Source organism: Hydrogenophaga sp. (genome assembly GCF_011772445.1).
GTDB lineage: Bacteria > Pseudomonadota > Gammaproteobacteria > Burkholderiales > Burkholderiaceae_C > Hydrogenophaga.
This window is the reverse complement of record NZ_WVZN01000021.1, coordinates 1-111,157: the sequence shown is the minus strand read 5'-3', so window position 1 is coordinate 111,157 and position 111,157 is coordinate 1. Positions and strand designations below refer to the sequence as shown.

The following is a 111,157-nucleotide window of genomic DNA, read 5'->3' as shown; positions in this document are numbered from 1 at the left end:
CATCGGCCGCCACCACCAGGAAGGTGGGCGTGTAGCCCACCAGCGCGATCGGCGCGAAGTCCTTCAGCGGGTCGTAGCTCAGGTTGCGGAACAGCGTGGCGTTGATGGCGTGCGTGCCCACCGTGCCCATCACCAGCTGGTAGCCGTCGGCCGCGCCCCTGGCCACCTGGTTGGAACCCACGGTGCCGCCCGCGCCGGCGCGGTTGTCCACCACGATGGACTGGCCCAGTTCGCGGCCCAGCCCTTCGCCCACCACACGCGAAATGATGTCGGTGGTGGTGCCGGCGCCGAAGGGCACGACGAGGCGGATCGGGCGGTCGGGGTAGGTTTGCGCGGCGGCCGGCAGCGCGAAGGCGCCGGCAGCGGCGCCCAGGGTGAACAGGGCCTCGCGGCGGGTCGGGTACGGGCGGGTCATGCCTTGGTCTCCTTCTTGGTGTGTGGCGCGCCGGGCCATCCATTGGCGTACAGCGCGTTGTGCTCGCCCAGCGTGGGCGGCGGGGTCACGTGCAGGCAACGCTGCCCGTCGAAGCTGATGGGCGAGCGCACCGTGCGCGAAGGCCCCATGCTCGGGTGGTGGGTGTCCACGAAGAGCTGCAGGTGCTTCGCCTGCTCGTCCTCGGGCACCTCGTCGGTGCGGTACATCGGGGCGTGCGGCACGTCCTGCGCGAGCAGGCGGTCGCACCACTCCTGGCGCGTGCGGCGCCGGAAGATGTCGCGCAGGATGACGATGAGCGCGTCCTGGTTCTCGATGCGCGCGAAGCGGTCGCGGAAACGCTCGTCCTCGAAGATGTCGGGCTTCTCCATCGCCTGCGCCAGGCCCTGCCAGAACTTCTCGGGCGAGGACATGTGCAGCGCGATCCAGCCGCCGCAGGCGCACTCCAGCACGTAGCTCTGCGACACGCTGGGCCGGCTGTAGGGGCCCATCACCTCGCCTTCGGAGAACAGGTGGGTGAACGCGTCGAGGTTGAAGTGGGCCATGGCCTCGAACATGGACACGTCCACGCGACGGCCCTTGCCCGTGGCGTGGCGCTCGTGCAGCGCCCCGAGGATGCCGAAGGCCGCGTAGTAGCCGGTCATGGCGTCGGCGATGGCGGGGCCCACCACGCGCGGGTTGGCCGGGTTCACCAGCAGGCGCAGGTAGCCGCTGGCGGCCTGGGCCACGGTGTCGTAGCTGGGTCGCGCGGCCGCGGGGCCGTCCTGCCCGAAGCCGCTGATGGCGCAGTAGATGAGGCGCGGGTTGCGCTCGCGCAGGCGCGCCTCGCCGGCCTGGATCTGCTCGGCGAAGCCGGGGCGGAAGTTCTGGATGTAGACGTCGGCGCCGTCGATGAGCTGGTCGAAGGTGGCACGGTCCGCGTCCTTGCGCGTGTCCAGCGCCACGCTGTGCTTGTTGCGGTTGTAGGTCTGGTAGTGCGGGCTGTACAGGCCGCCCTTGAAGGCGCGGAAGGGGTCGCCCGTGCCGGGCAGTTCCACCTTCACCACCTCGGCGCCCAGGTCGGCCAGCACCATGGCGGCAGCGGGCCCGGTGATGAAGGTGCCGTGTTCCACCACACGCAGGCCCTTGAGCACTTGGGTCATCGTGCGCCTCCCTCAGTCGATCTTCTGCACCGGCACGAAGCCGGCGGGCACGTGGCCGGTGTAGCGCTGCTCCAGCGTGGCCTGGTAGGACAGCGCGAAGCCGATGGGCTGCTCCAGTTCCTCGCTCATGTGCGCGATCAGCCCGGCGCAGCGCGCCAGCATGGGCACGCCTTTGAGCGCGTTGAGCGGGAAGCCCACGCCCAGCAGCACGGCGGGAATGGCGGCCGACACGTTCAGGCGCAGGTCCTTGCCGATCACCTCGGGCAACACCTGCTCCACGGCTTCGGCGATCTCCACGTAGCGCTGGCCGCCGCCGGCCTGCTTCGACACGCGGAACAGCGCCGCCACGCGGGGGTCGCGCGCCTTGTGCACCGGGTGGCCGTAGCCCGGCACGGCCTGGCCGCGCGCGCGCCACTCGCCCACCACGGCGCGTGCGGCGGCCTTCAGGTCGTCGCCGTGTTTCGGGCCCTCGCGGTGGATCTGATCGAACAGCCGGCCCGCCGTTTCCGACGCGCCCAGGATCACCGAGCCGCAACCCAGGATGCCCGCCGCCACAGCGCCCTGCAGCGCGTCGGGTGCGGCGGCCAGGGTCATGCGGGCGGCCTGCACGCTGGGCACCAGGCCGTGCTCGGCGATGGCCACCAGGGTGGCGTTGAGCACGGCGCTGGCGGGCGCGTCCGGGCGCTTGCCCGTGAGCAGCAGGTAGAAGTAGTCGCCGAAGCCGAGCTGGCCGATGAGGTCCTGGCACAGGTCTTCGCCGCGCACGACGATGGTGTCGGGGTTGTGCGCGCAGATGGCCGACTGCGGCACGGTGGCCTTGCCGATTTTCAAAAGTCTCTCCGGTGAAAAAGAACGGGTCAGCGCGCCGGCACCAGGCGGAAGTCGTAGGTGGCGCTGTGGTAGGGCTTGTCCATGCGGCGCCCGTCGGGCGCGGTACCGGCGGGGTGCTGCTGGAAAGGCACGACGAGGCTGTTGCGAACGCCAAAGACGGCGTCCGAGTCGAGGTAGGGGCTGTCGGCCACGAACAGGTGCGTGGTCACCGTCTGGTGGCCGGGCGCGTACACCTTCATGTGGATGTGGCCGGGCCGGTTGGGGTGGCGTCCCATGCGGCGCAGCATGCGGCCCACGGGGCCGTCGTCGGGCACCGGGTAGTAGCTGGGCTTGATGGACCAGAAGTGGTAGCGGCCCTGCGCGTCGGTGCGAAAGCGCGCGCGCAGTCGCATGCCGGCGTCATCGCCCATCTGCATGTCGTAGATGCCCTCGCCGTCGCCGGACCACACGTCCAGGCAGCAATTGGCGATGGGCCGGCCCTCGGTGTCGGTGACCAGGCCGTGGTAGTAGGCGGGCTCGCCGGGCATGTTCTCGCCGATGTCGGCGCCCAGCGCCAGCTCGGGCGAACCTTCCCAGTAGAACGGCCCCTGCACGGTGGCCTCGGTGGGTGTTTGTGCCCCGCCGCCCGATTGCAGAAATGCCCTGGCGGCCTTGATCTGGTTGAGCGCCACCACCAGCATGGAGATGCCCAGGGTGTCCGACAGCAGGATGAACTCCTGGCGCTTGTCGTCGCACATCTTGCCGGTCTCGGTGAGGAAGAGGATGGCATTGATCCACTCTTCCTCGCTCAGCTCCACCTCGCGGATGAAGGCGTGGGCGTGCTTCACCAGGGCGCTCATCACCTGCTTGAAACGCGGGTCCTGGCAGTCGGCCATGCGGTCGAGCACGGCCTGGGTGATGTCGTCGGCGTCCAGTTGGGCCATGGGGCTTGTCTCCTGTGGGCGGGTGCCTGTTGTTCTGAATCGCAGCGCAGTCTAGGCACCCGACGACCGCGATGGAAGTGATGAATTTCGACCACTATCATCGATGCCATCGATTCTTTAAGGAAGCATCGCCCGATGGAACTGCGTCACCTGCGCTACTTCGACACCCTGGCCGAGACCCTGAACTTCACGCGCGCGGCCGAGCGGCTGCACGTCACGCAGTCCACGCTGTCGCACCAGATCCGCCAGTTGGAAGAAGAACTGGGCCTGGTGCTGTTCGACCGCTCGCACAAGAAGGTGGCCTTGACCGAATCCGGCGAGCTGCTGCGCAACCACCTGGTTCCGGCGCTGCAGCAGATCGACCGTGGCCTGCAGGCCTTGAGCCACCCGGGCGAGGCCCTGTCGGGCGAGCTGCGCATCGCGGCCACGCACAGCTTCAACACCCGCCTCATCCCGCTGTGCGTATCGGCCTTCCTGGGGCAGCACCCCAACGTGAAGGTGGGCGTGGAAGAGTTGTCGGCCGAGAACATCGCCAAACGGCTGTCCAGCGGGCACCTGGACCTCGGCGTTTCCTACCGGCCCGCCGACCGGCCCGAGCTGTGGTTCGAGCCGCTCTACAACGAGGAGCTGCGCCTGTGCGTGGCCGCCAGCCACCCGCTGGCCAAGCGCCGCCGCGTGCGCCTGGTGGAACTGCACCAGCGCCGCCTGGTGCTGCTGCCCAGGCAGTTCAGCACGCGCGGGCTGCTCGACGAATGCTTCGAAGCGGCTGGCGCGCAGCCGCTGGTGGTGGCCGAACTGAACTCCATCGCGCCCATGATCGAGCTCATCCGCCAGACCGACCTCGCCGGCATCATCGCCGAGACCGCCTTCACGCCCTCGCCCGAGTTGAGGCTGATCCCGCTGGAAGACCCCTCGCCGATCCGCACGCCGGGGCTGCTGTGGAAAAAGGGCGTGAACCGCTCACCGACGGTGAAGCACATGGCCTCGGTGATCCGGCGCGCGGCGAGCGGGCACGCGGGGTAGATCACGATGGGATTTCCTGCGCATTGACGTATGGTTGTCACTTGACAACCATCATCAGCATGACTACGCTGGAGGCGCGAATGGCTCGTGCGGCCCATCCCAAGAAGGAAGTTGAAGAAGCGCTGCGGTACGCGGAAGAACATCGCTGGCGCGTCGAAGTCGGTGGTTCGCATGCCTGGGGCAAGCTGTACTGCCCTTACAACGACGCCGAGTGCCGATGCGGGGAGTTCTGCATCACCAGTGTCTGGAGCACGCCGAAGAGCGCCGGGAATCACGCCCGGGCCCTCAGGCGCGTGGTGGACAACTGCACGACGCGCCGCAAGCACCAGAGCGCGTGCGACTCGGCAGAAGCATCGCAGGAGTAGAGCCATGGAATACACGTTCACCCTCAAGTACCAGATCGCGGAGCAAGGGGCTGACCTGGATGAACTCATCGAGCGGCTGGGTGCCGCAGGATGCGACGACGCGCTCGTCGGCATGGGTCAACCCGGCCGACTGGCTCTCGAGTTCGCGCGGGAAGCCGACAGCGCCACGGCGGCTTTGACGAGCGCTTTGGCGGACGTCAAACGGGCTTGCCCGGAGGCGAAGCTGATTGAGGCGGCACCGGATCTGGTCGGGCTCAGCGACGTGGCGACCATGATGGGCGTCACGCGGCAGAACATGCGCAAGCTCATGCTCGGCCACGCCGCCAGTTTTCCCACACCGGTCCACGAGGGCAGTGCCTCGGTGTGGCACCTGGCGGAGGTCATGGCCTGGCTTCAGACCCGCGGGGCGTATGAAGTCGACGCGCCGATGCTCGAGGTCGCACTCACGGCCATGCAGGTCAACTTGGCCAAAGAAGTGGAAGTCCGCCAATTGCGGCCAGAGATCTGCCGCGAGCTTCGGTCGTTGTTTGCCTAGCTGCGCACCAGCGTGGCCGCCAGCCCCACCACCCCCATCAGCACCGGCTGGTGCAGCAGGTAGTAGCTCAGGCTCCAGCGCCCCCACAGCGCCATGAAGCGCCCCGGCGCACCACCCTGCCCCGAGCCGCCCAACCAGCCGGGCCGGTTCGCGCAGACCCAGCGCCCCGTCGCCAGGCCCCACCACACCACGCCCATCCACGGCAGCAGCGGCACGTAGTCCTCGGTGAAGGGTTTGCGGCTGATGAAGCCGAGCGCGTTGAGGCCGGGCTGGTTCAGCGCCTCCAGCGCGGGCCAGGCCGCCATGGCGGCCGGGGCCAGCCAGGGCAGCGCGATGGCCAGCGCGCCCAAGGGCCACAGCCAGCGCCCCCAGCCACCCGTGAGCCTTGCGACCACCAGCATCACCGCGATGCCGTGCAGCACCCCGAAGTAGATGAAGCTCTTGGGAAACACGAACCACGAGCCCACGCTGACCAGCAGCGCCGCACCCGCCACCTGCGCCCAGCGGCGCCAGAAGCGCGGCCAGCCCTGGCCCTGGTGCAAGGCCACCGCCTGCGACAGGCCGGCCGTGAACAGAAAGAGGCTCACGATGGCCGTGCGCTGCGTGGTCCAGAACGGGTCACTGAGAAAGGCCTGGTCGATGAAGCCGAAGTGGTCGAGATCGAAGCAGAAGTGGTAGACCGTCATCCACAGCAGCGCAATGGCGCGCAGCTGGTCGATGCGGTCGTACCGGGTGGTGCTCATTGGCTGGCTTGCGCGTGGTTCCAAATGCCCAGGAGGTGCTCCGCCAAGGCCTTGGGCTCGCTCACCATGGGGCAATGGCCCGTGGCCATCTCGATGAGGTTCCAGCCCGGTTCGCGCCGCACGCGCTCGCGCGAGGCCTTGATGGTGCCCAGCGCTGGCGCGGTGCAGTCGATGAAGGTGCGCGGCACGCGCGCCACGGCGTCGCCGTCGAAGTCCAGCGGCTGGTCGTAGAGCCGGTAAGGCTGAGGGGTCTGGCGCCGGTTGAGCCAGTCGCGGTCCGCCCCCTGCAGGCCGAAGACCTCGGCGTCGGGCGGCGCGAAGTGCAGGCCGCCGCTGGCCTTGGCCGCCTCGAAGCGCCTGGCCTTGGTGGCCTCGTCGTGCGGCGTGCTCCAGGCTTCGCCGGGGTATGGCAGCACCGCGTCCAGGTAGACCAGGTGCACCAGGGCACCGGGCGCGGCGGCCTGCAGGCGGTCGGCCACGCCGGTGACCACCATGCCGCCGTAGCTGTGTCCCACCAGCACCACGCGCTTCAATTCCTCGGCCTCGATCAGGCCGATGACGTCCTGCACGTGGGTCTGCAGGTCGATGGACTCGCTCATCAGGTGGGCCCGCTCACCCACGCCGGTGAGCGTGACGGCGTGCGATTCGGCACCGGCCGCACGCAGCAGCGGCAGCACGCGGCGCCAGACCCAGGCCCCCAGCCAGGCGCCGTGGACCAGGACGATGGACGTGGTGTTGCTCATGCTCGTTCTCCTGGAAAATACCGGACCCACGCATTCTGCCCGCGACATGTTGCCCCACCAGATCGAGCTGCTTTCCCCCGCCCGCACGGCCGACATCGGCATCGAGGCCGTCAACCACGGCGCCGACGCCGTCTACATCGGCGGCCCGTCGTTCGGCGCGCGCACCTCGGCCGACAACAGCGTGCAGGACATCGCCCGCCTGGCCAGGCACGCGCACCGCTTCGGCAGCCGCATCTACGTCACGGTCAACACCATCCTGCGCGACGACGAGCTGGGGCCGGCCAGCAAGCTCATCCGCCAGCTCTACGACGCCGGCGCCGATGCGCTGATCGTCCAGGACATGGGCCTGCTGGAGCTGGACCTGCCCCCCATCCAGCTGCACGCCAGCACGCAGACCGACATCCGCACCGTGGAGAAGGCCGTGTTCCTGCAGAACGCCGGCCTGTCCAAGCTGGTGCTGGCGCGCGAGCTCACGCTGCCGCAGATCCGCGCCATTTACGAGGCGCTGGACGAGCAGCGCTGCATCGTCGAGTTCTTCATCCACGGCGCGCTGTGCGTGGCCTACAGCGGCCAGTGCTACGTGAGCCACGCCCACACCGGCCGCAGCGCCAACCGGGGCGACTGCTCCCAGGCCTGCCGCCTGCCCTACGAGGTGAAGGACAGCCAGGGCCGCATCGTGGCGCACGACAAGCACGTGCTGTCGATGAAGGACAACAACCAGAGCGGCAACCTGCGCGCCCTCATCGACGCCGGCGCGCGCAGCTTCAAGATCGAGGGCCGCTACAAGGACCTCGGCTACGTCAAGAACATCACCGCGCACTACCGGCGCCTGTTCGATGAGATCCTGGAGGAGCGCCCCGAGCTGGGCCGCGCCTCCAGCGGGCGCGCCACGTTCAGCTTCACACCCGACCCCGACCAGAACTTCAACCGCGAGTTCACCGACTACTTCGTCAACGGCCGCCAGGACGACATCGGCGCCTTCGACACCCCCAAGAACCCGGGCCGCGCCATCGGCTTCGTCACGCAGGTGGGCCCCCATTGGGTGGAGCTGCAGTGCGACGACGAGGCCACGGTGATCCACAACGGCGACGGCCTGTGCTACCTGGACCTGCACCGCGAACTCGTGGGCCTGCAGATCAACCGCGCCGAGCCCGCGGGCGCGCCGGGGCGCTTCCGCGTGTTCCCCAAGGACGCCATCGAAGGCCTGCGCCACCTCAAGCGCGGCACGGTGGTGAACCGCAACCGCGACATGAACTGGGTGCGCGCGCTGGAGAAGAAGTCGGCGGAGCGCCGCATCGGTGTGTGGATGAAGCTCTCGCGCTCGGCCGACGGCCTGCGCCTGGACCTCACCGACGAAGACGGCCACGCGGCCCACGCCGAGCTGGCCTGCGCCCTGGAACCCGCGCGCGACGCCTCGCAGGCGCACGACAAGTTGCGCGAGGCCCTGGGCCGGCTTGGCGACACCCTCTTCACGCCCATCGACATCGCACTCGACTTCAGCGAGCCGTGGTTCGTGCCGGCCTCGCTGCTCAACCCGCTGCGCCGCGAGGCCGTGGCCGCGCTGGAGGCCGCACGCGCCAAGGCGTTCAGGCGCCTGCCGCGCGGCGTGGCGGTGGAGCCGCCCGCGCCCTACCCCGAGGACACGCTCACCTACCTGGCCAACGTGTTCAACCACAAGGCCCGCGCCTTCTACGAAAAGCACGGCGTGAAGGTGATCGCCAGCGCCTACGAGTCGCACGAGGAGACCGGCGAGGTCAGCCTCATGATCACCAAGCACTGCGTGCGCTTCTCACTGAGCCTGTGCCCCAAGCAGGCCAAGGGCGTCACCGGCGTGCAAGGCACCGTGCGCGCCGAGCCACTCACCATCACGCACAACAACGAGAAGCTCACCCTGCGCTTCGACTGCAAGCCCTGCGAGATGCACGTGGTGGGCAAGATCAAGCCCTCGGTGATGAAGGCCGCGGCGAGCAGCCCCGTCACGTTCCACCGCACGCGGCCCACCGCGCGCGGCGCGCACTGATCCGCACGCTGCCGCACGCGCTCAGACGTACGGCACGGGCTGCGGCGCGTGCCGCAGGTGCAGCGACAGGCCCAGCGCCGCCATGTGGTTGCCGTTGCGCCCCAGAACGGTCTCGGCCAGGGGCAGGAATTCCGATTCTTCCAGCCGCGCGTGGGCGCTGTAGTCGGCCACCAGGCGGTGCACGTCGCCGACGTCGAGCTCGCTGTCCTGCCCGCGCGCCACGCGCTTGAGTTCGCGCTCCAGCGAACGCCACAGGCTTTCGAGCTGGCGGTGTTGCGAGGTCAGGTGCTCCACCAGTCGCTGGGCGCGCTCGCGTTCGGGCCCGGGCTCGGCGCTGGCCAGCACGGCGGGAAACAGCTCGCGTTCCTCGTCCAGGTGGTGCTCGAAGATCGCCTCGCGGAAGAACCCCAGCGAGTCCTCGGCGATGCGGCGGGCTTGTGCCGCGGGCTCCAGCAGCGCCGGCAACCCGTCCAGCGCGTTCAGGCGGCGCACGATACCCACGTGGCATTGCGTGAAGTCGGTCAGCGGTGAGCCGGCGGTCGTGGGCTGGGCGGCGTTCATGGCGAGCTCCTGGCGGTTCTGCATGGCCTCCAGTCTAGGCAGCGCGCCGCGGCGGCCCTTGACCCAGGTCAAGCGGCCGCTTCGGCCCGCCCGCTCAGCCGCCCTGGCGCGACACGAGTTCGATCACGTCGCGCTCGAGCTCCTGCCCCGCCGCGCTGATCACGCGGCGCTGCTGGCGCACATGGCGCCGCACCTCGGGCGCGTACCAGATGAGGTAGTGGATGCGCACGGGCTCGACCGCCGCCGTCGCCGGGCTGCCCGTGGGTGTGCGGCTGCTCCACACCTCCACCTTCGCCGCCTCGAAGCGCCCCGCCGGCACCGACACGGTTTCGCGACCGATCGTGGCGCCCTGCGAATGCCATTGCGTCCATTGGCCATCGACGTCAGGCGTGCTGAAACCGCGGCCGCGCCAGCCGGTCAGGTCCTGGCTGGCCAGGTAGGGGCTGAACTCGATGCCGATGCCGGGCCATTGCACGAAACCGCCCTGGCCCGCCCGCGAGCGGCGCTGCACCGCCGCGGGGGATTCTGGGTCGTTCAGGCGATCGAGCACCGTGCCGTCACGCACCTCGCTCACGGTGATCACCACGCTGCGGTTCGGGCTGGTCGGCCACTTGCCCTTGACGCGGTACGTGAAGCGGTGCCCGGCTTGAGGAAGCGGACCTTCGGCCACCGCGGGGGTCGGCGTCGCGGCGGGTTTGGGCGGCGGTGCCGGGCTGGCCAGCGCAGGGGGCGATGGGGCTGCGGGAGGCGAAGCCACCGGCCCGGGAGCCGGCGCCGCGCGGACCCGCGCTTCGGGTGCGGGTGCGGGAGCCGGCGGCGGGCGAACCACCGGTGCCGGTCTTGCGGGAGCGGCCACGGGTGCGGAGGCCGCCAGGGGTGCAGGCGCTGGTGCGGGCACCCGGGCCGGTGCCGAGGCGACAGCGAGCGGCGCCGGCGCGGGCACTCGCGCCACCATCGATCCGTCGGACGCCGGCACCGGGGCGGCGGATGGTGCCGGGCGCCACAACCACCACGCGCCGCCGCCCACGGCCAGCGCGGACACGGCCGCCAGCGCCCAGGCCGCGAGCGGCGCGCGGGGCGCCTCCTGATCGTGGCCCGGCGGGACACCTCGCTCGCCCAGTGCCCGCTGCAGCGCGTGCACCAACGTGGCGGTGGAGCCTTCCCACTGGTTGTGGTGCACGGCGATCGCCTGGCGCCGGGCCAGGCCACGCATGGCCTCGGGAAGGTCCTCGGCGCGCGGCATGCCGGCCCCGTTGACCAGCACGGGCATCACGCGGATGTCGCGCGACAGGGCGGCCGCCACCTCGAGCCGGATGAAGTCGTGCGGGTCGTCGAGGCGGCGACGCCCCTGGCTGTCGCGGCAGTCAAGCCACTCGTCACCGATCACCACGATGAGCACGCGGCACGAGCCCACCGCCTTCTCGATCGCATTCACGAAGTCCGCGCCGGGCTCGATGCCCTCCACGTCCATGAACACGCGCTGTGCGCCGAACTGCAGGCTCAGGCGATCGTAGAGGCGCCCGGCGTAGCCGGAAGCGTCGTCGCGACGGTAGCTGATGAAGATCCCGTCCATGCCCGACCCCCGCGCCGCCCTGACGGTGGGCGGCCGAGCCATTCTAGGCAGGCACCGGCGCGCGCGATACCCCAGGCGGGGGACGCGCGCCCCGGCGGATCAGGCCGCCTTCGGCCGGCGTCGCAGGCGCTGGAACAGCTCCACCACGCCCACCACCACCGCGCCCGCCGCGATGCCCACCAGCGCCCCCGCCAGGCTGGGCACGAAGGCCCCGAACCAGCCCAGGCTCTCGGACCAGGTCTCCACGCCATGCGCGAGCAGCGGCAGGCCGTGCAGCAGGATGCCGCCGCCCACCAGGAACATGGCGGCCGTGCCCAGCACGGACAGCGACTTCATGAGCCACGGCGCGAAGGCCAGGATGCCGCGCCCGATGGCCTGCTTCCACGCCTGTGCCTGGCGGTTCAGGTGCAGGCCCAGGTCGTCGAGTTTCACGATGCCCGCGACCAGGCCGTACACGCCGATCGTCATGATCAGCGAGATGCCCACCAGCACGCCGATGCGTTGGCCCATGCTGGCGCTGGCGACGGTGCCCAGGCTGATGACGATGATCTCGGCCGAGAGGATGAAGTCCGTGCGAACGGCGCCCTTGATCTTCTCCTTCTCGAAGGCCACGAGGTCGACCTTGTCGTCGATCACCGCCTTCACCAGCTCGTCGCGGTGCTGCTTGTCCTCCGCCTTGTGCGCGCCCAGGGCGTGCACGAGTTTCTCCACGCCTTCGAAGCACAGGAACAGGCCGCCGAGCATCAGCAGCGGCGTGATGAGCGCGGGCACGAAGGCGCTGATGAGCAGCGCCGCCGGCACGAGGATGGCCTTGTTGACGAAGGAGCCCTTGGCCACGGCCCAGACCACGGGCAATTCGCGGTCGGCGTTCACGCCGGTGACCTGCTGCGCGTTGAGCGCGAGGTCGTCGCCCAGCACACCGGCGGTCTTCTTGGCCGCGACCTTGGTCATGACCGAGACGTCGTCGAGCAGCGTGGCGATGTCGTCGATGAGGGCGAGCAGGCTGGTACCGGCCATGAGGACTCCTTGAGGTGTCAGGCCGGCGCGGGCGGCCAGACCACGGGAAACAGGGGATCGTCCATCGCGGCTCCCGCCGGCAAACGGGCCTCCAGCCCCGGGAACGGGGGCGAGGTGCGCCAGCGGCGCGGCGCGTGCACGCTGTCGTCGCCCAGGTAGCGGGCCGAGAACACGCGGCGGCGCGCGCCCGGCCCGGTGCCGCTGGACGCGTGCAGCGCGAGCATGTGAAAAGCCACGCAGTCGCCCGGCTCCAGCGCCCAGGCCAGTTGCGGGTAGCGCTGGGGCTCCTGTTCCACCGGGGGCAGTTCGGCCAGCGTGCCTTCGGGGAACCAGCGGGCCTGCTGATCGCGAAAGGTGCGCGGCATGTACCAGGTGCCGTGGTGCGAGCCGGCCACGAAGCGCAGCGTGCTCGCCAGCGGCACCGGGTCCACGGGGATCCAGAAGCTCACGTTCTGCGCACCGTCGACGTTGTAGTAGGGCTGGTCCTGGTGCCAGGGCGTGGGCTGGCGCGTGCCCGGCTCTTTCACCAGCAGGTGGTCGTGGTACAGCCGCACCTGGCGGCTGCCCATGAGCTGGGCCGAGACGTGCGGCAGCGCCGAGTGGCGCAGAACGTCTTCGTAGGCGGGGTTGTGTGCCCAGGTGCAGAAGTCCTCGACGAAGCGGCCCGGGTCGTCGGGCTCGCTGGCCACCAGGGCCAGCGGGCTCAGGTGCGCGAGGTTGTGTTCGATGCCCTCTTCCAGGCGCTGGAGTTCGGCCGCTGTGAACACGCCGCGCAGCACCACGGCGCCATCGCGCGCGTAGGCCGCGATGGTGGAAGGGTCGAGGACCTGCTCGCGCGCCATGCGTTCAGCCGACCCAACGACGGGCGTTGCGCCACAGGCGGGTCCAGCCGCTGGGGGCGGAGATGTCCTGGTCGGTCCAGCTCATCAGCACGTTGCGGAAAACGCGTTCCGGGTGGGGCATCAACGCGGTGAAGCGGCCGTCCGCCGTGGTGACGGCGGTGAGGCCGGCGGGACTGCCGTTGGGGTTGTAGGGGTAGCGTTCGGTGGCCCGGCCCTGGCTGTCGACGAAGCGCATGGCGGCGATGGCCCTGGCCGGATCCCCCCGGTGGCGGAAGTTGGCGTAGCCCTCGCCGTGCGCCACGGCGATGGGCAGGCGCGTGCCGGCCATGCCCTGGAAGAACAGGCTGGGCGAGTCCAGCACCTCCACCTGCGACAGGCGCGCTTCGAAGCGCTCGCTCTGGTTGGTGGTGAAGCGCGGCCAGGCCTCGGCGCCCGGGATGATGTCGGCAAGCTCCGCGAACATCTGGCAGCCGTTGCACACACCCAGGCCGAAGGTGTCGCTGCGCGCGAAGAAGGCCTGGAACTGATCGGCCAGGCGCGGGTTGAAGGTGATGGAACGCGCCCAGCCGATGCCCGCGCCCAGGGTGTCGCCGTAGCTGAAGCCGCCGCAGGCGACCACACCGCGCACGTCTTTCAGGTCGGCGCGGCCGGTCTGCAGGTCGGTCATGTGCACGTCCAGCGCCTCGAAGCCGGCCTGGGTGAAGCACCAGGCCATTTCCACGTGGGAGTTGACGCCCTGCTCACGCAGGATGGCGACCTTGGGACGCGAGAGGTTCAGGAAGGGCGCGGCCACGTCCTCGTTCGGGTCGAACGTCAGGTGCGTGTGCAGGCCGCTGTCGGACGGGTCACCGGCGGCGGCGTGTTCGGCGTCGGCGCAGGCGGGGTTGTCGCGGCGCTGGTTGATCTTCCAGCTCACGCTGTCCCACACCTGTTGCAGGTCGACCAGCTTCGCGCTGAAGACGGCCTTGGTGTCGCGCCAGACCTGCAGCTCGCCCTTGCCGGCGTCCATGCCGGAGCTGGCTGGCCGCGTCTTGCCGATGAAGTGGCTGTGCTTTGAGAGGCCGTGCTCGCGCAGCAACTGCATCACCTCGTTGCGCTGCTCGGTGCGCACCTGCAGCACCACGCCCAGCTCTTCGTTGAACAGGGCCTTGAGCGTGAGCTCCTCGCGGCGCGCGCTGACCTGCTGCGCCCAGTTCTTGGCGTCACCGGTCTCGGCGCGGCTGTCGCCGATGCCGTCGCCTTCGGTGATGAGCTGATCGATGTTGAGCGCCACGCCCACCTGGCCGGCGAAGGCCATCTCGGCCACCGTGGCGAACAGGCCGCCGTCGCTGCGGTCATGGTAGGCCAGCACACGGCCCTGCGCGCGCAGGGCGTTCACGGCGTTCACCAGGTTCTTGAGGTCTTGCGGGTCGTCGAGGTCGGGCACCTCGCCGCCCGGGTGGCCCAGGGTCTGCGCGAGCACGCTGCCGCCCAGGCGGTGGCGGCCCTTGCCCAGGTCGATCAGCACCAGGGTGGTTTCCTCGATGTCGCGGTTCAACTGCGGCGTGAAGGTGCCGCGCACGTCGGCCAGCGAGGCGAAGGCGCTCACGATCAGGCTCACCGGCGCGGTGACCTTCTTCGTCTGGCCGTCGGCCTGCCACTGGGTGCGCATGGACAGGCTGTCCTTGCCCACGGGGATGGAAATGTCCAGCGCGGGGCACAGCTCCATGCCCACGGCCTTCACGGTCTCGTACAGCGCGGCGTCTTCGCCGGGTTCACCGCAGGCGGCCATCCAGTTGGCGCTGAGTTTCACCCGCGGCAGTTCGATCGGCGCGGCCAGCAGGTTGGTGATGGCCTCGGCCACGGCCATGCGGCCCGAGGCGGCGGCGTGCGTGGCGGCCAGCGGCGTGCGCTCGCCCATGCTCATGGCCTCGCCCGCGAAGCCGGCGTGGTCGGCCAGGGTGACGGCGCAGTCGGCCACGGGCAGTTGCCAGGGGCCGACCATCTGGTCGCGGTGGCTCAGGCCGCCCACGGTGCGGTCGCCGATGGTGATGAGGAAGCGCTTGGACGCCACCGTGGGGTGGCTCAGCACGTCGATCACGCTCTGCTGAAGGCTCACGCCGGTGAGGTCGATGGCTGGCGAGGTGCGCGCCACGGTCTTGACGTCGCGGTGCATCTTGGGCGGCTTGCCCAGCAGCACGTCCATGGGCATGTCGACCGGGCTGTCCTGGCCCTCATCGACGAGCTGGAGTTGCCGTTCCTCGGTGGCCACGCCCACCACCGCGAAGGGGCAGCGCTCGCGTTCGCAGAAGGCCGTGAACTGCGGCAGCGACTCGGGCGCGATGGCGAGCACGTAGCGCTCCTGGCTCTCGTTGCTCCAGATCTCCTTGGGCGCCAGGCCGCTCTCTTCCAGCGGCACGGCGCGCAGGTCGAAGCGCGCGCCACGGCCGGCGTCGTTGGTGATCTCGGGGAAGGCGTTGGACAGGCCGCCCGCGCCGACGTCGTGGATGGCGAGGATGGGGTTCTGCTCACCCTGCGCCCAGCAGTGGTTGATGACCTCCTGCGCGCGCCGCTCGATCTCCGGGTTGCCGCGCTGCACGGAGTCGAAGTCGAGCGAGGCGGCGTTGGTGCCCGTGGCCATGGAGCTGGCCGCGCCGCCGCCCATGCCGATCTTCATGCCCGGGCCGCCGAGCTGGATCAGCAGCGTGCCGGCGGGGAACAGGATCTTCTTCGTCAGCCGCGCGTCAATGGTGCCGACGCCGCCCGCGATCATGATGGGCTTGTGGTAGCCGCGCTGCACGCCGTCCACCACCTGCTCGTATTCGCGGAAGTAGCCCAGCAGGTTGGGCCGGCCGAATTCGTTGTTGAAGGCCGCGCCGCCCAGGGGGCCCTCGGTCATGATCTGCAGCGGGCTGGCGATGTGCTCGGGCTTGCCGCCCGGCTGGTCGGACAGGCCGCCCCAGAGCTTGCCCACCGTGAAGCCGGTGAGGCCGGCCTTGGGCTTGGATCCGCGTCCGGTGGCGCCCTCGTCGCGGATCTCGCCGCCCGCGCCGGTGGAGGCGCCCGGGAACGGCGAGATGGCGGTGGGGTGGTTGTGGGTTTCCACCTTCATCAGCACGTGCTGGGTGGCGGGCTCGGCGCGGTAGGCGGGCGACGCCCCGCCCTCGTAGCGCGCCACGAAACGCTGCACCTCGTGGCCTTCCATCACGGACGCGTTGTCGGCGTAGGCGATCACCGTGTGCTGCGGACTGCGCTGGTGCGTGTGGCGGATCATGCCGAACAGGCTCTTGTCCTGCGCCACGCCGTCGATGGTGAACTGCGCGTTGAAGATCTTGTGGCGGCAGTGCTCGGAGTTGGCCTGGGCGAACATCATCAGCTCCACGTCGGTGGGGTTGCGGCCCAGGCCGTTGAAGGCGGTGATGAGGTAGTCGATCTCGTCCTCGGCCAGGGCCAGGCCCCAGTCGGCGTTGGCGCGCTCCAGCGCCGCACGGCCGCCGCCCAGCACGTCCACGCGCTCCATGGGCGCGGCCTGCAGTTCGGTGAACAGGGCGTGGGCCTCTTCGCGCGTGGCCACCACGGCTTCGGTCATGCGGTCGTGCAGCAGGCTGGCCACGGCCCAGCGCTGCTCGGGCGTGAGCGCGGGCTTGCCGCCCAGCAACCCCGGTTTGAGGGCGATGCGGTATTCGACCAGGCGCTCCACCCGGTGGACCACCAGGCCGCAGTTGCGCGCGATGTCGGTGGCCTTGGAGGCCCAGGGCGAGACGGTGCCCAGGCGGGGCATGACGAGCAGCGCGGGGGCGCCGTCGGCTTCGAGCCTGAGGTGGGCCGGTTCGGCAGGCTCGCCGTAGGTGAGCAGCTCGCCCAGGCGGCGCTCGGTGGCGCTGTCGGGGGCGGCGTCGAAGGCCACCAGGTGCACGAAGCGCGCGCTCAGGCCGACGATGCGGTCATGGATGGAGGTGAGGCGGGGAAGAAGCTGCTGGACTCGGAAGTCGCTGATGGCGTGACCGCCATCAAAAGTGCGCAGGTGCAGGGACACGGTGGGGCCTGAGGTGCGTTGAACCACCCGCGGACGGGGTGGTGGAAAGCCGGCGATTTTACCTGCCGGCCCCATGGTGATCGGGCCGCCAGGGGCGTCCGGACGGGGTCCGGTGGGATAATCGCGCCCCATGAGCATCACCTACAAGGACGCCGCCGGCATCGAGGGCATGCGCACCGCGTGCCGCCTCGCCTCCGAAGTGCTGGACTACCTCACGCCGCTGATCCAGCCGGGCATGACGACGCTCGAGATCGACCGCCTCTCGGCCGAGTACATGAAGCAGCAGGGCACGCGCTCGGCCACCATCGGCTACCAGCCCAGCGGCTACCCGCCCTACCCCGGCCACCTGTGCACCTCGGTCAACCACGTGGTGTGCCACGGCATCCCGAACGAGAAGCCGCTCAAGAAGGGCGACATCCTCAACGTGGACGTCACCGTCATCACGCCCGAGGGCTGGTACGGCGACAACAGCCGCATGTTCCTCATCGGCGGCGAAGCGGCCTGCTCCATCCAGGCCCGCCGCCTGAGCCAGGTCACCTTCGAGGCCATGTGGAAGGGCATCGTGCTGGTGCGGCCGGGCGCGCGCCTGGGCGACATCGGCCACGCGATCCAGACCTACGCCGAAAGCAACGGCTTCAGCGTGGTGCGCGAATTCTGCGGCCACGGCATCGGCCAGCGCTTCCACGAGGAACCCCAGGTGCTGCACTACGGCCGCCCGGGCACGCTGGAAGAGCTCAAGCCCGGCATGACCTTCACCATCGAGCCCATGATCAACGCCGGCCGGCGCGAGATCAAGGAACTGGGCGATGGCTGGACCATCGTCACGCGCGACCGCTCGCTCTCGGCCCAGTGGGAGCACACCGTGCTCGTCACCGAAACCGGCTACGAGGTGCTCACCTGGTCGGCCGGCAACATCGCGCCACCGGCCTTCGTCAACCCCGCTCCGGCCAGCGTCGCGGCCTGAGGGCAGCCCGCGCGTGGCAACGCCCCACAACGGCATGGACGAGCTCGCCGCGCTGCGGCAGCAGTACCGCGATCACAAGCAGGCGGTGTTCGCCGCCCTGCTGCAGACCGGCGCCTCCACCCGGGGCGTGCGCCAGGCCCTGCACCAGCTCGCCCGCCTCACCGACCAGACCCTGCGCACGCTCTGGCAGCGCGCGGGCTTCGGCCCGCGCTTCGCCCTGGTGGCCGTCGGCGGATATGGCCGCGGCGAGCTGTTCCCCCATTCCGACGTCGACGTGCTGGTGCTGCTGCCCCAGGGCTGCGAGCCCGACGCCGACGACACGCTCAAGACCCGCATCGAAGGCTTCATCGGCGCCTGCTGGGACCTGGGGCTGGAGATCGGCTCCAGCGTGCGCACCGTCGATGAGTGCGTGGCCGAGGCCGGGAAGGACGTCACCGTCCAGACCTCGCTGCTCGAATGCCGGCTCATCGCGGGCCATCAGGAAGGCTTCCGGCAACTGGTCACCCGCCTGGGCGAGGCCATGGACCCCAAGGCCTTTTTCGTCGCCAAGTCGCTGGAGATGCGCCAGCGCCACCACAAGTACGAGAACACGCCCTACGCGCTGGAGCCCAACTGCAAGGAATCGCCGGGTGGCCTGCGCGACCTGCAGATGATCCTGTGGGTGGCCAAGGCCGCGGGCCTGGGCCGCAGCTGGGACGAACTCGCCCGCACCGGCCTGGCCACACCGCTGGAGGCGCGCCAGATCAAGGCCAACGAGGCCCTGCTGAGTCTCATCCGCGCGCGGCTGCACCTCATCGCGCACCGGCGCGAGGACCGCCTGGTGTTCGACCTGCAGACCGCCGTGGCCGAGTCCTTCGGGTTCAAGGCGCAGCTGCCCGCGCCCGGTGAAACCAACCCGCGCGGCACACGCCGCGCGAGCGAGGCGCTGATGAAGCGCTACTACTGGGCGGCCAAGGCGGTCACGCAGCTCAATCAGATCCTGCTGCTCAACATCGAGGAACGACTGGGCGACACCGAGCCGGGCGTGCAGCGCCTGCGCCCCATCAACGAGCGCTTCTTCGACAAGGGCGGCATGCTCGAAGTGGCCAGCGACAACCTCTACATCCAGCAGCCGCACGCCATCCTGGAGAGCTTTCACATCTACCAGACCACCGTCGGCATCAAGGGCCTGTCGGCACGCACGCTGCGCGCGCTGTACAACGCGCGCCCGGTGATGAATGCGAAGTTCCGCGCCGACCCGGTCAACCGCGCGATGTTCCGCCGCATCCTCATGGAGCCGCAGGGCATCACCCACGCCATGCGGCTGATGAACCAGACCTCGGTGCTGGGGCGCTACCTCTGGGTGTTCCGCCACATCGTGGGGCAGATGCAGCACGACCTGTTCCACGTCTACACGGTGGACCAGCACATCCTCATGGTGCTGCGCAACATGCGCCGCTTCTTCATCCCCGAGCACTCGCACGAATACCCGTTCTGCTCGCAGCTCGCGGCCGGCTGGGACAAGCCCTGGATCCTGTACATCGCCGCCCTCTTCCACGACATCGCCAAGGGCCGTGGCGGCGACCACTCCGAACTGGGTGCCAGGGACGTGCGCAGCTTCTGCCGCCAGCACGGCATCGAGCGCGAGGACACGAAGCTGATCGAATTCCTGGTGAGCGAGCACCTCACCATGAGCCGGCTGGCGCAAAAGGCCGACCTGTCCGACCCCGACGTCATCGCCGACTTCGCGAAACGCGTGGGCAACGAGCGCTACCTCACGGCGCTGTACCTGCTCACCGTGGCCGACATCCGCGGCACCAGCCCCAAGGTGTGGAACGCCTGGAAAGGCAAGCTGCTGGAAGACCTGTACCGCTACACGCTGCGCGTGCTGGGCGGGCGTGCGCCCGACCCGGGCGCCGAGATCGAGGGCCGCAAACGCGAGGCCCTGCAGGTACTGGCCCTGCATTCCCTGCCCCACAACGCGCACAAGGCCCTGTGGGACACCTTGGACGTGAGCTACTTCATGCGCCACCAGGCCGACGAGATCGCCTGGCACACGCGCGTGCTCACGCGCGAACTCGCCAAGCCCGGGCGCGACCCGGGCCGCGCCATCGTGCGCGCGCGCCTTTCTCCGGCGGGCGAAGGCCTGCAGGTGCTGGTCTACGCGGCCGACCAGGCCGACCTGTTCGCGCGCATCTGCGGCTACTTCGACATGTCGCAGTTCAGCATCCTGGATGCGCGCGTGCACACCACGATGACGGGCCACGCGCTGGACACCTTCCAGGTGATCGTGCCCGAGATGGCCGAACACTACCGCGAGCTCGTGGCCATGGTCGAGGCCCGGCTGCCGCAGATCATCGACGAGCACGGCCCGCTGCCGCCGCCCACCAAGGGCCGGCTGTCGCGGCGCGTGAAAAGCTTCCCCATTACGCCGCGCGTGGACCTGCGACCCGACGAGAAAGCGCAGCGCTGGCTGCTGTCGGTCTCGGCCAGCGACCGCGCGGGCCTGCTCTACGGCATCTCGCGCGTGCTGGCGCGCCACGAGATCAGCGTGCAGCTCGCCAAGATCACCACCCTGGGCGAGCGCGTGGAAGACACCTTCCTCATCAGCGGGCCCGAGCTGCAGGTGAACAAGCGGCAGATCGAGATCGAGACGGAGCTGCTGGAGACGTTGGCGGGCTGAGGCACTTGTTGTCCTTCTTGCCGCCGGGCCGCACGCCCGAGCACCACAGGGAACCCTTCGCGAAGCGAAGGGCACCGCAGTGAAGCCGAACCGGCCATGGGCTCACCCCTGACACCGCCAACCAAGCCCCGACAGAGGCTAGTCAGCCCCCCCAAGCAGCCCCAGCATCGCCGCCTCGTCGATCACCGCCACGCCCAGCTCCTGCGCCTTGTCCAGCTTGCTGCCCGCCTCGGCGCCGGCCACCAGGTAGTCGGTCTTCTTGCTCACGGAGCCGGCCACCTTGGCACCGGCGGCTTCCAGCATGGCCTTGGCCTCCTCGCGCTTGAGCGTGGGGAAGGTGCCGGTGAGCACGAAGGTCTTGCCCAGCAGGGGCTGCGGGGTGTTGTGCTCGCCGTCGTTCTCGGGCCAGTGCACGCCGGCCGCGCGCAACTGCTCCACCACCTCGCGGTTGTGTGCCTGCTCGAAGAAGGTGCGAATGCTCTGCGCCACCACCGGGCCGACGTCGTTCACCTGCAGGAGCTCGTCCACGCTGGCGTCCATGATGCGGTCCAGGCTGCCGAAGTGGCGCGCGAGGTCCTTGGCGGTGGCCTCGCCCACGTGGCGGATGCCCAGGCCGAACAGCAGGCGCGGCAAGGTGGTCTCGCGACGCTTCTGCAAGGCGTCCAGCACGTTCTGCGCCGACTTCTCCGCCATGCGCTCCAGCCCCGCGAGCGCGGTGAGGCCGAGCTTGTACAGGTCCGGCAGGGTCTTGATGAGGCCGCTGTCCACGAGCTGCTCCACCAGCTTGTCGCCCAGGCCCTCGATGTCGACCGCGCGGCGCTGCGCGTAGTGCAGGATGGCCTGCTTGCGCTGCGCGGCGCAGAACAGGCCGCCGGTGCAGCGGTGATCGGCCTCGCCCTCCTCGCGCACGGCGTCGCTGCCGCACACGGGGCAGTGGGTGGGCATGGTGAACACGGGTGGGTCGCCCTCGCGCTTGTCGAGCAGCACGGAGACCACCTCCGGAATCACGTCGCCGGCGCGGCGCACGATGACCGTGTCGCCCACACGCACGTCCTTGCGGCGCGCCTCCATCTCGTTGTGCAGGGTGGCGTTGGTGACGGTGACGCCGCCCACGAACACCGGCGCCAGTTTGGCCACGGGCGTGAGCTTGCCGGTGCGGCCCACCTGCACGTCGATGGCCTGCACGGTGGTGAGCTGTTCCTGCGCGGGGTACTTGTGCGCCACGGCCCAGCGCGGCTCGCGGGAGACAAAACCCAACTCGCGCTGCAACTCCAAGGAATTGACTTTGTAGACCACCCCGTCGATGTCGTAGGGCAGCGCGTCACGCTGCTCGCCGATGTGGCGGTGAAAGGCGACAAGCTCGTTGGCACCGCGGCACACGGCCGTCTGCTCGGCGACAGGGAAGCCCCAGGATTTCAGACGCATGAGCCAGTCATATTGCGTGGCTGGGGGCTTCTCGTCGCCCACCACCTCGCCCCAGGAGTAGGCGAAAAAGCTCAGTGGCCGCTCCCGCGCGATGCGCGAGTCGAGCTGGCGCACCGCACCGGCGGCGGCGTTACGCGGGTTCACGAAGGTCTTCTCGCCTTTAGCGCCTTGCGCGATCTTTTCGCGCTGGCGTTCGTTCATGACCTCGAATTCGTCGCGGCGCATGTAGACCTCGCCGCGCACCTCGAGCACCTCAGGCACGTCTTGTGGCAGCTTCAGCGGAATTTGCTTGATGGTGCGCACGTTGTGCGTCACGTCCTCGCCAGTCTCGCCGTCGCCGCGCGTGGCGGCACGCACCAGCACGCCCTGTTCGTAGCGCAGACTCATGGCCAAGCCATCGAACTTGAGTTCAGCTACGTAGTCAATGACCGCTCCCTCGAGTACGCGGCCAGCCTCCTGCGAAAGCGGCCCCCGTTCTCCCTTGACGAACCGCCTTTGTTCGGAGGTCAAGAAGTTTCGAATCTGGGACTCGAACTTCTCGGGAGAAGACGTCGAAGAGTCGGTCTCGGTGCGGATGCTGAGCATGGGCACCGAGTGGCGCACTGGCACCAGGGTCTTTAGGATGGCGCCGCCCACACGCTGCGTGGGCGAGTCGGGCGTCATCAGCTCGGGGTGCTGCGCCTCGATGGCCTGCAGTTCCTGGAACAGGCGGTCGTACTCGGCGTCGGGGATTTTCGGCGCGTCGAGCGTGTAGTACAGGTGGGCGTGGTGGTGCAATTGGGCGCGCAGTTCGGCTGCGCGCTCGGCCGCCGGCACGGGTGGCGGCGGTTCGGCGAACAAATCAGGGGTCATGAGAACAATCGGCGGGCCTGCGGCGAGCCGGCGGCAAGGTCGCGCTCGTCGAGCGCGTCGTACAGGCTTTCCAGGTCGGTGCCGATGTGGTCCATGGCCTCGGTGGGCAGCGGCGCGCCCGCGTCGTCGGTGACCATGCCGTCCATGGCCTCGGCCAGGGCCTGCGCGGCCTGGCGCAGCCGGCCGAAGGGCTGTTCGTCGCGCGCGACGTGCGTCACCTCCAGCGACAGCGTGATCTCGCGCAGCGCGCTCTGCTCGGGGTCGTCGGCCATGGCGGCCTGGGGGTCGTAGCTCAGCACCAGCACGGGGGGCTGGCCGGGTTGACTGGCGGGCAGCACCATGCGCCCGGGCAGCGTGCCCGCCACGAAGCCCAGGCGGCTGGCGTGCTGCGACACGTAGCCCGGGCTCCAGGCGGCGCGGCGCGCGCGCAGGGTGAAGCCCAGTTGCGCGTCGTGGCCGCTGGCGAAGGCGTCGAGTTCGCGCGCGCGCGCCACCTCGGCGCGCATGTCGGGGAAATCGGGGCTGGCGCCCACGGCGTCGGCGAAGGCCTGGGTCTTGACCACGAACTCGGAGAATTCAATGTCGTTGAGCGGGCCGGCGCGGTTGGCCAGTTGCACGCCGGCTTGCAGCGCGCGGTAGCGCTGGTGCGGCCGGGCGCCTTCCCATTCGCCGCTGTGCGCGTTGAGGCCTTCCACCGCGAAGGGCTTGCTGCCCACGCGGCGCGTGGCCGGCAGGGCCGCGAGCACGGCGTCGCCCGAGACCTCGTGCTCCAGCGCCAGCGGCGCGATCACGTCAATCAGGGCGTCCAGCGCGGGGCCGGGGCGGCGCTCGGGCAGCGGCGCCAGGGTGGGCTCGATGGGCTCGGGTTCGTCCGCGTCCAAGGGAGTGGGCAGGTCCAGCACCGGGGACGAGCCGTCGTCGAGCACCGGTTCCTGCCGCTCGGCCGGCGCCGCGTCCAGCGGTGCCAGCACCGGCTCGACGCCCTCGCCCGCTGCCGCGCGCTCACGCACCGTGCGCGGCACGCTCTGGCGCGTGATCCAGGCGTTGTAAGCCACCACCGCCGCCAGCACGAGGCCGCCGACGATGGCCAGTCCGATCTGCAGGCTGGTCATGGTGCTTGAACCTTCAGGTGGCTTCGAGCATGCCGGCCGCGGACTCCATGTCCACCGCCACGATGCGCGACACGCCCTGCTCCTGCATGGTCACGCCGATGAGCTGCTGCGCCATCTCCATCGCGATCTTGTTGTGGCTGATGAAGAGGAACTGCGTTTCCTTGGCCATGGCGCTCACGAGGCGGGCATAACGTTCGGTGTTGGCGTCGTCCAGCGGCGCGTCCACCTCGTCGAGCAGGCAGAACGGCGCCGGGTTGAGCTGGAAGATGGCGAACACCAGCGCGATGGCGGTGAGCGCCTTCTCGCCGCCGGAGAGCAGGTGGATGGTCTGGTTCTTCTTGCCGGGCGGCTGGGCCATCACCTGCACGCCGGCGTCCAGGATCTCCTCGCCGGTCATCACCAGCTTGGCGTTGCCGCCGCCAAACAGCTCGGGGAACATGCGGCCGAAGTGCTCGTTGACGGTCTGGAAGGTGGACCCCAGCAGCTCGCGCGTCTCGTTGTCGATCTTCTTGATCGCGTCTTCCAGCGTGGTGATGGCCTCGTTCAGGTCGGCCGACTGCGCGTCGAGGAAGGTCTTGCGCTCGCGCGCGGCCGTCAGTTCGTCCAGCGCGGCCAGGTTGACCGCCCCCAGGCCCTGGATGTCGCGGTGCAGGCGGTCGATCTCGCCTTGCAGGCCGGCGAGGCGCACGTTGCCTTCGGTGATGCTCTGCGCGATGGCCGCGCGGTCGGCCTCGGCTTCGTCGAGCATCTGGCTGTACTGCTCCACGCCCAGGCGCGCGGCCTGTTCCTTGAGCTGGAAGTCGGTGATGCGGCTGCGCAGGGGCTCCAGCTCACGCTCCAGTTGCAGGCGGCGCTCGTCGCTGGCGCGCAGCTTCATGGTCAGGTCGTCGTACTGGCTGCGCAACGCGGCCAGGGCCTGCTCGCGCTCGGCCTTGGCGGCCAGCGCGTCCTGCAGGCCGGCCTGGGCGGCGGCGTCGGTCAGGCGCGAGAGCTCGTCCTGCGCGCGCTGCTGCTCGTCCGCCAGCGATTGTTCCTGCTGGCCCGCGGTGTCGATGGCGCGCTGCAGCTCGGCCTGGCGCGCCTGCAGGCTGCGCAGCGAGAAGGTGGCCTCTTGCGCCTGGCGCTCCAGCGAGCGCTGCTGCTCGCGCGCGTGGTTGAGTTTGCGTTCGGCCTCGATGACGGCGTCGTCGAGCTGAGCATGGCGCTCCTGGCTGTCGGCGAGCTGCATGTCCAGTTCCTCGAAGCGCGCCTCGGCGATCACACGGCGCTCCTGCAGGCCTTCGAGTTGCGCGTCCACCTCGGCCAGGTCGGCGTTGATCTGCTCGCTGCGCGCGCGCGTCTGCTCGGCCTGCTGCGTGAGGCGCAGGGCCTCCACCTGAAGCTCGTGTGACCGGCTCTGCGCCTCGGCGGCTTCGCGGCGCGCCACCACCAGGCGTTGGGAGGCGTCGGTGAACGCGGCGTCGGCGCGCACCAGGGCGGAACGCGCCTGCTCGGCAATGAGCGCCTGGGCCTTGAGCTGTTTGTCGAGGTTCTCGATCTCCTGCGCGCGCGCCAGCAGGCCGGCCTGCTCGTTGTCGGGCGCGTAGAAGCTCACGCTGTGCGCGCTGACGGCGTGCCCGCTGGCGACGTAGATGGCCTCGCCGGCCTGCAACTGGCCGCGCTGGGCCAGGGCCTCGTCGAGCGTGGCGGCGCTGTAGCAGCCGCGCAGCCAGTCGCCCAGCAGGGCCTGCTGGGCCGCGTCGTTCAGGCGCAGCCAACTGGCCAGGGGTTTGAGCGCGCCGTTGCCCGCACTGGCGGCGGCGCCCGGCGGCGGCTGGTAGAAGGCCAAGCGCGTGGGCGGCGCGTCGGTGGCGAAGGCGCGCACCATCTCCAGGCGCGACACCTCCAGCGCGCCCAGGCGCTCGCGCAGCGCGGCCTCCAGGGCGTTCTCCCAGCCGGTTTCCACGTGGATGCGACTCCACAGTCCTTGCAGGCTGTCGAGCCCATGCCTGGCCAGCCAGGGCTTGAGCTTGCCATCGGTGCGCACCTTCTCCTGCAGGGCCTTCAGCGCCTCCAGGCGCGCACTTAGGTCGGCCTGTTTCGCGGATTCGGCATTCACCGCGGCCTGCGCCTGGCGGCGGGCTTCATCCAGTTGCGGCACGCTGTCCTGCAGCTCGTGCAGGCGGGCGTCGGTTTCTTCGGCCAGGGCCCGGGCCGTGGCCATGGCCTCTTGCGCAGCGGCGACGCGGGCCTCGTCTGGCGCGGCCAGGGCGTTCTTGTCGGCCATCAGGCGCTCGCGGCGCTGGCCCAGGCCGCGCGACTGCTCCTCGACGTTGCGCTGCTCGGCCGCCAGCACCTGGATCTGCTGCTGCACCTGCGCGACGGCGCCGCGCTGCTCGGTGGAGCGGGCCTGCGCCGTGCGCAGCGCGTCTTCCAGCGCGGGCAGCGCGCCCACCTGCTCCTCGCCCTGGGCGGCCAGCACCACCGACTGTTCTTCGGCGCCGACGATCTTCTCGGCCAGTTCCTCGATCTCCACGGCTGCGTCCTGGCTGCGGGTGGACCAGGAGGCGATCTGCTCCTTCAATTGCGCCAGGCGTTGTTCCACGCGCTGGCGGCCTTCCACCACGAAGCGGATCTCGGCCTCCAGCTTGCCTACCTCGGCGCTGGCCTCGTACAGCTTGCCCTGGGCCTGGTTCACCTGGTCGCCGGCCGCGTAGTGGGCCTGGCGGATGGTTTCCAGCTCGCTCTCGATGCGGCGCAGATCGGCCGTGCGCGATTCGAGGTCGGTCGCGGCCTGGGCGGCGTCCTTCTGCACGCGGGCCTGCTCGGCCTCGGCGTCGGCGCGCTTGAGGAACCACAACTGGTGCTGCTTGAGCGTGGCCGAGGCGTTGAGCGCGTGGTACTGCGCGGCCACCTCGGCCTGCTTTTCCAGCTTGTCAAGGTTGGCGTTGAGCTCGCGCAGAATGTCTTCCACCCGGGTGAGGTTCTCGCGCGTGTCGGCCAGGCGGTGCGCGGTCTCGCGGCGGCGCTCCTTGTACTTGGAGACGCCGGCGGCTTCCTCCAGGAACAGGCGCAGCTCTTCGGGCTTGCTCTCGATGATGCGGCTGATGGTGCCCTGGCCGATGATGGCGTAGGCGCGCGGGCCCAGCCCGGTGCCCAGGAAGACGTCCTGCACGTCGCGGCGGCGCACCGGCTGGTTGTTGATGTAGTAGCTGCTGGTGCCGTCGCGCGTGAGCACGCGCTTGACCGCGATCTCGGTGAACTGTCCCCATTGGCCGCCGGCGCGGTGGTCGCTGTTGTCGAACACCAGTTCCACGCTGGCGCGGCTGGCCTGCTTGCGGCTGGTGGTGCCGTTGAAGATCACGTCCTGCATGGACTCGCCGCGCAGTTCGGAGGCCTTGGACTCGCCCAGCACCCAACGCACCGCGTCCATGATGTTGGACTTGCCGCAACCGTTGGGGCCCACCACGCCCACCAATTGACCGGGCAGCATGAAGTTGGTGGGTTCGGCGAAGGACTTGAAGCCGGAAAGCTTGATCGAATTGAGGCGCACGGCGGTCCGGGTGATGCGGCGTTGGCGGGAGGCGGCGGGTCCGGACGGGCGGACCCTCGCGGGATGATACCTGCGGCTCTGTGGCGCCCCCGAACGGCAAGGATGGTGCGGTTTTTAACGGGACGTTTTAACGGCGTCGGCCATTGGGCACAGGTAACAGCTTGTTTCATCAGAAGCATGCCAACAGAATCGGCCACGTTCTGCAAACCAAGTCATCACACCGCGCCTTCCCCATGAACACCATCGTCAACACCAACTGGGATCCCGGCCTCATCGCCCTGTCTTTCGCTTTCGCCGTCATCGGCTCCTTCGTGGCCCTCAGCGCGGCCACCCGCATCCGCAACCGGCGCGGCGCGCTGGACTGGAACAGCGTGTTCACCGTGGGCATCGCCCTGGGTGGCGTGGGCGTGTGGTCCATGCACTTCATCGGCATGCTGGCCCTGCAGATGGACGTGGGCAGCAGCTACGCCATGCTGGAAACGCTGACTTCCCTGGTGGCCGCCATCCTGGCCACCGCCGGTTCGGTGGCCTTCGCCGCGCAACGGCCCGAGAGCTTCACCCGGCTGCTCAGCGCAGGCGTGCTGCTGGGCATGAGCGTGGTGGTCATGCACTACCTGGGCATGTTCGGCCTGAAGATCTACGGCTTCATCACCTGGGACATGGCGCTGGTGGGCGCGTCCATGGTGATCGCCGTGGTGGCCGCCACCGCGGCGCTCTGGCTGGCCTTCAACAGCAAGACCCTGGCGCGCCGCGTGGCCGCCTCGGTGGTGATGGGCATCGCCGTGTGCGCCATGCACTACACCGGCATGGCCGCGGCCGAGTTCGTGTGCACCACCACCGAACGCGCCGCCATTCCGCAGGGCACGGGCTTCATCTCGGCCTTCCGCCTGCCGCTGCTGGTGATCGCCACCACGGTGATGCTGACCGTGCTGCTGTCGCTGGATCAGCTGTACCAGCACCTGCGGGGGCGGGCGCTGCGGGCCGCGCGCGCCTGACAGGGCAAGCGCCCCGGCGGGTCAGGCCCGCGGCAGCAGGAACAGGCTGCCGTGGGCCTCGGCCACTTCGCCAGCGTCTGGCGCGCCTCCCTCGGAAGCCGCCATGGGCGTGCCCGCGTCAGCCGCTGCGGCCATTGACGCCAGGCGCCGGGAAAAGACGTCGAACGCGCGCGAGAAATCGTCCAGCGTCCAGGCGCCCACCGACGCCCGCAAGGCCAGCGTGGTTCGCCCGGTGACGAGGTCCTCGTGCAGCCACCACTGGCCCAATTCGTCACGACCGAGGTCGTCGATCGCTTCCTGGTCGCCGTCGTCAGCGCCGACACCATCCGCGTGTGACGCGTGTCCGTCGAACGGATGCGCGCAGATCAGCGCCGTGTCATCGACCGGGCACCAGTCGATGGCGACGCAGTGTCCGTCGATCGGCGACAGCAGGGTGAAGGCGTCGTCGGGTGAGCGGCCACCCGGCTGGGCGCCGGGCAGTAGCAGGTAGGCCTGGACGAGTTTGGCGAGGTGGGTGCGCGACATGGGGGTATCCGCTGGGCCGTGCAAGAGAGATGGTCGACGCCCGTCAACCCACGAGGCTGGCGTTGGCGTCCGGCGTTGCCGTCGCCTGCCAGACCCCGTTCAGGTGTTCGCTCCGTTGGAGCCACCGATCGATGCTGGCGGGCTTGAACGCCTCGCCAAGCGCCTGCTTCAGCAGGCTGCGTGCGGGTGGCGGCAGCACCTCCATCCAGTTGGCGAGGATCTTGGCGGGCACATCCGCGTCCTTGCCGGGGCCGTCGAATTCCGCCACCCGGTTCACGACCGACCTCACGAGCACGTCGACCTCTGCGCTCACACCGTCCGCGGAGAGATCGGCAATCCGCTCCAGCAGCGGTTGGACATAGGCCCGGTGACGGCCCATCAGGTCCTGTCTTGCTGAGGTGGAACTCAGATAACGCCATGCCAGGGCCGGGGCCGTGTTGACCAACTCGCGGAACAGACCGAGCTTGTCGCCGTACATGACAGCGTGCCCGTCAAACACTTCACTGTCTTGCGCTTCGTAGATCGCGTTCAGCAGTGGCGGGCTCTCGAAGATCAGAGCCCGGTCCCGCTCATCCGACAGGTTCATCTCCTCAAGGAAGGCCAGCACGCACTCTTTCTTTTCGGCGTCGTCACTGAATTTTTTCTCGGCCAGCGTCACGTTCTCGTGGGCTGCGTTCCAGCCTTTGACGAACGCCGTGTCGGTTTGAAACTCGGGAAGCCTGGACTCCTTGTCGAGCAGCTTGAAGAGATCACCCACCGTCCAGATGGGCGCCGCCGCCAACAACAGGCCCAGTTCGTCCAGGATGGGGCCAAGCTCGGAACCCGTCGCTTGCCGGGCGTTTGCCAATCGATCCGTGAACAGCCGGGTGTACGCCGCATCAAACGCCATCATGGCCGCCAGACGATCGTTCGTCGCGGGCCCCATCCAATGGCGGCTTGCGTGGTCGTGGAAGCGCCATGCCTGCATTTCTCGGATCAGTGCCACCAGACTGGTGGTGTCCAGTGCTGCCAGGAACCTGAAGATCAGCTCAGGTGGCAGGACGTAAGCGATCAAGTCCCACGCGTGTTGGGCGTGCATCTGCAACTGCCCATCCCCGTTCACGCCGAAGGGATTCATGTCCTCAACCACAGTCCGGGCATGGGCCCCCTGCGCGCCGTCGAAGCACCTCAGCGCCTGCTCCACCGACAGCCCCAAGGCCTTGCGCACAGGCTCGAAATTGGACGGTAAAGCCCGCGCCGCTTCCGATGCGAGCTTGACCGTCTCGTTCACCACCGGCGCGTCGTCGGGCCGGCGGTTGGTCGATGCAGAGGGCTTCCGGGTGTTCTTGAGCGCACTGGGGATGGTGGGCGGCCTGCTCTTGGCCTTTGAGCGCTGAACAGGCTTCGCATTGTCCGCCTGGTGGCCGCCGGGCTTCCCGGACTTGTTGCTCTTGCGTGCCTTTTCGCTGCCGCTCGAACTGTCGTCAAGGCGCTCGTATTTCGCACGTCGACCGAACGTGAGCTTGGAGGAGAAGGTGGAGGAAAAGGATCTCATCGGGAAGCCTGAAAAAATGGGGCAAGTCACGCTGGTCGCCGGCAGCGACGGCACCGCGTCCGGCGTTGTGACGGGTGCCGCTTCGTGGTGGCGCACCGCCGCCACGTTCCCGCCCCAGCCATCCAGCCGGCCTGTCGACCCGCCGTCATGAATCGCCGATCGCCCGGCGCATACCCCCGCACCCCCGATAATCCCGGGCCATGAACCCCCTGCTCCAGCGGCTGCAGCCCTACCCCTTCGAGCGGCTGCGCCAGCTCTTCGCGGGCGTCAAGCCCTCGCCCGCCCACCACCCCATCAGCCTGGGCATCGGCGAACCGAAGCACGCGGCCCCCGATTTCCTCAAGCGCGCCCTGGCCGACGCTCTGGACGACGGCCTGTCGAACTACCCCGCCACCGCCGGCACCCCGGCGCTGCGCGAAGCCTGTGCCGGCTGGGTGCAACGCCGCTACGGCGTGGCGCTCGACCCGGCCACGCAGGTACTGCCCATCAACGGCTCGCGCGAGGCGCTGTTCGCCTTCGCCCAGGTGGTAGTCGACCCCACCCGGCCCGGCGCCACGGTGCTCTGCCCCAATCCCTTCTATCAAATCTACGAAGGCGCGGCCCTGCTCGCGGGCGCCGAGCCGCACTACGTGCCCAGCGTGGCGGAACGCAACTTCGCCGTGGACTGGGACGGCGTACCCGAAGACGTGTGGGCCCGCACCCAGCTCATCTACGTCTGCTCCCCCGGCAACCCGGCTGGCGCCGTGATGCCGCTGGACGAGTGGCGCCGCCTGTTCGAGCTGAGCGACCGGCACGGCTTCGTCATCGCCTCGGACGAGTGCTACAGCGAGATCTGGTTCCGCGACGAGGCGCCCCTGGGCGGCCTGCAGGCCGCCCAGCAACTCGGCCGCACGGATTTCCGCCGTCTGATCGCCTTCACCAGCCTGTCCAAGCGCAGCAACGTGCCCGGCCTGCGCAGCGGCTTCGTGGCGGGCGACGCCGCGCTCATCAAGCCCTTCCTGCTCTACCGCACCTACCACGGCGGCGCCATGAGCCCGGTGGTGCAGGAGGCCAGCATCGCCGCCTGGAGCGATGAAGACCATGTGGTGGAGAACCGCCGCCTGTACCGCGAGAAATTCGCCCAGGTCACGCCCCTATTGGCCGAGGTGCTCGACGTGGCCCTGCCCGACGCCTCGTTCTACCTGTGGGCCGGCGTGCCCGCCCGCTTCGCCTCGCACACCCCCGGTCTCAGCGCGGACGAGGCCTTCGCCCGCGAACTGCTCGCTCAATACAATGTGACCGCCCTGCCCGGCAGCTACCTCGCGCGCACCGCGCGGGGCACCAACCCCGGCACCGGCCGGGTGCGCCTGGCCCTGGTTGCCGGCGTCGACGAGTGCCTCGAAGCCGCGCAGCGCATCGCTGCCTTCTGCCGCGCCAACGCCTGACCCCGTTTCCCTTGAACCTCAACGTTTCATTCCAATGAGCCAACAACTGCAAGCCATCATCGACACCGCCTGGGACAACCGCGCCACGCTCTCGCCGTCGGCCGCGCCGAAAGAGGTGGGCGATGCGGTCGAGCACGTGATCGCCGAACTCAACAAGGGCCGCCTGCGCGTGGCCACGCGCCAGGGCGTGGGCCAGTGGACCGTGAACCAGTGGATCAAGAAGGCCGTGCTGCTGTCCTTCCGCCTCAAGGACAACGAGATCATGCGCGCCGGCGACCTGGGCTTCTTCGACAAGGTGCAGACCAAGTTCTCCCACCTCTCGGCCGACGAAATGAAGGCCACCGGCGTGCGCGTGGTGCCGCCGGCCGTGGCCCGCCGCGGCAGTTTCATCGCCAAGGGCGCGATCCTCATGCCCAGCTACGTGAACATCGGCGCCTATGTGGACGAAGGCACCATGGTCGACACCTGGGCCACCGTGGGCAGTTGCGCCCAGGTGGGCAAGAACGTGCACCTCTCCGGCGGCGTGGGCCTGGGCGGCGTGCTCGAGCCGCTGCAGGCCAACCCCACCATCATCGAGGACAACTGCTTCATCGGCGCGCGCTCCGAGGTCGTCGAGGGCGTCATCGTCGAGGAGAACTCGGTGCTGGGCATGGGCGTGTATATCGGCCAGAGCACCCCTATCTTCAAGCGCGACACCGGCGAGATCCTCTACGGCCGCGTGCCCGCGGGCAGCGTGGTCATCAGCGGCGGCCTGCCCAAGCAGACGGCGGACGGCAAGGCCTACAGCACCTACGCGGCGGTCATCGTCAAGACGGTGGACGCGCAGACGCGCGCCAAGACCAGCCTGAACGACCTTCTGCGCGATTGATCGATTGAGTTCAACCCACCCCATCTGAGCGAGGGAGACGGCATGAGCAGCGGAACGATGGAGCGCATCCTGCGCCTGATGGCCGAGAAACGCGCCTCCGACGTGTACCTCACGGCGCACGCGCCGGCGATGATCAAGATCAACGGCCAGACCATCCCCATCAACAGCCAGGTGCTGCCGCCCGAGGCGCCGCGCAACCTGCTGTCCGAGATCATTCCCGCCACGCGCATGGAAGAGCTGCTGGAAACCGGCGAGCTCAACATGGGCGTGCCGCTCGACGGGCTGGGCAACTTCCGCGTGAGCGCACTGCGCCAGCGCGGCTCCATCGCGGTGGTCATCCGCTACGTGCCCAGCGACATCCCCGCGCTGGACACGCTCAACGTCGCGCCCATCCTGGCCGACCTGATCATGGAAAAGCGCGGGCTGATCCTGATGGTGGGCGCCACCGGCGCCGGCAAGAGCACCACCATGGCCGCCATGATCGACCACCGCAACGAGCGCGTCAGCGGCCACATCCTCACGGTGGAAGACCCGATCGAGTACACCTACCGCAACCGCAAGTCGGTGGTGAACCAGCGCGAGATCGGGCCGGACACAGCCTCGCTGCAGGTGGCGCTGAAGAACGCGCTGCGCCAGGCGCCCGACGTGATCCTCATCGGCGAGATCCGCGACCGCGAGACCATGTCGGCCGCCATCGCCTATGCCCAATCGGGCCACCTGGTGCTGGCCACCTTGCACGCCAACAACAGTTACCACGCGCTCAACCGCATCCTGAGCTTCTACCCCGTGGAGGTGCGTCCCACCATGCTGGGCGACCTGGCGGCCGCGCTGCGCGCCATCGTCTCGCAGCGGCTGCTGCGCACCCAGCAGGGCAACGCCCGCGTGCCGGCCATGGAGGTGCTGCTCAACACCGCCTTGATCGCCGACCTGATCCAGAAGGCCGATTTCTCCGGCGTGCGCGAGGCGATGGAGAAGTCCCTCGCCGAAGGCTCGCAGACTTTCGAGCAGGACCTGGCGCGTCTCATCCACGAAGGCCTGGTCTCGCGCGAGGAGGGCCTGGCGCACGCCGATTCGCCCAACAACCTGCTGTGGCGCCTGCAGAACGACTTCGAGCACAGCCGCTCCAGCAGCTTCGAAGCCGCCGAAGAGGAAGCCAGCGACGCGCCTTCGTTCACCGAGTTCACGCTCGACGTCAAATTCTGATGACAGATACCCTGCGCCTCGCCGAGGCGCTCATCGCCCTGCCCTCCGTCACCCCGCGCGACGCGGGTTGCCTCGAGCTGATCGCGGCCCGGCTGCAGGCCATTGGCTTCGTCTGCGAACGCCTCGACAGCGGGCCCGAGGACTTCCGCGTGAGCAACCTCTGGGCGCGGCGCGGCACGGGCGATCGGCCCACGCTGGTCTTCGCCGGCCACACCGACGTGGTGCCCACCGGCCCGCTGGAGGCCTGGACCAGCGATCCCTTCGTGCCCAGCCACCGCGACGGCGCCCTGTTCGGGCGCGGCGCCAGCGACATGAAGACCTCCATCGCGGCCATGGTCGTGGCCTGCGAGCGGTTTCTGGCCGAGCACGCCGACCCCGCCATCGACATCGCCTTCCTGCTCACCAGCGACGAGGAAGGCCCGGCGCTGGATGGCACCGTGGTGGTGTGCAACGCCCTCAAGGCGCGTGGCGAGCGGCTCGACTGGTGCATCGTGGGCGAGCCCACCTCGGTGGAGCGCACCGGCGACATGATCAAGAACGGCCGGCGCGGCACGCTCAGCGGCAAGCTCACCGTCAAGGGCATCCAGGGCCACATCGCCTACCCGCACCTGGCGAAGAACCCCATCCACCTGGCCGCACCCGCCTTGGCCGAGCTGGCGGCCACCGAATGGGACCGCGGCAATGACTTCTTCCCGCCCACGAGCTGGCAGATCAGCAACATCCACGGCGGCACCGGCGCCAGCAACGTCATTCCGGGCACGGTCGTGATCGACTTCAACTTCCGCTTCAGCACCGAGCGCACACCCGAATCGCTGCAGGCGCAGGTGGTCGAGATCCTCGCGCGCCACGGCCTGCGGGCGGGCGCTGACCACGACATCGCCTGGACGCTGGGCGGACGCCCCTTCCTCACCACGCCGGGCACGCTGGTGGACGCCGTGCGCGACGCGATCCGCACCGAAACCGGCGTCGAGACCGAACTCTCCACCACCGGCGGCACCAGCGATGGCCGCTTCATCGCGGCCGTGTGCCCGCAGGTGCTGGAACTGGGCCCGCCGAACGCCACCATCCACAAGGTCGACGAGCACGTGCGGCTCGCCGACATCGAACCCCTGACCGCGATCTACCGCCGCACGCTGCAGCACCTGCACGAACGCGCGCTCCAGACCGCCTGACAACGTGAACCTGCAAGAACTGCTGGCCCAGGCCGAATCGCGCCTGGCCGCCGCGAACCTGGCCTATGGCCACGGCACCACCAACGCCCGCGACGAGGCCGCCTGGCTCGTGCTGTGCCGCCTGGGCCTGCCACTCGATACCGAGCTCGACGCACACGCCACCGACGCCGTCTCCCCCGACGCGGCTGCCGCGGTCAACGCCTTGATCGACCGGCGCATCACCACACGCGAACCCGCCGCCTACCTCACGCAAGAGGCCTGGCTGCAGGGCGTGCCCTTCCACGTGGACCGCCGCACCATCGTGCCGCGCAGCTTCATTGCCGAGCTCATCGCCAACGGCGGCATCGACCCCTGGTTGAGCGACACCACCGTTCGCGTGCTGGACCTGTGCACCGGCAACGGCAGCCTGGCCGTGCTCGCGGCCATGGCATGGCCCGAGGTGCGTGTCACCGGCGCCGACCTCTCTCGCGAAGCGCTGCAGGTGGCGCGCATCAACGTGGACAAGCACGGCCTGGCCGATCGCATCACCCTCATCGAAAGCGATGGCCTCGCCGCCTGCCCCGGCCCCTGGGACCTCATCCTCTGCAACCCGCCCTACGTGAACAACCGCAGCATGGCCGAGCTGCCACCCGAGTTCCGCGCCGAGCCCGCGCTCGCGCTGGCGGGTGGGGCCGACGGCATGGACTTCATCCGCGCCTTCCTGCGTGACGCGCCTGCGCAGCTGGCCCCGCAAGGCGTGCTGGTGCTCGAGATCGGTCACGAGCGCGCCTACTTCGACCTGGCCTTCCCGCGCGTAAGCCCCGTGTGGCTGAGCACCAGCGCCGGCGATGACCAGGTGCTGCTGCTCACACGCGACGACCTGCTGGAGGCCTCGGCATGATCGTCGTCCGCGATGTGGTGCTGCGCCGCGGCACCAAGGTGCTGCTTGACGGCGCCTCGCTCACCATCAACCCCGGCGAAAAGGTGGGCCTGGTGGGCCGCAATGGCGCGGGCAAGTCCAGCCTGTTCCGTCTGCTCGACGGCAGCCTGCACGAAGACAAGGGCGAGTTCAGCGTGCCCGCGCAGTGGCGCATGGCCCAGGTCGCGCAGGACATGCCCGAGACCGACCAGAACGCCACGCGCTTCGTCGTCGAAGGCGACACCACCCTGCTCGCGGCCGAGCGTGAGGTGGCGCAGGCCGAGGCCAGCGACGACGGCGAGCGCATGGCCCACGCCTACATGGCCCTGCACGACGCCGGCGCGCACGACGCCACGGCACGCGCGCAAGCCCTCATCCTCGGCCTGGGCTTCCGGCTCGACGAACTCGAGCGCCCGGTGGACAGTTTCTCCGGCGGCTGGCGCATGCGCCTGCAGCTCGCGCGCGCCCTCATGTGCCCGAGCGAACTGCTGCTGCTCGACGAGCCCACCAACCACCTGGACCTGGACGCCCTGGTGTGGCTGGAGGCCTGGCTTCAGCGCTACCCCGGCACCCTGCTCGTCATCAGCCACGACCGCGAATTCCTCGACGCGGTGACCGACGTCACCGTGCACATCGAGCACGCCCAGCTCAAGCGCTACGGCGGCAACTACAGCCGCTTCGAGGACATGCGCGCCGAGCAGATGGCCCTGCAGCAGGCCGCCTTCGCGCGCCAGCAGGACAAGATCGCCCACCTGCAGAAGTTCATCGACCGCTTCAAGGCCAAGGCCAGCAAAGCCAAACAGGCGCAAAGCCGCGTGAAGGCGCTGGAGCGCATGGAGCGCATCGCACCCGTGCTGGCCGACGCCGAGTTCAGCTTCGAGTTCAGCGAACCCGCCAGCCTGCCCAACCCCATGCTGGTGCTGCAGGACTGCGACTTCGGCTACCCCGGCGAGCGCGGCGCGCCGCCCACCACCATCGTGCGCGGGGTCAACCGGTCTGTGCTCGCGGGCCAGCGCATCGGCATCCTGGGCGCCAACGGCCAGGGCAAATCCACGGTGGTCAAGACCATCGCACGCACGCTGGCGCCGCTGGCCGGCACCGTCACCGAAGGCAAGGGCCTGAACATCGGCTACTTCGCTCAGCAGGAACTCGACGTGCTGAGCCCGCGCGACAACCCGCTGGAGCACATGATCCGCCTGGCCAGGGAATGCGCCGCGCAAGGGCGCCTGAGCGGCCAGCCCACGCGTGAGCAGGACTTGCGCAGCTTCCTCGGCACCTTCAATTTCACTGGCGACCAGGTCTTCCAGGCGGTCGGCAGCATGAGCGGTGGCGAGAAGGCGCGCCTGGTGCTGTGCATGATCGTCTGGCAGCGGCCCAACCTGCTCCTGCTGGACGAGCCCACCAACCACCTCGACCTCGCCACGCGCGAGGCGCTGTCCATCGCGCTCAACGAGTTCGAAGGCACGGTGATGCTGGTGAGCCACGACCGCTCCCTGCTGCGCGCGGTGTGCGACGAGTTCTGGCTGGTCTCGCGCGGCGGCATCGCGCCCTTCGATGGCGACCTCGACGACTACCAGCGCTACCTGCTCGACATGGCCAAGCAGGCGCGCGAGGCGCAACGCGTGGCCGCTCGCGCGGAGGCGCCCGCCCCCGCCCCGGTGGCCGCGCCCGCCGAGGACCGGCGCGCCGACGCCCAGCGGCAGAAGGCCATCGCCGAGCGTCTGCGCCCGATCAAAAAGGAACTGGCCCAGGTGGAGCAGCGCATGGCCGCACTGACGCAGGAGCGCGAGCGCCTGGAGGCCGATCTGCTCACCACGCCCGAGCCGGCGAAACTGGCCGAGCTCGGCAAGCGCCTGAAGGCGGTGGAGGCCGAGAACGGCACCGTCGAGGCGCGCTGGCTCGAACTCAGCGAAGCCATCGAGCAGGCACAACAGGCCTGAGCCACGCGCGCTGGAAGCGCGCTACAGTGGGCCCGGGCCGTCCAACGGCGGCCCGTTCCAACCCCCACAGGAGGCTCCCACCATGATGTCCATTCTCGGCACCATCCTCATCGGTCTCATCGCCGGCTTCGTGGCCCGCATGCTCAAGCCCGGCGACGACAGCATGGGCTGGATCATGACGGCCGTGCTCGGCATCGCGGGCGCTTTCGTCGCCACCTACCTGGGCGCGGCGCTCGGCTTCTACGCACCGGGCCAGGCGGCCGGCTTCATCGCCTCCGTCATCGGCGCGATCGTGCTCCTGGTGATCTGGGGAATGTTCAAGGGGAAGAAGTAACCGGCGACGCTTCCCGCAGGGGCGGACGTCCGCCCGGCCGGGAAGGGAGACACCCGCACATGCCCCTGACCCACGCCCCCGAGCAGAAGCGCCCCGCCGACCGCGTGGCCGTGCCGCCGCCGCAGGCGGAAACCGACACGCTCGCCGCCGCCAAGATCGTGCACATCGCCGCGGGCGCGCTGCTCGTGGCGCTGGTGCTGGCGGGCCTGTACCTTGGCCGCGAGATCCTGATCCCGCTCGCCCTGGCCATCCTGCTGGGATTCGTGCTCGGTCCGCTGGTGACGCGTCTGCGCCGTTGGGGCCTGCCGCACCTGCTGTCCGTCATCACCGTGGTGACGCTCGCGCTGGCGCTGATCGGCGGCTCCTTCGCCTTCATGGCGAGTGAAGTGCGCGAACTCAGCGCCGAGCTGCCCACCTACCAGCAGACCATCAAGCGCAAGCTGGTCGACCTGCGCCAGGCGGTGCGCGCACCGGGCATGTTCGACGGGATCACACGCACCGTCACGCTGGTGCAGCGCGAGGCCAGCAACATCGCGGCCGAGGCCACCGCCAAACCCTCCGGTGCCTCCCGGGTGCAGCAAGTCGAGATCCTGGGAGAAAGCCGCTCACCGCTGGACCGTGCCCTGGAAGGCCTCGAGCGCGTCGCCAGCCCCCTGCTCACGGCGGGCATCGTGCTGGTCTTCACCTTCCTGATCCTGCTCGACCGCCTCGATCTGCGCGACCGCCTCATACGGCTCGTGGGCGGCAATCTGCACCGCGCCACCGACGCCATGGACGAAGCGGGCGAGCGCATCTCGAGCTACCTCATCGTCCAGTTGTGGGTCAACCTGAGCTATGGCATCCCGATGGCCCTCGGGCTCTGGCTACTGGGCGTACCGGGCGCGTTCCTCTGGGGCGCCGTGGCGGCGGTGATGCGTTACGTGCCCTACGTCGGCCCGATGGTCTCGGCGGTGTTCCCGCTGGCCCTGGCCTTCGCCGTCGACCCCGGCTGGTCCACGGTGCTGTGGACGCTGGCCCTCATCGTGCTGCTGGAACTCATCAGCAACAACATCGTCGAGCCCTGGCTCTATGGCACGAGCACCGGCCTGTCGGCCATCTCGCTCATCGTGGCCGCCACCTTCTGGACCGCGCTGTGGGGGCCGGTGGGGCTGGTGATGTCCACGCCCTTGACGGTCTGCCTCCTGGTCATCGGACGACACCTGCCCGCGCTGCAGTTCTTCAACATCCTGCTGGGAAGCGCGCCCGCGCTGGACGCGCCCACTCGCCTGTACCAGCGCCTGCTGAGCGGCGACGTTGACGAAGCCGTGGAGCTGGGCCTCGAACTGGCGCAAGAGGCCGACTCGCCGCCGGCCTTCTACCAGGACTGCGCCCTGCCCGTGCTGCGCCGCACGGTGGCCGACTACCAGACGGTGTCGACCTCGGAACACCGGCTGCGCCTCATCACCGGCATGGAAGCACTGCTGGACGAGCTCCACGAGCCGACACCACCGGCGCACCAGGCCACGCCCACCGTGCTGTGCCTGGGCGCCAAGTGGGAGGTCGACACCCTGGCCGCGCGCATGCTGGCCCATTCCCTGGCGCTGGAGGGCACACCCGCACGCGCGGACACGGCCCTGGCCAGCAGCGCGGAATCGCTGGCCGACATCAGCGGGCCCGCGCCGCGCACGGTCTGTCTGTCCCTGTTTGCGCCCGAGCCCTGGCGCACGGCAAGGCGCGCCTGCCGCCGCGTCCAGCGGCGCTGGCCGCAGGCCCGCATCGTCGTCTGCGCCTGGAACGTCGACGACAAGGCGCTCGCCGATCCGGCGCTGGCGGAGACGCTGGGTGCCGACGCCGTGGCCGACTCCCTCGTCGAAGCCGTCCTGCGCGCGCAAGAAAGCCTGGGCGCCACCGCCACCGAGTGGGAGAAGGCACCCGAACCGCCCCACGATGCGCAGCGCGTGCGGCAGTTGCGTGCGCTGGGCACACTCGACGAGCCGGCGCTGAGCGAGCTGTTCGAGCGCACCGCGCAGCGCGCGTCGTCGATCTTCGACGTGTCCGCGGCCATGGTCACGGTGGTCACCGAGAGCGAGTTGCGCGTGTTGGGGTTTCACGGCGCGCTGCGCAGCTCCGTGGAGGGTCAGGACGTGGTGATCGACAGCGGCAAGGCCTTTGAACGGCCGCGTGAACGCGCCCTGTGCGGCCATGTGGTGGCTCGCGACGAGGTGCTGCTCGTGCCCGACATCGCGAAGGACCCCCGCTTCGCCGCCAATCCGGACCTGCGCGCCGCGGGCCTGCGCTTTTATGCGGGTGCACCGCTGCGCATGAAGCGTGGCGGCGCGATCGGCTCCTTGTGCCTGCTCGACACCGAACCGAAACGATTGAGCGAGCGCGACATCAAGCTCTTGCAGGGCATGGCGCAGGACCTGATGCAGGCGATCGCCCGACACAAGCCACACGCTGACGTGGAAGCCGCCGAGGCCGAAGCGCCTGAAGAGCCCAAATCCTCCGCGACCGTGGGCCAGGTCGTTCCCGACACCTGAGCTCTCAGGGACAAACAGAGCGGAAAATTGCGGACAAGAAAAAGGCCCTGGTCTTGCGACCAAGGCCTTCCTGTTGGTGGTAGGACGTGGCAGGCTCGAACTGCCGACCAACGGATTAAAAGTCCGCTGCTCTACCAACTGAGCTAACGTCCCACACTTTTCTTACCGTCTCCGCAACTTGCTTGTCGCTTGCTGCGAAGCCTCAGATTATAGCGTGCCTTTGATGGCTTTCTGAAGACCGATCGCTTTTTTCTTGCGATGCGTTCGCCAGCGTGTCGAGCAGCCAACCCGCGGCGCACAAACCGAAGGTGGCGGTGACGGTGACGACCGATCCGAAGCCGTGGCAGTTCAGCGATCCATCACCACCGTCGAGGCCGCACGACGGGTCCGGTGGCGCCACGGCCTCACGGCTGAACACGCACGTGGTGCCCATGCGGCCCTGCCGCGCGCCGCCATGGTGCTTGCGCAGACGGTAGCGCAGTTGCGCGAGCAAGGGGTCGTGCGTGACGTCCGCGAGATCGGCCAGTTGCACCGCCTCGCCGCGGCGCTTGCCGCCCGCCGCGCCCACGCTCACGAAGGGCACGCGCTCGGCCTTCGCCCAGGCGGCCATCGCCGTCTTGGCGCGCACCTGGTCGCAGGCGTCGATGAGCCCATCGGGGCGCTGACCCTGCAGCAGGCCGGGCCAGTTCTCCGGTGACACGAAGTCGTCCACCAGATCGAGTTCGATGTCGGGATGAAAACCCAGGATGCGATCACGCAGGGCCTCGGCCTTGGCCTGGCCCAGCGTGCTGTCCTGCGCGTGCACCTGCCGATTGATGTTGGATTCGGCGACGTGGTCGAGGTCGATCAAGGTGAGGCGGCGCACGCCGCTGCGCGCCAGCGCCTCGGCCGCCCACGAACCCACGCCGCCCAGCCCCACCACCACCAGATGCGCATCGAAGATGCGCTGCGCGCCTTGCACGCCGTACAGCCGCCGCAGGCCACCGAAGCGGCGCTCGAAGCGCTCGGCGTCGAGCGTGCCGCCCATGTTCACCCCGCGCGCTCCAGCAGCCACATCTGGAACCTGAAGCCCAGCACCGCGCCGCCCACGATGCCCGCGACGGCGATGGCACTCAGCAGGCTCAGTGTGGACAGGCCCGACAAACCTTGCCCCACGGTGCAGCCCAGCGCGGTGACGCCACCCACGCCCATGAGCGCGCCGCCCACCAGGTGCAGCGCCGTGTCGCTGGTGTCGCGAAAGCCTTCCCAGCGGAAGCTGCGCTCGATGAGGGCGCAGACGAACGAGCCCGCCACCACGCCGAAGACCGTGACCACGCCGAAGGTCAGCACCTTGGTGGTGTCGCTGAAATAGATCAGCCAATCGAGCACGAAGGCCATGGGCGCGGTGAAGGTCAGGGCCTCCATGCGCCCGCTGTTGCTGCCGACGTAGACCGGCTCCAGCGTTTCGGGGTGCTCGGGCACGAAGCCCAGGTGGCCGCTGACCCACCACATGCCGACGATGGTGAGACCGATGCCGATGCCCGCGAACAGGTTGTTGCCGGTGCGAAAGTCGGCGCTGCTCAGACACCAGGCAATGAGCGCGATACCGATGACCAGCGCACAGAGCAGGCCCGCCAGCCCGGGCTCCATGCCGAGCGCGTTGGCCACCCAGGTGGGCAGGGCCGAGCCCGACGGCAGTTCCACGCTGACGCGGTCCACGGTGTTCACGCGCACCACGCCGAAGATGCCGCGCAGCGTCATGAACGCGGCCAGGCCCATCACGAAAAACACCACGAGCGACTTGAGGCTGCCCGCTCCGATGCGCACCAGCGTCTTGCTGCCGCAGCCCGAGGCCAGCACCATGCCGAAGCCGAACAGGGTGCCGCCGACCAGCGCGGAGAGCCAGATGAAGCGGCTGCCGGTGTAGAGGGATTGGCTGGTGTCGATCCAGCCCAGCCAGCCCATGCCGTAGAAGCCGATGGCCGCCACGCCCACCGCCATGACCCACATGCGCATGCGGGTCCAGTCGCCCATGTTGACGATGTCGCTGATCGCTCCCATGGTGCAGAAATGGGTGCGCTGGGCGATGAAACCGAAGACCGCGGCCACCGCGAAGGCGGCCCACAGCACGGTCTGGTTCAGGGATTGAAGGGCGGCGAGGTCATCCATAGGGCCGCGATTGTAGGGGCGGCCATGAAGCTCTCCGCAGGCGAGGGTTGAACCCGGAGACACCGCGGAACCGGCTTTGCCGGGCCGCAGGTGTCGCCCCCTTGAGGGGGTCGCGCGAAGCGCGGCGGGGGTGTCACTTCAATCTCGCGATGCGCTCCTTGGCCGCGCCGGCGGCTTCGCTCTGCGGGTGCTGTTTGACCAGATCCTCGAGCGTCTTGCGCGCGCCCCTGGTGTCCTTGAGCTCGACCTGGCTGTTGGCCAGGGCCAGCATGGCCTCGGGGGTGCGGGGATGGTCGGGGAATTCGCGCACCAGGCGCTGGTGCGAATCCACGGCGTCCTTGTAGGCGCGCGCCGCGTACTGCGCGTTGCCCAGCCAGTACAGCGCCACGGGGGTGTAGCCGCTGGTGGGGTAGCGGCGCAGGAAGCCATTGAAGGCGGCCGTGGCGCCCACGAAGTCGGACTTGCGCAGCGTGGCCATGGCGGCGTCGAACTCGGCCTTCTCGGCCGGTTGCGCGGTGAAGCTGCGGCCGTCGAGCTCGACCTTCACCGGTTCGACCTGGCGCAGGCGCTCGTCGATGCCGGCCTGCACGTCCTTCTGGGCGCGCTGCAGGTCGGCCACCTCGCGCGCGAGTTGCTCGTTCTGGCCGCGCATGCGGGCGATCTCTCCGCGCAGTTGCTCGATCTGGTTGGCCAGCTCGAGCATGCTGCGCTTGATCGAGGCGTCGCTTTCGCGCTGCTGCGCGGCCGCGGCCTCGGACGCCTGGCGGCCGGCTTCGACCTGCTGGCGCAGGTCGACGATGGCCTTGCGCGCCTCGTCGTCGCCGAACAGGGCATGGGCCGAGGGCGCCCACAGGCCGCCCAGCGCCAGAACGCCGGCGGCGAGCGTGGAATTCCAGCGCGCAAAGCTCATGCTGCGGCTCAACGGTAGGTCAGTTCGACGCGGCGGTTCTTGGCCCAGGCGGACTCGTCGGCGCCGGTCTGCGCGGGCTTCTCTTCGCCGAAGCTCACGGCTTCCATCTGGCTGTCGGGCACGCCCAGCAGCGACATCGCGCGGCGCACGGCCTCGGCGCGCTTCTGGCCCAGCGCCAGGTTGTACTCGCGGCCGCCGCGTTCATCGGTGTGGCCTTCCAGGGCCACGCGCACGTTGCGGTTGGCGTTGAGGTAGCGGGCGTTGGCCTCGAGCAGTTGCGTGGCCTCGGGCTTGACCTCGAAGCTGTCGTAGTCGAAGTAGACGATGCGCTGCATCTGCGTGGGCTGGGTGCTGCCCGAGCCCGGCACCTGCACGCCGGCCACGCCGCGCTGGTCCACGCCACTGCCCTGCCCGCCCGCGCCGGCGCCGGCGGCGGTGCCGGTGCGGTCTTCGACCGGGGGCTCATCGAGGCGGACGTTGGAGCCGCAGGCCGCGAGCACGGCGGCGGCGATCAGGGCGGCAAGCAGGCCGCTGGTGCGACGGAGAGCGGAGGTTGGGAACATGGCGATTCCTGAGAGGTGTTGTTGATGGAGAAAGAAAACGAAAACCGAAACGGGTGGCAAATCGCGTGCCGGTCAGCGCAGGAACGGGCCCCATTCGGGCTCGCGGATATCGCCCTGCGCACCCGCCAGGCGGGTCTTGATGCGGCCGTCCACGGTGGTGGTCATGAGCGCGTCGCCACCCTTGTCGCGGGTGGCGTAGATGATCATGCGGCTGTTGGGCGCGAAGCTGGGGCTCTCGTCGCCGCTGGTCTCGGTGAGGGCGGTCACGGTGCCGGTGGACAGTTCCATCACGTGCAGACGGAAGGCACCGTTCACGCGCGAGATGAAGGCAAGCCAGCGCCCGTCGGGGCTGACCGAGGGCGAGATGTTGTAGTTGCCCGTGAAGGTGACCCGCTGCGCATTGCCGCCCTGTGGGGACATGCGGTAGATCTGCGGCGAGCCGCCGCGGTCGCTCACGAAGTAGATCTGCTTGCCGTCGGCGCTGAAGACGGGCTCGGTGTCGATGCTGGCGCTTTGCGTCAGGCGGCGCGGCTCCCCGCCGTTGGCGTCCATGGTGTAGAGCTGTGCATTGCCCGAGAGGGACAGCGTGGCCACGACCGAGCGGCCGTCGGGCGACCAGGCCGGCGCGCTGTTGGAGCCGCGGAAGTTGGCCAGCAGACGGCGCTTGCCCGAGGCCACCTCGTGCGCGTAGATGACGGGCTTGCGCGACTCGAAGGACACGTAGGCCAGTTGCCCGCCACCGGGCGCCCAGCTCGGCGAGATGATGGGCTCGGGGCTGGTGAGCGCGGCGCGCGCGTTCTCGCCGTCGGCGTCGGCCACCCAGAGGCTGTGGCGTGTGCCGGCCTTGGTGACGTAGGCGATGCGGGTGGAGAACACGCCCTTCTCGCCGGTGAGCTTTTCGTAGATGTAGTCGGCGATCTTGTGGGCCGCCAGGCGCAGGTCGGTGGCGCCCACCGGGTAGCTCAGGCCGCCCAGGTCCTGCGCGCGCACCACGTCCCAGAGGCGGAAGCGCACGTCGAAGCGGCCGTCGGCCAGGCGGGTGACGCTGCCGGTGAGCAGGGAGTCGGCGCCGCGCTCGCGCCAGGGGGCGAGGTCGGGGCGCGAGGTTTCGTCGAGCGCACCGCTCAAGGGCGGCACGGCGACGAACTGGCCCGAGCGTTCCAGGTCGGCGCGCACGATGGCGGCGATGTTCTCGCTCGCGGCCTCATTGCCACGGAAGCTGACGGCGGAGAAGGGAAAGCGCGTGAGGCCCACACCCGTGACCTCGACCCGGAACTGCGCCAGGGCGCTGGAAACGGGCCAGCCCAGCAGGGCGGAAGCAGAGAGGAGACCCAGGGCATGCCGGCGCGGCATCCCGGTCGAGGGATGGAGTCGGGGCGGTTGGTGCATGGTGTTGGGATGGCGGGCAGCGCGGGGCGCGTGGCCCGGTGCCCTTGGAAGTAGCGGCCGATAATAACGGACGTCCGCAGGCAAGCCGTGACAAGATGTGTGCCCTCGCGGCCTGCTGGACCGCGCCCGCGCCGAATGGTTCCCCGGCCTTTCACCCACGGCGCCCGTTTCGAACACCCGACTTGAACCCCACCGACCCGACCACCGCCCCACCCTCCGGCCCGCTGCGCCAGCGGCTGCTGCGCGTCTGGCCCTATTTCCGTGACGCCAGGACCGGCATCGTCTTCGCCGCGCTCGCCACCGTCATTGGCGCGCTGACCGAGCCGCTCATTCCCGCCCTGCTCAAGACCCTGCTCGACGAGGGCTTCAACGACGGGCGCATTCCGCTGTGGATGGTGCCCGTGGCCTTCATGGGCCTGTTCGGGGTGCGCGGCATGGCGTCCTTCGTGGCGCAGTACGCGCTCTCGTACACGGCCAACACGGGCATGCTCAACCTGCGCCGCGCCATGTTCGCCAAGCTCAACGCGGCGCAGCTCTCGCTGTTCTCGCACCAGAGCGCAAGCAAGCTGTCCAACACGCTGGTGTACGAGGTGCAGACCGGCTCGCAGATGCTGGTCTCGTCCTTCCTGACGCTGGCGCGCGACAGCCTCACACTGCTGGCGCTCATGGGCTACCTGCTCTACCTGAACTGGAAGCTCACGCTGATCGTGATCGCGGTGTTCCCGGGGCTGGCCTGGATCATGCGGGTGCTCTCCAAGCGCCTGTACCGCCTGACGCGCGCCAGCCAGCAGGCCACCGACGAGCTCGCCTACGTGGTGGAGGAAAACGCCCTGGCGCACCGCGTGGTGCGCCTGCACGGCGCGCAGCAGCGCCAGGCCGAGCGCTTCGACCACCTCAGCGTGGCGCTGCGCCGCCTCGCCCTCAAGAGCACCATCGCCATGGCGGCCATGACGCCCTTCACCCAGCTGCTGGCCTCGGCCGCGCTGTCGGCCGTCATCGCCGTGGCCCTGTGGCAGAGCAGCACCACCGGCGTCACCGTGGGCAACTTCGTGGCCTTCGTCACCGCCATGCTGATGCTCATCGCCCCGATCCGGCACCTGGCCGAGATCGCCTCGCCCATCACGCGCGGCCTGGCGGCGCTGGAGCGCGGCATCGAGCTCATCGAGCAAACGCCCGAGCAGGCCGGCGGCACTCACGTGGCCGAGCGCGTGCAGGGAGCGATCGAGCTGCGCGGCGTGTGGGTGCGCTACCCGCCCAAGGCGGAGTCGGCGAGCGCCGGCGAGGACGCCGGCCTGGCCTTGCGCGGCGTCGACCTGGACATCCGCCCCGGCGAGGTCGTGGCATTCGTCGGCCCCTCGGGCTCGGGCAAGACCACGCTCATCAACCTGCTGCCCCGCTTCGTGGAGGTCGAACGCGGCACGGTGTCGCTCGATGGCGTGCCCCTGCCCGCGTGGGACCTGGCCGCCCTGCGCCGCCAGTTCGCCCTGGTGAGCCAGGACGTGGTGATGCTCAACGACAGCCTGGCCGCCAACGTGGCCCTGGGCGCGGCCGACGCCGACATCGACGGCGAGCGCGTGCGCGCCGCCCTGCTGTCGGCCAACCTGGGCGATCTGCTGGAGCGACTGCCGCAGGGCATGCACACCAACGTGGGCCACAACGCCACCGAACTCTCGGGCGGCCAGCGTCAGCGCCTGGCCATCGCGCGCGCCATCTACAAGGACGCGCCCATCCTCATCCTGGACGAAGCCACCTCGGCGCTGGACAACGAATCCGAGCGGCTGGTGCAGGACGCGCTGGCGCGGCTCATGCGGGGCCGCACCACCCTGGTCATCGCGCACCGGCTCTCCACCATCGAACACGCCGACCGCGTGATCGTGCTTGCCGAAGGCCGCATCGCCGAGCAGGGATCGCACGCGCAGTTGCTGGCGTCCGACGGCGTTTACGCGCGGCTGCATGCGCAGGGGCTGGGCTCGGCGGGCGAGGACGCGCAGGCGACAGCGCCCCAGGACACACCGGATTGAGCGCGGCGGCGCACGGGTGTACAAGGGCGGAGCAAGCCACCCGGCATCGGAGACACGCCATGCGCAACCTCACCGAACAGCTCACCCAGTACGCGGCCTACCACCGAGACCGCCGCAACATCCTCACCCACTTCGTCGGCATCCCCATGATCGTGCTGGCCGTGGCCGTGCTGCTGGCGCGGCCAGCGTTCGCGCAGTGGGGCGCCATCGCGCTGTCACCGGCCACGGTGGTCACGGTACTCACGGTGCTGTACTACCTCAAGCTGGACCTGCGCCTGGGCGTGGTCATGGCGGCGCTGATGGCGCTGTCGCTGTGGTTCGCGCAGGCGGTGGCGGCGCAGTCCACCGCCGTGTGGCTCACCGTGGGCATCGGCCTGTTCGTCGTGGGCTGGGTGATCCAGTTCATCGGCCACTTTTACGAGGGCCGCAAGCCCGCCTTCGTGGACGACCTGATGGGTCTGATCATCGGCCCGCTGTTCGTGGTGGCTGAACTGGGGTTCCTGCTCGGACTGAGACAGCAGTTGCAGCACGACATCGAGTCGCAGGTGGGCCCGGTGCGCGAGGGGCCGCCGGCGCGCGTGGCCTGAGTCCAGAGATGCCACGGATCCGGCTCCGCCGGTCCGTCGGCATCGCCCCCTTGAGGGGGCCGCGCGCAGCGCGGCGGGGGTGGTCACATCAACACGATGTCGTACTGCTCCTGCGTCATCGAGTTCTCGCTCTGCAGCGAGATCGGCTTGCCGATGAACTCCGACAGCCCGGCCAGGTGCGCGCGCTCCTCGTCCAGGAACAGCTCCACCACCTTGGGCGACGCGACCACGCGGAACTCGCGCGGGTTGAAGGCGCGCGCCTCGCGCAGGATCTCGCGCAGGATGTCGTAGCACACGCTGCGCGCGGTCTTCACGTGGCCCTTGCCGCCACAGGCCTCGCAGGCCTCGCTGAGCATGTGCGCCAGGGATTCGCGCGTTCGCTTGCGCGTCATCTCCACCAGGCCGAGCTGCGAAAACCCGCCGATCATGGTCTTGACCCGGTCGCGCGCGAGTTGCTTGCGGAATTCGGCCAGCACCGACTCGCGGTGGTCCTCGCGCGTCATGTCGATGAAATCCACGATGACGATGCCGCCCAGGTTGCGCAGGCGCAGTTGACGCGCGATGGCCTGCGCCGCCTCGAGGTTGGTGCGGAACACCGTGTCGTCGAAGTTGCGCGCACCGACGAAACCGCCGGTGTTGACGTCCACCGTGGTCAGGGCCTCGGTCTGGTCGATGACCAGGTAGCCACCCGACTTGAGTTCCACCCGCCGGCCCAGCGCGCGCACGATCTCCTCGTCCACGTTGAACAGGTCGAAGATGGGCCGCTCGCCGCTGTAGTGCTGCAGCTTGGCCACGGTGTCGGGCATGAACTCGTTCGCGAAGCCCGTGAGCAGGCCGTGCTGCTCGCGCGAGTCGATGCGGATGGACTGCGTGCCCGCGCCCGAGAGGTCGCGCAGCACGCGCTGCATGAGGTTCAGGTCCTCGTGCAGCAGCGAGGCCGGCGGCTGGCGCAACGCGGCTTCCTTGATGCGCAGCCAGGTCTTGCGCAGGTAGGCCACGTCGTCGGCCAGTTCCTCGTCGTCGGCGTCCTCGGCGTTGGTGCGCAGGATGAAGCCGCCCGAGGGGCTGCCGTCGCTGGTGGCGGTGAGGGCCAGCAGTCGCTGGCGCAAGGCCTCGCGCTGCGCGGGCGGGATCTTCTGCGACACGCCGATGTGATTGTCCTGCGGCAGGAACACCAGCAGCCGGCCCGCGATGCTGATCTGCGCCGTGAGCCGCGCGCCTTTGGTGCCGATCGGGTCCTTGAGCACCTGCACCATGAGCGCCTGGCCCTCGAAGATCTGCTTCTCGATGGGCAGCACCGGGTTGGGCGCCAGCACCTTGGGCGCGGTGACCGGTGGGACGACCGGCGCCTCAGCCGAGCCCGCCGGTGGCGAAGCAGGCTCTGCAGGAGCCGGCCCGCTCGTGCGCGGAGCCGCGTGCTTGGCCTGGATGTTGGGCATCAGATCGGCCACGTGCAGGAAGGCCGCGCGGTCCAGGCCGATGTCCAGAAAGGCCGACTGCATGCCCGGCAACACGCGCGAGACCTTGCCCAGGTAGATGTTGCCCACCAGCCCGCGCTCCAGCGTGCGCTCGATGTGGACCTCCTGCACGGCACCCTGCTCCACCACGGCCACGCGCGTCTCCTGCGGAGACCAGTTGATCAGGATGTCCTGGTTCATGGGATGGGGCTCGTCAAAGGATGGAAAGGCCGGCCGCGCGCAGCAATTGCGCCGTCTCGAACGCGGGCAGACCCACGATGCCGGTGTGGCTGCCGGTGATGCGGCGGATCCACAGGCCCGCGTGGCCCTGGATGGCGTAGGCGCCGGCCTTGCCCATGGGCTCGCCGCCCTCGACGTAGCGGCGGATTTGCGTGGGCGTGAGCGCGTCGAAGCGCACGTTGGAGGCGGACAGCGCCGTCCAGCGCCGCGCGCCCTTGCCCACCGCCACGGCCGTGAGCACGCGGTGCGTGCGGCCGGACAGGTCGGTCAGCATGCGCCGCGCTTCGACCGCGTCGGCCGGCTTGCCCAGGATGCGCCGGCCCAGCGCCACGGTGGTGTCGGCGCACAGCACGGGCGCGGCGGGCAGACCGCGGCGCTTCAAGCGCGCCAGGGCGGCCTCGAGCTTGAGCGCGGTGACGCGCTGCACGTAGCGCGCGGGCGCCTCGTTCGGGTGCGCGGCCTCCAGCGACTCCGCGTCTTCGTCGGCATCGGGCAACAGCAGCTCGTGGCGCACGCCCCACTGCGTGAGCAGTTCGCGGCGGCGCGGGCTCTGCGAGGCCAGGTAGATGAAGGGGGCCTGGGTCTTCGTCATTCGCGGTGGTAGGGATGGTTCGCGTTGATCGACCACGCCCGGTACAACTGCTCGATCAGCAACACCCGCACCATGGCGTGCGGCAGCGTCAGGTCGGACAGTCGGATGCGCTGGTGCGCGGCCTCGCGAAAGGCCGGGTCCAGGCCATCAGGCCCGCCGATGACCAGGGCGACGTCGTCGCCGCCGAGTTGCCATTGCCTGAGCTGCTGCGCGAGCGCCTGCGTCGTCAGGGTGGTGCCGCGCTCGTCCAGGGCCACCACGCGCGCGCCGCGCGGAATGGCCGCTTCGATGCGCTGGCGCTCGGCGGCCCACAGGGTCTTGGTGGTCTTGGAGGCGCGCGGCTCGGTCTTGACGGCCTTGAGCTCGACGCGCAGTTCCGGGGGAAAGCGTTTGGCGTAATCGTCGTAGGCGGTCTGGGCCCAGTCGGGCACTTTCTGCCCGACCGCGACGATCACGAGCTTCATGCCTTCTTCTTGGCGGCGGGTCTGGCCGGCTTCTTCGCCGCGGGCGCGGCCTTGGGCGAGGCCTTCTTCTTCGCGGCCGGGGCGTTCACCACCACCTTGCTCATGCCGGCGCGCGGCTTGGCCGGTGCGGTTTTCGCCGCGGGCTTCTTCGCGGCGGCCTTCTTCGATGCGGGGGCCTTGCCGGGCGCGGCCTTTGCCGCCGCCTTGCGAACCACCGCCTTGGCCGACACCGGCTTGGCCTCGGCCACCTTGTCGGCGGCTGGCCTGGCCTTCTTCTTCGCCGCCTCTGCCTTCTTGGCGGCGGCGGTGGTCAGGCGCACGGGCTTGGCGCCCCAGATGTCCTCGAGCCGGTAGTACTGGCGGATGGCGGGCTGCATCACGTGCGCCACGGCCGGGCCGCAGTCCACGATGATCCATTCGCCGTTGTCCTCGCCCTCGATGCGGGGCTTGTCGAAGCCGGCCTCGCGCACCGCGTCGCGCACGCTGGCGGCCAGGGCCTTGGTCTGGCGGTTGGAGGTGCCGCTGGCGACGATCACGCGCTCGAACAGCGGCGACAGTTCCTCGGTGTTGAAGACCACGATGTCCTGGCCCTTGACGTCCTCCAGGCCATCGACGATGGCCCTTTGCAGTTTCTGGATGTCTTTTTTCGCGGCGGATTCGCTGGTCATGTAGGGGACTGGTAGAGGTGGTGTTGCGAAATATAGCTCGCGACCGCGTCAGGGACCAGCAGGTCCAGCGACGGGTCGTCGGCCGGCTCGTTGGCCAGCTTGGCGCGCAAGGCGGTGGCACTGATGTGCTGCAGCGGCATGCGCAGGCGCGCGAAGGGCACGTCCACGCCACGCAGGTCGGTGAGCGGAGCGTCGCCGCGCAGGGCCTGCGCGCCGATGTTGGTGGGGCGGTTGGCCACCGCCAGTGTGGCCAGCGAGAGCACCTCTTCCCAGCGCACCCAGGACTTGAACGCGAGCAACTGGTCCGCGCCCAGCACCAGGTAAAGCGTGGCCGCGGGGTACTCGGCGCGCAGCTCGGCCAGCGTGTCGGCGGTGTAGCTGGGGCCCTGCCGCTCGGTCTCGCGGCGGTCGATGCGCACGCGCGGCAGGTCGCCGAAGGCGGCCTCGCACATGGCGATGCGGTGGTGCGCGGGCGAGAGAGCGCGCGCCTTGTGCCAGGCCTGCCCGGTGGGCATCACGTGCAGCGCATCGAGCCGGAGCTGGTCCAGCGCGGCCTGCGCGAGTGCGCGGTGCGCGGTGTGCGGCGGGTCGAACGCGCCGCCGAACATGCCGACGCGCTGGATGGGCTGGGTGGCGATGGCCATCAGACCCAGTCCCGGCGCACCAGGAAATCACGGTAGAGCCGGTCCTCGGGCGTGCCCTTCTTCGTCTGGCGGTTGTAGGCCCAGCTCACCAGCGGCGGCATGGACAGCAGGATGGATTCGGTGCGCCCGCCCGACTGCAGGCCGAAGAGCGTGCCCCGGTCGTAGACCAGGTTGAACTCGACGTAGCGGCCGCGGCGGTAGAGCTGGAAGCTGCGCTCGCGCTCGCCGTAGGGGGTGTTCTTGCGCCGGTCCACGATGGGCAGGTAGGCGTCGAGGAAGGCGTCGCCCACCGAACTCATCATGGCGAAGCTGCCATTGAAGCCGAGTTCGGAGAAGTCGTCGAAGAACACGCCGCCCACGCCACGCTGCTCGTCGCGGTGCTTCAGGTAGAAGTACTCGTCACACCACTGCTTGAAGCGCGGGTACTTGTCGACGCCGAAGGGGTCGAGCGCGGCCTTGCAGGCGCGGTGGAAGTGCTTCGCGTCGTCCTCGAAGCCGTAGTACGGCGTGAGGTCCATGCCGCCACCGAACCAGCACACCGGCGCCTTGCCCTTGGGCGTGGCCGCGATCATGCGCACGTTCATGTGCACCGTGGGCACGTAGGGGTTGCGCGGGTGGAAGACGAGCGACACGCCCATGGCCTCGAACGGCGCGCCGGCCAGTTCCGGCCGGTGCTGCGTGGCCGAGGGCGGCAGCAGCGGCCCCCGCACGTGCGAGAAGCCGCAGCCCGCGCGCTCGAACACCGCGCCGTCTTCCAGGATCTGCGTGACGCCTGTGCCCTGCAGCTTCTCGCCGGGGCGCTTCTTCCAGCGGTCGACCACGAAGTGGCCGCCATCGACCATCGCCACGGTGGACGTGATCCGCTCCTGCAGATCGATGAGGTACTCGCGGACGTTCGCGATCGGGTTGTCAAGGGCCATGCTCAGACCCTAGCAGGCTTCGGGCCCGCCGGCATCGGGCGCAACGATCACAGCGCGCGAAAGCCGATGTCGCGGCGGCACTGCATGCCGTCGAAGGCGATGCGGTCGACCACCTCGTAGGCGCGGCGCTGCGCCTGCGCCACCGAATCGGCCAGCGCGGTCACGCACAGCACGCGCCCGCCCGAGACGCGCACGGCCTCGCCGTCCGCCACCGTGCCCGCGTGGAACACCATGCGCTCGGCCTCGTCGGCCGGCAGGCCGGTGATGGCGTCGCCCTTGCGCGGATCGAACGGGTAGCCGGCCGCGGCCATCACCACGCCCAGGGCCACGCGCGGGTCCCAGTCGAGTTGCACGCGGTCGAGCTCGCCGCGCGTGGCCGCGAGCAGCACCTGCGCGAGGTTGCTGCGCAGGCGCATCATGATGGGCTGGGTCTCGGGGTCGCCCATGCGGCAGTTGAATTCCAGCGTCTTGACCGCGCCATCGGGCGTGATCATGAGGCCCGCGTAGAGGAAGCCGGTGTACGGAATGCCGTCGGCCTTCATGCCGCGCAGCGTGGGCAGGATCACCTCGTCCATGGCGCGCTGGTGCACCGCGGGCGTGACCACCGGCGCGGGCGAATACGCGCCCATGCCGCCCGTGTTGGGGCCCTGGTCGGCGTCCTTCAGGCGCTTGTGGTCCTGGCTGGTGGCCAGGGCCAGGGCGTGCTCGCCGTCGCACAGCACGATGAAGCTGGCCTCCTCGCCCTGCAGGAACTCCTCGATGACGACGCGCGCGCCGCCCTCGTTGTGCGCCACGCCCAGTTTGTTGTCCAGCAGCATGAAGTCGATGGCCTCGTGCGCCTCGGCCGCCGTCATGGCCACCACCACGCCCTTGCCGGCCGCCAGGCCGTCGGCCTTGACGACGATGGGCGCGCCCTTGGCGTCCACGTAGGCGTGGGCTTTCACCGGGTCGGTGAAGGCCTGGTACTCGGCCGTGGGAATGCCGTGGCGCTGCATGAAGGCCTTGCTGAAGGCCTTGGAGCTTTCCAGTTGCGCCGCCTTCTGCGTGGGGCCGAAGATGGCCAGGCCGTGGGCGCGGAACTCGTCGACCACGCCGGCCGCCAGCGGCGCCTCGGGGCCCACCACGGTGAGCCCGACGCCATTCGCCTGCACCCATTCGCGCAGGGCCACCTTGTCGGTGATGGGCAGGTTGCTGAGCTGCGGATCGCGCGCCGTGCCGGCGTTGCCCGGGGCCACGAAGACCTCGCTCACGCCCTCCGACTGCTTCAGGCGCCAGGCCAGGGCGTGTTCGCGGCCACCGCCGCCGATGACAAGAACCTTCATTCCGAGATTTCAGCGTTGTGGAAGACGTTCTGCACGTCGTCCAGGTCTTCAAGCACGTCCAGCAGCTTCTGCATGCGGGCGCCGTCCTCGCCGCTCAGGGCGATGGTGTTCTCCGCGCGCATGGTCACTTCGGCGAACTCGGCCTTCAGGCCCTTGGCTTCCAGCGCGTCCTTCACGGCCTCGAAGTCGGCCGGCGGGGTCAGCACCTCGATGGCGCCATCGTCGTCGGTGATGACGTCCTCGGCGCCGGCCTCCAGCGCCACTTCCATCACCGTGTCTTCCGACGTACCGGGCGCGAAGATGAGCTGGCCGCAGTGCTTGAACTGGAAGGCCACCGAGCCTTCGGTGCCCAGGTTGCCGCCGAATTTGCTGAAGGCGTGGCGCACCTCGGCCACGGTGCGCACGCGGTTGTCGGTCATGGTGTCCAGGATGACCGCCGCGCCACCGATGCCGTAACCCTCGTAGCGGATTTCCTCCAGCGACAGGCCTTCCAGCGTGCCGGAGGCCTTGTCCACGTTGTACTTGATGCGGTCGGCCGGCATGTTGGCCGCCTTGGCCTTCTCGATCGCCAGGCGAAGGCGCGGGTTCATGGCGGGGTCGCCGCCGCCGCTGCGCGCGGCCACCGTGATCTCACGGATCACGCGGGTCCAGATCTTCCCCCGCTTCTCGTCCTGGCGCCCCTTGCGGTGCTTGATGTTCGCCCACTTGCTGTGTCCGGCCATGGGAAGTCCTCGAAATGCCTGCTGGCTTTGATCTAATGAGCCCGCGATTTTACGATCGCGCCCGAACTCGCCCGCCCAACCCACCAGGACCCGACCATGGCCGAACCCCTGCTGATCGCCAAGAACGCCCAGACCACTTGCCAGGTGCTGCCTGGCCTGGCCAACCGCCACGGCCTCATCACCGGGGCCACCGGCACCGGCAAGACCGTGACCCTGCAGGTCCTGGCCGAAGGCTTCTCGCGCATCGGCGTGCCGGTGTTCATGGCCGACGTGAAGGGCGATCTCAGCGGCATCAGCCAGACCGGGAAGATCGGCGAGAAGATGGCCGCCGTCCTGGCCGAACGCGGCATCGATCTGCCCCAGCCCACCGAATGCCCCACCACCCTGTGGGACGTGTTCGGCGAGCAAGGCCACCCCGTGCGCGCCACCGTCAGCGACATGGGCCCGCTGCTGCTGGCGCGCATGCTCAACCTGAACGACACGCAGACCGGCGTGCTCAACCTGATCTTCAAGATCGCCGACGACAACGGCCTGCTGCTGCTCGACATGAAGGACCTGCGGGCCATGCTGCAGCACGTGGGCGACAACGCCAAACAGTTCACCACCGAATACGGCAACATCAGCGCGGCGTCCATCGGCGCCATCCAGCGCGGGCTCATGCAGGTCGAATCGCAGGGCGGCGACAAGTTCTTCGGCGAGCCCATGCTCGACATCGCCGACTTCATGCAGACAGTGGACGGCAAGGGCGTCATCAACATCCTGGCCGCGGACAAGCTGCTCAACGCACCGCGCCTGTACGCGACCTTCCTGCTGTGGCTGCTCTCCGAGCTGTTCGAGAACCTGCCCGAGGTCGGCGACCCCGACAAGCCCAGGCTGGTGTTCTTCTTCGACGAGGCGCACCTGCTGTTCGACGAGGCGCCCAAGGTGCTGGTCGAGCGCATCGAACTCGTGGTGCGCCTGGTGCGCTCCAAGGGCGTGGGCGTGTACTTCGTGACCCAGAACCCGCTGGACATCCCCGACAGCGTGCTCGGCCAGCTCGGCAACCGCGTGCAGCACGCGCTGCGCGCCTTCACGCCGCGCGACCAGAAGGCGGTGAAGTCCACCGCGCAGACCATGCGCCCGAAAGCGGGGCTCGACATCGAGGCCGCCATCACCGAGCTCGCGGTGGGCGAGGCCCTGGTGAGCTTCCTGGACCCCAAGGGCCGCCCCTGCGAGACCGAGCGCGCCTACGTGGTGCCGCCGGGCAGCCAGATCGGCCCCATCACGCCCGAGCAGCGGCGCGCGCTGACCCAGGGCTCGCTGGTGGCGGGCACCTACGAAAAGACCGTGGACCGCGAGAGCGCTTACGAGATGTTCCGCGCGCACGCGGGGGCGCGTGTCGAGGAAGCCGCAGAGGCCGCCGCCGACGGCAAGCCCGGCGCCAAAACACCGCGCATCCCCGGCTCGCCCAAAGGCGCGCCCGCCGAGGAAAAGAGCGTGATCAACGAGGTGCTGTTCGGCCGCACCGGCCCGCGCGGCGGCCAGTACGACGGCCTGGTGCAGACCATGGCCAAGACGGCCGCCCGCACCGTGGCCAGCGGCCTGGGCCGGCAGATTCTGCGCGGCGTGCTGGGCGGGCTGCTCGGTGGCAAGCGCTGAACGCCCGGCGCCGAGGCCCTAACCGATCTCGGGCAGGAACTCGGCGTCCCAGGTCGAACTCGGGCCGTCCCGTCGGTCGCGGCCCGGCGCCAGGCCCTCGGCCACCAGGGCGCAAGCGGTGCACAGCCCCGTGTCGGGCACCAGGGTTCTGCGCGTCAGGGAAATCGGTTCACCGCAACGCGCACAGGCGCTGGCGCCCGGGGCGTCCAGGCGTGCCAGCGCGCTGTCGAGGTGGTCCACCTCTTCGACGATGTCGTCGCTCAGCCCGATCGGCAGCGCGCCCCGCCGCAAGAAGTTCATCAAGCGCTCGCGGCGCTCGCTGAGCACGGCGCGCAAGTGATCGCGCGCGCCCGGGTCTGCGTATTCGCGTTCAGCCATGGGTGCCTCCTTGATGTCATCACCGGGTGATGTGCAGTTGCCACGGAGTGTTGGCTTGCGCGATGGCCGCTACCTTGACGCGAGCCATGGCTCACGTCAAGACGTTCCGTCGGCCGCACCTTTGACCTGGCGCAAGCCCGCCCGCGCATCGCGGTTCATCATGCGGGCATGCGCTGCCTCGCCGCTCCCCAGGCGCTCAGCCACGCGGTACGCAGCACGGAGGTAGTCCCGTGAGCATTCGGCATCTCGACACCCTGTTTCAGCCGCGCTCGGTGGCCGTCATCGGCGTCTCGCGGCGCGCCAACGCCGTGGGCGCGCTGGTCTGGCGCAACCTGCGCGAAGCCGGTTTCGCGGGGCCGCTGTGGGCGGTGAACCACCGGCCCTTCGAGCTCGACGGCCAGCCCGTGTTCTCCAGCGTGGACGAACTGCCCGCCGCGCCCGACCTGGCCGTCATCTGCACGCCGGCCGACAGCGTGCCCGAACTCGTGGCCCAGCTCGGCCGCAGGGGCACGCGCGCGGCCATCGTGCTCACCGCCGGCCTGCGCGACGGCCAGGCCCCGGACGGCCGCAGCCTGGAGCAGGCCATGCTCGACGCGGCACGCCCGCACCTGCTGCGCATCCTCGGGCCCAACTGCATCGGCGCACTGGTGCCGGGGCAGGCGCTCAACGCCAGCTTCGCGCCGGGCCAGGCCCTGCCGGGCGAGCTCGCCTTCGTCACGCAATCGGGCGCACTCGCCACGGCCATGCTCGACTGGGCCCGGGCGCGTGGCATCGGTTTCTCGCACTTCATCTCGCTGGGCGATGGCGCCGACGTGGACTTCGGCGACCTGCTCGACTACCTCGGCAGCGACCCGCACACCCGCGCCATCCTGCTGTACATGGAATCCGTGACACACGCGCGCAAGTTCATGTCGGCCGCGCGCGCCGCGGCGCGCAACAAGCCGGTGGTGCTGGTCAAGTCCGGCCGCCGGCCCGACGGCGCGCGGGCCGCGGCCTCGCACACCGGCGCACTGGCCGGCTCCGACGCCGTGTTCGACGCCGCCGTGCGGCGCGCCGGCATGCTGCGCGTCGATACGCTGGAGGCGCTGTTCGACGCCGCGCAGACGCTCTCGCGCGTGCGCCATGGGGCTGGCCCGCGGCTGGCCGTGCTCACCAATGGCGGCGGCGCGGGCGTGCTCGCCGCCGACACGCTGGACGGCGGTCAACTCGCGGCCTTGTCTTCGCGCACCCTGGCGCGGCTGGACGCCTGCCTGCCCGCCAACTGGTCGCACGACAACCCGGTGGACGTCATCGGGGACGCACCGCCCGAACGCTACCTCGACGCCCTGCGCGCGCTGATCGACGCGAGCGAGGTGGATGGCATCCTGTTCATGCACGCGCCCACGGCCATCGCATCGGCCACGGAGATCGCGCAGGCCAGCCTGCCTCTGCTGCGCGAATCCGACAAGCCGGTGCTGGCCTGCTGGCTCGGCGGCCCGCGCGTGCAGGCCGCGCGCGAGCTGTTCGGCGCGCAAGGCATTGCCTGTTACGACACCCCCGAGCGCGCCACCGCCGCCTGGCAGCAGCTGCGCGACCACCACGCGGCACAGGCCGCGTTGCTGCAGTTGCCCGAGTCGAGACCCGAGCTGCACTTTCCTGACCGGGAAGGCGCGCGCGCCCTGGTCGAGGCGGCCCTGGCCCAAGGCAGCGAGTGGCTCGACGAAGGCCAGGCCAAGCAATTGCTGCTGGCCTACGGCATTCCCTGCGTGGCCACCGAACGCGTGGGCGACGTGCCAGGCGCGCTGGCGGCGGCCGAACGCATCGGCTACCCGGTGGCGCTCAAGATCGTGTCGCCCGACGTCCTGCACAAATCGGACGTGGGCGGCGTGGCACTGAACCTGGCCGACGCCGCCCAGCTGCGGGCCGAAGCGCAGCACATGCAGGAGCGGATTGCACGCGCCAAGCCCGGCGCCCGCCTGAACGGCTTCACCGTGCAGGCCATGGCCGACTGGCCCCTGGCGGTGGAAACCATCGCGGGCATTGCCAGCGACCCGGTGTTTGGCCCGGTGCTGCTGTTCGGCGAAGGCGGCACGGCGGTGGAGGTGCGCGCCGACCGCGCGATCGCGCTGCCGCCGCTCAACGCCGTGCTCGCCCGCGATCTGGTGCAGCGCACGCGCGTGGCGGGCCTGCTGCGCGGCTACCGCTCGCGCCCGCCCGCCAAGCAGGACGCCATCGTGGACGTGCTGCTGCGCCTGAGCCAGCTCGCCAGCGACCTCGCCCACGTCGCCGAACTCGACATCAACCCGCTGCTGGTGGACGCGCACGGCGCGATCGCGCTGGACGCACGCGTTCGCGTGCGCGCGGCTGAGCCGACGCGCGATGGGGCGCACCTGGCGCTGCGGCCGTACCCCTCCGGTCTGGAGCGGGTGCAGGACGTCGGCGGCGAGCCGATGTGCCTGCGCCCCATCCGTCCGGAAGACGGCGAGCGGCTGCAGCGGTTTTACGCCCAGTGCTCGCCCGAGGACCTGCGGCTGCGCTTCTTCTTCACGCGCCGCGAAGTGCCGAGCAGCGAGCTGGCGCGCTACTGCCAGATCGACTACGAGCGCGAGATGGCCTTCGTTGCCTTGGCCGGGGACCTGCTGTGCGGCGAGGCGCGCGCCGTGTGCGACCCCGACAACGAAGTCGCCGAATTCGCGGTTCAGGTGGCACAGCCCTGGCAAGGGCGCGGGCTGGGACGCGCCCTGCTGGACCGGCTGATCGAGCACCTGCGCGCGCGCGGCACGCGCGAGCTGATGGGCTGGTGCCTGGAAGGCAACCACGGCATGGTCAACCTCGCGCGCGCCACCGGCTTCGGCATGCGCCGCTGCCCCGACGGCACGCTGGAGCTGCGCCTGCCGCTGGCCTGGGCGCCTGCGCCGATGGCCGCCGAGACGGGCCGATAAGGACATGAGCCACTGGGACGTCTTCAACGGCGACGCCGACGGCCTGTGCGCGCTGCAGCAGCTGCGCCTGGTCCACCCGCGCGAGGCTCGCCAGGTCACGGGCCTCAAGCGCGACATCGCCCTGCTCGAACGCGTCGACGCCCAGCCCGGCGACACGCTGACGGTGCTGGACATCTCGCTGGCACGCAACCGGGAAGCCCTGGAGGCGCTCTTGGCGCGCGGCGTCAGCGTGGAGTACTTCGACCACCACCACGCCGGCCCCGAACCGCTGCCGCGCCATCCGGCCCTGATGCTGGAGATCGAGGCCGCGCCCACGCGCTGCACCAGCCTCATCGTGCACCGTCACCTGGGCGGCCCGCACACGGCCTGGGCCGTCACCGGTGCTTTCGGCGACGGCATGCTGGCCAGCGCACGTGCGCTGGGCCACGCCGCCGGCCTGGACGAAGCGCGCCTGGACGCGCTGCGCACGCTGGGCGAGGCGATCAACCACAACGCCTACGGCGACACGCGGGCCGACGTCCTGATCGCGCCAGCCGCGCTGCACGCCCTGATGCGGCCCTACGCCGACCCGCTGGCCTTCTGGCGGCTAGAACGCGTGGCCGACGCCCTGATCGTGCGCCAGCGCGAGGACCTGGCCCGCGCCGACGCGCTGTCTCCACGCTGGCGCCTGCCGGCGGGCGCGGTCTACGAGCTGCCCAATGAAGCGTGGGCGCGGCGCGTGCAGGGCAGCCTGGCCTACCGCTGCGCCGAGCGCGAGCCCGAACAGGCCTGCGCGGTGCTGCGAGCCGCCGGCCCCGAGGCCTTCGTGGTGACCGTGCGCGCGCCCGCCCATCGGCCACGCGGCGCCGACCTCCTCTGCCTGGCCTTCGGCGGCGGCGGGCGTGCCACCGCCGCCGGCATCGACCGCTTGCCCCGACAACGGGTGGACGAGTTCCTGCTGGCCTTCCGCCATGCCTTCGACCCGGACGCCTCCGATCGGGCGTCGCCAGCGCGGCCGGGCGGCTGAACCCAAAAAAATGCCCCGCTCAGGGCGGGGCATCTTGCAGGGCCAGGGACCGGCGGGCTTCAGACTTCCGTGGCCTCTTCCGGCTTGGCCTTGCCTTCCTTCTTCGGCAGCGGCTGGATGTCGAGTTCGACTTCCTGGGTTTCCTTGCCGTCCTCGCCCGTCTTGGTCACCAGGTCGACGTTCAGGCGCCCCCCCTCGGTCAGGCGACCGAACAGCAGCTCGTCGGCCAGGGCACGGCGAATGGTGTCCTGGATGAGGCGCTGCATCGGGCGCGCGCCCATCAGCGGGTCGAAGCCCTTCTTGGCCAGGTGCTGGCGCAGCGTGTCGCTGAAGGTGACCTCCACCTTCTTCTCGGCCAGTTGCGTCTCCAGCTGCAGCAGGAACTTGTCGACCACGCGCAGGATGATCTGCTCGTCCAGGGCCTTGAAATTGACGATCGCGTCCAGGCGGTTGCGGAACTCGGGCGTGAACAGGCGCTTGATATCGGCCATCTCGTCGCCCGCGGCACGCGGGTTGGTGAAACCGATGGTCGCCTTGTTCATGGTCTCGGCGCCCGCGTTCGTGGTCATGATGAGGATCACGTTGCGGAAGTCGGCCTTGCGGCCGTTGTTGTCGGTCAGCGTGGCGTGGTCCATCACCTGCAGCAGCATGTTGAAGAGGTCCGGGTGCGCCTTCTCGATCTCGTCGAGCAGCAGCACGCAGTGCGGCTTCTTGGTGATGGCCTCGGTCAGCAGGCCGCCCTGGTCGAAACCCACGTAGCCCGGAGGCGCGCCGATCAGGCGGCTGACGGCGTGGCGCTCCATGTACTCGGACATGTCGAAGCGGATCAGCTCGATGCCCATGATGTAGGCCAGCTGCTTGGCCGCTTCGGTCTTGCCCACGCCGGTGGGGCCGCTGAACAGGAAGGCGCCGATGGGCTTGTCGGCCTTGCCCAGACCGGAACGCGCCATCTTCACGCTGGCGGCGAGCACCTCCAGCGCCTTGTCCTGGCCGAACACCACGCTCTTGAGGTCGCGCTCCAGCGTTGCGAGCTTGCCGCGGTCGTCATTGGAGACGTTGGCGGGCGGGATGCGCGCGATCTTGGCGACGATCTCCTCGACCTCGGTCTTGGAGATGGTCTTCTTGCGCTTGGACGCCGGCAGGATGCGCTGCGCCGCGCCGGCCTCGTCGATCACGTCGATGGCCTTGTCGGGCAGGTGGCGGTCGTTGATGTACTTGGCCGACAGCTCGGCGGCGGCCTGAAGGGCGGCCACGGCGTACTTGACGTTGTGGTGCTCCTCGAAGCGCGACTTCAGCCCCTTGAGGATGTCCACCGTCTGCTCCACCGTGGGCTCCACCACGTCGACCTTCTGGAAGCGCCGCGACAGGGCCGCGTCCTTCTCGAAGATGCCGCGGTACTCGCTGAAGGTGGTGGCGCCGATGCACTTGAGCTGGCCGCTGGAAAGCGCCGGCTTGAGCAGGTTGGACGCGTCCAGCGTGCCGCCCGAGGCCGCACCGGCCCCGATCAGGGTGTGGATCTCGTCGATGAACAGGATGGCGTTGGGCTTGTCCTTGAGCGACTTGAGCACGCCTTTGAGGCGCTGCTCGAAATCGCCGCGGTACTTGGTGCCGGCCAGCAGCGCGCCCATGTCGAGCGAATAGACGCTGGACTCGGCGAGGATCTCCGGCACGTCGCCCTGCGTGATGCGCCAGGCCAGGCCCTCGGCGATGGCCGTCTTGCCCACGCCGGCCTCGCCCACGAGCAGCGGGTTGTTCTTGCGGCGGCGGCACAGGATCTGGATGACGCGCTCGACCTCGTACTCGCGGCCGATGAGCGGGTCGATCTTGCCGTCCTTGGCCATCTGGTTCAGGTTCTGCGTGAACTGCTCCAGCGGCGAGGCCTTCTCGTTGCCCTTGGCTTCGGCGGCCTCTTCGTTCTCGGCCGCGCTTTCATTGGACTTGGTCGGCTCCGGCGGATCGCTCTTGCGGATGCCGTGAGCGATGAAGTTCACCACGTCCAGGCGCGTCACGCCCTGCTGGTGCAGGTAGTAGACGGCGTGCGAGTCCTTCTCGCCGAAGATGGCGACGAGCACGTTGGCACCGGTGACCTCTTTCTTGCCATTGCCGGTGGACTGCACGTGCATGATGGCGCGCTGGATGACGCGCTGGAAACCCAGCGTGGGCTGGGTGTCCACCTCGTCGGTGCCCGCCACCTGCGGGGTGTTGTCCTTGATGAAGTTCGTCAAGGACTTGCGAAGGTCGTCGATGTTGGCCGAGCAGGCACGCAAGACCTCGGCGGCGCTGGGGTTGTCAAGCAAAGCCAGCAGCAGGTGCTCCACCGTGATGAATTCGTGCCGCTGCTGCCTGGCCTCGACGAAGGCCATGTGCAAGCTGACTTCAAGTTCCTGGGCAATCATGTGGCACGTCCTTTGGCTGGGGAGTATCGGGAAAAGCGCGTCCTGAGACGAATGTAGGGTCTAGATGAGGAGCTTGAACGCTTATTCAACAGGTTCGCTCACGCATTGCAAGGGGTGACCCGCCGAGCGGGCGGCCTGCAGCACCTGGTCCACCTTGGTGCTTGCGACATCGCGTGAATAGACGCCGCAAACCCCTTTTCCCTCCAGGTGAATCTTCAACATGATCTGGGTGGCCGTCTCGCGGTCCTTGCTGAAGTACTCCTGGATGACCTGCACGACGAATTCCATCGGGGTGAAATCGTCATTGAGCAGCACCACCTGGTACATCTGGGGCGGTTGAACGCGCTGCGTGCGCCGTTCCAGGACGACCGCGTCGTCGCTGCCCGTGGCGGGCGGGGCCGCTGGGGTTTCCGGTTTCTTGGGGATCTGCGAAGCCATGAAATTCATTCTAGCGAGCGCGCCCCACCCCCGATGCCGTCCGGGACACCGCCGGTTGGCCGGGCGGTGGATACCGCCAGGGACTATTGTGAGGCCCTGCCGGACAGGCCAAGCGTCAAGCAGCGCACGCAAAGCCGCTCAAATTCCGTCCGTCGCCCCCGCCGCCCCGCGCAGGCGGCCCCGAAGCGCTCGAGGCCGCTTGGCACTGCTCAGCGCCGGGTGCTGCGATCCGCGCCCCCGCCGGCGGCGCCACTGGCCTGACTCAGGCCCGCCCGATCCGGCTGCGCGGGCTGCGAAATGTCCTGCAAGGCCCGGGCCGCTTCCTCGGGGCTGGTCTTGACCGCCACGTCGCCCAGCGACAGGAGGCCGACCAGGCGCTTGTCGTGGTCCACCACCGGCAGGCGGCGGATCTGCGCATCGCACATCATCTGCGCCGCTTCTTCGATGGACTGGTCCTCGTAGCACCACTTCACCTCGGGACTCATCACCTCGCGCAGGGTGGCGCGTTCGGGGGCCAGGCCCTGGGCCACGCCCCGCACCACCAGATCGCGGTCCGTCACCATGCCGAGCAGCCGCTGGCCGTCGCACACGGGGACCGATCCAATGGCCATTTCCTCCATCGCCTGGGCGGCCAGGCGCAGGTTGTCGCCGGGAGACAGGGTCCGCACCCCGCGGGTCATGACTTCGCTGACTTGGTTCATGTTCAGGTTCCTTTCCATCAATGGTGTGGCTGTGGGAGATGTGGCTTTGGTGGGCAAGCGGCATGCCATGCGCGCGGACCGGGCACGCCGATTGCCGGGGACCGGCAGCCGGCCGACATCCATGCCCTCACCGCACCCGCCCTCACCACCCCGCCCGCCCGAATACCGTCGCGAGGTGCGCCTGGGCGCCCTGGAATGGATCGGCATCCCCGCGCTGGCGCTCCTGCCCGTGCTGGCACTCAGCGGCGCACTCGGGCCCGCGCACACCCGCCAGGTCCTGCAGGCACCGAACGCGCTCTGGCTGGACGTGAGCCACCCGGCGCGGCTGCGCCACCTGGGCAGCGGGCATCTCGTCGTCACCGTCACCAACACCGCCGCCGAAGGCACCCAGGACTTGTCGCTGGCGTTCGACGAGGCCTACCTCGCGCACTTCTCCAGCGTCGATTCGGTGCCGGCGCCCGACGCCATCTCGTCGGGCCGCGCCCGGGTCAGCCTGCCGGCACTGGCCCCTGGCGAGCGCGCCAGCGTGCACCTGCGCCTGCAACCCGACGACTGGGGCCTGCTGAAGGGCTGGGTGGAACTCAACCGTCCCGGACAGCCCACGCTGGCGCGCCTGGACTTCTCCACGACCGTGCTGCCCTGATGACATGGACACCGTCGCGCGCGTCACCGTCATCTACCTGGTCGTGCTGCTCGGCTTGCGCGTGCTGGGCAAACGCGAGTTCGGCCAGCTCTCGCCCCTGGAACTGGTGTCCCTGCTGATGATTCCGGAGATCGTGTCCCAGGCGCTCATCGGCAGCGACTACTCCCTGACCACCGGGCTCACCGGCCTGTGCACCTTGCTGGTGCTGGTCTTTCTCACCTCGCTGCTCGTGCAGCGCTTCGAGCGCGTCGGCCGCCTGGTGTCGGGCGATCCCACGGTGCTCGTCTACGAAGGCCGCTTCCTCGTCGATGCGATGAACCGCATGCGGGTCACGCCCGACGAGGTGTTCACCGAGATGCACAAGACGGGCCTGGAGGCCCTGAGCGAGGTGAAGTGGGCCATCCTGGAGCCCGACGGCAGCATCGCCATCCTGGCGCATGACCCCCCCGAGCACCCTTCAACCCCAGCGCATGCCGAGCGCAAGAAGCCCGTCTGAACCCCATGCACACCACCCCGCCGCCTCCCCTGCAACCGCCCGCCCCGCCGCCTCTGCACGACCCGGTGCCGCCGCCGATGGGCGATCCGCCGCCGGCACCGCCGGTGCCGGGCCCGAACGCGCCGCCGCCGAGCCCGCCGAACGGGGCCAGCGCCCTCAGTCCGCCTCCCTCCTGACGGCGCGGGGCGGCGGCCGGTCGTCCAGCAGATCGACGCTGGCACCCGGGTCTTCTTCCCCCGCCGCCGAGGCGTGCGCCCAATCCTTCGCGTCGGCCTCGGGCGCCAGGCCCTCGCCGCGCGAAGGTGAGAGGAGCCGGGCCACCGCCCGGCGCCCCCGTTGAAAGATCCCACCGATCGACTGTTTCATGACTGCACAAGACCGCGCCGCAGCGCCGACGTTCCCGCCCCGCCCCGATGGGCGATGGCCGGTTCCCCTGGATTTCCTCTGGATTCGCACACCATGAACCAATGGCGTTACGGTAAGGGCATGTCCCACGTGCAACGGTACGCCGTGGCCCTGCTCATCGCCCTGGTGGCCGGCGCGTTGCACTGGCTGCTGTGGCCCTGGGTGGGCGCCCTGCGCCCTTTCGTGTTCTACCTGCCCGCCGCCGCCGTGGCCGCGGCCGCCCTGGGTCCGGGGCCCGGCGTGCTGCTGCTGCTGGCAGGGGCGATCGGCACGGGCTTTCCTTTCGAGGGCGCGCACCGGTGGTGGGGCAGCCCTGGCGGTGCCGACCTCATGCGCCTGGGCCTGTACCTGCTGCTGGGTGGCCTGCTGGTGGCCATGGGCGCCTCGCTGCGCCAGTCGCGGGCCCGGGCGGCCTCGGCGGAAGACCGGCTCATGCTGGCCATCGAAGGCACGGGCATCGGGGTGTTCGACATCGACCTCGTGGCACAGACCATCCGCGCCTCGCCGGTGCTGGCCCGGCTCGCGGGCGCGCCGGTCACGCCGGATCCCGTTCCCCTGAGCACCTGGGCCCGGGGCGTGCGCCCGGAACTGCTGGCCGAAAGCCGCGACCACGTCCGCCAGGCGATCCAGCGCGGCACGACCTATTACGAGCGGGAAGTGGTGCTGCCCTCGGCCACCGGCGGCGTTGCGCAGTTGCTGCTGCTGCGCGTGCACGTCGTCTGGCGCGGGCAGCGGGCGGAGCGCCTGCGCGGCGCCTGCGTGGACGTGACCGAGAGCAAACGGATCAACGCCCAGCTCGAGGCCGCGCGCGAGCAGCTCAGCCGGCAGGTGGACGACCTGAACCACCTGCACGAGTTGAGCACGCAGTTGCTGGACACCTCGCACATCGGCCAGCAACTGCACATGATCCTGGCCACGCTGCTGCACTTCCATGGCGCCACCCGCGGCATGGTCTCGCTGTGCGAGCCGCAGGGCCAGGGGCTGCGCGTCGAGGCCAGCGCGGGTTTCGACGACGCCGCACTGGCCATGCTCGAAGGCCTGAGCACCGGCGCCTGCGCGGAGGTCTGCCGCCAGCGCACGCGCGTGGTCGTGGAGGACACGCACGACGACGAAACCTTCAAGGCCTGCCACGACTTCTTCGAAACCCAGGCGATCCGGGCGGTCCACGGCACGCCGCTCATCGATTCGCAGGGCGAAGTGCTGGGCGCCATCACCGTGTGCCTGGACGAGCCGCGCGCCCCCACCGAACGCGAGCAGCGCATGGCCGACATCTGCGCGCGCAAGGCCGCCGTGTTCACCGAGCGGGCGCGCACACGCGATGAGCTGGTCGCCACGCAGGGCCGCTTCGAAGCCGTGCTCGCCGCCTCCGGCGCGCCCTTCGGCATCCTCAGGCCCGTACGCCAGGGGGGGCAAATCGTCGATTTCCTCTGGATCTACCTCAACCGCGCGGGCGCCGATGCGCTGGGCTGCCCCATCGATCAGCTGGTGGGCCACCGCGTGCTGAGCAACCCCTCCTGTCCCTGGATGGGCCACCCCGCCTTCAGCTACTGCGTCACGGCAGTCGAATCGGCCTGCACCTGCGAGTTCGACACCATCGACGACGAGCGCGAACACACGCGCTGGTTCCACTGCATCGTCTCGCCCATTCCCGACGGAGTGGGCGTGTGGTTCACCGACATCTCCGAGCGCATGCGCAACGAGCAGTTGCTGCGCGAGAGCGACCGCCGCAAGGACGAGTTCCTGGCCACCCTGGCGCACGAGCTTCGCAACCCGCTGGCGCCCATCCGCCAGGCCACGCTGCTGGCCATGTCGGCGCGCGCCACCGACGAACAGAAACGCTGGAGCTTCGAGGTCATCGACCGCCAGGTCTCGCACATGGCGCTGCTGCTCGACGACCTGCTCGACGTCTCCCGCATCACGCGGGGGGCGCTGAGCCTGCGCCGCTCGCCGACGGACCTGGGCAGCGTGCTCGCCTCGGCCATGGAGACCGCGCGTCCGCTGATCGAGGCCAAGGGGCACCAGCTGCTGGTCGCCATCGACGAGCGCCCCGTGGTGCTCGATGCCGACCCGCTGCGCCTGGCGCAGGTGGCGGCCAATCTGCTCACCAACGCCGCCAAGTACACCGACCCGGGCGGCACCATCCACCTGAGGGCCGGCGTGCGAGGCGACTCGGCGTTCATCGAGGTGCAGGACGACGGCATCGGCATCCCGCCCGACGCCATCCCCGAGGCGTTTCGCATGTTCACGCAGCTGCACCACGCGGGCGAGCGCACCCGGGGCGGCCTGGGCATCGGTCTGGCCATGTCCAAGGGGCTGGTCGAGCTGCACGGCGGCACGCTCACGGCCAGCAGCGAGGGCGTGGGCATGGGCAGCACCTTCACCATCCTCCTGCCGCTGGGGCAGGCCGCGGCGCCTGCGGCCACCGATGGGGAGGACGCGCCGGCGAGCACCGAGCGGCGCAAGCTTCGCGTGCTCATCGCCGACGACAACCGCGACGCCTCCGACACGCTGGCCGCCCTGCTCCAGGCCGATGGCCACACGGTGTACATGGCTTACGACGGCAACGAGGCCGTGGCCGTGTGGCACGCCGAGCATCCCGAGGTGTGCCTGCTCGACATCGGCATGCCCGGGCGCACGGGGCACCAGGTGGCGCGCGAGATCCGGCGCTCGCCCGGCGGCGAGGCCACCCTGCTGGTCGCCGTGACGGGCTGGAGCCAGCTGCACGACCGCGAACTCGCGCTGGAGGCCGGCTTCGACCTGCACCTGACCAAACCCGTGAGCCCGCTGCAGCTCAGCCACCTCATCGAGCGCCATGTGAAGGGGCCGACGGCGACCGCCGGGCCCTGATGCCGGCGCCATGTTCGCGCCCCTGCGCGGCCCTGGGCATGGGGCTTGCCCGCAGTGTCCACCATGCCTTCAGAACCCGTTCTCGTCATTGGCGACAGCATGCTCGACCGGTACTGGGAGGGAAGCGTCGAGCGCATCTCGCCCGAAGCCCCGGTGCCCGTGCTGCGCTTCGACCGCGAGCAGCAGCGCGCGGGCGGCGCGGCCAATGTCGCGCTCAACCTCGCCGCGCTGGACGCCCGCGTCACGCTGGTCACCCTGCTGGGCCGGGACGAATCCGCCCACCAACTGCGCCAGCTGCTGGAGCACGGGGGCGTGCGCGTGCGCGCCGTGTGCACCGCGCCCGCCACCACGCAGAAGATCCGTGCCGTCTGCCGCCGCCAGCAACTGCTGCGCATCGACATCGAACACACGGCGCCGGCGGCGTCCGCACGGGCGCTGTGCTCATTGACCCAGGCCCTCTTGCCTTCGCACCCCTGGCTCGTGCTGAGCGACTACGGCAAGGGCGCGCTGCGCCACTGCGACGAGATGCTGGAGGCGGCGCGCGCGCACGGCTGCCGAACCCTGGTGGACCCCAAGGGCAGCGACGTCGAGCGCTACCGCGGCGCCTGGCTGCTCAAGCCCAACGAAGCCGAGGCGCGCGCGCTGACCGGGGGCTGGTCGGACGAACGCGGCTTTCTGCAGGCCATGGAGATGCTGCGAGGCGGACTGGCCCTGCGCTACCTGCTGGTGACGCGCGGCGAGCGCGGCCTCTCGCTCTTCGGCGCGGGGCAGGAGCCCCTGCACATCGACACCCAGGCCCGCGAGGTGTTCGACGTCAGCGGCGCGGGCGACACCACCCTGGCCACCCTGGCGGCCTTTCTGGCCGCCGGCCACCCCATCGACGACGCGCTGCGTCAGGCCAACCGGGCCGCCGGCATCGCGGTGGGCCGCTTCGGAACGGCGGTGGTGAGCACGAGCGACCTGCGGCATGCCTGAGCGCCGCGGGGGCCGCCCGCCAGGCGCTCACTGCGGCGGGGGTTCGTCCAGGGGCTGCCCGCCCTCACCTTCCCAGCGCTGCACCGCGGGCGAGGAAGCCGCCGGTCGCTCGAGGCGGCGGCGCCGGACCACCTGGCTGCACTGCGCCCAGCACTGGAGCAGCAGCCCGCCCAAGGCGAGCAGCGCCAATCCGTCGCGCAAACGGTGGCTGGGGGTGCGTGTAGGACAGGTCTGACGCGGTTCTGCGCGACCTCGCCGTTCCGCCAGGGCGTGTTTCATGGCACAAACCTCCTTGTGTCTTGCATGGGACCTTCAAGCGAGCGGGGGCAAGCGACATGCCCACGTTCGCTACAGGTGGATACAGACACGCGGCGGCGCAGCGGACCATGATGCACCGCTCAGGCTCGTCGCAGCCGGCTGCGCAACAGGGAAAACACCAAACATGAACCACGTGCTCATCGTCGACGACGACACCGACTCCGCCACCACCCTGCGCGAGCTGGTGCGGGCCGACCGCTTCTCCGTCGCCGTGGCGCACACCCTGCGCGACGCCCGGCGCCAGATCGCGTTGCAGCCGCCGGACCTGGTCTTGCTCGACATGCTGCTGCCCGACGGCAACGGCCTGGACCTGTTTTCCGACCGCCAGCTCGTCAGCGATTCCGAGATCGTGCTGGTGACGGGCCACGCCAGCCTGGACTCGTCCATCGAGGCCATGCGCCTGGGTGCCGCCGACTACCTGGTCAAGCCCATCGCGATGAAGCAGCTGCAGCGCGTGCTCTCGCGCTGCGACAGCCGGCCCGATGCGGCCGGCGGCAAGACCGTGCCCGCCGCGGCACCGCGCGATCCCGATGCCGAGTCGGGCCGCTTCGGCCTGCTGTGGGGCCGCTCGGCGGCGATGCGCCGCGTGTACGAGCAGATCCACCGCGTGGCCCCGACGTCCGTGACGGTGCTGATCACCGGCGAAAGCGGCAGCGGCAAGGAACTGGTGGCGCAAACCGTGCACGCCTTCAGCCGCCGCCAGGCGGGCCCTTTCCTGGCGGTGAACTGCGGAGCCATCTCGCCCCACCTGATGGAGAGCGAGATCTTCGGCCACGAGAAAGGCAGTTTCACCGGCGCCGACCGCCAGCACCTGGGCTTTTTCGAACGCGCCAGCGGCGGCACGCTGTTCCTCGACGAGATCACCGAGATGCCGCTGGACCTGCAGGTCAAGCTGCTGCGCGTGCTGGAAACGGGGCGCTTCATGCGCGTCGGCTCCACGCAGAGCATCCAGACCGACGTGCGCATCATCGCCGCCACCAACCGGCAGCCGCTGGAGGCCGTGGCCCAGGGCAAGCTGCGCGAAGACCTGCTCTACCGCCTGAATGTTTTCCCGATCGAATTGCCGTCGCTGCGCGAGCGCCTGGACGACGTGCCGCTGCTCGCCCAGCACTTCCTGGAAGACATCTCGCGCCGCGAAGGCATCGCCCGGCACCTGGACGACGCGGCCCTGCGCCAGCTCGCCGCACACCCCTGGCCAGGCAATGTGCGCGAACTGCGCAACGCCATCCACCGCGCCTACGTGATGGCGGACGGCGAAGCCATCGACGCGCGCTGGCTGCCGGGCGGCGCCGGGCGCCCGGTGCCGGTGGCCGCCTTGCCGGCGCCGCGCGCGGCGGCCCGGTCCGAGCCGTCGCCTGCCGGTGGGGGGCCGGCCATCACCCTGCCCGTGGGCGTGTCCATGGCGCAAGCCGAGCGCCTGCTGATCCAGGCCACGCTCGACCAGTGCCAGCAGCAGAAGGAGCGCACCGCGGCCGTGCTCGGCATCAGCCTCAAGACGCTCTACAACCGGCTGAAGGAATACGCGGGCGACTCCCCCTCCCGGCAGTGAGGGTGCCCGGCGAGCGGGCTAGCGCGCCACCTCGTCCAGCACGGCCAGCCAGTCGCTCACGAAGCGGTCGATGGAGAAGCGCTCCTGTGCCGTGCGGCGCGCGGCCTGCCCCCACTGCAGGGCGAGGTCGCGGTCCTCGCTGAGCGCGCGCATCACCGGCACCAGCCGCTGCGGCTCGGTGTCGATGTAGCCGTTGTGGCCGTTGCGGATCACCGTGACCAGTTCGGTCGTCGCCAGGCCCACCACGGGCAGGCCCGCCATCATGGCCTCGATGACGGCCAGCCCCAGGCTCGTGTAGCGCACCGGGTGGCAGTAGAAGCGGTGCGCCGCCAGCACGGCGGGCATGTCGAGTTGCGCCACCTCCCCCTGTCCGCCCACGGCTTCGCTGCCCATGCCCACCAGGGTGAGCGGCACCTGGGCGCCGAACCGGCGCCACAGGTCCAGGCCCAGCCGGCGCCCGCGCCGGCCGATGTGGTTCACCACCACCACGCCGCGCGCCAGGTGACCACTCCATTCCACCGGCGCCAAGGGCTTCACGCCGTGCTCGACCACGCGCACCGGCACGTGGCCGTTGTCCCACATCAGCGCATTGAACGGGGTCACGTGCACCAGCAGCGCGCCCGGGTCGTCGCACCAGTGCGGCGTGTCGGTGGGGTGCAACTGGGGCGGGTCGTGCTCGAGCACGATGCGTGGCAGCCGGCGCTGGGCCGCGCTGAGGTAGCGCTCGCGGTCGACCTCCCACGCCTGGCGCGACTGGTACAGCACGAGGTCGAAGGACATGGACGCCAGGTCCGCGGCCGGCGCCTCGTGCACGTTGTCGCCCCAGGGCAGCGCGCCCACGCGCCCGGTTCGCTGCGGCGAGCGGGCCTCGTCGGTGACGAGCCAGAAGTCGTGCGGCACCTGCGTGAGGTTGTAGAGGTAGTTGCCGTGCACGTGCCAGGTGAGGATGCGCAGGCGCCGCCCCGACGGGGGCGCGGCTTCAGACGGCCACTGCGGCATCGTGCCCGGCCTCCATGCGTGTCAGCGCGGCGTGCACCACCGCCTCGACGCCCAGGGCGCGGGCGCAGCCATGGCCGACGGTGCAGTGGTCTTCGCCGCAGGGTCGACATGGTGCGTCGCGCCAGAGCACGCGGTGCCGCTCGTGGGCCAGCGGCGCCCAGCGCTCGACCTCGCTGCCGCAGGCCACGACCACGCTGGGCGTGTCGAGCGCCGCCGCCACGTGCGACACGCCGGTGTCGTTGCTCACCACCAGGCGAGCCGAGGCGACCAGCGCGGCCAAGGTCCACAGATCGGTGCGGCCGGTGAGGTCCAGCGCGGGCGCGGCCATGGCCGTGGCGACGGCCAGGCTCGCCTCGCGCTCCCCGGCGGTGCCGGTCAGCACCACGCGCAGGCCGTGGGCCGCCAGCGCGTCGGCCACGGCGGCGAAACGGCGCGCGGGCCAACGCCGCGACGGCCAGCGCGCACCCGCGTGCACCACCGCATAGGCGTGCCCGGTCGGCAACCAGGCGCGCACGCGCTCGTGATCGGCGCGGCTGACGGGCAGGTCCATCGCCAGCCCGCAGCGGGGCAGGCCGAGGTGATCGGTGAGCGACAACAGGCGCTCGATCTCCTGCCCTTGCTCGGGCCAGGGAATGAAGCGCGCGGCATCGCGCGCGGGCCGCCAGGCGCCCTGCCCGGCAAAGCCCGCCAAGCGGCGCGCGCCGAAACGCGCCACCAGCGGGTTGCTGATGCCCCCGCTGCCGTGCAACTGGATGGCCAGATCGAAGTGGCGCGCGCGCAGCCGACTCAGGAAGGCCGCCCCCGCGTCCGCACCGGCCGGCGCCTGTTCCATCAGGCCCGGCCAGCCGGGAAAGGCTTCGAAATCGTCGACACCCGGCAGGCGTTGGGCCAGTTCACGCGCCCACGGCAGGCCCACCAGGGTGAGCCGCGCGCGCGGCCAGGCGGCGCGCATCGCGCGCAAGGCGGGCGTCGCGCACAGCATGTCGCCCAGCATCAGGGCGCGGAAGATGGCGACGCGTTCGGGAGCGGCCATCACCAGAACCACACGCGAAAACGCCGTGCGCCGCGCAAGCGCCAGAACACGGAGAGAAAAGGAATCAGCAGCGAGGTGGCCAGCATTTCGGCCACGTGTCCGCCCGCATGGGAGGCGCCCCGCAGGCGGCGCAGCGCCAGGGCGAGCTGCAGCCCCAGCATGCCCAGCGCGCAGCCGGTGGCCACGGCCGCCTGCCCCAGCGCGGCGAAAAGCAAGGCGGCCAGCGCAAGCGCGACGATGGCGTAGTAGTCCCAGGGCGGCCGAGGCCTCAGCTCGCGGCGGTAGCGCGCGGGGTGCTTGGCGTAGAGCAGCGCGTCGTAGAACACGTTTTTCTGCTGGCGCAGCGACACGCCCCAGCGCTCGGGCCGCACAGGGTGCTGCACCACCGCGCGCTCGGCCCGTCCCAGCGGTCCCGCCAGGGCCTCCAGCCGGAATTGCAGGTCGCTGTCTTCCCGCCAGGCGCGCGCGAAGCGCTCGTCGAAACCCTGCACCACGGACAGCGCCCACAGGCTCACGAAGGCATTGGCGGTGACGAAGCTGGCCGTCTCCAGGCCGCGCGTCATGCGCTCATGGTCGCAGGGCGCAGGGCCCGCGCCCTCGGGCCGCGGCACGACCACGCGCCCGGCCACGCCGGCGTGGTCCCCACCGGCCATGGCGCGTTCGCCTTCGAGCAGCCAGTGCTCGTCGGGGACGGTGTCGTCGTCGGTGAAGGCAATGAGCTGGGCGCGCGCCTGCCGCCAGCCGTGGTTGCGCGCGACGGCCGGACCGCGCCCGGCCTCGGGCCGCAGGTAGCGCAGCCAGCCCGGTGGGTGCCGCTTCGCCTCGGCCAGCACCCAGTGGCGCGTGCGCTCGCAGTGGCCGTCGTCGACCACCAGCACCTCGAAGGCTTCCTGGCCGATGCTCTGCGCCTCAAGGGCCTTCAGACAACGTTGCAGCAAACGCAGGCGGCGGTAGGTGGGCACCACCACCGACACGCGCGGACAACCGCACCAGTCGCCGTGCACGCGCTGGCTGCACGGCACCGCTGCCGCGGCGGCCAGCGGCGGCGTCGCCTCGCGATGGGTGCAGGCGTTCAGCCCACGCGTTGCCATGCCGGCCCCTCCTGCGTCGCCGCCCTGGTCTGCCCCGTGGGTGGACGGCCGCGCCGTGCGTCGGCCAGGATGGTGCGCGCCACCTCGCTCCAGCGCGTGTGGCGCGCGTGCGGCCGGCGCTCGGGTCCGTCGCGCCACACCGTCTCGCCGCCGGAGTCGTACAGGATCGCGCGGCAACCCGCGCGACGCCCGGCTTCCACGTCGTCCAGCGTGTCGCCCACCATCCACGAGCGCGCCAGATCCAGATCGAGCCGTTGCGCGGCGCGGCGCAGCAGCGTGGGCGCCGGCTTGCGGCAGTCGCAGGTGGGCTGGCCCTGCGCGTCCGGGGCGTGCGGGCAGACGTAGAACCCGCGCAGCACCACGCCACCCTCGTTGATGAGCCGCCGCTCCAGGGCCTCTCGCAACCGCAGCAACTGGGGCCAGGTGAAGAGGCCACGCGCGAGGCCGCTCTGGTTGCTCACGACCACGATCGAGAAGCCCGCCCGCGACAGGTCGCGAAGCGCCGCCAGGGCCTGGGGTTCGAAACGCAGGCGCGCGGGATCGACGTTGTAGGGCACGTTGGTCACCAGCGTGCCGTCCTTGTCGACGAACACCGCGGCGCCGCTCATCGGGCCTCCCCCAGCGCCGAACCCGCCTCCACCGGACGCGACCGTCGCGCTCCGGCCTGGCGCCATGCGCCCACGGGCGCCGCCGCGGGCAGCGGTTCGCGCGCCTCCCGGTACACGGCCTCCAGCCCACGCGCCACGCGGTCCCAGGTGAAGAACTGGCGCACGCGCGCCACGCCAGCGGCGCCCAGCGCGCGGCACAGCGCGGGCCGATGTCGCAGCTCGATGAGGCGCTGCGCCAGCGCCGCCGGATCGCGCGGCGGCACCAGGAAGCCGGTGACGCCGTCACGCACCGTGTGCTGGATGCCCCCCACCTCGCTGCCGATGACCGGCGTGCCGCAGGCCATGGCCTCCAGCGGCGTCATGCCGAAGGGCTCGTACCAGGGCGTGGTGACGAACACGTCCGCCGCCACGTACCAGTCGCGCAGGGCGTCGCGGCCGTGGCGGCCGGCGAAGTGCACGCGGTCCGCCACTCCGTGATCGGCCGCGAGCCGGCGCAGTCGGCCGATCTCCGGCGTGAGCACTTCGTTCGGTGCGTCCGAATCACCGCCCACCACCACCAGCCGCGCCGGCCAGTGGCGCGGCAGCATGGCCAGCGCGCGCACCACGTTGTCGATGCCCTTGCGCGGCACCAGCCGGCCGAGCTGCAACACGATGAACTCGTCCACCGGCAGGCCCAGGCGCGCACGCGCCGCCCCTCGATCACCGGGACGGAAGCGATCGAGGTCCACGCCGCAGGGCACCAGCGAGATGCGCTGCGGATCGGCGCCATAGCTCTGAATCAGGTCGTGCCGCTCCTGCGGGCACTCGGCCACCAGGCGGGCCGAGTGCTGCACGAGCGCGCGCTCGATCGACAGGCGCGCGGCAGGAAAGGCGTCGTCCGCGCCCTGGTGCGCGCGCCGCACCAGCCCCAGCGCGTGAAAGGTGGTCACCAGCGGCGCCCGCAGGGAACGGCGCAGCGCCAGTCCCACCAGCCCGGACATGAAGAAGTTGGCGTGGATCACGTCGAACGCAGGCTCGCCCCGCAGGCGCTGGCGCGCGCTGTGCGCGAAGGCCGGCATGTAGGGCAGCAGCGCTTCCTTGGGCACGGGACGCGGCGGCCCCGCGGTGAGGTGGTGCACGCGCAGCCGCGGCGCGCAAGTCACCACGCCCGGCAGGTGCGCGTCGTCGCGGCGCGTAAGCACGTCCACCGAGTGGCCCGCGCGCACGAGTTCGCGCGCCACGCTGTCCACATAGACGTTCTGCCCCCCTGCGTCCACGCCCCCGGCCACGGCCAGCGGTGAGGCGTGTTCACTGATCATCAGTACCCTGAGCGGTTTCTGTTTGTGGTTCATTGCTGGCTCCTGGAGAAGTGCTGCTCGCCTTGGCAAACCGTGTGCCGTGCGCGGCACGGCCCTTGCCAGGCCACGGCATGCCAAGCCCGCGTTCCACGCACCGTCCGCCATTCACAGCGACAATCGCCCCCCGGACGTCCACGATGAGCCTGCCCTCCCTGTCACGACACACGCACCTGCTGGCCGCCGCCTTGGCCCTGGCGCTGCAGTCCGCGCCCGCCTCGGCCACGCAAGGCCTGAGCGATGCCGCGAACAATTTGCTGCAATGGATCGCGCGCGGCGCCGACAACCAGGGCCAGCCTTTCGTGATCCTCGACAAGCGCGAGGCCCGCCTGTGGGTGTTCGACGGGCAGGCGCGGCTCCTCACGGATTCACCGGTGCTGCTGGGCAGTGCGGTGGGCGACACCTCGGCGCCGGACATCGGCACACGCCCGCTCTCGCGCATCGCGCCGCACGAACGCACCACGCCCGCGGGCCGCTTCGTCATCGAGCCGGGCGAGAACCACAAGGGCGAAGACATCCTCTGGATCGACTACGACGCCGCCGTGTCCATGCACCGCGTGCGCAGCGCGCACGCCGGCGAACGCCGGCTCGAGCGCCTGGCCTCGCCCACTCCGCAGGACAACCGCATCTCGTATGGCTGTGTGAACGTGCCGGCCGCGTTCTACGACCGCGAGTTGCGCCCGCGCTTCACCACCGCGCGGGGCCTGGCCTATGTGCTGCCCGAGCGGCTCGGGCTGGCCGAAGCCTTTCCCGGCTGGCGGGCCGCGCAGGGGCAGGCGCAGCGGCCTGCCCCGCGCTGAGGCACTGCCTCAGCCGCGATCGGCGCGCGCCGCGCGCTGCTCCTGGTTCATGGTCCCGGTGTTGCCCTGGTTCATGTTGCCGGTGGTGCCCGGGGTCGTGCCCGTGCCGCCCTGATTGGTGCGGGCCGGCGGCTGGTTGGTGTCCGTTCCCTGGGAGCTGGGATTCGAGGGCGAGGTCGTGCCGGGTGGCTGCGTCTGCTGGGTCGATGGGCTCTGCGTCGTGCCCGGTTGAGGGGTGGTGGTCTGCGCCATCGCGAGACCGGTGGCGAAGCAGGCGGCGGCTGCCAGGGCGAGTCGCATCTGAAGGACCTTGTTCATGGTTGGCTCCTGTGTGGTGGAAGAGAAAGGGAAAGGCCTGAACCCCTGGCTCGAGAACTTCCCGCCACCACGAGGCAAGCCATATTCCCGCGCGAGCCAGCGGGGCGCCCGCCACAGCGGTCCGCGGCGCAGCACCGCTGCCGGCGGCATGCCGATTGCCCTCGCCGGGCTCGTCCCACCATTCAAGGAGAACCCTCATGAACATCCTCATCTGGCTCGTCGTCGGCGGCGTGCTCGGCTGGCTCGCCAGCCTGCTCATGCGCACCGACGCGCAGCAGGGCCTGCTGCTCAATGTCGTCGTGGGCATCGTCGGCGCCGTGCTGGCGGGCTGGCTCATCTCACCGCTGGTGGGTGTGGCGACCATCAATGAAGGTGCGTTCAGCCTCGCCTCGCTGCTCATTTCGCTGCTGGGGGCCGTGATCCTCCTGGCCATCGTCAACCTCGTTCGGCGCGGCACCGCGCGCTGAAGCCGTCGAAGGATCCCACCATGAGCACGAACGACCCGCAGGCAACGAACCCCTTCCCCGAGGCGGGAGAGAAACTGGCGCAGGCCAGCGGCGCCTTGCACGAGCACGCGCGCCAATGGCGCGGCGTGCAGGAGGAGTGGACGGAGTGCGTCCGCATCACGGTGCGCGAGAACCCGCTGGGCGCCGTGGGCACGGCGCTGGCGGTGGGTGCCCTGTTCGGCCTGCTGTGCGCGCGCCGCTGAGGGCGCGCCACATGGGAAGGCGCCCTCGCGGGCGCCGCGGCCGCCGCCTCAGCGCCGGGCGGTGGCCGGCGCCGGCGGGGCGGACTCAATCTGCCATCGCGCGCGCCTGGTCGCGAAGGGAACGGACCTGCATGTGGTTGCGCTTGGCGCCTTCGTACTGGCGTTCGACCACCACGCGCACGTCGGGCGGCAGGTCCTTGGCCAGCGCTTCGCGGTAGCGCTCGATGGCCACGTCCTCGCCGCGCTCGGCTTCCTCGAGCATGGCCACGTCGCTGTAGCCGGCCAGGGTGCCCTTGACGGCGACCCAGCCGCGGTGCGCGGCACCCGACATGGAGCCGCGCTCCTGCGCGTTGCCGCCCAATTGCACCACCAGTGCCTGCAGCTCGGCGGCGGCCTGCTTGCACTCCTCGGCGCGGGCCATGAAGAGGCGTTGCATCTCGGCGGTGTGCAGGTGCTCGCCCGTGCTGCGGAAGCCGTACTCGCCATCCTTGCAGGTTTCGATCAGGTCATTGAGGCAGTTGATCAGGGATTTCTGTTCCATGGTGATGTCCTTGGCGATGGGTTGAACAGGGTCGCGCTTGGCGCGACTCACCCACAGGGCACACGGCGTGCCTGCCCGGGCCGCCCGCCCGGGCCACCCGCCATTCGGGCGACTCAGGCGCCCGCCGCGTGCTGCCGCAGCGCCGCCATCAGCACCGCCGGCGCGCACGGCTTGCGCAGCACCGTGAACCCCTGAGCACCGCTCAGCGCATCGGCCTGGGCGCTGATCAGCACCACATGCACGCGGGGCCAGCGCTGGCGCACCACGCGCGCGAGGTCCAGGCCATCCATCGCGCCAGGCATCGCCACGTCGGTCAGCAGCACGTCCACCGCGGGTTCGCGCGCCAGTCGCGCCAGCGCCTGCTCGGCATTCGTGGCGCGCTCCACGCGCGCGCCCATGGTTTCGATCAGCGCCACCGTGACCTCGCCGAGCGAGTCGTTGTCTTCCGCCAGCAGCACGCGCGCCACGAAGGGCGAGCGGTCGTCACCGGTCAGCTCGCGCAGCGCGGGGCTCTCGGGCTCGACGGCGGGCAGCACCAGCGAGACCGCCGTGCCTTCGCCCGGCCGGCTGCGCAGCACGGCCTTGCCGCCGGCCTGCACACACAGGCCGTGCACCTGGCTCAGGCCGAAGCCGGCGCCCGGCTCGTCGCGCTTGGTGGTGAAGAAGGGCTCGAACACGCGCGGTGCCTGCGTGGGGTCGATGCCCGGCCCGTTGTCCTGCAGGGTGATGCTCAGGTAGCGGCCCGGCGGCAGATCCGCCACCGCGGCCGCGTCGGCGGCTTCGGCTTTCAGGCTCACGCTGCCCCCGTCGGGCAGCGCGTCGCGCGCGTTCAGTGCGAGGTTGATCAGCGCCAGTTCGAGCTCGTCGGGGTCGGCGCGCACGCAGAGGTCGGGCGGTGGCTCGATGCGCAGATCGATGCGCCGGCCCAGCACCACGCCCAGCATTTCACGCAGGCCCGGCAACCACTCGGGCAAGGCCAGCGTGCGGGGTCGGCTGTGCTGGCGGGCGCCGAACCGCAGCAGTTGCTGCGTGAGCCGGCTGGCCGCCTCGACCGCGCGCAGCGTGGCCGACACCGGCATGGCCAGCGAGGCCTGCGTGGCCTGGCGCTGGATCAGGTAGGCGCTGTTGCTGATCACGCCCAGCAGGTTGTTGAACTCGTGCACCACGCGGCCCGTGAGGCGCCCCAGGGCCTGCAGGCGTTCGCGCTGGGCGGCCCACTGCTCGGCCTCGCGGGTGCGGGCCACGGCCTGGTCCACCTGCCGGCGCAGTTCCTCACGCGCCACCCACCACGCGCCGGCCACGGCCAGGGCCAGCAGCGCGAGGGCACCCAGCAGCAGCCAGGCCGGCGCGTCGAGCAGCCCCATGTCGAGCTGGGCGCGCGGCACCAGGGTGAGGCTGGTCCAGCCGCGCGGCCCCCGGCTGAAGTACACGCGCAGCGGCTCGCCCCGGGGCGGGCGCAGGGCAAAGCGCCCCTCGACACGGCCCGCCAGGCTCTCGCGCACCAGCGGGTCGAGCGCGCCCTGCCGCCACCCGCGCTGGCTGGCCGGCTGGCGCACCACCACGCGGCCCTCCGGATCGAGCAACAGGCGGCTCCAGCCCTGCGGGGACGAGCGCTGCGCCACCAGGCGCTGCAGTTCCGCCACCGGAACCACCACCAGCAGATTCATCACCGGCTCGCTTCCCTGCCCGAACACCGGCTCCACGATCGCCAGTGCATCGCCATCGTGTCGCTCGGGGTCCAGCACCAGGATGCCGGCGTGGTCCTGCATCTCGGCGGCCCCCGGCCCCAGCGGGCGGGGCGGGACGGCGGCCGGCAGGCGCGTGTCGATCCAGCGGACGGCGCCGCTGACGAGTTCCACCGACACGGCGGCTCCCTGGATGGCGCGCCGCACGGTCCGGTCGAACTGAGTGCGCTGGTGCTCGGTGAGGCGCGGCGCCGCGTCCAGCAGCGGCGAGGCCGCCAGGGCACGCGCGATGGCCTGGTGCTTCGTGAACTCCTGATCGATGCCCTGCGCCAGCGCGCGCGTGCCATCGGCGGCCTTGAGGTCGAGCGCGGCGTGCCCGGCCTGCCAGGTGCGAAACACCACCCACGAGGCGGCCCCAAGCGCAGGCAGCAGCACGATGAGCACCAGAAGGACCAGGCGGGCACGGATGGACATCGGATACCGGAGGGCTTGTTTTTTTCGCCGCTGGCAAACGGCTCGCCCGCCGCGGGTGCGCCGATTGCCGCCCCCGCACATGAGCACCTCCACTGGCACCCCTTCGCCCTCGCTGGATGAGGAACTGAACCGCCTGCTGGGCCTGTTCGCCGAGTACCAGCGGCTGGCGGCCGACGGCACCAGCCGCACCGACCTCGGTGCGCGCGTGGGCCGCATCGGTGGGCGGGTTCAGGCGATCGCGCAATTCGAAGCGGAGAGCTTGCTGCCGCTGCTGGGCGACGCGGCCCTGCGCGAAGAGGCCGGGCGGCAGATCGAGGACCTGCGCGAGCGCGTGGAACGCCTGGCCGAGCGCAGCGTGGACAACGAGCGCAGCGACCGCGGCGTGGCGGCCCTGGCCGTGGCCTTGCAGGCACACGCGCAATGGCTCAGCCGAAGCGCCTGGCCCGTGTTGGCCGAGGGCGATGTGGAACAGCTGCGCGCGGCGCTGGGCGAGGCCCGGGCCCGCTGGCAGCAGGACGAGGCGCCCGACTGAGGACCGGGCCAAGGCAGCATTTGCGGCAATTTGCGTTCCCGGGTCAGCAGATTTTTCTGAAGCACCGCCCCTCGGTGCCTCCCCAGCTGCGCCCCCGATCCCGCGCCAGGCCAATGGGCATGCGGCCTGCGGCGTGCGGCCCCCGCGCCGGGCCCTTGTCGGCACGGGCTTTGCAAAGCATCGGCTGGCGCCTGTGCCACAGGCCCGCGCACCGTTTGAACAACCGTTGAAGGAGGCCCCCATGGGATTGGAGTTCCGCACCGAGATCCGTCCGACGCAAACCTTGTCGCCCCGACTGCAACGCGCCGTGCAACTGCTGCAGATGTCCTCGCTGGACTTCGCCGCACTGGTGCGTCAGAAGCTGGGCGACAACCCGTTCCTGGAGAGCGAAGACGACAACGCGCCGGGAGAGACCGACGCGGTGGAAAGCGATCCCTCGGTGGAGGACCCCGCGGCGCTGGAAGCCGCTGAACCCCTGGCCGCGGCCAACGACCCCTGGGACGATGGCGTGCGCCGCGACGGCAGCGACGACCGCGACATGTGGATGCAGGAAGCCATCAGCGGCACGCGCGGCGCGAGCGAGGGCGAGGTCTCGGCCATGGAGATGACCGCCTGCGACACCACGCTGGCCATGCACCTGCACGGCCAGCTCAACGTCATGGCCTTGTCCGAACGCGATCTGTGCCTGACGCGCGCGATCGTCGAGTCGCTGGACGACGACGGCTACCTGCGCACGCCGCTCGAGGAAATCGCCGCCATGGTGCCTTGCGATCCGCCGGCTTCCTCGCAGGACATGCTCGTGGCCCTGCGTCTCGTGCAGTCGCTGGAGCCCACCGGCGTGGCGGCGCGTGGCGTCGGCGAGTGCCTGGCGCTGCAGGTGCAGCAGATCGAAGACCCCCGCTGCCGCGAGCTGGCCGAATGCATCGTGCGCGACCACCTCGATGCCCTGGCCGCGCGCGACGTGCCGGCCCTGGCCGCGGCGCTGCGGGTGCCGGCGGCGCGCGTGGAGGCCGTGGTCGACCGCATCCGCCACCTCGACCCGCGCCCCGGCTGGCGCGTGGGCGCCTCGCGCATCGACTACATCGTCCCCGACGTGATCGTGCGCCGCCAGCGCGGCCAGTGGACGGTGCAGCTCAACCCCGCCGTGGTGCCGCGCGTGCGGCTCAACCAGGTCTATGCGGACCTGTTCCAGCGCCACCGCTCGCGGCAGAACGGCGAACTCGGCGAACAGTTGCAGGACGCGCGCTGGACCTTGCGCAACGTGGAGCAGCGCTTCTCCACCATCCTGGACGTGGCCCAGGCCATCGTGCGGCGCCAGCGGCACTTCCTGGAGTTCGGCCCCATGGCGATGAAACCGCTGGTGTTGCGCGAGATCGCCGAGGAAGTGGGCGTGCACGAGTCCACCGTCTCGCGCGTGACCAACAACAAGCACATGGCCACGCCCCTGGGCGTGTTCGAGCTGAAGTACTTCTTCTCGCGCCCGATGGTGAGCGCGGCGGGCAACGCCTGCTCGGGCACGGCAATCCGCGGGCTGATCGGCGACATCATCCAGACCGAGAACCCGTCGCGTCCGATGTCCGACGCGGAGATCACCCGCCAGCTCGCCGACCAGGGGCTGGTGGTGGCGCGGCGCACGGTCACCAAGTACCGGCAGCTGCTGCGCATCGAGCCGGTGGACAAGCGGCGCCGGCACGCCTGAGCGCGCCATAAAAAAGGCCGGCTCGCGGGAGCCGGCCCTGGTTCGTCCCGGCGGATCGTGCGATCAGCCGGGACCTGTGTGCTCAGCGGTTGGTCCGCGAGCCACTGGTGCCCGAGGAACCCGCGGAGCTGTCCGAGCCCTCGCTCGAGGAGCCCGACCGGTTCGAGGCCTCGGACGACGACCCCCGGCCACTGCCCGAGCCGCCCTGCGACTGCTGGCGTTGCGTGCGCCACTGCGAGAACTCGTCGGAGAAGCGCTGGTAGCGCTCCTTGCGCCAGGAACCGTAGTCATCGTCCAGCGCGCGCATCTGCTCCTCGCGCCACTGCCAGTAGTCGGGATCCGTCTGATAGCGGCCCTGGCCCTGCTGCTCGTCGCCGAAACGGCCTTGCGGGCTGCCATAGCCACCCGACTGCCCGTAGCCACCTGACTGCCCGTAGCCACCCGATTGGCCGTAGCCGCTCTGCCCGGCCCCACTCTGCCCATAGCCGCCGTAGCCGCTCTGGTCGATGCCCGGGCTCTGGCCATAGCCGCCCTGGCCGAAGCCGCTGGGGCCGTAGCCGCGTCGCGTGCCGTAGGCGGCATGCTCGCCGGGCTCGGGCAGGCCTTCCTGAAAGCCCTGGTCAGAGCCGCGGAAACGCTCCGGCGAACGCCAGCCGCCCTGGGCACCGTAGCGGCCTTCGTCCTGGTAAGGGCCGCCCGACCATCGCGACGATTCGTCGTGCCAGCCACCCTGCTGCCCGCCCTGGGGAGCGAACTGGTTCTGCTGTCTGCCGTAGCCGCCGTAACCGCCGTAGGGGTGGTCGCTGCCTTGCGACTCATCGTATGGGCCGCCCCAGCCTCCTTGCTGGTAGCCCTCCTGTTGCCGTTGCGAGCGGCCCGGTCCGTATTGGCCGCCCTGGCGGCGGCCCCGATCATGTTGTGCCATCACATGCTCCTTGGTGAATTGCTCGATGCGGTTGACGAAGTGCCGGCCGTTGCTGCCGGCCTGCGCGCCGACGCGGCAAGCGCCGTGCCCATCGCCCACTCACCCGCGGCGACGCAAGAGGCGTTCGCGGCGCTGCGCGTCCAGCCCGGGCGTGGCGCGCAGGTCGGTGTCGACCTGCCCGCTGGCCAGGTCGCGACCGGCCTGTTCGATCACCGGATCGGGTTCGCTCGCGGTGGTCTCCAGGCCCTCGTCGCGCTCATGCGGCAGTTCGAGCGCATCGAAGCGGCGCTTGACGAATGCGCCGGGCGCGTGCGGGGGCAGCCCCGTGTTGACCACCTTGCGCGGCTCGGTGGCGGATGGCTTGGTGTCGGGTGTCGGTTGGCGGGGTCTGGGCATGTCGTGCCTCCTGCAAAACACGCAGGGGGCAAGTCGCGTGCCGCCCCGTCGCCCCATCGCGCTTCGCTCAGGCCGGCTTGACCCCCGCCTGTTCCAGCCGGCGCGCCACCGCCAGATTGAGCGCGCTGGCCAACTGGTCGCGCGCCGTGAGCTGCGGCTGGAACCACACCGCGAGCTCGAACTGCTGCGAGGCGCCGCCCAGTGAGCGCAGCAGCACCTGAGGGGCGGGCTCGCGCAGCACCTCGGGCAATTCGTGCGCCGCCTCCCTCAGCAACTGCCCCACCAGTGCGGCGTCGGCGCCCGAAGGCAGGCCCACGGCGACGCGCAGGCGCACGGGCCCGTCCAGGTAGGCCAGGTTGACCACGTTGTCCAGGATGAAGCGCTGGTTCGGAATCAGGATGGCCACGTTGTCCGAGGTCACCACGGTCGTGCGCCGCGCGCTGATTTCGCGCACCACGCCTTCCACACTGGCCACCTCCACCCGGTCCCCCACCTTGATGGGGCGCTCGAACATGATGATCAGCCCGCTGATGAAGTTGCTCACCACGTTCTGCAGACCGAAGCCCACGCCCAGGCCGACGGCGCCGGCCACCACGCTGAGCGCCGCGAGGTTGATGCCCACGTTCTGCAACACCATCAGCACGCCCAGCACCAGCAGCAGGTAACGCGCGGTGGCGGCGACCGCGTAGCGCGTGCCCGTGTCGATGTCGAACCGGCTCAGGCCGGCGCCCAGCAACCAGCGCCGCACGGCGCCCGCGGCCCAGAAGACCAGGGCGAGCAGGAGCAGCAGCTTGAGCAGCAGCGCCAGCGTCATCTGCGCATCGCCCAGGCGAAACAGCACCACGTCGAGCGCATCGAGCCCTCGGCCCAGGGTCCACCACAGGTTCTCCGCACTCATGGCGCGCGCGAGGCAATCGGCGTTCCGCGCGGGCCCCGGCATACGCCTTGCCGTGCCGCGCTTCCACCACACCGGAGTGCACACGCCATGTCCAGCCTCGCGCAACGCAGGATCCTCATCACCGGCGCCGGCAGCGGCCTGGGCGCCGCCATGGCGCGCCGCTTCGTGGCCGCGGGTGCCCGGGTGGCCCTGGCCGACCTGGACCCGGCCAAGGCCGCGCGCGTGTGCGGCGAGATCGACCCACAGGGCGATTCGACGCTGGGCATCGGCATGGACGTCGGGCGCCAGCCCGCCGTCTTCGACGCCCTCACCGCCGTCCTGGAGCGCTGGGGCGGCCTGGACGTGCTGGTGAACAACGCCGGCACGGACGTCACCGCGCCGATCGACGAGGTCACGTACTCCGCCTGGACGCGCGTGCTCGAGACCAACCTCATCGGTCCCTTCCTGCTCAGCAAGGCCGCCCTTCCCGCGCTCAAGGCCTCGGACGGCGGACGTGGCGGGCACATCATCAACGTGGCCTCCACGGCCTCGCTGCGCGCCTGGCCCAATGCCAGCGCCTACCACGCCAGCAAGTGGGGCCTGCTGGGCCTGAGCAAGGCCCTGCACGCCGAACTGCGCGCCAGCGGCGTACGCGTGAGTTCGCTGATCGCCGGTGGCATGCGCACGCCCTTCCTGCTGGAGCGCTTTCCCGACCTCGATCCACAGACGCTGCAGGACCCCGCCAACGTGGCCGAGGCGGCGCAGCTGGTGCTCAGCCTGCCGCGCGGCTCGGTGATCGCCGAGCTCATGGTGCTGCCCGACCAGGAGACCTCATGGCCCTGACCCTCATCCAGGGCCACGTGCCCGCCACGCCGCGCTGGGCCGACGCCCGCCGCATCCTGGCCGTGCGGCTGGACAACCTGGGCGACGTGCTGATGACCGCGCCCGCCCTGGCCGCGCTCAAGCGGCGCACCGCCGGCACGCAGCTCACGCTGCTCACCTCACCCGCGGGCGCCGAACTGGCGCGCCACCTCGACGCGGTGGACGAGTGTTTCGTGTACCGGGCGCCCTGGACGCGCCAGCCCGAGGGCACCGAGGCATCGGCCGCGCAGGACCTGCGCCTCGTCGAGCGCCTGCGCGCGCACCGCTTCGACGCCGCGGTCATCTTCACCGTCTGCACGCAGAGCGCCCTGCCCGCCGCCTTGTTGTGCCGCCTCGCCGGCATACCGCTGCGCCTGGCGCACGCGCGAGAGAACCCGTACGCGCTGCTCAGCGACTGGGTGCCCGAGACGGACGTCTGCGCCAGCGGCATGCGCCACGAGGTGCAGCGCCAGCTCGACCTGGTGCGCTCGGTGGGCTACGTCAGCGGCGACGAGGCCCTGCCCTTCGAACTGGACCCGGCCGACACGCAGACGATGCGGGCGGCCCTGGCCGCCGCCGGCGGACGGCCCGATCGGCCCTGGCTCGTGGTGCACCCCGGCGCCAGCGCGGCCTCGCGCCGCTACCCGGCGCAGCGCTTCGGGCAGGCGGCCGATGCCCTGGCGCGCGCCACCGATTGCCAGATCGTCTTCACCGGCACGGCCGGGGAACAGCCGCTGGTGCACGAGGCCGGCGCGGCCATGAGCGAGCCCTTCGTCGACCTCTGCGGGCGCCTGGACCTGGGCCCGCTGGCGGCGCTCATCGGCGGCGCGCGCGCCCTGCTGTGCAACAACAGCGGACCGGCCCATCTGGCCGCGGCCCTGGGCACGCCGGTGGTGGTGCTGTACGCGCTCACCAATCCCCAGCACACCCCGTGGCGCGCGAAGGCGCGTGTGCTCAGCCACGACGTGCCCTGCCGGCACTGCCTCAAGAGCGTCTGCCCGCAAGGCCACCACGACTGCCTGCGCCGGATCGAGGTGCACACGGTGGTGGACGCCGTGCGCGAACTGCTCGAACGCCCGGACGGCGAACCCTTCGCTGCCGCCCCGCCCCTTCCCACCCTGCCCCTACAGGAGGCCCGCGCATGATCACCCTCGGCATCAACGCCGCGTTCCACGACAGCGCGGCCGCGCTGGTCGTCGACGGCACCCCCCTCGCCGCCAGCGAGGAAGAGCGCTTCACGCGCATCAAGCATGGCAAGCGGCCGCTGCCCTTCACGGCCTGGGAGCTGCCCTTCCACGCCATCGACGATTGCCTGCGCCAGGCGGGCGTGTCGCTCGCCGACGTGGACCACGTGGCCTACAGCTACGACCCCGCGCGCTTCCTCGGCGACCGGGCCGCCGCGCCCGCCCTGAGCCTGCCGCTGCAACCGTCGGCGCACGCGGCGGGCGAATGGGAAAGCGTCTGGGACCCCCTGTTCGCGGCCTATGTGGTCAACGCCCCGCGCCAGCTCGCCAGCGGCGCGCCGCACCACCTGCGCGGGCGCCTGCAAGGCGTGCGGCACGATGGGCCGTACCGTTTTCATTTCGTCAACCACCACCTCTGCCACCAGGCCAGCGCCTTCCTGGCGAGTCCCTTCGAGCGCTGCGCGGTCATGACGATCGACGGGCGCGGCGAACGGGCCTCCACCAGCTACGGCGTCTACCGCGACGCTCACTACGGCGCGCTGGGCGAGGTGCAGGTGCCGCATTCGCTCGGCCTGCTCTATGAGCGCATCACCACGCACCTGGGCTTCCTGCATTCCAGCGACGAATACAAGGTGATGGCGATGGCGGCGATGGGCGACCGCCGCCGCTGGCGCGACGCCCTGTGGCGCCACGTGCGGCTGTGCGCGGCCGGCGGCTACGAGCTCGACGCCATGGACCTTGTCGCCCTGTTCGGCGCGCCGCGCGCGCGCGGCGCGCCGATGGAACAGCGGCACTACGACGCCGCCGCCGCCTTGCAGGCCGTGCTGGAAGACACGGTGCTCGCACTCGCGGGCTGGCTGCGCTCGGTGTCGGACCAGCCCGACCTGGCCATGGCCGGCGGCGTGGCGCTCAACTGCGTGATGAACGCGCGCCTGCGCGACAGCGGCCTGTTCGAGCGCGTCTGGGTGCAGCCCGCGGCCGGCGACGCCGGCACCGCGCTGGGCGCGGCCCTGTGGGTGGACGCCCGCGCGCGGCTGCCGGGCACCGCCGACCCGGCGCGCTTCGACGGCGGCCCCCTGGCGCTGGCACCGCGCCGCTGGCGCATGGACCACGCCTACCTGGGCCCCGGCTTCGACGACGAGGACATCGAGGCGCTGCTGCAGTGGGCCAAGCTGCCTTACACGCGCCTGGGCGACGTGGCCTCGGCCACGGCGCGGCGCCTGGCCGAGGGCCAGGTGATCGGCTGGTTCCAGGGCCGCATGGAGTTCGGGCCGCGGGCGCTGGGCGCGCGCTCCATCCTCGCTTCGCCGCTGCGGCCGGAGATGCAGGCGCGCCTCAACGAACTCAAGGACCGCGAGGACTTCCGGCCCGTGGCGCCCGCCGTGCCGCGCGAGCGCCTGCACGAGTGGTTCTCGCCCGCCGACGCCAACGACGGCCTCGCGCCCTTCATGCTGTTCGTCTACGACGTGCTGCCCGGGCAGGCCCCGCGCATTCCCTCGGCCTGCCACCAGGACGGCACGGCGCGCGTGCAGACGGTGGACGCCGCCACCAACCCGGCCTTTCACGCGCTGCTCGAGCGCTTCGGCGAACTCACCGGTGTGCCGGTGCTCATCAACACCTCGTTCAATGTGCGCGGCGAACCCATCGTCTGCACGCCGCAGGACGCGCTGCACGCCTTCCACAGCACGCCGCTGGACGCGCTGGTGATCGGCAGCTTCCTGCTGGAAAAGCCACGGCGCGCGGCCAGCTCCTCGGTTCGCGATCAGGCCGACGAGGCGGCCCTGTCGGCGGCGGGCGCCGAGGCCGTTGCCGCGGCGGAGGTGTCGCCATGACGCCGGACACACGCGATCCGCGACCCGTGCTGGTGACCGGCGGCGCGGGCTTTCTGGGCAGCCACCTGTGCGAACGGCTGCTGCGCGAGGGCCACCGCGTGCTGGCCGTGGACAACCTGTCCTCGGGCCGCGTCGACAACCTGCGCCACCTGCTCGTGCACTCGGGCTTCGAATTGCGGCAGCAGGACGCGACGGTGCTGCAAGGGGTGCACGCCTGTGCGGTGTTCAACCTCGCGTGTCCGGCCAGCCCGCCCTTCTACCAGCGCGACCCCATCGGCACCACCCTGACCTGCGTGCTGGGCACCCTGCGCGCACTGGACATCGCGCACGGACAGCGCGTGCCTTTGCTGCAAGCCTCCACGAGCGAGATCTATGGCGACCCCGACGTGCACCCGCAGCCGGAGACCTACCGCGGCAACGTCAGCACCACCGGCCCGCGCGCCTGCTACGACGAAGGCAAACGCTGCGCCGAAACCCTGTGCTACGACTACGCGCGCCAACACGGCGTCTCGATCCGCGTGGCGCGCATCTTCAACACCTACGGCCCCCGCATGCTGCCGGACGACGGCCGCGTGGTGAGCAACTTCATCGTGCAGGCCCTGCGCGGCGAGGACATCACGCTCTACGGCGACGGCCAGCAGAGCCGCTCGTTCTGCTTCGTCGAGGACACCATCGACGGCCTGCTGCGGCTCATGGCCAGCGGCGTGGAACAGCCCGTGAACCTGGGCAACCCGCACGAGGTGACGATGCTGGAGCTGGCCGAGCGCGTGCTGCGCCTCACGGCCAGCCGCTCCCGCCTGGTGCACCACCCCCTGCCCGCCGACGACCCGCGCCGGCGCTGCCCGGACATCCGCCTGGCGCGCACGCAACTGGACTGGGCGCCCCGCGTGCCGCTGGACGAAGGGCTCGCGCGCACCGTGGCGCACCTGCGCGCCGTGACCGGTGCGTCGGCGCCCCGCGGCCCGGCGGCGCGGGCACGGCGCTTGCCATCTCGCGGTGTCACGCCCTGAACGCCCACCCGCCATGACGCCTCCCATGCTCTGCCTCCACCCCGCGACGCGACGCGTGGCGCTGCCGCGCCCCCTGGTGTTCACCAACGGCGTGTTCGACCTGCTGCACCGCGGCCACGTGGAATGCCTGAAAGACGCGCGCCGCCTCGGCCGCTCGCTGGTCGTGGGCGTCAACGACGACGCCTCGGCGCGGGCCCTGGGCAAGGGCCCGGGCCGCCCGCTGAACAGCGCCGAGGACCGCGCCGCCGTCATCGCCTCGCTGTCCTGCGTCTCGCTGGTGGTCGTTTTCTCGGAAGCCACACCGGCCCTGCTGATCGAACAACTGCGGCCCGACATCTACGTCAAGGGCGGCGATTACCGCATCGAGGACCTGAGCGAGGCGCGCCTGCTGCGCCGCTGGGGCGGCCGCACGGTGATCCTGCCGTACCGCGTGGGCTGTTCCACCACCGGCTTGCTGCACCGCGCGCGCCAGATGGAAGCGGGGGTGGCGTGATGGGCCTCTTGCACCCCGTGCGCCGCCGGCGCGCCCTCCCGCTGGAGCGGCCCGGGCTGCCGCCACCCTTCGCGGCCCAGGGCGACGACCCCTTCCTGCGCGGCCTGATCGAGCACCAGGCGCTGTTCGAAGGCCTGGCCAGCCTGCAGGCAGACGTGGAGCACGCCGGACGCACCCTGGCGGACTGCCTGCGCGCGGGCGGCAAGCTGCTGTTCTGCGGCAATGGCGGCTCGGCCGCCGACAGCCAGCACCTGGCCGCCGAGTTCACCGGACGCTTCCAGGCCGATCGCCGGCCCCTGGCCGCGCTGGCGCTCACCACCGACAGCTCGGTGCTCACCTGCATCGGCAACGACTACGACTTCGGCGAGGTGTTCGCGCGGCAGGTGGCGGGCGTCGGGCGCGCGCCCGATGCGCTGGTGGGCATCTCCACCTCGGGCATGTCGGCCAACGTCGTGCGCGCGATGGAGACGGCGCGCGGGCTCGGCATCGCCACGGTGGGCCTGCTCGGACGCGGCGGCGGTCGCCTCGCTCCGCTGTGCGACGTGCCCATCGTCGTGCCCTCGCAGGCCACGGCGCGCATCCAGGAGGCGCACATCTTCATCGGCCACGCGCTGTGCGCGCTGGTGGAGCAGCGCCTGCGCGCGGCAGGGCTGCTCGGCTGATCAGATCGCGCCCACGCTGCCTGTGACCGGCAGCACGATGCCCGTGATGTAGCCCGACATCACCGGCGAGGCCAGAAACACGTAGGCCGGCGAGAGCTCCTCGGGCTGCGCGGCGCGCTTCATGTCGGTGTTCTTGCCGAATTCGGCCACCTTCTCGGCCGGCGAGTCGGCCGGATTGAGCGGCGTCCACACCGGGCCCGGCGCCACGGCGTTCACGCGTATGCCCTTCTGAATGAGGTTCTGCGCCAGCGACTTGGTGAAGGCGTGGATGGCGCCCTTGCTGGCCGAGTAGTCCAGCAGGTGGGCCGCGCCGCGCAGGCCCACGACCGAGCCGGTGTTGATGATGGCGGCGCCCTGACCCAGGTGTGGCAGGGCCGCGCGCGTCATGAGGAAGTAGCCCTTGATGTTGGTGTCCAGGGTTTCGTGCAGGCGCTCGTCGGTGATGTCCTCGATGGAGTTGGCGTGCTCCTGGAAGGCGGCGTTGTTCACCAGCACGTCCAGATGGCCCAGTTCGTCCACGGTGCGCTGCACGGCCTGCCGGCAGAAATTGCCGTCCTTCACGTCACCGGCGATCAGCAGGCAACGCCGGCCTTCGGCCTGCACGCGGCGCTGCGTCTCTTGCGCATCTTCGTGCGAGGCGAGGTAGACGATCGCCACGTCGGCGCCTTCGCGCGCGAACAGCACGGCCACCGCGCGCCCGATGCCGGAATCGCCGCCGGTGATGAGCGCCACGCAGTCGCGCAGCTTGGCACTGCCCTCGTACTGGGGCGCCAGGAACCGCGGGGCCAGCTCCAGTTCGGCCTCCAGACCGGGCTTGTCGATGTGCTGCGCCGGCATGTCGGCGGGTTGTTCGCGCGCGCCGGCCTGCACGGCGGGCTTGTCGCCCTTGCCCTTGGGTGCGGACCCGGACTTGCCGCCCGCCGACGCCTGGCGGGCCCGATCGGACCGGTCCTGTTGTTGCTGGATGTCGCGCTGGCGATCGAGCGTGGCTTGCGCTTCGTCACCCGAGGCGCTGGGGGTCTTGCTGGGCGGCATGGGGATCTCCTGTGAAACGGATGGGGGATCCCGACCCGGGCAATCGCGGCGCCCGCGAGCCGGCGGGTCCGGGCACGGTGTTTGCCCTTCCCGGGTGTCGGCGATGTTGCCGGCTCAGCCCATCAGGAGCCCGAGATGCCCAACCAGCAAAACCCTCAGCAGAACCAGCAGAAGCAACAGGAACAGCAGAACCAGAACCGCCAGCAGCAGGACAGCAACAACGCCAGCAACTCGACGCAGGAGCAAGAGCGCCAGCGCCGCGAGCAGCAACAGGCGCAGGACAACCAGCGTTCGCAGCAAGGCGGGCAGCAGGACAAGCAGCGCCAGCAGCAGCCCGGCGCCGGCCGCGACGACAGCTCGAGCAGCCGCGGCGGGAGCCAGCAGCGTTGAGGCCCCCGCAAGGGGCCTGCCATGAACAAACCCCTGGGGGCTTCAGGCCCCCAGGGGTCTTTTTCTTTGCGCGTCCGGGGCGCGCGCCCGGGCCTTACGCCATCTGCTCGATCATCACCTCGCCGAAGCCCGAGCAGCTCACCTGCATGGCGCCATCCATCAGGCGCGCGAAATCGTACGTGACCTTCTTGGACTGGATCGCCAGTTCCATCGACGCGATGATCAGGTCGGCGGCTTCCTTCCAGCCCATGTGGCGCAGCATCATCTCGGCCGACAGGATGCTGGAGCCCGGGTTCACCTTGTCCTGGCCGGCGTACTTGGGCGCGGTGCCGTGGGTGGCCTCGAAACAGGCCACGGCATCGCTCATGTTCGCGCCCGGGGCGATGCCGATGCCGCCCACCTGCGCGGCCACGGCGTCGGAGATGTAGTCGCCATTGAGGTTGAGCGTGGCCACCACCGAGTACTCGGCCGGGCGCAGCAATATCTGCTGCAGGAAGGCGTCGGCGATGACGTCCTTGATCACGATGTCGCGGCCGGTCTTCGGGTTCGGCAGCCGGCACCACGGGCCGCCATCGATCGGCTGTGCGCCGAACTCGCGCCGGGCCAGGGCATAGCCCCAGTCGCGGAAGCCCCCTTCGGTGAACTTCATGATGTTGCCCTTGTGCACGAGCGTCACGCTGGGCGTGTCGTTGTCGATGGCGTACTGGATCGCCTTGCGCACCAGACGCTCGGTGCCTTCGCTGGAGACCGGCTTGATGCCGATGGCCGAGGTCTCGGGGAAACGGATCGTGGTCTCGCCCATTTCCTCCTGCAGAAAGCGGATGAGCTTCTTCGCCTTGTCCGAGCGCGCCTCGTATTCGATGCCGGCGTAGATGTCCTCCGAGTTCTCGCGGAAGATCGCCATGTTGGTCTTGTGCGGCTCCTTCAGCGGCGAAGGCACGCCCTTGAAGTAGCGCACCGGGCGCAGGCAGACGTACAGGTCCAGGGCCTGGCGCAGGGTCACGTTGAGGGAGCGGAAGCCGCCGCCGACCGGCGTGGTCAGCGGCCCCTTGATGGACACCGCGTGGTCCCGCAGCGCGGCCACGGTTTCGTCGGGCAGCCAGACGCCGGGGCCGTAGAGCTTGACCGCCTTCTCGCCCGCGTAGACCTCCATCCAGTGGATCTTGCGGCGCCCGCCATAGGCCTTGGCCACGGCGGCGTCCACCACCTTGAGCATCACCGGCGTGACGTCCACGCCGACGCCGTCGCCCTCGATGTACGGCACGATCGGCTCATCGGGCACCTGCAGGGACAAGTCGTCGCGGACGGTGAGCTTCTGGCCTTGCGGGGGCACCTGGATGTGCTGTGGCATGTCGGGGATGTGACGGAGGGCGGATGGAACAGGGGAACGGAAATTCTAGACGGTGGTCTCTTGCAGAGCGCCCTGGCCCGCCCCGCCCCGATGGCAGACAATGCCAGCCCGCCTCCATCGACACGCACACGCCGAATGAAAGCCCTCTTCACCCCACTGCTGTGCCTGGGCCTGCTGGCCTCGGGCCCGGCCTGGTCCCAGGACGGCCCGCAGCTGAACCTGCCACGCACCACGCTGTCGGCCGGCATGCGCCTCATCCACGCCCAGGTGGCCGACACACCATCGTCGCGCACGGTCGGCCTGATGTTCCGCCGCGAAATGCCCGAGAACGAGGGCATGCTGTTCGTGTTCGAGCAGCCCGCCACGCAGTGCTTCTGGATGAAGAACACGCTGCTGCCGCTGACGGCCGCCTTCGTGGCCGACGACGGCACCATCGTGAACCTGGCGGACATGCAGCCGCAGAGCCTGGACTCGCACTGCTCCGCCAGGCCGGTGCGCTACGTGCTGGAGATGCACCAGGGCTGGTTCGCCAAACGCGGCATCAAGGCCGGGGCACGGCTGAGCGGGCCGCCCTTCGGCAAATGAAAAAGCCACCGTCACCGGTGGCTTTTTTCCTGAAGCGCCCGATCAGGCCTTCAGCGAATCCAGCACCTTGTTGAAGGTGGCGCTGGGGCGCATCACGGTTTCCAGTTTCTTGAAGTCGGGCTTGTAGTAGCCGCCGATGTCCACCGCCTTGCCCTGGATGTCGGTGAGTTCCTTGACGATGGCCTGCTCGTTGTCCGCCAGGGCCTTGGCCAGGGGAGCGAACTTGTCGGCCAGTTCCTTGTCCTCGGTCTGAGCGGCCAGGGCCTGCGCCCAGTACATCGCCAGGTAGAACTGGCTGCCGCGGTTGTCGAGCTGGCCGGTCTTGGGATTGGGGTTCTTGTTGTTGTCCAGCAGTTGGCCGGTGGCCGCGTCCAGGGTCTTGGCCAGCAGCTTGGCGCGCGGGTTGTTGTTCTTCAGCCCCAAGTCCTCGAAGCTCACGGCCAGGGCCAGGAACTCACCCAGCGAATCCCAGCGCAGGTGGTTTTCCTCGACCAACTGCTGCACGTGCTTGGGCGCCGAGCCGCCGGCGCCGGTTTCGAACAGGCCGCCGCCGGCCATCAGGGGCACGATGGACAGCATCTTGGCGCTGGTGCCCAGTTCCATGATGGGGAACAGGTCGGTGAGGTAGTCGCGCAGGATGTTGCCGGTGGCGCTGATGGTGTCCAGGCCGCGGATCACGCGCTCCAGGGTGTAACGCATGGCGCGCACCTGGCTCATGATCTGGATGTCCAGGCCGGCCGTGTTGTGCTCGTGCAGGTACATCTTGACCTTGGTGATCAGCTGCGCCTCGTGCGGGCGGTACTGGTCGAGCCAGAACACCACCGGCATGCCGGAGTTGCGCGCGCGGTTCACGGCCAGCTTCACCCAGTCGCGGATGGCGGCGTCCTTGACCTGGCACATGCGCCAGATGTCGCCCTGCTCCACGTTCTGGCTCATCAGCACCTCGCCCGTGTCCAGGTCGGTGATGTTGGCCACGCCGTCTTCGGGGATCTCGAAGGTCTTGTCGTGCGAGCCGTATTCCTCGGCCTTCTGCGCCATCAGGCCCACGTTGGGCACGGTGCCCATGGTGCGCGGGTCGAAGGCGCCGTGCCATTTGCAGAAGTTGATGATCTCCTGGTAGATGCGGGCGAAGGTGCTCTCCGGCATCACGGCCTTGACTTCCTTCAGGCGGCCGTCGGCCCCGTACATCTTGCCGCCGGCGCGGATCATCGCGGGCATGGAGGCGTCCACGATCACGTCGTTGGGCGAGTGGAAGTTGGTGATGCCCTTGGCCGAATCGACCATGGCGAGCTCGGGGCGGTGCTCCTGGCAGGCGTGCAGGTCGCGCTTGATCTCTTCCTGCTTGCTCTGCGGCAGCGTGGCGATCTTGGTGTAGAGATCGACCATGCCGTTGTTGACGTTCACGCCCAGTTCGTCGAACAGCTTGCCGTGCTTCTCGAAGGCTTCCTTGTAGAAGATCTTCACGCAGTGGCCGAACACGATGGGGTGCGAGACCTTCATCATGGTGGCCTTCACGTGCAGCGAGAACATCACGCCGGTCTTGTGCGCGTCCTCGATCTCCTTCTCGTAGAAGGCCAGCAGGGCCTTCTTGCTCATGAACATGGAGTCGATCACCTCGCGGTCCAGCAGAGAGACCTTGGGCTTGAGCACGATGGTCTTGCCGCTCTTGGTGATGAGCTCCATCTTCACGTCGCGCGCGCGGTCCAGCGTCATGGACTTCTCACCGTGGTAGAAGTCGCCGTGGTGCATGTGGGACACGTGCGAGCGCGAGGCCTGGCTCCACTCGGCCATGCGGTGCGGGTTCTTGCGGGCGTATTCCTTCACCGCCTTGGGCGCGCGGCGGTCGGAGTTGCCTTCGCGCAGCACGGGGTTCACCGCGCTGCCGGTGCACTTGTTGTAGCGCGCGCGGATCTCCTTCTCTTCGTCCGTCTTCGGGTTCTCGGGGAAGTCGGGAATCTTGTAGCCCTTGTCCTGCAGCTCCTTGATGGCCGCCTTGAGCTGGGGCACCGAGGCGCTGATGTTGGGCAGCTTGATGATGTTGGCCTCGGGCTTGAGCGTGAGCTTGCCCAGCGCGCTCAGGGTGTCGGGCACGCGCTGCTCTTCGCTCAGGTATTCGGGGAACTGGCCCAGGATGCGCCCGGCCACCGAGATGTCGGCGGTCTCGATGTTGATGCCCGCCGGCGCGGCGAAGCTGCGGATGATCGGCAGGAACGACGCGGTGGCCAGCAGGGGCGCCTCGTCCGTCAGGGTGTAGATGATGGTGGGTTGCTGGCTGCTGCTCATGGCTTATCTCCAGGGTTGTTGGCTTCCGCGCGGATACGGGTCATCGGTATCCCCGCGATTGTGCTTTGGCGGCGCTGGCCAAACCGTCGATTCTGGGACCGTACTCCCACAATACAAAACCGAGACGAAGAAATTTCTTCCCGACCGGGCGCCCGAAAAGCAAAAAGGGCCCGAAGGTTGCCCTTCGAGCCCTGGTGGATCCGCACGCAAATCAGGCGAAGTTCTTCTCGGCGAAGGACCAGTTCACCAGCTTGTCGAGGAAGGTCTCGACGAACTTGGGGCGCGCGTTGCGGTAGTCGATGTAGTAGGCGTGTTCCCACACGTCCACGGTCAGCAGGGCCTTGTCGGCGGTGGTCAGCGGCGTGCCGGCAGCGCCGGTGTTGACGATGTCCACCGAGCCGTCGGATTTCTTCACCAGCCAGGTCCAGCCCGAACCGAAGTTGCCCACGGCGCTCTTGGTGAAGGCTTCCTTGAAGGCGGCGTAGCTGCCCCACTTGGCCTTGATGGCCTCGGCCAGCGCGCCCGAGGGCTCGCCGCCGCCATTGGGCTTCATGCAGTTCCAGAAGAAGGTGTGGTTCCAGATCTGCGCGGCGTTGTTGAAGATGCCACCGCTGGATTTCTTGACGATGGACTCGAGGTCCATGCTTTCGAATTCGGTGCCCTTTTGCAGGTTGTTGAGGTTCACCACATAGGCGTTGTGGTGCTTGCCGTGGTGGTACTCCAGCGTCTCGCGGCTGTAGTGGGGGGCCAGGTCGTCCAGGCCATAGGGCAGCGGGGGCAGGGTGTGTTCCATGTGCGTCCTCTTTTTTGGTGGGTTGTGGGTGGGGTCGGGGCGGATTGTAGGCAGCGAAGGTGACGGCACCGCGCGCGGGGTTTTAGCTGCGGCCTGGAGAAGCCTCAGGTGCCGGATTCGCGCACGCGCAGGGGCAGCACGCCGTCTGCCAGCGTGGCCTGCACCACGGTTCCCGGCAAAGCCTGTGCCACGCTCGTCACGGCCTGGCCGTTGGCGTCGGTGAGGTAGGCGTAGCCCCGCTGCAGCACCAGGCGCGGATCGAGCAGGGCCAGCGAGTCCTCGGCGCGTTGCAGGCGTTGCGCGCTGGTGTGAAGGCCGCGGTGCACGGCGAGCGGCAGGCGCGATCGCAGTTCGTCGAGCCGCCAGGTCTGGCGCTGCAGCGCGAGATCCAGCGCCTGGTGCATGCGACCTTGCGAGCGCGTGAGCTGCTCGGCCGCGCGCGCGAGGCGCGCCGAAGGCCGGCCCAGGTGCGCCGAGAGCCGGTCGAGCCGCTGCGCGCGCTGGTCGATGGCGCTTTCCACGCCGCGCCGCATCAGGCCCTGCAAGCGCTCGAGCTCGAGTTCGCGCTGGCGCCGCTCGGGCGCGCACAGTTCGGCCGCCGCCGTGGGCGTGGGCGCGCGCAGGTCGGCGGCGAAGTCGGCCAGCGTGAAGTCGGTCTCGTGGCCCACGCCCACCACCACCGGCAGGGGCGAGGCCGCGACCGCGCGCACGACGGCGGCGTCGTTGAACGCCCAGAGGTCTTCGAGCGAGCCACCGCCGCGCACCAGCAGCAGCACGTCGCAGGCGCCGCGCGGCCCCCGGTGCGCGGCCGCCGAGGCCAGCGCCGCCACCAGCTCGGCCGGCGCCTGTGCGCCCTGCACGGACGCGGGAAACACGGTCACCGCGATGTGCGGCACGCGACGGCGCAGGGCCGTGGCGACGTCGCGCAGCGCCGCAGCGCCCAGCGAGGTGACCACGCCGATGTGCCGGGGCTGCGGCGGCAGCGGCCGCTTGCGCCCGGCGTCGAACAGCCCTTCGGCCTGCAGCGCGGCCTTCAGTCGCAGGAACTGCTCGTACAGGCTGCCCTGCCCCGCCAGGCGCAGGTTCTCCACGATGAGCTGCAGGTCGCCGCGCGGGCCGTACACGTCCAGCCGGCCCTGCACCTGCACGCGCTGGCCGTCGCGCACCGGAAAACCCACCTGCTCGGCCGCGCGGCGGAACATGGCGCAGCGCAACTGGCCGGCGTCGTCCTTCAGCGAGAAGTAGCAATGCCCGCTGGCCGCGCGCGAGAAGCCCGAAATCTCGCCCTGGACCGCCACCGGGTTGAAGCGCGAGGCCAGAGCGTCCGCCACGGCTCGCACCAGCGCGCCAACCGCCCAGAAACGCGCGCCGGATGGGCCATCGCCCGCGCCGGATGGCGTCGTTGCTGGCTCGAAGGGGTCAAATGTGTCCACAAGCCGCACCAATGCTGGGGTTGTTGTCGCCAATGCCCGACACCACAAGGCCTGGGCCGCAGTGCCTTGATTCCAAAGCACTTTGTGCTGCCCAATTTTTCATCAATCCGTCGAAACGCGCGGAAATGCTGGGCCCGTGAGGCTTGTTCTCGGGGTTCTTCACAAAGATGTCCACAGGAGATGTGGATGTCGCGGGCCGGCTCCGGTCGTCCCGCAGGGCGCACGCGCATCGGCTGAAACAGGGGGGTGGCACAGAGGGCTGGGACATAATCCGGCGCTGTTGTCCTAGCCCGGAGCCCTGAGTTGTTGTCCATCATACAAGCGGCCGGTTGGCCGATCTGGCCCCTGATCGTGTGTTCCGTGCTCGGTCTGGCCCTCGTCATCGAGCGCTTCGTCAGCCTCAAAGCCAACAAGATCGTGCCGGCCAAGCTGCTCGACGAAGCCATCATGGTCTCGCGCAACGGCATCCCCGGCCCCGACGTGGTGACCCAGCTCGAACAGAACTCGCTGCTCGGCGCGGTGCTGGCCACGGGCTTTCGTACCTTCAACGCCAACCCCAAGGCCACGTCCGAGGACCTGCGCGCCAACCTGGAAGGCGCGGGCCGCCAGGCCGCGGCCAAGCTGCAGCGCTACCTGGGCGCGCTGGCCACCATCGCCTCGGCGGCGCCTCTGCTGGGTCTGCTGGGCACGGTCATCGGCATGATCGAGATCTTCGGTTCGCAGGCGGGCGATGGCATGGGCATCGTGCCCGGCGGCGGCAACCCCGCGCAGTTGGCGCACGGCATCTCCATCGCGCTCTACAACACCGCCTTCGGCCTCATCATCGCCATCCCGGCGCTGATCTTCTGGCGCTACTTCCGCGCCCGCGTGGACGAGTACCTGCTGGCCATGGAGGTGTCTACCGAGCGCTTCGCGCGCCACCTGCTGAGCGTGCGCAAGCCATGAATTTCCGCTCCACGGGTCACCGCGATGAGCCCGAGATCAACCTGATCCCGTTCATCGACATCCTGCTGGTCGTGCTCATCTTCCTGGTGCTCACGACGACCTACAGCAAGTTCACCGAACTTCAGGTGAACCTGCCGACGGCCGACGCCGAGGCGCCGAAGCAGAACCCCAAGGAAATCGTGGTGGCGGTGGGCGCCGATGGCCGCTACGCCGTCAACCGCACCGTGCTCGAAGGCACCAGCGTCGAGCTCATCGCCAGCGCCCTTCAGGCCAGCGTGCAGGACGGGCAGGACACCGTGGTGGTGATCAGCGCCGACGCCGCCGCGGCCCACCAGGCGGTGATCAACGTGATGGACGCCGCGCGCCGCGCGGGCCTGGTGCAGATCACCTTCGCCACGCAGCAAAGCGGCAAGGCCGCGCCGGCGCGCAAGCGCTGAACCGGCCATGGCCCGGGCCCGCGTCGAGGCCTGCTGGCGCGCGCTGAGCCTGCGCCGCGGCCTGGCCGCGCGCCTGCTGCTGCCGCTGGCCTGGCTCTACGGCGCCCTGCTGGCGGCGCGCCGAACCGCGTACCAATCGGGCCGGCGCCAGGCCACGCACCTGCCGGTGCCCGTGGTCGTCGTGGGCAACGTGGTCGTGGGCGGCGCGGGCAAGACCCCGACCACGATCGCGCTGGTGGAGCACCTGAAGGCGCGCGGCTGGCGCCCGGGCGTGGTCTCGCGCGGGCACGGACGCACCGACGCATCGCCCCGCGCCGTGCACACCGACACCGACCCGGCGCAGGCCGGCGACGAACCGCTGCTGATCTGCCGCGCGAGCGGCGTGCCGGTGTGGGTCGGCCGCTCGCGCGCCGACGCGGCGGCGGCCCTGCTGCGCGCCCACCCCGACGTGAACCTCATCGTCTGCGACGATGGCTTGCAGCACTGGTCGCTGGCCAGCGACCTGCGCGTGGCCGTGTTCGACGAGCGCGGCCTGGGCAATGGCTGGCTGCTGCCGGCGGGCCTGCTGCGCGAGCCCTGGCCCTGCGCCGATGCGCCGCGCGCACCGCAACTCGTGCTGCAGCAAGCGCCCGAAGGCGCGCCACCGCCAGCCGCATTGCCCGGCCACCTGCCCTCGTTCCTGGCGCGCCGCTCGCTGGCCGCGCACGCGGTAAACGCTCAGGGCGAACGCGTGGCGCTGGCCTCGCTCGCGGACCAGCCTGTCACGGCCTTGGCCGGCATCGCGCGGCCCGACGCCTTCTTCGGCATGCTGCGCGGGCGCGGCCTGCGGCTGGCGGCCTCGGTCGCCTTGGGCGATCACGCCGACGCCCACACCCTCGCCCAGGCGGTGGACCGCGCGACGGGGCCTGTGCTGTGCACCGAGAAGGACCTGGTGAAATTCGCCGGCACCCCGCGCCCGAACCTTTGGGCCGTGCCGCTGGTGCTCGACATCGACCCGGCGTTCTTCGCTGCCGTCGATGAGCGGCTGGGCCCGCCGCGCGCCTGAGCCCACCCGCTCGCGCCTATCATCGCCGCATGGATTCCAAACTCCTCGAACTGCTGGTGTGCCCCGTCACCAAGGGCCCGCTCCTGCTCGACCGCGAGCGCCAGGAACTGCTCTCGCGCAGCGCGCGCCTGGCCTACCCCATCCGCGACGGCATCCCCGTGCTGCTGGAGCACGAGGCGCGGCCCCTGAGCGAAGAGGAAGCTGCCCGCCCACCCAGGCCCGCCACACCGCAGGACTGACGGTGGCTGGCTTCACGGTGCTCATCCCGGCGCGCCTGGCCTCCAGCCGCCTGCCGGACAAACCCCTGGCCGACATCGCCGGCCTGCCGATGGTGGTGCGCGTGGCGCGCCGCGCGGCGCTGAGCGGCGCCACGCGCTGCGTCGTCGCGGCCGACGACGACCGCATCCTGCAGGCTTGCTTGCGGCACGGCGTGGCCGCGCTGGCCACACGCGCCGACCACCCCAGCGGCAGCGACCGCCTGGCCGAGGCCTGCACCGCCCTGGGCCTGGCCGACGATCACATCGTGGTCAACGTGCAGGGCGACGAGCCCCTGATCGAGCCGGCGCTGATCGACGCCGTGGCGGCCGAGCTGCAGGCCCGCCCCGACTGCGCCATGAGCACCGCCGCGCACGCCATCCACCGGCGCGAGGATTGGGTCGACCCCAACGTGGTGAAGGTCGTGACCGACGCGCGAGGCACGGCCGCGTACTTCAGCCGCGCGCCCATTCCCTGGTGGCGCGACGGCATGGCGCGCGGGGAACTGCCCTCGCCCGCGCCGCTGCGCCACATCGGCATCTACGCCTACCGGGCGGCTTTCCTGCGGCGCTTTCCGACCCTGCCCCCTGCCCCTACGGAGCGGCTGGAGTCGCTCGAACAGCTGCGCGCGCTGTGGCACGGCGAGCGCATCGCGGTGCATCTCACCGCGCTCGCGCCGGGCCCGGGGGTCGACACACCGCAAGACCTGGAGCGCGTGCGCGCCTTGATCAGCGCGGCCTGAAGCGCTGCGCCTCGTGCGCCGCTGCGCGGGTCGTGGTCCGCGCACCTCCCTGGTGCGGCGTAAGGCTCTGTCAGGGGACCGCATGCTATCCTCCCGCGGTTACCCCCGGCGGGCACGCCCTGGGGCCGCCGCATGAGGAGACAGCGGCGACGCCATTGAAACTCTGAAAAGGAAAGCGATGAGATTGATTCTGTTGGGTCCACCGGGGGCCGGCAAGGGGACGCAGGCCGCGTTCATCTGCCAGAAGTTCGGCATTCCCCAGATCTCCACGGGCGACATGCTGCGCGCCGCCGTCAAGGCTGGCACGCCGCTGGGCCTGCAGGCCAAGGCCGTCATGGAAGCCGGCGCCCTCGTGAGCGACGAGCTCATCATCAACCTCGTGAAAGAGCGCATCGCCCAGCCCGACTGCGCCAATGGTTTCCTCTTCGACGGCTTCCCGCGCACCATTCCGCAGGCCGACGCCATGAAGGCCGCCAACGTGAAGCTCGACTACGTGCTCGAGATCGACGTGCCCTTCGACGCCATCATCGAGCGCATGAGCGGTCGCCGCTCGCACCCCGCCTCGGGCCGCACCTACCACGTCAAGTTCAACCCGCCCAAGGTGGACGGCAAGGACGACGTGACCGGCGAACCGCTGATCCAGCGAGACGACGACAAGGAAGACACGGTGAAAAAGCGCCTGGAGGTCTACAGCGCGCAGACCCGCCCGCTGGTGGACTACTACAGCCAGTGGGCCAAGGCCGAGCCGCACGCCGCGCCCAAGTACCGCGCCATCAGCGGCCTGGGTGGCGTGGAAGAGATCACCGCGCGCGCGCTGCAGGCGCTGGGGTCCTGAACGAGGGACGGCGCCTCGCGTCGAGGCCTTCCGCCAAAACGCCCCGCTTGACGGGGCGTTTTTGTGTGGATTCGGCCCTAGTCTTTCGCGGGGGGCTTCTCCGGGTTCAACACGTCCTGCGTGGTCGACGTCGACGTCGGCAGAGGCCGGGCACCAGCACGGGTGATGAGGTCGATTTCGTCGGCCAGGCGCTCCAGCTCTTTCAAGTCCTCCTCCAAGCGCGCCACTTCGTCAACGGTCGTTTTTTCTTCCTTCGCCCCCCGCGGTATGTTTCGCCTCGTCGCCGTCTTGTCCAGCGTCCGCCGCCCGCTGGGGCGCACGTTCCGCTCCGATCCCGGCGTTTCGATCCTCCCTGACTTCTCACCCCCCTGGGATTCGCTGCGGCGATGCGCCGTCGCCCCCTTGTGAGACCGCGGTGTGCCCCGGAGATAGCCAACACGCGACGTGGAGTTCGTGGTCGAGTGGCGCGGCGAACTGGGAACGAACAACCTGGGTGACGACGACTCCTGCGACGAAGTCGTCGTGGTCTCCTCCGTCGACGGCAACGGCAGGCGCAGCGGAGTCAGCTCCGGTCTCTTCTGCGTCTTTTGACTCGCGAAGCGGTTTCGCACATGGCTCTGCCGGGTTTTGGGTGCTTCAGACGGTAGTTCAGGGACCGTCGGGAGCGAAGGCGTCACCTTGGGCTTGGGAGAGGCCCGTGGCGTCAACTCCGCCAGGAACTCCAGCAGATCCAGGTCTTCGTTCGGTGATTTTGGCGATGTCGAAGGGGCCCGAGGCAGGGGATCGTCGGTTGTGAAGGTCTCGGCGAATTCGACCGAGCACTTTTCAAGGTGGATCGAGAGGCGGCTGGAGGCGCCGTCACTGCGGTCGCTCTCGTCTCCGGGCGAATAGCTCAAATTGGACGACTCGGCCTGCAGCTCCTGCGTGGCGCTCTCGTCGCTGAACTCGTGCGCTGTCCTGACAGAGGAGCGACCATCCATCGTGGGAATGGCTGGCAGAGACCTTCCTGAGTTGACGTATTGCGCGCTGTGGGACTTCGGGGAAAGTTTCCCTGAACTGTTCATGGGGGAAAGCTTGTTCGATAAGGCAAAGAGCCATGGGTCCCGTGCTCCGGGCGGGGTGAGGCGCATGCCCCACGCCCATCAGTGCCTCACCCAGCCACCCAGTCCCTGACCTTTCCCTCACGCTCAAGAAAGGCTCAAGCCTGCGAGTTCCACCCACTCACGCCGGACTCGACCGCAGCCCGTAGGTCTTGTCCCCGATGAACAGGTACTCCACGCGCAGCACCGGCTCGCCGCGTTCGCCTTCGAAGGTGAAGCCGACCATCGACACCGTGTCGCCCACCTTCAGCTCAGGCACCTGCCACTGGTTCATGCGGAAGATGGGCGCGAGCTCGATCTCCCAGCGCCGGTCCTTGCGCTTTGGCACCGTGGCGCGCGCCAACAGCGCGGCGCCATCCACCGAGGCCGACTGCGCCGGCACCGGCCGCTGCGCCAGGCCCGCGGGCACGGCCAGGTTCTCTGGCACCTCCAGCACCAGTTCGGCGTGCGGGTTGCGCCAGGCCACTTCCACGGCCCTGCCCTCCAGGTAAATCGGGCGGTTCTGGTCGAAGCTGCTCCAGCCATGGTGCGCGCGCGCCGCGCCGGCCACGCCGCCCAGCGCCAGGGCGCCGGCCTGCAACAGGGTTCGTCTGTCCATCGGGGTACCTCCTTCAGACGTAGCCGATCCAGCGGCCACAGGTGATCACCAACAACCACAGCAAGGTCGACAGCGCCATCAGCGCGCGCGCGGTGCCGTCCAGGCGCTGCAGCGACCGCCGGCGGTGGAACCAGACGGCATTGCAAGCGGCCAGCGCGATCAGCGCCATCTTCGCTGTGAATACCCGGTTGGCCAACAGTTCCGAGGGCATGGTGGCAAACATCGTCAAGCCGCTGGCGGCCGCGAGGCCGAAGCCCGAGACGGCCAGGCCCAGGCTCAAGCGCGCCAGCGGCTGCACCGGCAGCGCCGCGCCCAGCCCGAACACCCGCGCCTCCAGCACCAGCAGGTTGCCCAGCAGCAAGGCAATGCCCACGATGTGCACCACCTCCAGCATGGGGTAGGCCCAGGGGTGCGAGCCCAGCGCGGCGAACACGCTCAGCCCTCCAGCAGGTCCAGCGCCAGCGCCCAGCGCGCCTTCGGCGGGGACAGGCCGTCGATGTCGGCGAACGGCTGCTGCGGGTACGGCACCGGCGGCGCCCCGTTGCGGTTGGCGATGACCACGCGCACGCCCGCGGCCACGGCCTCGCGCAGCGCGGCGTCCAGCTCGGCGTGCAGCGACGCATTGCCCGTGCCCGACACCACGATGCCCTGCACCCGCTGTTGCGGCGGCGCGGCGAGCAGTGCGCGCACCGGCCAGGCCTGCGCGTCGGCGTGGCTGCTGAGCCAGGCCACGCGCGGCATGGCGCCGGCGCGCAGAAAGGCCTCGATGCGCCCGGTGTGGCGCGCCGCCATGGGCCAGTCGCGAAAGCGCCGCACACGGCCCTCCTCCACCTGCGCGATCACCCCGGCATCGCCGGAGTCGAAAGGGTCGGTGCGGTAGGGGTGCTGCTTGGCCACCTCCAGGGGCCCGTGCACGCGCCCTGCGCACACCACCACCACGCCGCGCGCACCCGGCTCGGTGGCCACCGCCACCGCGTCGCTGAGGTTCTGGGGCCCATCGGGCGACACCGCCGTGGCCGGGCGCATGGCACAAGTCAACACCAGCGGTTTGGCCGGCGCCAGCAGGGTCTGCAGCAGGTAGGCGGTTTCCTCGATGGTGTCGGTGCCATGCGTGACGACCACCCCTTGCACCGCAGGATCGGCCAGGTGCGCCCCCGCGCGATCCACCAGGCGCTGCAGGTCGGCCAGCCGCATGTCCTTGCTGTTGATCTGCGCGACCTGCTCGAAGGCGATGTCCCGCCCGTGCAGCGCCGGCAGGCCGGCCGCCAGGTCTTCCACCGGCACCGCGCCGGCGTCATAGCCCACGTTGTCGCCCGCGCGCGCGGCCCGGCCGGCAATGGTCCCGCCCATGCCCAACACCACGATGCGCGCGGCCTGTGTCGCCTTGCCCACTTGCGTTCTCCGATCAACTGGTTAAAAATACAGATACTGGATACCCGAACAGTGTCCGGCGCCCGGCCCACCAGCCCTTGATGCGAGGTTCCATGCTCGACTCACCCGCTCCCAAGCTCACCGCCCGCCAGCAGCAGATCCTGGCGCTCATCCAGACCGCCATCGCGCGCACCGGCGCACCGCCCACGCGGGCCGAGATCGCGGCCGAACTGGGCTTCAAGTCCGCCAACGCGGCCGAGGAACACCTGCAGGCCCTGGCGCGCAAGGGCGTCATCGAACTCGTCAGCGGCACCTCGCGCGGCATCCGTCTGCGCCGGGCCGATCTGCAGAGTATCCACCGCGACAACCAGCTCACCCTGCCCCTGCCGGGCCTGGCGCAGCTGGTGCTGCCCCTCATCGGCCGCGTCGCGGCGGGCTCGCCCATCCTCGCGCAGGAACACGTGGACCAGACCTACAGCGTCGAACCCGGCCTTTTCCAGCGCACCCCCGACTACCTGTTGCGCGTGCGCGGCATGTCCATGCGCGACGCCGGCATCCTCGACGGCGACCTGCTCGCCGTTGCCTCCACCCGCGAGGCCCGTAACGGCCAGATCGTGGTGGCCCGTCTGGGCGATGACGTCACCGTCAAGCGCTACCAGCGCCAACGCGACCACATCGAGCTGCACGCCGAAAACCCCGACTACCCCACCATCGTGGTCGAGCCCGGCGAGCCCTTCGAAATCGAGGGCCTGGCCGTGGGCCTGATCCGCAACAACTTCCAGAACTGACCTCCGGGTCGGCGCCGCCACTGCGGGTGGCGGGCGTTGCGTGCCACCGGCCCCGGGCCGGGCACGAAACCCCGCAGCGACGGCATTCCAGATCAATCCTGCCTGTGTTCAACCCCTTCACGAGGTGTTTCGCATGGGACTGCTCTTCCACTCCTTCGCATCGAACAGCTGGCGCAAGCCGCTTCAACTGATCGACTGCTGGCTGCCCGAACCGCGCACCCGCGCGTCCGCGCCGACCCGCGCCAGCGCCGCGTCTGCCACTCCCGCCGTGCGCCGCTTCGCCCGCGCGGGCTGGCTGGGGCGTTCGGCCGCCAACGGCCCGCTTGCCCACGATGGGCGTGTCGCCCTCGCCGGCCGCATCGACGACGTTTGCCGCGAGCTCGACCGCCTGGCCGCGCAAGACGAGGCAGCGCCCGCCAGGCTCCGACGACAAATGGCCTGAACCAGGCCGCGCGCCGCGGCCGGCCGCCACCGAACGCCACCTGGCGCCCACAAGGCGTTACAGGGGCGCCGGGCACAATAGGCGGCATGAACATCGTGATCCTCGACGACTACCAGGACGCCGTGCGCAAGCTGCATTGCGCCGAGAAGCTCGAGCCCTACCCCGCCAAGGTCTTCACCAACACCGTCAAAGGTGTTGGGCAACTCTCCGTCCGCCTGCGCGACGCCGACGTGCTCGTGCTGATCCGCGAACGCACGCCCATCACCCGCCAGCTCATCGAGAAGCTGCCGCGCCTCAAGCTCATCGCGCAGACCGGGCGCGTCGGCAGCCACGTGGACGTGGCCGCCTGCACCGAGCGCGGCATCGCCGTGGCCGAGGGCGTGGGCTCGCCGGTCTCCACGGCCGAGCTCACCTGGGCGCTGGTGCTCGCGGCCATGCGCCGCATCCCGCAGTACGTCTCCAACCTCAAGCACGGCGCCTGGCAGCAGTCGGGGCTGAAGTCCCTCGCCATGCCGCCCAACTTCGGCCTGGGCATGGTGTTGCGCGACAAGACCCTGGGCGTATGGAGCTACGGCCGCATCGGCCAGCTCGTCGCCGGCTATGGCCGCGCCTTCGGCATGCGGGTGGTGGTGTGGGGCTCGGACGAAGCGCGCGCGCGCGCCGCGGACGACGGCTACGACGTCGCCACCTCCAAGGAAGGCTTTTTCGAATGCTGCGACGTGTTGAGCCTGCACCTGCGGCTGGGCGAGCGCAGCCTGGGCTGCGTCAAGCTCGACGACCTGCTGCGCATGAAGCCCACCTCGCTGCTGGTGAATACCTCCCGCGCCGAACTCATCGAGCCAGACGCCCTGATCACCGCGCTCAACCGCGGGCGCCCGGGCATGGCGGCGGTTGACGTGTTCGAGTCCGAGCCCATCCTGCAGGGCCACGCGCTGCTGCGACTGGAGAACTGCATCTGCACGCCACACATCGGCTACGTGGAGCAGGACAGCTACGAGATGTACTTCAGTGCGGCCTTCGACAACGTGGTGAATTTCATCAAGGGCACCCCGACGAACATCGTCAACCCGGGTGCCTTGCAGGTGCGCCGCTGATCGACGGCGCACCCGGCGCCGTCAACGCGGTTCTTCGTCGTCCCCGCCGCGCGGCTTGCGCGGCTCCTCGGGGCGCGGGTCGTTGTCCACGATCTCGAAATCGATCAGGCTGCTCTCGCCGCTTCGCAGGATGCCGCTGCGCCCTGCCGTGGGCTCCACCGGCACGTCCACCTCCGGCAGCGAAGCCTCGAACTGCGACTCGGCCTCCATGTCCTCCAGGTTCACGTCGAGCGACTGGCGGGCCGATGCGGGCGGGATCACGTGCAGGTCCATGGGCACCGTGCGCCGCTGCGGGTCCTCGCCGGGGGTGAGTGGCGCATTGCGCGACACCGCCTTGAGCGGCTGCATGGACGTGTTGCGGAATTCCTGCGGCGGCAAGGTGGCGGACTCGCGCTGCACGATGTCCTTGGCGATCGCGTGCAGCATCAGCAGCTCGCGGTAGGCCTCCAGGTCGAACACCTCGGTATCGCCTTCGTCCGCGTCGCGGAACAGGCTGCGCTCGATGAGGTCGAGCACGCGCGGCTGCGGCCACAGCGCCTGGATGCGCCCGAAGGCCGATTCGTAGGCGTCCAGGCCCCGGCCGCTGTCGGCGTAGCGATCGAACGCCGGCGCGCCGGCGTTGAACACGGTGTTGAACTCCTCGCGCAAGGCTTCGTACTCGGCACGGCGCCCCAGGCGGTGGTACAGGCGGAACAGGTCGAGGTAGGCCAGCGGGCTGGGCTCGTGGCTCTCGGCCAGGTGGTTGCGCAGCACATTGATGGCCTGGTCGTCCTCCCCGAGAGAGACGAAGAAGTCGGCCTGCTGCTGGATGTCGAAGAGCTCTTCGGCTGCCACGGAACGCGAGCCGCCCAGCGCGCTCGGGGCGAAATCGCGGCGCTCCTGGGGCGGCAGGGTGCTCCCGAAGGTGGGCGCGCGGCGGCTGGCCGGCGCCAGGGGCGCGGGCGTGGAGTCCACGTCCAGGTCCACGTCGACCGAATTCAGCGGCACCGGTGCACTGGGTTCCAGCGGTGCGCGGCGCGAGGCGCGGGGGGCCTCGCCCTCCCCGTCGGGCCCGTTCCACCAGGCGCGCGAGGCGTCCGAGGCAATGGCCGCATCGCGGCGCTGGCGGCGCATCAGCGCGACCAGAGCCGCCAGGGACACCAGCAACAGGCCGCCCAGCAGAAAGACCAGCCAGTTCGAATAGCGCTGCTCCTGCGCCAGCGCCAGTTGCGCGCTCAGCTCGGCCACACGCGCCTGATCGCGCTGCTGGGCCTCGCGGAAGCGCGCCATCTCCGACTCCAGCGCGGCCAGGCGCTCGGCGTTGCGGCGCGACTCCTCATTGGCCAGCGACAGCGCGGCCTCCAGCGGGCTCGGTTCGGCCGGTGCTGCAGCGGGCGCTGCGGCGTCCGGGGCCGCGTTGGGCGAGGTGCCGGCGCTCAGGTCGGGCGGGTCGAGCCTCAGGCGCGGTGCACCGGCCGGCGCAGAAGGGGCTGCGCCGGTGGCACCCGTG

General features: G+C 70.1%; 101 protein-coding genes, 1 tRNA gene and 1 pseudogene (1 of these 103 cut by a window edge). 47 read left to right on the top strand and 56 right to left on the bottom strand.

The window, feature by feature from the left end:
• The 4 genes in view from GTO19_RS09045 to GTO19_RS09030 are tightly spaced (at most 26 nt apart) and all read right to left on the bottom strand, a layout consistent with a single transcriptional unit that may run on beyond the window.
• Window positions 1–415, bottom strand: partial view of a tripartite tricarboxylate transporter substrate binding protein gene (locus GTO19_RS09045; RefSeq protein WP_291020765.1) — the beginning only. It extends 569 nt beyond the left edge of the window; the window shows 415 of its 984 coding nt (coding positions 1–415); it begins with the start codon at window positions 413–415; its stop codon lies off the left edge, out of view.
• Complete coding sequence (locus tag GTO19_RS09040; RefSeq protein ID WP_291020764.1) at window positions 412–1,575, bottom strand: CaiB/BaiF CoA-transferase family protein; 1,164 nt, start codon at window positions 1,573–1,575, stop codon at window positions 412–414. Before GTO19_RS09040 ends, GTO19_RS09045 begins: the two co-directional genes overlap by 4 nt.
• A 12-nt stretch (window positions 1,576–1,587) precedes the next feature.
• Window positions 1,588–2,406, bottom strand: coding sequence for a citryl-CoA lyase (locus tag GTO19_RS09035; RefSeq protein WP_291020763.1), 819 nt, complete (start codon window positions 2,404–2,406; stop codon window positions 1,588–1,590).
• Between the two features lie 26 nt (window positions 2,407–2,432).
• Window positions 2,433–3,329 carry a dioxygenase gene (locus tag GTO19_RS09030; protein ID WP_291020762.1) on the bottom strand — a complete coding sequence of 299 codons (897 nt, stop codon included), beginning with the start codon at window positions 3,327–3,329 and terminating at the stop codon, window positions 2,433–2,435.
• Between the two features lie 135 nt (window positions 3,330–3,464).
• On the opposite strand from GTO19_RS09030, the gene GTO19_RS09025 reads away from it, so the two are divergent.
• The 3 genes from GTO19_RS09025 (at window position 3,465) to GTO19_RS09015 (ending at window position 5,252) form a co-directional block, all read left to right on the top strand.
• Window positions 3,465–4,352: a LysR substrate-binding domain-containing protein gene (locus GTO19_RS09025; RefSeq protein WP_291020761.1), complete on the top strand. Its 888-nt coding sequence runs from the start codon at window positions 3,465–3,467 to the stop codon at window positions 4,350–4,352.
• Between the two features lie 80 nt (window positions 4,353–4,432).
• Complete coding sequence (locus tag GTO19_RS09020; RefSeq protein ID WP_291020847.1) at window positions 4,433–4,717, top strand: hypothetical protein; 285 nt, start codon at window positions 4,433–4,435, stop codon at window positions 4,715–4,717.
• 4 nt (window positions 4,718–4,721) lie between these two features.
• Complete coding sequence (locus GTO19_RS09015) at window positions 4,722–5,252, top strand: DNA-binding protein (protein ID WP_291020760.1); 531 nt, start codon at window positions 4,722–4,724, stop codon at window positions 5,250–5,252.
• Here GTO19_RS09015 and GTO19_RS09010 read toward each other — a convergent pair.
• Window positions 5,249–5,995: a heparan-alpha-glucosaminide N-acetyltransferase gene (locus tag GTO19_RS09010; protein WP_291020759.1), complete on the bottom strand. Its 747-nt coding sequence runs from the start codon at window positions 5,993–5,995 to the stop codon at window positions 5,249–5,251. The two genes, GTO19_RS09015 and GTO19_RS09010, sit on opposite strands and share 4 nt — an antisense overlap.
• Window positions 5,992–6,738 (bottom strand): alpha/beta hydrolase, encoded by a 747-nt coding sequence (locus GTO19_RS09005; protein WP_291020758.1) that lies wholly within the window; start codon window positions 6,736–6,738, stop codon window positions 5,992–5,994. Before GTO19_RS09005 ends, GTO19_RS09010 begins: the two co-directional genes overlap by 4 nt.
• 46 nt (window positions 6,739–6,784) lie before the next feature.
• Between GTO19_RS09005 and GTO19_RS09000 the strand changes: the two genes are divergently transcribed.
• Entirely contained in the window at window positions 6,785–8,758 is a 1,974-nt protein-coding gene (locus tag GTO19_RS09000) for a U32 family peptidase (protein ID WP_291020757.1), read from the top strand.
• 21 nt (window positions 8,759–8,779) lie between these two features.
• Here GTO19_RS09000 and GTO19_RS08995 read toward each other — a convergent pair whose 3' ends face one another.
• From GTO19_RS08995 to purL, 5 genes are all read right to left on the bottom strand, one after another.
• Window positions 8,780–9,391: a hemerythrin domain-containing protein gene (locus GTO19_RS08995; protein ID WP_291026526.1), complete on the bottom strand. Its 612-nt coding sequence runs from the start codon at window positions 9,389–9,391 to the stop codon at window positions 8,780–8,782.
• Window positions 9,392–9,413: 22 nt separating this feature from the next.
• Window positions 9,414–10,892: a toll/interleukin-1 receptor domain-containing protein gene (locus GTO19_RS08990; protein WP_291020754.1), complete on the bottom strand. Its 1,479-nt coding sequence runs from the start codon at window positions 10,890–10,892 to the stop codon at window positions 9,414–9,416.
• A gap of 99 nt (window positions 10,893–10,991) precedes the next feature.
• Window positions 10,992–11,909, bottom strand: coding sequence for a DUF808 domain-containing protein (locus tag GTO19_RS08985; RefSeq protein WP_291020752.1), 918 nt, complete (start codon window positions 11,907–11,909; stop codon window positions 10,992–10,994).
• A 17-nt stretch (window positions 11,910–11,926) separates the two neighbouring features.
• Window positions 11,927–12,751 carry a phytanoyl-CoA dioxygenase family protein gene (locus GTO19_RS08980; RefSeq protein ID WP_291020750.1) on the bottom strand — a complete coding sequence of 275 codons (825 nt, stop codon included), beginning with the start codon at window positions 12,749–12,751 and terminating at the stop codon, window positions 11,927–11,929.
• A 4-nt stretch (window positions 12,752–12,755) separates the two neighbouring features.
• A complete protein-coding gene (purL, locus tag GTO19_RS08975; protein WP_291020748.1) occupies window positions 12,756–16,766 on the bottom strand; it encodes a phosphoribosylformylglycinamidine synthase in 4,011 nt (1,336 codons plus the stop codon).
• 130 nt (window positions 16,767–16,896) lie between these two features.
• Between purL and map the strand changes: the two genes are divergently transcribed.
• Together map and GTO19_RS08965 are read left to right on the top strand one after the other, a co-directional pair.
• Window positions 16,897–17,730, top strand: a complete 834-nt coding sequence (gene map, locus GTO19_RS08970) for a type I methionyl aminopeptidase (RefSeq protein WP_291020746.1) — start codon at window positions 16,897–16,899, stop codon at window positions 17,728–17,730.
• A gap of 34 nt (window positions 17,731–17,764) precedes the next feature.
• Window positions 17,765–20,392: a [protein-PII] uridylyltransferase gene (locus tag GTO19_RS08965; protein WP_291020846.1), complete on the top strand. Its 2,628-nt coding sequence runs from the start codon at window positions 17,765–17,767 to the stop codon at window positions 20,390–20,392.
• 138 nt (window positions 20,393–20,530) lie between these two features.
• Here GTO19_RS08965 and ligA read toward each other — a convergent pair whose 3' ends face one another.
• The 3 genes from ligA to smc are packed head-to-tail and all read right to left on the bottom strand — an operon-like array spanning window position 20,531 to window position 27,313.
• A complete protein-coding gene (ligA, locus tag GTO19_RS08960) occupies window positions 20,531–22,669 on the bottom strand; it encodes an NAD-dependent DNA ligase LigA (protein ID WP_291020744.1) in 2,139 nt (712 codons plus the stop codon).
• Window positions 22,666–23,781, bottom strand: coding sequence for a cell division protein ZipA C-terminal FtsZ-binding domain-containing protein (locus GTO19_RS08955; protein ID WP_291020742.1), 1,116 nt, complete (start codon window positions 23,779–23,781; stop codon window positions 22,666–22,668). The genes ligA and GTO19_RS08955 overlap by 4 nt, the downstream gene beginning before the upstream one ends.
• A gap of 13 nt (window positions 23,782–23,794) precedes the next feature.
• On the bottom strand, window positions 23,795–27,313 hold the full coding sequence (gene smc, locus GTO19_RS08950; protein ID WP_291020740.1) for a chromosome segregation protein SMC: 3,519 nt from the start codon (window positions 27,311–27,313) through the stop codon (window positions 23,795–23,797).
• Between the two features lie 233 nt (window positions 27,314–27,546).
• Between smc and GTO19_RS08945 the strand changes: the two genes are divergently transcribed.
• On the top strand, window positions 27,547–28,308 hold the full coding sequence (locus GTO19_RS08945) for an MHYT domain-containing protein (protein WP_291020738.1): 762 nt from the start codon (window positions 27,547–27,549) through the stop codon (window positions 28,306–28,308).
• A 21-nt stretch (window positions 28,309–28,329) separates the two neighbouring features.
• Here the strand turns inward: GTO19_RS08945 and GTO19_RS08940 are convergent, their stop codons facing one another.
• Window positions 28,330–28,833: a hypothetical protein gene (locus GTO19_RS08940; protein WP_291020736.1), complete on the bottom strand. Its 504-nt coding sequence runs from the start codon at window positions 28,831–28,833 to the stop codon at window positions 28,330–28,332.
• Window positions 28,834–28,876: 43 nt separating this feature from the next.
• A complete protein-coding gene (locus GTO19_RS08935) occupies window positions 28,877–30,367 on the bottom strand; it encodes a hypothetical protein (protein ID WP_291020734.1) in 1,491 nt (496 codons plus the stop codon).
• A gap of 200 nt (window positions 30,368–30,567) precedes the next feature.
• Here GTO19_RS08935 and dapC point away from each other — a divergent pair, with 200 nt between their 5' ends.
• From dapC to GTO19_RS08895, 8 genes are all read left to right on the top strand, one after another.
• A complete protein-coding gene (dapC, locus tag GTO19_RS08930; RefSeq protein WP_291020733.1) occupies window positions 30,568–31,791 on the top strand; it encodes a succinyldiaminopimelate transaminase in 1,224 nt (407 codons plus the stop codon).
• 34 nt (window positions 31,792–31,825) lie between these two features.
• A complete protein-coding gene (gene dapD, locus GTO19_RS08925) occupies window positions 31,826–32,659 on the top strand; it encodes a 2,3,4,5-tetrahydropyridine-2,6-dicarboxylate N-succinyltransferase (protein WP_291020731.1) in 834 nt (277 codons plus the stop codon).
• Window positions 32,660–32,701: 42 nt separating this feature from the next.
• Window positions 32,702–33,862 (top strand): PilT/PilU family type 4a pilus ATPase, encoded by a 1,161-nt coding sequence (locus tag GTO19_RS08920; RefSeq protein ID WP_291020729.1) that lies wholly within the window; start codon window positions 32,702–32,704, stop codon window positions 33,860–33,862.
• Entirely contained in the window at window positions 33,862–35,034 is a 1,173-nt protein-coding gene (dapE, locus tag GTO19_RS08915; RefSeq protein ID WP_291020727.1) for a succinyl-diaminopimelate desuccinylase, read from the top strand. Before GTO19_RS08920 ends, dapE begins: the two co-directional genes overlap by 1 nt.
• A 4-nt stretch (window positions 35,035–35,038) precedes the next feature.
• Complete coding sequence (gene prmB / locus GTO19_RS08910; protein WP_291020725.1) at window positions 35,039–35,914, top strand: 50S ribosomal protein L3 N(5)-glutamine methyltransferase; 876 nt, start codon at window positions 35,039–35,041, stop codon at window positions 35,912–35,914.
• On the top strand, window positions 35,911–37,872 hold the full coding sequence (locus GTO19_RS08905; RefSeq protein WP_291020722.1) for an ABC-F family ATP-binding cassette domain-containing protein: 1,962 nt from the start codon (window positions 35,911–35,913) through the stop codon (window positions 37,870–37,872). The genes prmB and GTO19_RS08905 overlap by 4 nt, the downstream gene beginning before the upstream one ends.
• 82 nt (window positions 37,873–37,954) lie before the next feature.
• The gene (locus GTO19_RS08900) at window positions 37,955–38,206 is read left to right on the top strand and encodes a GlsB/YeaQ/YmgE family stress response membrane protein (protein ID WP_291020720.1); all 252 of its coding nucleotides are present in this window, start codon (window positions 37,955–37,957) and stop codon (window positions 38,204–38,206) included.
• A 59-nt stretch (window positions 38,207–38,265) separates the two neighbouring features.
• Window positions 38,266–40,725 (top strand): AI-2E family transporter, encoded by a 2,460-nt coding sequence (locus tag GTO19_RS08895; RefSeq protein WP_291020718.1) that lies wholly within the window; start codon window positions 38,266–38,268, stop codon window positions 40,723–40,725.
• Between the two features lie 77 nt (window positions 40,726–40,802).
• On the opposite strand, the gene GTO19_RS08890 is transcribed toward GTO19_RS08895, so the two are convergent.
• From GTO19_RS08890 to tolB, 6 genes are all read right to left on the bottom strand, one after another.
• A tRNA-Lys gene (locus GTO19_RS08890) sits at window positions 40,803–40,878 on the bottom strand.
• A gap of 49 nt (window positions 40,879–40,927) precedes the next feature.
• Window positions 40,928–41,752: a tRNA threonylcarbamoyladenosine dehydratase gene (locus tag GTO19_RS08885; protein ID WP_291020716.1), complete on the bottom strand. Its 825-nt coding sequence runs from the start codon at window positions 41,750–41,752 to the stop codon at window positions 40,928–40,930.
• Window positions 41,753–41,754: 2 nt separating this feature from the next.
• Window positions 41,755–42,873 carry a YeeE/YedE family protein gene (locus tag GTO19_RS08880; protein WP_291020714.1) on the bottom strand — a complete coding sequence of 373 codons (1,119 nt, stop codon included), beginning with the start codon at window positions 42,871–42,873 and terminating at the stop codon, window positions 41,755–41,757.
• 133 nt (window positions 42,874–43,006) lie between these two features.
• Window positions 43,007–43,783, bottom strand: a complete 777-nt coding sequence (ybgF, locus tag GTO19_RS08875) for a tol-pal system protein YbgF (RefSeq protein WP_291020712.1) — start codon at window positions 43,781–43,783, stop codon at window positions 43,007–43,009.
• An 8-nt stretch (window positions 43,784–43,791) separates the two neighbouring features.
• Window positions 43,792–44,346, bottom strand: coding sequence for a peptidoglycan-associated lipoprotein Pal (pal, locus tag GTO19_RS08870; protein WP_291020710.1), 555 nt, complete (start codon window positions 44,344–44,346; stop codon window positions 43,792–43,794).
• A 72-nt stretch (window positions 44,347–44,418) separates the two neighbouring features.
• A complete protein-coding gene (gene tolB / locus GTO19_RS08865) occupies window positions 44,419–45,699 on the bottom strand; it encodes a Tol-Pal system beta propeller repeat protein TolB (RefSeq protein WP_291020845.1) in 1,281 nt (426 codons plus the stop codon).
• 272 nt (window positions 45,700–45,971) lie between these two features.
• On the opposite strand from tolB, the gene msbA reads away from it, so the two are divergent.
• Window positions 45,972–47,756 carry a lipid A export permease/ATP-binding protein MsbA gene (gene msbA, locus GTO19_RS08860; protein WP_291020844.1) on the top strand — a complete coding sequence of 595 codons (1,785 nt, stop codon included), beginning with the start codon at window positions 45,972–45,974 and terminating at the stop codon, window positions 47,754–47,756.
• 59 nt (window positions 47,757–47,815) lie between these two features.
• Window positions 47,816–48,343: a DUF962 domain-containing protein gene (locus GTO19_RS08855; protein WP_291020708.1), complete on the top strand. Its 528-nt coding sequence runs from the start codon at window positions 47,816–47,818 to the stop codon at window positions 48,341–48,343.
• 83 nt (window positions 48,344–48,426) lie between these two features.
• Here GTO19_RS08855 and GTO19_RS08850 read toward each other — a convergent pair whose 3' ends face one another.
• From GTO19_RS08850 to GTO19_RS08815, 8 genes are read right to left on the bottom strand one after another with little or no spacing between them, the layout of a single operon-like run.
• Window positions 48,427–50,001, bottom strand: coding sequence for an Rne/Rng family ribonuclease (locus GTO19_RS08850; RefSeq protein WP_291020706.1), 1,575 nt, complete (start codon window positions 49,999–50,001; stop codon window positions 48,427–48,429).
• A gap of 13 nt (window positions 50,002–50,014) precedes the next feature.
• Window positions 50,015–50,632: a nucleoside triphosphate pyrophosphatase gene (locus GTO19_RS08845; protein WP_291020704.1), complete on the bottom strand. Its 618-nt coding sequence runs from the start codon at window positions 50,630–50,632 to the stop codon at window positions 50,015–50,017.
• Entirely contained in the window at window positions 50,629–51,096 is a 468-nt protein-coding gene (rlmH, locus tag GTO19_RS08840; RefSeq protein ID WP_291020702.1) for a 23S rRNA (pseudouridine(1915)-N(3))-methyltransferase RlmH, read from the bottom strand. The genes GTO19_RS08845 and rlmH overlap by 4 nt, the downstream gene beginning before the upstream one ends.
• On the bottom strand, window positions 51,093–51,764 hold the full coding sequence (rsfS, locus tag GTO19_RS08835) for a ribosome silencing factor (RefSeq protein ID WP_291020701.1): 672 nt from the start codon (window positions 51,762–51,764) through the stop codon (window positions 51,093–51,095). The genes rlmH and rsfS overlap by 4 nt, the downstream gene beginning before the upstream one ends.
• Window positions 51,761–52,408 (bottom strand): nicotinate (nicotinamide) nucleotide adenylyltransferase, encoded by a 648-nt coding sequence (nadD, locus tag GTO19_RS08830; RefSeq protein ID WP_291020699.1) that lies wholly within the window; start codon window positions 52,406–52,408, stop codon window positions 51,761–51,763. The genes rsfS and nadD overlap by 4 nt, the downstream gene beginning before the upstream one ends.
• The gene (gene hemF / locus GTO19_RS08825) at window positions 52,408–53,328 is read right to left on the bottom strand and encodes an oxygen-dependent coproporphyrinogen oxidase (RefSeq protein ID WP_291020697.1); all 921 of its coding nucleotides are present in this window, start codon (window positions 53,326–53,328) and stop codon (window positions 52,408–52,410) included. Before hemF ends, nadD begins: the two co-directional genes overlap by 1 nt.
• A 47-nt stretch (window positions 53,329–53,375) precedes the next feature.
• The gene (purD, locus tag GTO19_RS08820) at window positions 53,376–54,650 is read right to left on the bottom strand and encodes a phosphoribosylamine--glycine ligase (RefSeq protein ID WP_291020695.1); all 1,275 of its coding nucleotides are present in this window, start codon (window positions 54,648–54,650) and stop codon (window positions 53,376–53,378) included.
• Window positions 54,647–55,372 (bottom strand): YebC/PmpR family DNA-binding transcriptional regulator, encoded by a 726-nt coding sequence (locus tag GTO19_RS08815; protein ID WP_291020693.1) that lies wholly within the window; start codon window positions 55,370–55,372, stop codon window positions 54,647–54,649. Before GTO19_RS08815 ends, purD begins: the two co-directional genes overlap by 4 nt.
• A gap of 96 nt (window positions 55,373–55,468) precedes the next feature.
• Between GTO19_RS08815 and GTO19_RS08810 the strand changes: the two genes are divergently transcribed.
• Complete coding sequence (locus GTO19_RS08810; protein WP_291020691.1) at window positions 55,469–57,010, top strand: helicase HerA-like domain-containing protein; 1,542 nt, start codon at window positions 55,469–55,471, stop codon at window positions 57,008–57,010.
• A gap of 18 nt (window positions 57,011–57,028) precedes the next feature.
• Here the strand turns inward: GTO19_RS08810 and GTO19_RS08805 are convergent, their stop codons facing one another.
• On the bottom strand, window positions 57,029–57,388 hold the full coding sequence (locus GTO19_RS08805) for a TraR/DksA C4-type zinc finger protein (RefSeq protein ID WP_291020690.1): 360 nt from the start codon (window positions 57,386–57,388) through the stop codon (window positions 57,029–57,031).
• A gap of 230 nt (window positions 57,389–57,618) precedes the next feature.
• Between GTO19_RS08805 and GTO19_RS08800 the strand changes: the two genes are divergently transcribed.
• Window positions 57,619–60,309, top strand: coding sequence for a bifunctional acetate--CoA ligase family protein/GNAT family N-acetyltransferase (locus GTO19_RS08800; protein ID WP_291020688.1), 2,691 nt, complete (start codon window positions 57,619–57,621; stop codon window positions 60,307–60,309).
• A 4-nt stretch (window positions 60,310–60,313) separates the two neighbouring features.
• Window positions 60,314–61,315, top strand: coding sequence for an acetyltransferase (locus GTO19_RS08795; protein ID WP_291020686.1), 1,002 nt, complete (start codon window positions 60,314–60,316; stop codon window positions 61,313–61,315).
• Between the two features lie 59 nt (window positions 61,316–61,374).
• Here GTO19_RS08795 and clpA read toward each other — a convergent pair whose 3' ends face one another.
• The 3 genes from clpA to GTO19_RS08780 form a co-directional block, all read right to left on the bottom strand.
• Entirely contained in the window at window positions 61,375–63,711 is a 2,337-nt protein-coding gene (gene clpA / locus GTO19_RS08790) for an ATP-dependent Clp protease ATP-binding subunit ClpA (RefSeq protein ID WP_291020684.1), read from the bottom strand.
• Window positions 63,712–63,792: 81 nt separating this feature from the next.
• Entirely contained in the window at window positions 63,793–64,149 is a 357-nt protein-coding gene (gene clpS / locus GTO19_RS08785) for an ATP-dependent Clp protease adapter ClpS (protein ID WP_291020682.1), read from the bottom strand.
• A 209-nt stretch (window positions 64,150–64,358) separates the two neighbouring features.
• A complete protein-coding gene (locus GTO19_RS08780; protein WP_291020680.1) occupies window positions 64,359–64,850 on the bottom strand; it encodes a CBS domain-containing protein in 492 nt (163 codons plus the stop codon).
• A gap of 121 nt (window positions 64,851–64,971) precedes the next feature.
• Here GTO19_RS08780 and GTO19_RS08775 point away from each other — a divergent pair, with 121 nt between their 5' ends.
• Complete coding sequence (locus GTO19_RS08775) at window positions 64,972–65,493, top strand: hypothetical protein (protein ID WP_291020678.1); 522 nt, start codon at window positions 64,972–64,974, stop codon at window positions 65,491–65,493.
• A 4-nt stretch (window positions 65,494–65,497) separates the two neighbouring features.
• A complete protein-coding gene (locus GTO19_RS08770; protein WP_291020676.1) occupies window positions 65,498–65,989 on the top strand; it encodes a DUF421 domain-containing protein in 492 nt (163 codons plus the stop codon).
• Between the two features lie 156 nt (window positions 65,990–66,145).
• On the opposite strand, the gene GTO19_RS08765 is transcribed toward GTO19_RS08770, so the two are convergent.
• Entirely contained in the window at window positions 66,146–66,355 is a 210-nt protein-coding gene (locus tag GTO19_RS08765) for a hypothetical protein (RefSeq protein ID WP_291020674.1), read from the bottom strand.
• A gap of 120 nt (window positions 66,356–66,475) precedes the next feature.
• Here GTO19_RS08765 and GTO19_RS08760 point away from each other — a divergent pair, with 120 nt between their 5' ends.
• The 3 genes from GTO19_RS08760 to GTO19_RS08750 all read left to right on the top strand — a co-directional run bounded on the left by GTO19_RS08760 (window position 66,476) and on the right by GTO19_RS08750 (window position 72,083).
• A complete protein-coding gene (locus tag GTO19_RS08760; RefSeq protein ID WP_291026521.1) occupies window positions 66,476–69,241 on the top strand; it encodes an ATP-binding protein in 2,766 nt (921 codons plus the stop codon).
• 63 nt (window positions 69,242–69,304) lie between these two features.
• Window positions 69,305–70,216, top strand: coding sequence for a bifunctional heptose 7-phosphate kinase/heptose 1-phosphate adenyltransferase (locus GTO19_RS08755; protein ID WP_291020670.1), 912 nt, complete (start codon window positions 69,305–69,307; stop codon window positions 70,214–70,216).
• 442 nt (window positions 70,217–70,658) lie between these two features.
• Window positions 70,659–72,083 (top strand): sigma-54 dependent transcriptional regulator, encoded by a 1,425-nt coding sequence (locus GTO19_RS08750; RefSeq protein ID WP_291020668.1) that lies wholly within the window; start codon window positions 70,659–70,661, stop codon window positions 72,081–72,083.
• An 18-nt stretch (window positions 72,084–72,101) separates the two neighbouring features.
• Here the strand turns inward: GTO19_RS08750 and GTO19_RS08745 are convergent, their stop codons facing one another.
• The 5 genes from GTO19_RS08745 to GTO19_RS08725 are packed head-to-tail and all read right to left on the bottom strand — an operon-like array spanning window position 72,102 to window position 77,145.
• Window positions 72,102–73,082 (bottom strand): glycosyltransferase, encoded by a 981-nt coding sequence (locus GTO19_RS08745; RefSeq protein WP_291020666.1) that lies wholly within the window; start codon window positions 73,080–73,082, stop codon window positions 72,102–72,104.
• Entirely contained in the window at window positions 73,063–74,115 is a 1,053-nt protein-coding gene (locus GTO19_RS08740) for a glycosyltransferase family 9 protein (protein WP_291020664.1), read from the bottom strand. The genes GTO19_RS08745 and GTO19_RS08740 overlap by 20 nt, the downstream gene beginning before the upstream one ends.
• Entirely contained in the window at window positions 74,115–75,206 is a 1,092-nt protein-coding gene (locus tag GTO19_RS08735) for a glycosyltransferase family 2 protein (RefSeq protein ID WP_291020662.1), read from the bottom strand. Before GTO19_RS08735 ends, GTO19_RS08740 begins: the two co-directional genes overlap by 1 nt.
• Window positions 75,188–75,814, bottom strand: coding sequence for an HAD family hydrolase (locus GTO19_RS08730; protein ID WP_291020660.1), 627 nt, complete (start codon window positions 75,812–75,814; stop codon window positions 75,188–75,190). The genes GTO19_RS08735 and GTO19_RS08730 overlap by 19 nt, the downstream gene beginning before the upstream one ends.
• The gene (locus GTO19_RS08725; protein WP_291020658.1) at window positions 75,811–77,145 is read right to left on the bottom strand and encodes a glycosyltransferase family 1 protein; all 1,335 of its coding nucleotides are present in this window, start codon (window positions 77,143–77,145) and stop codon (window positions 75,811–75,813) included. The genes GTO19_RS08730 and GTO19_RS08725 overlap by 4 nt, the downstream gene beginning before the upstream one ends.
• A gap of 143 nt (window positions 77,146–77,288) precedes the next feature.
• Here GTO19_RS08725 and GTO19_RS08720 point away from each other — a divergent pair, with 143 nt between their 5' ends.
• Window positions 77,289–77,948: a L,D-transpeptidase gene (locus GTO19_RS08720; protein ID WP_291020656.1), complete on the top strand. Its 660-nt coding sequence runs from the start codon at window positions 77,289–77,291 to the stop codon at window positions 77,946–77,948.
• Window positions 77,949–77,957: 9 nt separating this feature from the next.
• Here the strand turns inward: GTO19_RS08720 and GTO19_RS08715 are convergent, their stop codons facing one another.
• Window positions 77,958–78,266 (bottom strand): hypothetical protein, encoded by a 309-nt coding sequence (locus GTO19_RS08715; protein WP_291020654.1) that lies wholly within the window; start codon window positions 78,264–78,266, stop codon window positions 77,958–77,960.
• Between the two features lie 197 nt (window positions 78,267–78,463).
• On the opposite strand from GTO19_RS08715, the gene GTO19_RS08710 reads away from it, so the two are divergent.
• Together GTO19_RS08710 and GTO19_RS08705 are read left to right on the top strand one after the other, a co-directional pair.
• Entirely contained in the window at window positions 78,464–78,733 is a 270-nt protein-coding gene (locus GTO19_RS08710) for a GlsB/YeaQ/YmgE family stress response membrane protein (protein ID WP_291020652.1), read from the top strand.
• Window positions 78,734–78,753: 20 nt separating this feature from the next.
• The gene (locus GTO19_RS08705; RefSeq protein WP_291020650.1) at window positions 78,754–78,975 is read left to right on the top strand and encodes a YqjD family protein; all 222 of its coding nucleotides are present in this window, start codon (window positions 78,754–78,756) and stop codon (window positions 78,973–78,975) included.
• Window positions 78,976–79,060: 85 nt separating this feature from the next.
• On the opposite strand, the gene GTO19_RS08700 is transcribed toward GTO19_RS08705, so the two are convergent.
• Complete coding sequence (locus GTO19_RS08700; RefSeq protein ID WP_291020648.1) at window positions 79,061–79,516, bottom strand: PA2169 family four-helix-bundle protein; 456 nt, start codon at window positions 79,514–79,516, stop codon at window positions 79,061–79,063.
• A gap of 113 nt (window positions 79,517–79,629) precedes the next feature.
• Window positions 79,630–81,675, bottom strand: a complete 2,046-nt coding sequence (locus GTO19_RS08695; protein WP_291020646.1) for an ATP-binding protein — start codon at window positions 81,673–81,675, stop codon at window positions 79,630–79,632.
• 79 nt (window positions 81,676–81,754) lie between these two features.
• Between GTO19_RS08695 and GTO19_RS08690 the strand changes: the two genes are divergently transcribed.
• Window positions 81,755–82,207 carry a hypothetical protein gene (locus tag GTO19_RS08690; protein ID WP_291020644.1) on the top strand — a complete coding sequence of 151 codons (453 nt, stop codon included), beginning with the start codon at window positions 81,755–81,757 and terminating at the stop codon, window positions 82,205–82,207.
• Between the two features lie 241 nt (window positions 82,208–82,448).
• Window positions 82,449–83,906 (top strand): RNA polymerase factor sigma-54, encoded by a 1,458-nt coding sequence (gene rpoN, locus GTO19_RS08685; RefSeq protein WP_291020642.1) that lies wholly within the window; start codon window positions 82,449–82,451, stop codon window positions 83,904–83,906.
• A gap of 82 nt (window positions 83,907–83,988) precedes the next feature.
• Here rpoN and GTO19_RS08680 read toward each other — a convergent pair whose 3' ends face one another.
• From GTO19_RS08680 to GTO19_RS08670, 3 genes are all read right to left on the bottom strand, one after another.
• A complete protein-coding gene (locus GTO19_RS08680) occupies window positions 83,989–84,831 on the bottom strand; it encodes a hypothetical protein (protein ID WP_291020640.1) in 843 nt (280 codons plus the stop codon).
• Window positions 84,832–84,930: 99 nt separating this feature from the next.
• Complete coding sequence (locus GTO19_RS08675; RefSeq protein ID WP_291020638.1) at window positions 84,931–85,227, bottom strand: hypothetical protein; 297 nt, start codon at window positions 85,225–85,227, stop codon at window positions 84,931–84,933.
• 67 nt (window positions 85,228–85,294) lie between these two features.
• Window positions 85,295–86,125, bottom strand: coding sequence for a mechanosensitive ion channel domain-containing protein (locus GTO19_RS08670; protein WP_291020636.1), 831 nt, complete (start codon window positions 86,123–86,125; stop codon window positions 85,295–85,297).
• Between the two features lie 87 nt (window positions 86,126–86,212).
• Here GTO19_RS08670 and GTO19_RS08665 point away from each other — a divergent pair, with 87 nt between their 5' ends.
• From GTO19_RS08665 to GTO19_RS08640, 6 genes are read left to right on the top strand one after another with little or no spacing between them, the layout of a single operon-like run.
• Window positions 86,213–86,947, top strand: coding sequence for an SDR family oxidoreductase (locus GTO19_RS08665; RefSeq protein WP_291020634.1), 735 nt, complete (start codon window positions 86,213–86,215; stop codon window positions 86,945–86,947).
• Entirely contained in the window at window positions 86,938–88,110 is a 1,173-nt protein-coding gene (locus tag GTO19_RS08660) for a glycosyltransferase family 9 protein (RefSeq protein WP_291020633.1), read from the top strand. The genes GTO19_RS08665 and GTO19_RS08660 overlap by 10 nt, the downstream gene beginning before the upstream one ends.
• Window positions 88,107–89,981, top strand: coding sequence for a carbamoyltransferase C-terminal domain-containing protein (locus tag GTO19_RS08655; RefSeq protein WP_291020630.1), 1,875 nt, complete (start codon window positions 88,107–88,109; stop codon window positions 89,979–89,981). Before GTO19_RS08660 ends, GTO19_RS08655 begins: the two co-directional genes overlap by 4 nt.
• Window positions 89,978–90,991, top strand: coding sequence for a UDP-glucuronic acid decarboxylase family protein (locus GTO19_RS08650; protein ID WP_291020628.1), 1,014 nt, complete (start codon window positions 89,978–89,980; stop codon window positions 90,989–90,991). The genes GTO19_RS08655 and GTO19_RS08650 overlap by 4 nt, the downstream gene beginning before the upstream one ends.
• A 25-nt stretch (window positions 90,992–91,016) precedes the next feature.
• Complete coding sequence (locus GTO19_RS08645) at window positions 91,017–91,484, top strand: adenylyltransferase/cytidyltransferase family protein (RefSeq protein WP_291028404.1); 468 nt, start codon at window positions 91,017–91,019, stop codon at window positions 91,482–91,484.
• A complete protein-coding gene (locus GTO19_RS08640) occupies window positions 91,484–92,146 on the top strand; it encodes an SIS domain-containing protein (RefSeq protein WP_291020624.1) in 663 nt (220 codons plus the stop codon). The genes GTO19_RS08645 and GTO19_RS08640 overlap by 1 nt, the downstream gene beginning before the upstream one ends.
• Here the strand turns inward: GTO19_RS08640 and GTO19_RS08635 are convergent, their stop codons facing one another.
• On the bottom strand, window positions 92,147–93,181 hold the full coding sequence (locus tag GTO19_RS08635) for an SDR family oxidoreductase (protein WP_291020622.1): 1,035 nt from the start codon (window positions 93,179–93,181) through the stop codon (window positions 92,147–92,149).
• A 135-nt stretch (window positions 93,182–93,316) separates the two neighbouring features.
• On the opposite strand from GTO19_RS08635, the gene GTO19_RS08630 reads away from it, so the two are divergent.
• Window positions 93,317–93,571 carry a hypothetical protein gene (locus GTO19_RS08630; protein ID WP_291020620.1) on the top strand — a complete coding sequence of 85 codons (255 nt, stop codon included), beginning with the start codon at window positions 93,317–93,319 and terminating at the stop codon, window positions 93,569–93,571.
• Between the two features lie 94 nt (window positions 93,572–93,665).
• Here the strand turns inward: GTO19_RS08630 and icd are convergent, their stop codons facing one another.
• Window positions 93,666–94,922, bottom strand: a complete 1,257-nt coding sequence (gene icd / locus GTO19_RS08625) for an NADP-dependent isocitrate dehydrogenase (protein WP_291020618.1) — start codon at window positions 94,920–94,922, stop codon at window positions 93,666–93,668.
• A gap of 135 nt (window positions 94,923–95,057) precedes the next feature.
• On the opposite strand from icd, the gene GTO19_RS08620 reads away from it, so the two are divergent.
• Complete coding sequence (locus tag GTO19_RS08620) at window positions 95,058–95,507, top strand: DUF192 domain-containing protein (protein ID WP_291020616.1); 450 nt, start codon at window positions 95,058–95,060, stop codon at window positions 95,505–95,507.
• A 42-nt stretch (window positions 95,508–95,549) separates the two neighbouring features.
• Here the strand turns inward: GTO19_RS08620 and GTO19_RS08615 are convergent, their stop codons facing one another.
• From GTO19_RS08615 to xseA, 3 genes are all read right to left on the bottom strand, one after another.
• On the bottom strand, window positions 95,550–97,790 hold the full coding sequence (locus GTO19_RS08615; RefSeq protein WP_291020615.1) for an NADP-dependent isocitrate dehydrogenase: 2,241 nt from the start codon (window positions 97,788–97,790) through the stop codon (window positions 95,550–95,552).
• Between the two features lie 211 nt (window positions 97,791–98,001).
• A complete protein-coding gene (locus tag GTO19_RS08610) occupies window positions 98,002–98,583 on the bottom strand; it encodes a Fe-Mn family superoxide dismutase (RefSeq protein ID WP_291020612.1) in 582 nt (193 codons plus the stop codon).
• Between the two features lie 104 nt (window positions 98,584–98,687).
• Window positions 98,688–99,914 (bottom strand): exodeoxyribonuclease VII large subunit, encoded by a 1,227-nt coding sequence (xseA, locus tag GTO19_RS08605; protein WP_291020610.1) that lies wholly within the window; start codon window positions 99,912–99,914, stop codon window positions 98,688–98,690.
• A gap of 405 nt (window positions 99,915–100,319) precedes the next feature.
• On the opposite strand from xseA, the gene GTO19_RS08600 reads away from it, so the two are divergent.
• The 6 genes from GTO19_RS08600 to adk all read left to right on the top strand — a co-directional run bounded on the left by GTO19_RS08600 (window position 100,320) and on the right by adk (window position 104,275).
• Window positions 100,320–100,961, top strand: coding sequence for a MotA/TolQ/ExbB proton channel family protein (locus tag GTO19_RS08600; RefSeq protein ID WP_291020608.1), 642 nt, complete (start codon window positions 100,320–100,322; stop codon window positions 100,959–100,961).
• Window positions 100,958–101,398 carry a biopolymer transporter ExbD gene (locus GTO19_RS08595; protein WP_291020606.1) on the top strand — a complete coding sequence of 147 codons (441 nt, stop codon included), beginning with the start codon at window positions 100,958–100,960 and terminating at the stop codon, window positions 101,396–101,398. Before GTO19_RS08600 ends, GTO19_RS08595 begins: the two co-directional genes overlap by 4 nt.
• A 7-nt stretch (window positions 101,399–101,405) precedes the next feature.
• On the top strand, window positions 101,406–102,443 hold the full coding sequence (gene lpxK, locus GTO19_RS08590; RefSeq protein ID WP_291020604.1) for a tetraacyldisaccharide 4'-kinase: 1,038 nt from the start codon (window positions 101,406–101,408) through the stop codon (window positions 102,441–102,443).
• A gap of 29 nt (window positions 102,444–102,472) precedes the next feature.
• Window positions 102,473–102,682 carry a Trm112 family protein gene (locus tag GTO19_RS08585; protein ID WP_291020602.1) on the top strand — a complete coding sequence of 70 codons (210 nt, stop codon included), beginning with the start codon at window positions 102,473–102,475 and terminating at the stop codon, window positions 102,680–102,682.
• Window positions 102,679–103,440: a 3-deoxy-manno-octulosonate cytidylyltransferase gene (gene kdsB, locus GTO19_RS08580; RefSeq protein WP_291020843.1), complete on the top strand. Its 762-nt coding sequence runs from the start codon at window positions 102,679–102,681 to the stop codon at window positions 103,438–103,440. The genes GTO19_RS08585 and kdsB overlap by 4 nt, the downstream gene beginning before the upstream one ends.
• A 178-nt stretch (window positions 103,441–103,618) precedes the next feature.
• Window positions 103,619–104,275 carry an adenylate kinase gene (gene adk / locus GTO19_RS08575; RefSeq protein WP_291020600.1) on the top strand — a complete coding sequence of 219 codons (657 nt, stop codon included), beginning with the start codon at window positions 103,619–103,621 and terminating at the stop codon, window positions 104,273–104,275.
• A gap of 77 nt (window positions 104,276–104,352) precedes the next feature.
• On the opposite strand, the gene GTO19_RS08570 is transcribed toward adk, so the two are convergent.
• The 4 genes from GTO19_RS08570 to GTO19_RS08555 form a co-directional block, all read right to left on the bottom strand.
• Entirely contained in the window at window positions 104,353–105,255 is a 903-nt protein-coding gene (locus GTO19_RS08570) for a hypothetical protein (protein WP_291025862.1), read from the bottom strand.
• 241 nt (window positions 105,256–105,496) lie between these two features.
• Window positions 105,497–105,973: a DUF6152 family protein gene (locus GTO19_RS08565; RefSeq protein ID WP_291020597.1), complete on the bottom strand. Its 477-nt coding sequence runs from the start codon at window positions 105,971–105,973 to the stop codon at window positions 105,497–105,499.
• Window positions 105,974–105,986: 13 nt separating this feature from the next.
• Window positions 105,987–106,406 (bottom strand): hypothetical protein, encoded by a 420-nt coding sequence (locus tag GTO19_RS08560; RefSeq protein ID WP_291020595.1) that lies wholly within the window; start codon window positions 106,404–106,406, stop codon window positions 105,987–105,989.
• 2 nt (window positions 106,407–106,408) lie between these two features.
• Window positions 106,409–107,365 carry an asparaginase gene (locus GTO19_RS08555; protein WP_291020593.1) on the bottom strand — a complete coding sequence of 319 codons (957 nt, stop codon included), beginning with the start codon at window positions 107,363–107,365 and terminating at the stop codon, window positions 106,409–106,411.
• Between the two features lie 92 nt (window positions 107,366–107,457).
• On the opposite strand from GTO19_RS08555, the gene lexA reads away from it, so the two are divergent.
• The 3 genes from lexA (at window position 107,458) to GTO19_RS08540 (ending at window position 109,668) form a co-directional block, all read left to right on the top strand.
• On the top strand, window positions 107,458–108,132 hold the full coding sequence (gene lexA, locus GTO19_RS08550; protein ID WP_291020591.1) for a transcriptional repressor LexA: 675 nt from the start codon (window positions 107,458–107,460) through the stop codon (window positions 108,130–108,132).
• A 133-nt stretch (window positions 108,133–108,265) separates the two neighbouring features.
• On the top strand, window positions 108,266–108,574 hold the full coding sequence (locus GTO19_RS08545; RefSeq protein WP_291020589.1) for a hypothetical protein: 309 nt from the start codon (window positions 108,266–108,268) through the stop codon (window positions 108,572–108,574).
• An 86-nt stretch (window positions 108,575–108,660) separates the two neighbouring features.
• Entirely contained in the window at window positions 108,661–109,668 is a 1,008-nt protein-coding gene (locus tag GTO19_RS08540; protein WP_291020587.1) for a D-2-hydroxyacid dehydrogenase family protein, read from the top strand.
• 21 nt (window positions 109,669–109,689) lie between these two features.
• Here GTO19_RS08540 and GTO19_RS08535 read toward each other — a convergent pair.
• Window positions 109,690–111,157, bottom strand: a pseudogene (locus GTO19_RS08535) (hypothetical protein); the annotation flags it as partial.

What these genes read in the sequence shown, in the direction of transcription:
- GTO19_RS09005 (WP_291020758.1), bottom strand. Translation starts at nt 6,738, where the DNA reads ATGAGCAACACCACGTCCATCGTCCTGGTCCACGGCGCCTGGCTGGGG.
- GTO19_RS08720 (WP_291020656.1), top strand. Translation starts at nt 77,289, where the DNA reads ATGAGCCTGCCCTCCCTGTCACGACACACGCACCTGCTGGCCGCCGCC.
- GTO19_RS08710 (WP_291020652.1), top strand. Translation starts at nt 78,464, where the DNA reads ATGAACATCCTCATCTGGCTCGTCGTCGGCGGCGTGCTCGGCTGGCTC.
- GTO19_RS08675 (WP_291020638.1), bottom strand. Translation starts at nt 85,227, where the DNA reads ATGCCCAGACCCCGCCAACCGACACCCGACACCAAGCCATCCGCCACC.
- GTO19_RS08935 (WP_291020734.1), bottom strand. Translation starts at nt 30,367, where the DNA reads ATGAGATCCTTTTCCTCCACCTTCTCCTCCAAGCTCACGTTCGGTCGA.
- GTO19_RS08815 (WP_291020693.1), bottom strand. Translation starts at nt 55,372, where the DNA reads ATGGCCGGACACAGCAAGTGGGCGAACATCAAGCACCGCAAGGGGCGC.
- GTO19_RS08845 (WP_291020704.1), bottom strand. Translation starts at nt 50,632, where the DNA reads ATGACGAAGACCCAGGCCCCCTTCATCTACCTGGCCTCGCAGAGCCCG.
- purD (WP_291020695.1), bottom strand. Translation starts at nt 54,650, where the DNA reads ATGAAGGTTCTTGTCATCGGCGGCGGTGGCCGCGAACACGCCCTGGCC.
- icd (WP_291020618.1), bottom strand. Translation starts at nt 94,922, where the DNA reads ATGCCACAGCACATCCAGGTGCCCCCGCAAGGCCAGAAGCTCACCGTC.
- GTO19_RS08655 (WP_291020630.1), top strand. Translation starts at nt 88,107, where the DNA reads ATGATCACCCTCGGCATCAACGCCGCGTTCCACGACAGCGCGGCCGCG.
- GTO19_RS08895 (WP_291020718.1), top strand. Translation starts at nt 38,266, where the DNA reads ATGCCCCTGACCCACGCCCCCGAGCAGAAGCGCCCCGCCGACCGCGTG.
- GTO19_RS08630 (WP_291020620.1), top strand. Translation starts at nt 93,317, where the DNA reads ATGCCCAACCAGCAAAACCCTCAGCAGAACCAGCAGAAGCAACAGGAA.
- lpxK (WP_291020604.1), top strand. Translation starts at nt 101,406, where the DNA reads ATGGCCCGGGCCCGCGTCGAGGCCTGCTGGCGCGCGCTGAGCCTGCGC.
- GTO19_RS08705 (WP_291020650.1), top strand. Translation starts at nt 78,754, where the DNA reads ATGAGCACGAACGACCCGCAGGCAACGAACCCCTTCCCCGAGGCGGGA.
- adk (WP_291020600.1), top strand. Translation starts at nt 103,619, where the DNA reads ATGAGATTGATTCTGTTGGGTCCACCGGGGGCCGGCAAGGGGACGCAG.
- GTO19_RS08690 (WP_291020644.1), top strand. Translation starts at nt 81,755, where the DNA reads ATGAGCACCTCCACTGGCACCCCTTCGCCCTCGCTGGATGAGGAACTG.
- GTO19_RS08650 (WP_291020628.1), top strand. Translation starts at nt 89,978, where the DNA reads ATGACGCCGGACACACGCGATCCGCGACCCGTGCTGGTGACCGGCGGC.
- GTO19_RS08585 (WP_291020602.1), top strand. Translation starts at nt 102,473, where the DNA reads ATGGATTCCAAACTCCTCGAACTGCTGGTGTGCCCCGTCACCAAGGGC.
- GTO19_RS08620 (WP_291020616.1), top strand. Translation starts at nt 95,058, where the DNA reads ATGAAAGCCCTCTTCACCCCACTGCTGTGCCTGGGCCTGCTGGCCTCG.
- rsfS (WP_291020701.1), bottom strand. Translation starts at nt 51,764, where the DNA reads ATGACCAGCGAATCCGCCGCGAAAAAAGACATCCAGAAACTGCAAAGG.
- map (WP_291020746.1), top strand. Translation starts at nt 16,897, where the DNA reads ATGAGCATCACCTACAAGGACGCCGCCGGCATCGAGGGCATGCGCACC.
- GTO19_RS08540 (WP_291020587.1), top strand. Translation starts at nt 108,661, where the DNA reads ATGAACATCGTGATCCTCGACGACTACCAGGACGCCGTGCGCAAGCTG.
- GTO19_RS08755 (WP_291020670.1), top strand. Translation starts at nt 69,305, where the DNA reads ATGCCTTCAGAACCCGTTCTCGTCATTGGCGACAGCATGCTCGACCGG.
- GTO19_RS08855 (WP_291020708.1), top strand. Translation starts at nt 47,816, where the DNA reads ATGCGCAACCTCACCGAACAGCTCACCCAGTACGCGGCCTACCACCGA.
- GTO19_RS08745 (WP_291020666.1), bottom strand. Translation starts at nt 73,082, where the DNA reads ATGCCGCAGTGGCCGTCTGAAGCCGCGCCCCCGTCGGGGCGGCGCCTG.
- GTO19_RS08770 (WP_291020676.1), top strand. Translation starts at nt 65,498, where the DNA reads ATGGACACCGTCGCGCGCGTCACCGTCATCTACCTGGTCGTGCTGCTC.
- GTO19_RS08715 (WP_291020654.1), bottom strand. Translation starts at nt 78,266, where the DNA reads ATGAACAAGGTCCTTCAGATGCGACTCGCCCTGGCAGCCGCCGCCTGC.
- GTO19_RS08765 (WP_291020674.1), bottom strand. Translation starts at nt 66,355, where the DNA reads ATGAAACAGTCGATCGGTGGGATCTTTCAACGGGGGCGCCGGGCGGTG.
- ybgF (WP_291020712.1), bottom strand. Translation starts at nt 43,783, where the DNA reads ATGAGCTTTGCGCGCTGGAATTCCACGCTCGCCGCCGGCGTTCTGGCG.
- GTO19_RS08695 (WP_291020646.1), bottom strand. Translation starts at nt 81,675, where the DNA reads ATGTCCATCCGTGCCCGCCTGGTCCTTCTGGTGCTCATCGTGCTGCTG.
- GTO19_RS08965 (WP_291020846.1), top strand. Translation starts at nt 17,765, where the DNA reads ATGGACGAGCTCGCCGCGCTGCGGCAGCAGTACCGCGATCACAAGCAG.
- GTO19_RS09020 (WP_291020847.1), top strand. Translation starts at nt 4,433, where the DNA reads ATGGCTCGTGCGGCCCATCCCAAGAAGGAAGTTGAAGAAGCGCTGCGG.
- GTO19_RS08920 (WP_291020729.1), top strand. Translation starts at nt 32,702, where the DNA reads ATGAGCAGCGGAACGATGGAGCGCATCCTGCGCCTGATGGCCGAGAAA.
- GTO19_RS08985 (WP_291020752.1), bottom strand. Translation starts at nt 11,909, where the DNA reads ATGGCCGGTACCAGCCTGCTCGCCCTCATCGACGACATCGCCACGCTG.
- nadD (WP_291020699.1), bottom strand. Translation starts at nt 52,408, where the DNA reads ATGGCCATCGCCACCCAGCCCATCCAGCGCGTCGGCATGTTCGGCGGC.
- GTO19_RS08545 (WP_291020589.1), top strand. Translation starts at nt 108,266, where the DNA reads ATGGGACTGCTCTTCCACTCCTTCGCATCGAACAGCTGGCGCAAGCCG.
- GTO19_RS08940 (WP_291020736.1), bottom strand. Translation starts at nt 28,833, where the DNA reads ATGTCGCGCACCCACCTCGCCAAACTCGTCCAGGCCTACCTGCTACTG.
- GTO19_RS09000 (WP_291020757.1), top strand. Translation starts at nt 6,785, where the DNA reads ATGTTGCCCCACCAGATCGAGCTGCTTTCCCCCGCCCGCACGGCCGAC.
- GTO19_RS08900 (WP_291020720.1), top strand. Translation starts at nt 37,955, where the DNA reads ATGATGTCCATTCTCGGCACCATCCTCATCGGTCTCATCGCCGGCTTC.
- GTO19_RS08945 (WP_291020738.1), top strand. Translation starts at nt 27,547, where the DNA reads ATGAACACCATCGTCAACACCAACTGGGATCCCGGCCTCATCGCCCTG.
- GTO19_RS08805 (WP_291020690.1), bottom strand. Translation starts at nt 57,388, where the DNA reads ATGGCTGAACGCGAATACGCAGACCCGGGCGCGCGCGATCACTTGCGC.
- GTO19_RS08565 (WP_291020597.1), bottom strand. Translation starts at nt 105,973, where the DNA reads ATGGACAGACGAACCCTGTTGCAGGCCGGCGCCCTGGCGCTGGGCGGC.
- GTO19_RS08795 (WP_291020686.1), top strand. Translation starts at nt 60,314, where the DNA reads ATGAGCCACTGGGACGTCTTCAACGGCGACGCCGACGGCCTGTGCGCG.
- ligA (WP_291020744.1), bottom strand. Translation starts at nt 22,669, where the DNA reads ATGACCCCTGATTTGTTCGCCGAACCGCCGCCACCCGTGCCGGCGGCC.
- GTO19_RS08730 (WP_291020660.1), bottom strand. Translation starts at nt 75,814, where the DNA reads ATGAGCGGCGCCGCGGTGTTCGTCGACAAGGACGGCACGCTGGTGACC.
- rlmH (WP_291020702.1), bottom strand. Translation starts at nt 51,096, where the DNA reads ATGAAGCTCGTGATCGTCGCGGTCGGGCAGAAAGTGCCCGACTGGGCC.
- rpoN (WP_291020642.1), top strand. Translation starts at nt 82,449, where the DNA reads ATGGGATTGGAGTTCCGCACCGAGATCCGTCCGACGCAAACCTTGTCG.
- GTO19_RS09030 (WP_291020762.1), bottom strand. Translation starts at nt 3,329, where the DNA reads ATGGCCCAACTGGACGCCGACGACATCACCCAGGCCGTGCTCGACCGC.
- GTO19_RS08880 (WP_291020714.1), bottom strand. Translation starts at nt 42,873, where the DNA reads ATGGATGACCTCGCCGCCCTTCAATCCCTGAACCAGACCGTGCTGTGG.
- dapC (WP_291020733.1), top strand. Translation starts at nt 30,568, where the DNA reads ATGAACCCCCTGCTCCAGCGGCTGCAGCCCTACCCCTTCGAGCGGCTG.
- GTO19_RS08735 (WP_291020662.1), bottom strand. Translation starts at nt 75,206, where the DNA reads ATGGCAACGCGTGGGCTGAACGCCTGCACCCATCGCGAGGCGACGCCG.
- GTO19_RS09015 (WP_291020760.1), top strand. Translation starts at nt 4,722, where the DNA reads ATGGAATACACGTTCACCCTCAAGTACCAGATCGCGGAGCAAGGGGCT.
- GTO19_RS08750 (WP_291020668.1), top strand. Translation starts at nt 70,659, where the DNA reads ATGAACCACGTGCTCATCGTCGACGACGACACCGACTCCGCCACCACC.
- clpS (WP_291020682.1), bottom strand. Translation starts at nt 64,149, where the DNA reads ATGGCTTCGCAGATCCCCAAGAAACCGGAAACCCCAGCGGCCCCGCCC.
- GTO19_RS08635 (WP_291020622.1), bottom strand. Translation starts at nt 93,181, where the DNA reads ATGCCGCCCAGCAAGACCCCCAGCGCCTCGGGTGACGAAGCGCAAGCC.
- GTO19_RS08850 (WP_291020706.1), bottom strand. Translation starts at nt 50,001, where the DNA reads ATGAACCAGGACATCCTGATCAACTGGTCTCCGCAGGAGACGCGCGTG.
- dapE (WP_291020727.1), top strand. Translation starts at nt 33,862, where the DNA reads ATGACAGATACCCTGCGCCTCGCCGAGGCGCTCATCGCCCTGCCCTCC.
- GTO19_RS08665 (WP_291020634.1), top strand. Translation starts at nt 86,213, where the DNA reads ATGTCCAGCCTCGCGCAACGCAGGATCCTCATCACCGGCGCCGGCAGC.
- GTO19_RS09010 (WP_291020759.1), bottom strand. Translation starts at nt 5,995, where the DNA reads ATGAGCACCACCCGGTACGACCGCATCGACCAGCTGCGCGCCATTGCG.
- GTO19_RS08980 (WP_291020750.1), bottom strand. Translation starts at nt 12,751, where the DNA reads ATGGCGCGCGAGCAGGTCCTCGACCCTTCCACCATCGCGGCCTACGCG.
- GTO19_RS08700 (WP_291020648.1), bottom strand. Translation starts at nt 79,516, where the DNA reads ATGGAACAGAAATCCCTGATCAACTGCCTCAATGACCTGATCGAAACC.
- GTO19_RS08905 (WP_291020722.1), top strand. Translation starts at nt 35,911, where the DNA reads ATGATCGTCGTCCGCGATGTGGTGCTGCGCCGCGGCACCAAGGTGCTG.
- GTO19_RS08610 (WP_291020612.1), bottom strand. Translation starts at nt 98,583, where the DNA reads ATGGAACACACCCTGCCCCCGCTGCCCTATGGCCTGGACGACCTGGCC.
- GTO19_RS08760 (WP_291026521.1), top strand. Translation starts at nt 66,476, where the DNA reads ATGTCCCACGTGCAACGGTACGCCGTGGCCCTGCTCATCGCCCTGGTG.
- GTO19_RS08990 (WP_291020754.1), bottom strand. Translation starts at nt 10,892, where the DNA reads ATGGACGGGATCTTCATCAGCTACCGTCGCGACGACGCTTCCGGCTAC.
- GTO19_RS08955 (WP_291020742.1), bottom strand. Translation starts at nt 23,781, where the DNA reads ATGACCAGCCTGCAGATCGGACTGGCCATCGTCGGCGGCCTCGTGCTG.
- GTO19_RS08595 (WP_291020606.1), top strand. Translation starts at nt 100,958, where the DNA reads ATGAATTTCCGCTCCACGGGTCACCGCGATGAGCCCGAGATCAACCTG.
- GTO19_RS08680 (WP_291020640.1), bottom strand. Translation starts at nt 84,831, where the DNA reads ATGGCACAACATGATCGGGGCCGCCGCCAGGGCGGCCAATACGGACCG.
- GTO19_RS08725 (WP_291020658.1), bottom strand. Translation starts at nt 77,145, where the DNA reads ATGAACCACAAACAGAAACCGCTCAGGGTACTGATGATCAGTGAACAC.
- dapD (WP_291020731.1), top strand. Translation starts at nt 31,826, where the DNA reads ATGAGCCAACAACTGCAAGCCATCATCGACACCGCCTGGGACAACCGC.
- GTO19_RS08810 (WP_291020691.1), top strand. Translation starts at nt 55,469, where the DNA reads ATGGCCGAACCCCTGCTGATCGCCAAGAACGCCCAGACCACTTGCCAG.
- lexA (WP_291020591.1), top strand. Translation starts at nt 107,458, where the DNA reads ATGCTCGACTCACCCGCTCCCAAGCTCACCGCCCGCCAGCAGCAGATC.
- GTO19_RS08640 (WP_291020624.1), top strand. Translation starts at nt 91,484, where the DNA reads ATGGGCCTCTTGCACCCCGTGCGCCGCCGGCGCGCCCTCCCGCTGGAG.
- GTO19_RS09025 (WP_291020761.1), top strand. Translation starts at nt 3,465, where the DNA reads ATGGAACTGCGTCACCTGCGCTACTTCGACACCCTGGCCGAGACCCTG.
- GTO19_RS08570 (WP_291025862.1), bottom strand. Translation starts at nt 105,255, where the DNA reads ATGGATGGTCGCTCCTCTGTCAGGACAGCGCACGAGTTCAGCGACGAG.
- GTO19_RS08775 (WP_291020678.1), top strand. Translation starts at nt 64,972, where the DNA reads ATGCCCTCACCGCACCCGCCCTCACCACCCCGCCCGCCCGAATACCGT.
- GTO19_RS09040 (WP_291020764.1), bottom strand. Translation starts at nt 1,575, where the DNA reads ATGACCCAAGTGCTCAAGGGCCTGCGTGTGGTGGAACACGGCACCTTC.
- GTO19_RS08660 (WP_291020633.1), top strand. Translation starts at nt 86,938, where the DNA reads ATGGCCCTGACCCTCATCCAGGGCCACGTGCCCGCCACGCCGCGCTGG.
- GTO19_RS08780 (WP_291020680.1), bottom strand. Translation starts at nt 64,850, where the DNA reads ATGAACCAAGTCAGCGAAGTCATGACCCGCGGGGTGCGGACCCTGTCT.
- hemF (WP_291020697.1), bottom strand. Translation starts at nt 53,328, where the DNA reads ATGGCCCTTGACAACCCGATCGCGAACGTCCGCGAGTACCTCATCGAT.
- GTO19_RS08615 (WP_291020615.1), bottom strand. Translation starts at nt 97,790, where the DNA reads ATGAGCAGCAGCCAGCAACCCACCATCATCTACACCCTGACGGACGAG.
- GTO19_RS08885 (WP_291020716.1), bottom strand. Translation starts at nt 41,752, where the DNA reads ATGGGCGGCACGCTCGACGCCGAGCGCTTCGAGCGCCGCTTCGGTGGC.
- GTO19_RS08670 (WP_291020636.1), bottom strand. Translation starts at nt 86,125, where the DNA reads ATGAGTGCGGAGAACCTGTGGTGGACCCTGGGCCGAGGGCTCGATGCG.
- clpA (WP_291020684.1), bottom strand. Translation starts at nt 63,711, where the DNA reads ATGATTGCCCAGGAACTTGAAGTCAGCTTGCACATGGCCTTCGTCGAG.
- GTO19_RS08645 (WP_291028404.1), top strand. Translation starts at nt 91,017, where the DNA reads ATGCTCTGCCTCCACCCCGCGACGCGACGCGTGGCGCTGCCGCGCCCC.
- tolB (WP_291020845.1), bottom strand. Translation starts at nt 45,699, where the DNA reads ATGCCGCGCCGGCATGCCCTGGGTCTCCTCTCTGCTTCCGCCCTGCTG.
- GTO19_RS08740 (WP_291020664.1), bottom strand. Translation starts at nt 74,115, where the DNA reads ATGGCCGCTCCCGAACGCGTCGCCATCTTCCGCGCCCTGATGCTGGGC.
- pal (WP_291020710.1), bottom strand. Translation starts at nt 44,346, where the DNA reads ATGTTCCCAACCTCCGCTCTCCGTCGCACCAGCGGCCTGCTTGCCGCC.